We start from the raw sequence: 113917 nt of genomic DNA on the forward strand, positions 1-113917 counted from the left end.
CGGACCGGCTCGGCGTCGGCACCCTGGGCCACCGGCCGCTGCACACCCTCTCCGGCGGCCAGTTGCAGCGCATGTACCTGGCCCGGGCGATCGGCCCTCGCCGAAGCCGCTGCTCACCACCGCGCCCACGGCCCCCGGTCAGTAGGAGGAGCCCCATGAGACGCCGAGCGAGCCTGGTCCTCCTGGCCTTCGCCGTGTTCTTCGCCAGCCTCTCCCCGCTGATGCGCTGGTACATGTACCCGCGCCTGGCGAAGATCCCGCCGAGCCAGTACCAGGAGGCGGTGCTGGAGGCGCAACCGGCCACGCTGCTGGACTACGGCACCCTCCAGCCCAAGAAGGTCTCCAAGATCACCATCGTGCAGACCCTCAAGGGGAACGTGGAGCGCTCCCGGGAGATCGAGGCCAGCGCCGGCAAGGACGTGGTCGTCTGGGACACCCTCTCCTACGTGCTGGGCCCCGACGGCAAGATGGTCTCCCAGATCCCCGAGCGGTACATCTTCGACGCCCACACCCAGGACCCGGTGCACGCCACCGGCGAGATGGTCGACGGGGAGCCGGTCCGCCGCGAGGGCGTGGAGTTCAAGTTCCCCTTCTTCACCGAGCCGCGGGACTACCTGTACTTCGACGCCCAGACCCGCACCTCGGCGCCCATCCACTACGTCGGCCCCCGGAAGTTCCACGGGCTGGACGTGTACTACTTCGAGCAGACCATCCCCTGGACCAAGGTGCCCTTCCCCAAGAAGATGCCGATCCCCGGCATCGACCCGGCCACCATCGAGACCGCCTTCGGGACCTCCCGCTGGTACACCACCAAGCGGATGTTCTGGGTCGACCCGGTCACCGGCGCCCCCGTCAACGGCGAGGAGATCCACAGCGAGGAGCTGCGCGGCGGCACCCTCGCCGCCGCCGCGCCCGGCCAGCGGCTGGTGGTCTTCCAGGGGCACGTCAAGATGCGCGAGGACTACCTGCGGCACACCGTCGACCTGGTCAAGGCCAACCGGATCAAGATCCTCACCCTGCACACGTACGCCCCCGTCGGCCTGGCCGTCGGCGGGGCCGGGCTGCTCGCCCTGGCGCTGTGGCTGGAGGCCCGTACCCGGCGGCGGCCCGCGCCCGGCGCGCCGGTGCTGGTGCCGGAGCCGGTGGAGGCCTGAGCCGCCGGCCCGGCCGGCCGGGCGTCAGCGGCGCAGGCGGGCGTTGGTGTGGCGGGTGGGCTCGGCGGTCGCCGGGTCCTCGGGCCAGGGGTGCTTGGGGTACCGGCCGCGCAGCTCCGCCCGGACGGCCTGGTAGCCGTTCTTCCAGAAGGAGGCCAGGTCGGCGGTGACCGCGGCGGGCCGGCCGGCCGGCGAGAGCAGGTGCACCAGGACCGGTACCCCCGCCACCCGGGGCGTCTCGCCCAGCCCGAACAGCTCCTGGAGCTTGACGGCCAGCACCGGCTGCCCGGCCGAGTAGTCCACCCGGATCCGGGACCCGCTGGGCACCTCCAGCCGCTCGGGGGCCAGCGCGTCCAGCCGGCCGGCCTCGCCGGTGGACCAGGGCAGCAGCCGGTTCAGTGCCTGGCCCGCGTCGAGCCGGGCCAGGTCCGCGCGGCGGCGGGCCCGGGACAGCTCCGGCTCCAGCCACTCCCCGGCCCGGTCCAGCAGGGCCTCCTCCGTGACCTCCGGCCAGGGGTCGCCGAGCGTGCGGTGCAGGAAGCCGAGCCGCTCGCGCAGCCCCTGGGCGTCCTGGGACCAGCGCAGCAGGGCGGTCCCCTCGGCCCGCAGCCCCGCCAGCAGCGCGGCCCGCACCAGCTCCGGGTCGGGGTCCTTGAGCGGGCGTACGGACAGCTCGACCGCGCCGAGCCGGGCCACGCGGCGGGCCACCACGTCCCCGCGGTCCCAGCGGACCTCCGCGCCCTCCGAGGCGAGGTGCGCGGCGGCCGTCCTGGCCGTGTCCTCGTCGATGACGGCGGCCAGCCGGACGCGGGCGTCCGTGGCGGCGGCGGGGCGGTCGGCCACGGCGACGGCCAGCCAGTCCGCGTCGCCCAGGCGCGACCCGTCCCCGGTGACGGCCCCGGTCCCGGAGGCCATCAGGTACTGGCCCCGGGACCGGGCCTTGGCCACCCGCTCCGGGAACGCCAGCGCGACCACCAGCCCGGCCAGCCGGTCGTCCGAGAGCGGTGCCCCCGGCGTCCGGCGCCCTTCGGGCTCCGCAGTCCGGGTCCCGGCCGCGTCCCGGCCGCGCGGGGTCCGGCCGCCCGCCGCGGTGGCGAGCCGGCCGGCCTCGGCGCGCCAGCGGGCGGCGTAGGCGTCGCCGCCGGCGCGGGCCGAGCGCCAGGCGCCGGCCAGGTCGTCCCCGTACTCCCGCGGCGGCTCCTCGCTCAGCAGTGCCACCACCTCGGCGACCCGGCGCAGCCCGGCGGCGCCGCCGGCCACGGCGTCCGCACCGTCGAGCAGGGCCCGCGCCAGGCGGGGGTGGACGCCCAGGCGGGACATGGCCTCGCCGCGCGGGGTGACGCGGCCGGCCGGGTCGAGGGCGCCGAGGACCGTCAGGCCGTCCCGGGCCGCGGCCAGGGCTCCGGCCGGCGGCGGGTCCAGCAGGGCCAGGCCGGTGGCCGAGGGGTCGCCCCAGCGCGCCGCCTGGAGGGCGAAGGCGGACAGCTCCGCCAGCCGGATCTCCGGGGTGGGGAAGGCGGGCAGCCGGTCGTGCTCGGCCGCCGCCCAGCAGCGGTAGACGGCGCCCGGCGCCTCGCGTCCGGCCCGGCCCGCCCGCTGCCGGGCCGCGGCCCGGGAGGCGCGTACCGTCGTCAGCGCGCCCAGCCCCCGCGCATGGTCGGTGCGCGGCTCGCGCGCCAGTCCCGCGTCCACCACGACCCGGACCCCGGGCACGGTCAGCGAGGACTCGGCCACCGCGGTGGCCAGCACCACCCGCCGCCGCTCGCCGCCGGCCAGCACCGCGTCCTGGACGGCCGCGGGGGCCCGCCCGTGCACCTGGAGCAGTTCGGCGTCCACCCCGGACAGCAGTCCGGCCACCCGGGCGATCTCGCCCACCCCGGGCAGGAAGCACAGGACGTCCCCGGGGCGTTCGGCGAGGGCCCGCCGCACCACCGAGGCCACGTGCGCCAGCAGCGCCGGGTCCACCCGCATGCCGTGCGGCGGCCGTACCGGGCGGGCCGGCGGGGCCCACACCACCTCGACGGGGTGCGCGACCTCGGCCGCCGACACCACCGGTACGTCGCCCAGCAGGCGGGCCCAGCCCGCCGCGTCGGTGGTCGCCGAGGCGGCCACCAGGCGCAGCTCGGGCCGCAGCGCCGCGCGGACGTCCAGCAGGAAGGCGGCGGCCGTGTCGGCGTCCAGGTGCCGCTCGTGGCACTCGTCCAGTACGACCACGTCCACCCCGGCCAGCTCCTGGTCGCGCTGGAGCCGCTGGAGCAGGACGCCGGTGGTGACCACCTCGACGACCGTGCCGGGTCCGGCCACCCGCTCGCCGCGCACCGTGAAGCCCACCGACTCGCCCACCCGCTCGCCCAGCAGCCAGGCCATCCGGCGGGCCGCCGCCCGGGCCGCGATCCGGCGCGGTTCGGCGACCAGCACCCGGCGGCGGGGGCCGTCGCCGGTGAGCCCGGCCAGGACCAGCGGCACCAGCGTCGTCTTGCCGGTGCCCGGCGGGGCGCAGAGCACCGCCGCGCCGGGTCCGTCGAGGGCCGCGGTCAGGGCGGGCAGGGCGGACCGGACCGGCAGGGCGTCCAGGGCTTCGCGGCGCACCGGGTCAGGCCCTCCCCGTGGTGTCGTCCCGCTCGCACACGAAGATCGCGGTGCCGGGCAGGAGGTTGCCGCGCAGCGGCGACCAGCCGCCCCACTCCTGGGTGTTCCAGGCCGGCCACTCCGGCTCCACCAGGTCCACCAGCCGGAAGCCGCCCGCGGTGATCTCCCGGACCCGGTCGCCCAGGGTGCGGTGGTGCTCGACGTAGACCGCGTGCCCTTCGGCGTCCTGCTCGACGTACGGGGTGCGGTCGAAGTAGGAGGCGGACACGGACAGGCCCTCGGGTCCCGGCTCGTCCGGGAAGGCCCAGCGGACGGGGTGGGTCACCGAGAACACCCAGCGGCCGCCGGGCCGCAGCACCCGGTGCACCTCGCGGAAGACGGCCACCGGGTCGGCGACGAAGGGGACCGCGCCGTAGGCGGAGCAGGCCAGGTCGAAGGAGCCGTCCCGGAAGGGCAGTGCGCCCGCGTCCGCCTCTACGAGCGGGACGGCGCCGCCGTCGATCCGCAGGGCGTGCTGGAGCTGGCGGTGGGAGAGGTCCAGGGCCACCGGGCGGGCGCCCTGCGCGGCCAGCCAGCGGGAGCACTGGGCGGCGCCGGCGCCGATCTCCAGGACGGCCAGGCCCTTGAGGGAGCCGGCCGGCCCGAGGAGGCCGGCGTCCGCCTCGTCCAGGCCCTCGGGGCCCCAGACGAAGCGGTCGTCGCCGAGGAAGGAGCCGTGCTCGCTCTGGTACTCGTCGGCGTTGCGGTCCCACCAGCCGCGGTTGGCCCGGCTGCTCTCGGTCCCGCCGGCCTCGCGGCGGACGGCCTCGCCGTCGTCCTCGTCGGCGTCGTCGTACCCGTACGCGTCCGCTTCCTCTTCGTACGTCTCGCCCGGGCGCCGGACCGGGCCGCCGGGGCGCGGGTGCGCGTCGCCGTGCGTGCCGCGGCCGTCGCCGTGGGTTTCGTTCCTGCCGCCGGGGGCGTCGTACGCGCCTTCGGCGGTCACATCCTCTTGGCTCATCGGACCCGTCGTCGTAGTCTTCGCGCAAGGCCGGGACGGCCTGCCCGTGCGGGAGTTGCGGTGCGATCGTGCCGGGGGAGCGGAGGTCTGCGCCCGGGCGCCCGGCTTCCGCATTGACCCTGTCCGGCCGTCCCCGTATGCTACAAGTTGCGCTGCGAGCCTGTGCTCCTCAGACCTAGCAGGCTGCGCTCGCATCTGTTGCAACCCCTCGGTTTTCGAGGCCCTCCCCGTGTTCTGCGGATGGAGGCCTCCTTGGCTGTCCGGCTTAAGGCAGACGCGATAAGGGCTCCCGGCGTAGCAGTACCTACGACTTTCTGTCCGTAACCGGAGCCCTTTCCCACATGACGAGCAGCACCGAGACCACCGCCACCACCCCGCAGGTTGCGGTCAACGACATCGGTAACGAGGAAGCCTTCCTCGCCGCGATCGACGAGACGATCAAGTACTTCAACGACGGCGACATCGTCGACGGCGTCATCGTGAAGGTCGACCGGGACGAGGTCCTGCTCGACATCGGTTACAAGACCGAAGGCGTCATCCCGAGCCGCGAGCTCTCGATCAAGCACGACGTCGACCCGAACGAGGTCGTCAAGGTCGGCGACGAGATCGAGGCCCTTGTTCTCCAGAAGGAGGACAAGGAAGGCCGCCTGATCCTCTCGAAGAAGCGCGCCCAGTACGAGCGTGCCTGGGGCACCATCGAGAAGATCAAGGAAGAAGACGGCATCGTCACCGGTACCGTCATCGAGGTCGTCAAGGGTGGTCTCATCCTCGACATCGGCCTCCGCGGCTTCCTCCCGGCCTCCCTGGTCGAGATGCGCCGTGTCCGCGACCTCCAGCCCTACGTGGGCAAGGAGCTCGAGGCGAAGATCATCGAGCTGGACAAGAACCGCAACAACGTGGTCCTGTCCCGCCGCGCCTGGCTCGAGCAGACCCAGTCCGAGGTTCGCCAGACGTTCCTCACCACCCTGCAGAAGGGTCAGGTCCGCTCCGGCGTCGTCTCCTCGATCGTCAACTTCGGTGCCTTCGTGGACCTGGGTGGCGTCGACGGTCTGGTCCACGTCTCCGAGCTGTCCTGGAAGCACATCGACCACCCGTCCGAGGTCGTCGAGGTCGGCCAGGAGGTCACGGTCGAGGTCCTGGACGTCGACATGGACCGCGAGCGCGTCTCCCTGTCGCTGAAGGCGACCCAGGAGGACCCGTGGCAGCAGTTCGCCCGGACCCACCAGATCGGTCAGGTCGTCCCGGGTAAGGTCACCAAGCTCGTTCCGTTCGGTGCGTTCGTGCGCGTCGACGAGGGCATCGAGGGCCTGGTCCACATCTCCGAGCTGGCCGAGCGCCACGTGGAGATCCCGGAGCAGGTCGTCCAGGTCAACGACGAGATCTTCGTCAAGGTCATCGACATCGACCTCGAGCGTCGTCGCATCTCGCTGTCGCTGAAGCAGGCCAACGAGTCCTTCGGTGCCGACCCGGCGTCGGTCGAGTTCGACCCGACCCTGTACGGCATGGCCGCGTCCTACGACGACCAGGGCAACTACATCTACCCCGAGGGCTTCGACCCGGAGACCAACGACTGGCTCGAGGGCTTCGACAAGCAGCGCGAGGCCTGGGAGACCCAGTACGCCGAGGCGCAGCAGCGCTTCGAGCAGCACCAGGCCCAGGTCATCAAGAGCCGCGAGGCCGACGAGGCCGCTGCCGCTGCGGGCGAGGCCGCTCCGGCCGCGGGTGGCGGTGCCGGTGCCGGTGCTGGCATCTCGGGTGGTTCGTACTCCTCGGAGTCGGACGAGACCTCCGGCGCCCTGGCGTCCGACGAGGCCCTGGCCGCGCTCCGCGAGAAGCTGGCCGGCGGCCAGAGCTGATCACGGCGCAGCGACCTTCACGCCCCGGCGTGAGCTGAGCTGAAACGGTAAGGCCCGTCCCCTTCGGGGGGCGGGCCTTACTGCGTTTTCCGCCCTTACGTCCCGTTCCGGCCGCGCTTTCCACGGCCGGATTCGCGTGAAACCCGTCAACTGGGGAATGACGCCGGGGGCTTGCACGTTCTTGACTAGGAACGCGGCGAGGGAGGAGTGGTGACGGTGCTGGATCCACAGGGTTTGTACGAATGGGACGCCAAGGGTCTGGCGGTGGTGGACCTGGCGCTCAACCAGGACTCGGCCGGGCTCGTCATGCTCTACCACTTCGAGGGGTACATCGACGCCGGCGAGACCGGTGAGCAGATCGTGGAGCGGCTGCTGGACACGCTGCCGCACCAGGTCGTCGCCCGCTTCGACGCCGACCGGCTGGTCGACTACCGGGCCCGGCGGCCGCTGCTGACCTTCCAGCGCGACCACTGGACGGAGTTCGAGGAGCCCGCGCTGGAGGTGCGGCTGGTCCAGGACGCCACCGGCGCCCCCTTCCTGCTGCTCAGCGGCCCGGAGCCGGACGTCGAGTGGGAGCGCTTCGCCAAGGCCGTCCAGCAGATCGTCGAGCGGCTGGGCGTGCGGCTGTCGGTGAACTTCCACGGCATCCCGATGGGCGTCCCGCACACCCGCCCGGTGGGCATCACCCCGCACGGCAACCGCGTCGACCTGATGCCCGGCCACACCAGCCCCTTCGACGAGGCGCAGGTCCCGGGCAGCGCCGAGTCGCTGGTCGAGTTCCGCCTCGGCCAGGCCGGCCACGACGTCCTCGGCGTCGCCGCGCACGTCCCGCACTACATCGCCCGCTCCCCGTACCCGGACGCCGCGCTGACCGCGCTGGAGGCCATCACGGCCGCCACCGGCCTGGTGCTGCCCGGGGTCGCGCACGCGCTGCGCACCGAGGCGCACCGCACCCAGACGGAGATCGACCGGCAGATCCGGGAGGGCGACGAGGAGCTGGTCTCGCTCGTCCAGGGCCTGGAGCACCAGTACGACGCGGCGGCCGGCGCGGAGACCCGCGGCAACATGATCGCGGAGCCCGCCGAGATCCCCTCGGCCGACGAGATCGGCCGCGAGTTCGAGCGCTTCCTCGCGGAGCGGGAGGGCGACGCGTAGCCGCCCGGCCGGGCCGTCTAAGCTGCGGGCCATGCTGAAGGTCGGGTTGACGGGCGGAATCGGTGCCGGCAAGAGCGAGGTCTCGCGGCTGCTCGCGGAGTACGGGGCGGTGATCGTCGACGCCGACCGCATCGCGCGGGAGGTGGTCGAGCCGGGCACCCCCGGCCTCGCCGCGGTGGTCGCCGCCTTCGGTGAAGGGGTCCTGGCCGCCGACGGCACCCTGGACCGGCCCAAGCTGGGCGGCATCGTCTTCGCCGACCAGGACAAGCTCAAGACGCTCAACGCCATCGTGCACCCGCTGGTCGGGGCCCGCTCAGCGGAGCTGGAGGCCGCCGCCGGCCCGGACGCGATCGTCGTCCACGACGTACCGCTGCTCACCGAGAACGGCCTGGCGCCGCTGTACGACCTGGTGGTCGTGGTGGACGCGGCGCCGCAGACGCAGCTGGACCGGCTGACCGCCCGGCGCGGGATGGCCGAGCAGGAGGCGCGGGCCCGGATGGCCGCCCAGGCCGACCGCGCCCAACGCCTGGCCGTCGCCGACCTGGTGATCGACAACGACGGCCCGCTGGAGGCGCTGGCCCCGCAGGTCCGCCGGGTGTGGGCGGAGCTCACCGCCCGGGCGGCGGCCCGCCCCTGACGCTCCCCGGAGGCGCCGGCGCGGGCCCGGCCCGGAATACGCGCGCCCGAGGGGGCGTTGGACCTCCCTGAAAAGGGAAGGAAGTTGACCGTGACGGAGCGCATGCCCAGCAGCCCGGAGACCCACGTCATCGACTACCGCGCGGCGGAGCGGCTGCTCGAGGCCCGCGACCCGCGGGGCGCGGTCAAGCTGCTCGACTCGGTCATCGCCGCCCACCCGGAGAACACCGCGGCCCGGCTGCTGCGCGCCCGGGCCTTCTTCGCCGCCGCCCAGCTGCGGCCCGCGGAGCTGGAGTTCGAGCTGGTGCTGGAGCGGGAGCCGGACAACGCCTTCGCGCACTTCGCGCTCGCCCGGACCTGTGAGCGGGCCGGCAAGCCCGAGCGGGCCCGACGGCACTTCCGGCTGGCCGCCGCGCTCGACCCGCAGCCCGAGTACCTCGCGGCGGCCCGCTTCGAGGGACCCCGGTCCGAGGAGCCCCCGGCCGGCAGCTGACCGGCCGGGACCCTCAGCGGGGGTTGCCGCGGTCGGGTTCGTACGGCGGGACGTCCCGGCCCGGCTGGTAGTGCGGGCCCTGCCGGAGGTGCCGGACGATCATCGCCAGGTCCACGCACGCCAGCACCAGCAGCGCCCCGCAGGCCGCCGCCCAGCCGGGCCGGCCCGCCACTGCGAAGGCCGCGGTGCCCAGCCCGGCCCACAGCAGGCCCCACACGCTCAGCCAGAACCGCAGCCGCAGCGGGCTGCGGGCATTGACGGGTTCGTTTCCGGTCCGCATGGCCATCGCCTCTGTCTCCGACGCTCCTACCCGGGGGCGCCGGGGTCAAGCCCGGGACCGGCCCCGGTCAGGGGTTGAGCTTGTTCACGGCGGTGACCGTGGTCTTCTTGAAGGCCTTGACCGGGGCGTGGGCGAGATCGCCCATCTGGGACCAGTTGACGACCGTGACGGTCGCGCCGTCCCGGCCGATGCCGTACAGGTGCACGCCCGGCTCGGAGTCCGGGACCGAGGTGTGCACCCCGTAGACGTGCGCCCCCTCCTCGACGGTCAGCTTGCCGTAGTCCTGCCAGCTCGCCGTCCCGCCGGGCATGTTCCGCAGCCAGTCCGCGGCGCAGGCCGCGACCTTGCGCTCGAGGGCGCCCGCCAGCTTCGCCGCGGCGGCCGAGGAGGCGGTGCGTACGGAGATCTGCACGGCGCCGGTGTCGACGTCGGTGCCGAAGCCGCGGTGCCAGGCGCCGGTGGCGGGCAGGGCGCGGGACAGGCAGAAGGGCGGGGTCTCCGGCAGGCCCCGGGTCACCTTGCCGGTGTGCCAGGGCGAGGACGGGTGGGCCGGGAGGTCCCGGCCGGTGAGGAAGCCGGGCGCGGTGGCGGCGGCCGGTCCGGTGGGCCCGGCCAGTGCGGCCGGGGCGGTCAGACCCGCGACGACGGCCGTGGTGACGGTCGTGGCGGCGATGGCGATGGCGCGGATGAGCACGGTGGTTCTCCCCGTTTTCGGTCTCTCTTCGGTGTGGCAGGACCACGGTCCCCGGATGCGGGGGAGTCGGGCAACGGAACGCCGGCGATCCGGGACACTGGAACGGCTGCACATGCCGCCAGCTGGGGTGATGGCCCCGGGGTGGAACGGCCGGGTGGAACGGGGGAGTCGTGGGCGGGTCGGAACGGGTGCCGGAGACCGGGGCGTTCGCGCGCCTGATGCGGGAGCTGAAGGAGGGCTCGGGGCTCAGCTACGGCGTGCTCGCCAAACGACTGCACGTCAGCACCTCGACCCTGCACCGGTATTGCAACGGCGACGCGGTGCCGACGGAGTTCGCGACCGTCGACCGCTTCGCCCGGGCCTGCGGGGCCGGCCGGGACCAGGCCCTGGCCCTCCACCGCGCCTGGCTCCTCGCGGACGCCCGCCGGCGGTCGGCGGTCCCCGGGGAAGAGGCGGCGGCCGAGGCCACCGTGCCCGCGGCGGCCGAGGAGCCGGGCGCCGGGCCGGGTGAGGACGCGGCGGGCGCGGCGGCCGGAGCGGGTGAGGGATCTGCGGGGCTTGCGGCCAGGACGGCCGGGGAGCCGGCTGCGGGGCCCGCGACCGGTGACCGCGCGGTGGAGTCGGGCGCGGCGGCTGCGAGGCCCGCCGCAGGGTCTGCGGCCGGTGGCGGGGCGGTGGAGCCGGGCGGCCCGGCGCCGGCCGCCGTGGTGGAGGAGGCGCACGTCCCCGTCGGGGCCGGGGGCCGGCGGGACCGGCGGTGGTGGTGGGGCGGGGCCGCCGCGGTGGCGGTGGTGTCGGCCGTGGCGGTCGGCGCGGCCGGCCTGACCGGTGGGACGCCCGGGCGGGAGCAGCGGGGCGCGGCGGCCGTCCGGCCCTCCCCCCAGGGGCTCGGCGGGGCCCGGCCGCAAGGGACGCCGACGGGCGTCCCCGCCAGTGCCGCGCCCACGGGTACGGGCAGCCCCGCGCCCGGCGCCTCCGCATCGGTCTCCGGGTCCCCGTCCGCCCCCGGGACGGCCCGGCCGTCCGCGTCCGCCCCGGGGACCCGGGCGCCCGCGGAGCCTCCGGCCGGGGCCGCGCCGCTGGCGGTGTCCGTCCGCTCGCACGTGTGGGCCAACGGCTGCGACCACGCCTACCTGAGCGAGCGCGGGCCCGCGGACGTCCCGCCGCCCCCGGCCGAGCAGGACGCCCCGGCCTGGGCCGCGGCCCAGCGCGCGGTCCACGGCAAGCGGCAGATCGTCGAGGCGACCGTGACCGGCGCGGGCCCGGGGCCCGTGGTCCTGCAGGCCCTGGACGTGCGGGTGGTGGGCCGCCGGGCCCCGCTCCGCTGGAACCTGTACGGCATGTCCATGGGCTGCGGGGGCGCGCTGACCCCGGCCGCGTACGCGGTCAACCTGGACGCCCCGCGCCCGCTGGCCCGCCCGCTGCCCGGCAACGACGCCGGGGAGCCGCTGCCCGCCCCCGCGCTCCCGCTCAAGGTCTCGGCGGCCGACCCGGCGGTGATCCGGGTGGAGGCCGCGACCACGGGCTGCGACTGCGACTGGTACCTGGAGCTGCGCTGGGTGGCCGGGGACCGCTCCGGCACCGTCCGGATCGACGCCGCCGGACGCCCCTTCCGTACCAGCGCGGCCCTCGGGCCGTCGTACGGGTACGCCTACGACCGGGGGGGTTGGGCGCGGGACTGAGCGGCGGCACACTCCGTGGTGTGCGGGGCCGCGTGCCCCGTTGGGTGGTGTGGGGGAGCCCCTTGAGCGTGGTGTGTGGGTCCCCGCGCCCCTTGACGGGGGGTGGCCTGCAGGCCCTGCGGCAGGCCCACCCCGGGGACTTCGCGGCTTCGCCGTGACCTGCGGTCATCCCCGGCCCGGGCCTGCCTCCGGACCAGCCTGCCACCCCCCGTCAAGGGGCTCCCCCACACACCACGCTCAAGGGGCTCCCCCACACACCAAGCAGGTCGGGGGCGCTGTCGGTGGGCCCGCCTAGACTCGGCGGCAGTGATCCTACGAGCGCCGGGGGAGGGGCCGTGACCGAGACCGCCGGGCCCGGGCTCCGCCGTGCCGCCGCGGTGTTCCTGCCCGCGGCCGTGCCCCGCGAGGGCCGGATCGCCTTCTGGTCCCCGGCGGGCGAGCCGCTGCCGGCCGGCGCGGAGCCGCTGACCGTGGTTGTCGCGCACGGCCCCGGCGCCCGGAGCCGGACGGTGCCCGCCGTCGTGCTTGAGGTGGCCGACGCCCTGCCGCTGCTGGTCCGGGCCCGGCACGACCCGGCCGCGCATCCGGCGGCCCGCTGCTGGGGCGCCGCCGCCCACCACGCCCTGGGCCTGCTCGCCCGGGGCCGGCTGCTGCCCGGGCTGACCGCCGAGGACGTCGACGCCTGGCGGGTCGGCCCCCTGGAGGCGGCCGACGTGGACCACCTGCGGGCGGTGGCCGCCGCCATGCCCCCCGAGGCGCACGCCACGCCCCTGCCGGGCCGGCCGCTGCGGCTGCCCGAGCCCGAGGCGCTGGTGCGGGCCTTCCTCGACGCCGTCGCCGACGCCCTGCCCCGCACCCCCGCCGCGGCGCACGCCCTGGGCCGGCCGTTCGCCGCCCGGGAGCCCCAGCGGCTGCCCGGGATCCGGGACTGGGCCGCCGAGGTGGCGGCCGGCGCGGACACCGGGGTGGGCGTCTCGCTGCGCCTGGACCTGCCGGCCCGGGGCCTCTTCGACTCCTCGGACGACCCGCAGGAGGGCCCCGGGGCCGCCCGCGGGGTGCCGCGCCGCGCCGGGGCGGCCGTCCTCCAGGTGCACAGCCTCGCCGACCCGACGCTGGTGACCGACGCGGGCCCGCTGTGGGCCGGGACGGCCGCCGACGGCTTCGGGCCCCGGGCCCGGATCGACACCGTGCTGGCCCTGCGGCGGGCCGCCCGGGCCTGGCCGCCGCTGCTGCGGTTCCTGGACCAGCCCGTACCGGACGTCCTGGCGCTCTCCGACCCCGAGCTCGAGGACCTGCTCGGGGTGGCCGCCACCCGGCTGGCCGCCGTGGGCGTCCCGGTGCACTGGCCCCGGGAGCTGGCCCGGACGCTGACCGCCCGGGCGGTGCTGCGCGCCGCGCCCGGCTCCGCCGCGGACGGCACGTCCTTCTTCGACACCGGCGACCTCTTCTCGTTCGCCTGGGAGATCGCCCTCGGCGAGGACCGGCTGACCCCGGCCGAGCTGGACGCGCTCGCCGCCGCGCACCGCCCGGTGGTCCGGCTGCGCGACCAGTGGGTGCGGGTCGATCCGGCCCTGGTCCGCAAGGCCCGCAAGCGGGAGCTGGGCCTGCTCGACCCGCTCGACGCGCTCGCCACCGCCCTGACCGGGACCGTCGAGGTCGACGGCGAGCAGGTGGAGGCCGTGCCGGTGGGCGCGCTGGCCGCGCTGCGCGGGCGGCTGACCGCCGAGCTGCCACCGGCCCCGCAGCCGCCCGGGCTGGCCGCCACCCTGCGCGAGTACCAGCTGCGCGGGCTGGCCTGGCTGGACCTGATGACCTCGCTGGGGCTGGGCGGCTGCCTCGCCGACGACATGGGGCTGGGCAAGACCGTCACCCTGATCGCCCTCCACCTGCGCCGGGCCCACCGCCGGCCGACGCTGGTGGTCTGCCCCGCCTCGCTGCTGGGCAACTGGCAGCGGGAGATCGAGCGGTTCGCCCCGGGGGTGCCGGTCCGCCGCTTCCACGGCACCGGCCGCAGCCTGGCGGGGCTCCCCGACCCCGGCGGCTTCGTGCTCACCACGTACGGCACGCTGCGCGCCAGCGCGGCCCTGCTCGCCGGGCAGTCCTGGGGGATGGTCGTGGCCGACGAGGCGCAGCACGTGAAGAACCCGCACTCGGCCACCGCCCGGGCGCTGCACGGCATCCCGGCCCCGGCGCGGGTGGCGCTGACCGGCACGCCCGTGGAGAACAACCTCTCCGAGCTGTGGGCGCTGCTCGACTGGACCACCCCGGGACTGCTCGGCCCGCTGACGACCTTCCGGGCCCGGCACGCCCGCGCGGCCGAGCAGGAGGTCAATCCGGGACACGAGGAGGCGGTGGCCCGGCTGGCCCGCCTGGTGCGGCCCTTCCTGCTGCGCCGTCGGAAGTCCGATCCGGGGATCGCGCCCGAGCTGCCGCCGAAGACCGAGACGGACCACCCGGTCGCGCTCACCCGCGAGCAGGTCGCCCTCTACCGGGCCACGGTCGACGAGACGATGGCGCTGATCGAGGCCAGCGAGGGGATCGCCCGGCGGGGGCTGGTGATGAAGCTGCTGGCCTCCCTCAAGCAGATCTGCAACCACCCGGCGCAGTACCTGAAGGAGGAGCACCCGAGGACCGCGCACCGCTCCGGCAAGCTGGCCCTGCTCGACGAGCTGGTGGACACCATCGTGGCCGAGGGCGGCGCGGTGCTGGTGTTCACGCAGTACGTCACGATGGCGCGGATCCTCTCCGCCCATCTGACGGCCCGGGGCGTCCCCTCGCAGCTGCTGCACGGCGGGACCCCGGTGGCTGCCCGGGAGGAGCTGGTGGACCGCTTCCAGTCCGGTGAGGTCCCGGTGTTCCTGCTGTCGCTCAAGGCCGCCGGTACCGGACTGAACCTCACCCGGGCGGGCCATGTGATCCACTACGACCGCTGGTGGAACCCGGCGGTGGAGGAGCAGGCCACCGACCGGGCGTACCGGATCGGGCAGACCCAGCCGGTGCAGGTGCACCGGCTGATCGCCGAGGGCACCGTCGAGGACCGGATCGCGCTGATGCTGGAGTCCAAGCGGGCGCTGGCCGACGCGGTGCTCGGCGGCGGGGAGAGCGCGCTGACCGAGCTGACCGACGCCGAGCTGGCCGACCTCGTCTCGCTGCGCAGGCCCTCGTGATCAGCGCGCGGGAGGACCGCCGCCGTACCTTCGACCGGCTGCCGGCCGGCGGGGCGCCGACGAGTTGGTGGGGGCTGGCCTGGCTGGCGGCCCTGGAGGAGCGGGCGCAGGACGGGGCGCGGCTGGAGCGCGGCCGGGCCTACGCCGACGAGGGGCACGTCGACGCGGTGACCCTCACCCCCGGCCGGATCGTGGCCTATGTGCGGGGCAGCCGGCCGCGTCCGTACCGCACCTCGGTCGCGCTGGGGACCTTCTCGGACGAGCAGTGGTCGGAGTTCCTGGCGGCGGTGGCCGCCGATCCGGCGCAGCTGGCCGCCCTGTTGGAGCGGGAGGTGCCGCGGGGGCTGGCCGGGGCCCTGCTGCCCGGCCGGGGGGACCTGATCCCCAACTGCTCCTGTCCGGACTTCGCCCGGCCGCCCTGCAAGCACGCGGCGGCCCTGTGCTTCCTGCTGGCCCGGCTGCTGGACTCCGACCCGTTCGTGCTCCTGCTGCTGCGCGGCCGGGGGGAGCGGGAGGTGCTGGCGGAGCTGGGCCGGCGCAGTGCGCGGCACGAGGCGCGGGAGCGGCCGGCGGCCGCGGTCGAGCTGCCCGGGGTGTCGGCGCGGGCCGCGCTGGCCGCCGGGGTGCTGCCGCCGCTGCCGGAGCCGCTGCCGGTGCCGGTGGCGCCCGGGCATCCGGCGGCCTGCCCGCAGGAGCCGGGGGCGCCGGACCCGTTGGCGCTGGACCAGCTCGCGACGGACGCGGCGGTCCGGGCGCACGCCCTGCTGACCTCGGGTCAGGACCCGCTGGCGGGGCTCGGTCTGTGGCAGGACGCGGTCCGGCTGGCCGCCGGGCAGCCCACCTCGGGTCTGACGGGGGCGGCCCGGGCGCTGTACCGGGACCTGGCCGCGGCCACCGGACGCAGTACCACCGAACTGGCGTGCGCGGCCGCGGCCTGGCGCCAGGGCGGGCCCGTGGCGCTGGCGGTGCTGGAGGAGCCCTGGGACCCGCCGGCGGGTCCCTTCGACCGGGCCCGGCCGGCGCTGCTGGCCGCCGGCCGGGGGCCGTTCCGGCCGCACCGCAACCGCCTGACCTCGGCCGGGCGGCAGTTGCGGCTGGGCCGGGACGGCCTCTGGTACCCGTACGAGAGCGCGCCCGGGGAGGTCGAGGACTGGTGGCCGGCCGGGCCGCCGGCCGCCGATCCGGTCCTTGCGCTCACGGGTGACGGACCTTCCGAACGCGCTTACCCGATCGAGTGAAATGCGTATCGGCCATAACCCGAATGGCTTCATCGCGTTGATTCCGGTGCGGGTGGAACACCCGCGGACTCCTCACCGGAAGGCGGGACACAGATGCGGCAGGTTCGTCGAAGCGGCGTGATCGCGATGGCGGTTGCGGGAGGTGCGCTCTCCGTGGCGGGGGTGGCCGGGGCGGCGTACGCCGATGCGGACGCGGGCGGGCGCGCGGCCGGCTCGCCCGGCCTGGTCTCCGGGAATCTCGTGCAACTCCCCGTGCAGGTGCCGGTGAACGTCTGCGGCAACACCGTGAGCGTGGCCGGTCTGCTCAATCCTGCCGCCGGCAACACCTGCGTCAACGACTCGGGCCCGGGTGCGGGCCACGGCGGGCACGGGTCGAAACCCGTCGGCAAACCGGGCCCCGGGCGGGCCGGGGGCCAGGGCGCCGGCAGCGGCGGCGGGGCGCAGGCCACCGGCAGCGGAAAGGATTCGCCCGGGCTGCTCTCCGGCAACGGCATCCAACTGCCGGTGGACATCCCGCTGAACGTCAGCGGCAACTCCATCGGGGTGGCCGCCGTCGGCAACGCCTCGCACGGCAACACCTCCGTCAACGGCCCGGGTCCGGTCCGCGGGGGTGGCAAGCCGGTCCGGCCGCCCGTGGTAAAGCCGGTGCAGCCGCCCGCGAAGCCCGTGGCGCAGCCGCCGGCCGGGCCGCCGCTGGCGCACACCGGGGCGACCGGGCTCGGCTACCTCGCCCCCACCGGTGCCGGGCTGCTGCTCGGCGGGGCGCTGCTCTACCGGCGGTTCCGGCCCTCCTCCTGAAGACCGGCCGGGGGTGTCAGGCGGCGGGCTCGACCGGGGCCCGCCAGCCGTCCAGGACCGCGTCGATCCGGGCCGCCAGCCGGGCCCGGGCCTCGAACCGGGGCACCCCCGCCACCAGCAGCGCGTCGTAGTCGGTGTCGGTGTGGCGCACCGCGGCCCGCACCGCGACGGCGACGGTGTCCGGGTCCAGCGCCCGGCCGGCCGCGCTGCGGCCCACCCGCCCGCTGCCGCGCAGCGAGGCGTGCGCCGCGATGGCCAGGGCCCGCTCGGGCGGGATGCCCGGGAACAGCCGGCGGATCTCCCCGGCGAAGGCCGCGGTGAAGCGCACGTCCTCGGCGGTCCGCCGCACCCGGTCGCGGTCCCGCCGCCGGGCCCGCGCCGCCGCGTCGGCCAGGCAGCTCGCCCGCGCTCCGGCCAGCGCCGCCGCCTCGACCAGCAGCCCCTGGCGTTCGTGCCGCCGGCGGCGCCGGTTGTAGCGCACCACCACGGCGTGCCGGGAACTGCGCACCCGGGCCCGGCGGGTGAGGGCCGCGTCCCCCCGGGGCAGGAACACCAGCTCCCCGAGACCGGCGCAGTCCAGGCAGCGCGGCCGGCCGCCGTCGCGTATGTGGTGCCGCAGCGGGCCCGCGCGGCACCGGGAGCAGTGCACCGCCTTCAGCGGCTCGAAGACCACCTCGTCCATGCAGGGTTGATACCGCCGACGGGCCCTCCTCTCACCTGCCGCGCCGTGATCCTCCCGGTCGCCGCGCCCCGGTGCACCGGCGCACCGCCTCAGACCAGCCGGTGGATCTCGCCGCGCACCCGGTAGAACCCGGACGCGGGGTGCAGGCCGTCGACCACGTACCGGGCGCCCGGCTCGCGGATGCCGCGGGGGAACTGGACGTGCCAGGACTGCTCGTAGCCGCCCGAGACGACCTGGACGCGCAGCCGCCCGCCCTGCTGCACGCACTCGACCACGATCCCGCCCGCGGGCGCGGCGGAGACCGTCGGGACGTGGGCGACCGAGGCGGCCGGGGTGTACGTCGGCAGGGCCGCGGCCTGCTTGACGTCCACCGCGGTCGGGACGCTGCCCTGCTGGGCGGCGGCGATCGCCGCCTCGCTCGCGTCCACGCACACCAGCGAGCCGTCGGTGGTGACCAGGTAGAGCTTCCCGTCGAAGTACTGCATCGAGAGCGCCGAGCCGCCGCCGGTGCCGAGCTTCCACAGCCGGCGGCCGTCGGCGTCGAAGCAGTACACCGACGAGGACGAGTCGCCCGCGAAGACGTGCCGGCCGTCCGGCGAGGTGGCGCAGGAGTACACGGCCGTGTCGCAGCGGTACGTGGCCTCCAGGGCGCCGGTCCGCTTGGAGAAGCGCTGCACCACGTGCCGGCCGGTGCCGGCGTACACCGCGGTGTCCTCCTGCCAGCCGAACAGCACCGCGCCGTTGGTCGGGGCGTGCCACAACTCGCCGCCGCCGTCCGGGGCGTAGGCCGTCACGCCCTGGGAGTGGCCGTGGTAGACGGCGTCCCCGTCGGCCCGGACCATCCACGCGTTGGTGCCCGCCGAGCGGCGGGACCACTGGTACTCGTCCTCGTGGTCGATGACGGTCAGCCCGCCGGCGGCGTCCGCGACGTCCAGGACGCCCTCGTGGATGTCCAGCCAGAAGATGTCCACGTCCTCCGCGATGGTGTAGGCGCCGAAGGGCACCTTGGAGGACAGGTCGTAGACCGTGCCGTCGTCGCAGCCCGCGTAGATCCAGAACTCGTCCGCCACCAGGCACTTGACCCCGTCCGGCAGGGAGTAGCGGGCCAGCACCTCGCCGCCGTGGCTGAGGGTGTACACGTCGCCGGACTGGTTGCCCACCCAGCAGCGGTCCTCGTCCACATGGATGCCGAAGGCCGCGGCGCCGGTGCGGAAGCGCCACAGCACGGGCGCCACCGCCCGCGCCGTCGAGGGCGCGGAGGTCACCTGACGGCGGGTCACCGGGCGGGCCGCGCGCTGCCCGCGCACCGCCGGGGCGTAGCCCTTGCGGACCTTCTCGCCGACCTTCTTGGCCGCGGCCGCGCGGGCCTTGTCGGTCGTGGCGAAGGACGAGGTCTGCACCTGGCCCTCGGCCCCGATCCGGCCGTAGCGCACCGTCACGACCGTGCCGGCGACGGCGACTTCGTAGAACTTGTGCGCTCCGCCGCCGTCCTGCGACAGCTCCAGATACGTGACGTCCCCGGCCAACGCGACTCCGGACATGACAGACCCCTCCCAGGCAGGAACCGGCGGTCCTTCGCGCCGCCTCGGTCCCACGGGAAGAACGCTAGGCCCGGCCACTGACAACGCCCCCGGACCCGCCGGGGGCCCGGGCCGCCGGCCGCCCGGGGCGGGGCCGACAATGGGGGCGTGCGGATGGAAGCGATCACCTGGGAGCGGCTGGCCGAAGCCCTCGCCGGGCACCTCGAGGACCACCCCGGCACCCGGGACGGGAGCCCCTGGCCCCGGCTGGCGCTGGACGGCGCGCCCGCGGCCGGTACGGGCGAACTGGCGGCGGCCACCGCCGAGGCGCTGCGCCGGCGGGGCCGTCCGGTGCTGGTGGTCCCGGCCGACGGGTTCCTGCGGCCGGCCTCCCTGCGCTTCGAGTTCGGGCGCGAGGACGTCGACTCCTACCTGGGCGGCTGGTACGACACCGCCGCGCTGTGGCGGGAGGTGTTCGGCCCGCTGGAGCCGGGCGGCACCGGCCGGGTGCTGCCGGACCTGTGGGACCCGGCCACCGACCGGGCGACCCGCAGCCCGTACGTCGAACTGCCCCCGGGCGGGGTGGTGATCGTGCACGGCCCGCTGCTGCTCGGGCACTGGTTCCCCTTCGACCTGAGCCTGCACGTCCGGCTCTCCCCGGGCGCGCTGGCCCGCCGCACCCCGGCGGCCGAGCGCTGGACGCTGCCCGCGTTCGCCCGGTACGAGGCCGAGACCGATCCCGCGGCCGCCGCGGACGCGGTGGTCCGCGCCGACGACCCGCGCCACCCCGCCTGGAGCGGCATCCGGGCGGGCTGACGCCGGGCCGGGGCTCAGCCCGGCGGGCGGCCGCCCAGCCGTCCCACCGCCGCCGCGCCGGCCGCGCAGCCGGCCCGGGCCGCCGCTGCGGGGTCCGCGCCGCCGAGCCGGGCGGCCAGGAACCCGCCCGTGAAGGCGTCCCCGGCGCCCGTCGAGTCCACCGCCCGGGCCGGCCGGCCCGGCACCCGCGCGGTCACCGCGCCGCGTTCGGCGACCAGGGCGCCCGCCGCCCCGCGGGTCACCACCACCAGCGGCACCCGCCGGCTCAGCCCGGCCGCGGCCCGCGCCACGTCCTCCCCGGGCTCCACCCCGGCCAGCAGCCGTGCCTCGTCCTCGTTGGGCAGCAGCACCTCGGCCCCGCCGATCGCACTGAGGAAACGTTCCACCCCCCAGGCGGCCAGGAACCCCGCCGAGGCCGGGTCCACGCTCACCGGCACCCCGCGGTCCCGCGCCGTGCGCAGCGCGAGCCGGGCCAGCTCCCGGCTGGTCTCGCCGAAGAACAGGTAGCCGGACAGGTGCAGATGGGCGACCCCGTCCAGCAGCTCGGGCGCCCAGTCGGCGGGGGAGAGCCGCAGTGCGGCGCCGCTGTCGGTCAGGAAGGTCCGCTCGGCCTCGCCGTCCACCAGCGAGACGACCGTGGCGGTCGGCTCCGCCGGATCCACCACCAGGCGGGCCCGCACCCCCGCGGCCGCCAGCGCCCGCTCGTGCCAGTCGGCCGACTCGGTGCCCACCCTGGCCAGCAGCCCGACCTCCGCCAGGCCTTCATGGGCCGCCCAGCAGGCCGCGTTGGCCCCCGCGCCGCCCGGCAGGGTGCGGATCCGGGCCGCGGTGTCCGTCGCCGGGGCCAGCGGCTCCGGATGGACCGCCACCACGTCCGTGACCACGTCGCCGACGACCAGCAGGGCACCGCTCACCGGGGCTGGGCCCAGGCCGCCGCGATCCCGGCCGCCAGCCGGACGTTGCCGCGGACCGCCGCCAGGTTGGCCTCCAGCGATGCCCCGCCGGTCGCCCGTACCAGGTACGACAGCAGGAACGGCGTCACCGCCTGGCCGGTGATCCCGGCCGAACCGGCCGCGGCCAGCGCCTCGGCCAGCACCCGGTCGTGCAGCTCCGGGTCCAACTGCTCCTCCGCCGCGACCGGGTTGGCCACCAGGATCGCCGAGTCCGGCCCGCCGAGGGAGTCCTGGGCGGCCATCACGGCCGCAACCTGCCGCGGGCTGTCCACCGTCCAGTCCACCGGCTCGCCCGAACTGCGCAGGTAGAAGCCGGGGAAACGATCCGTCCCGTAGCCCAGGACGGTCACCCCCAGCGTCTCCAGCCGCTGCAGCGTGGCCGGTACGTCGAGGATCGACTTCACCCCGGCGCAGACCACCGTGATCCGGGTCCGGGCCAGCAGCGCCAGGTCGGCCGACTCGTCCTGGGTCGCGGTCCACTCGCGGTGGACGCCGCCCAGCCCGCCGGTGGCGAAGACGCGCAGCCCCGCGCGGGCGGCCAGGAAGGCGGTGGCCGAGACCGTGGTCGCGCCGCTCGCCCCGGTCGCCAGCGCCGCCGGCAGGTCCCGGTGGCCCAGCTTGCGCACCGCGTCGTCCCCCGCGACCCGCTCCAACTGGGCCTTGTCCAGGCCCGCGTACGGCACCCCGTCGAGCACCGCGACGGTCGCCGGCACCGCGCCCCGGGCCCGTACCAGCGCCTCCAGCTCCTCGCCCACCTGGAGGTTGCGGGGGCGTGGCAGGCCGTGCGCGAGGATCGTGGACTCGAGGGCGACGACGGGGCGCCGCGCGGCGAGGGCCTCGCGGACTTCCTCCGACAGGACCGGGATCGCTGAGTGCTGTGGCATGTCCCCATCCATGGCACGCCGTCCGCCGCCGCAAACGCGCCGCCGCCGGTACGGCGTGATCACGCCCCCCAGCAGGCCCGGAAGGGCCCCACGGCCGGACACAGTGCCGGGCGAACGGCGCCGACGCTGGACGTCCTGGTCACCGACCGGGGCGCGGGGTGCGCACTAGGGTGCGGGCATGAGCACGAACGACCACGCCTCCGCAGCCCCCCTCCCCGCCTCCTTCGCCGTCTCGGTCCCCGACGCCGAGCTCGAGCCGGAGCCGCTGGACCCCGCGCAGATCGTCGCCGGCACGCCGGTCGTCACCGGGAAGGTGTTCTGGGAGTCCCCGGACGGCCGGCAGCTGCGCGGGATCTGGCAGATCACCCCGGGCGTGGTCACCGACACCGAGGCCGACGAGCTGTTCGTGGTGCTCAGCGGCCGGGCCACCATCGAGGTGGCCGGCGGCGAGACGCTGGAGGTCGGCCCCGGCTCGGCGGCCGTCCTGCGCGAGGGCGACCGCACCACGTGGACGGTCCACGAGACCCTGCGCAAGGCGTACCACATCAACCTCTGACGGCCCGGGCCCGCGCGTCCCTACGGGGCCTTGGCGGGCACCACGGGGTGGCGGCGCGAGGTGACCAGCGCCAGCGCCGCCACCGGCAGCAGCAGGCAGGCGCCGATGAGGTTCAGCCAGCCGTAGCCGGCCGTGGAGACGACCAGGCCCGCCGCGGCGCCGCCCAGGCCCGCGCAGGCGTTCATGGTGAGGTCCGACAGGCCCTGTACGGCGGCCCGGGCCGGGGTGGGCACCGAGTCGGTCAGCAGCGCCGAACCGGAGACCATGCCGGCCGACCAGCCCAGGCCCAGCAGGAAGAGTCCGGCGGCGGTCTGGGCGTGCCGGTCGCCCGCGGTGCCGGCGAGGGCCGCGGCGACCGCGATCAGCCCGGCCGCCAGGCCGATCACCGAGAACCGCCCGATCCGGTCCGCCAGCCAGCCCCACACGGGCGAGAAGGCGTACATGCCGGCGATGTGGCCGCTGATGACCAGGCCGACCAGCTCCAGGTCGGCGCCGTGGTGGCCGAGGTCCACCGGGGTCATGACCATGATCGAGACCATGGCGGTGTGCGAGACGGCGACCGTGACCAGCGCGAGCCGGGCCCGGGGCGAGGCGGCCACGGCCGCCAGACCGGCCCGCAGCGAGCGGCCCTCCGCGCGCTGGGCCGCCGGACCGGCCAGCGCCCGCGCGGTGAGCAGCGGATCGGGCCGCAGGAGTACCCCGACCACGATCGCGGCCAGCAGGAAGATCCCGGCGGCCCACAGGAACGGGCCGGCCCGCTCGGGTATCGCGGTGTCCGCGAAGCTGCGGCTCGCCGGCGCGGACAGGTTGGGGCCGAGGACGGCGCCGAGGGTGGTGGCCCACACGACCGTGGAGATGGCCCGGGCGCGGTGGTCGGGGGCGGCCAGGTCGGCCGCCGCGAACCGGGCCTGGAGGTTGGCCGAGGAGCCGGCGCCGAAGGCCGCCATGCCCAGGAGCAGCAGCGGGAAGCTGCCGAGGACGGCGCCGAGCACCACCAGGCCGCCGCCCACGGCCCCGATCAGGTACGCGAGGACCAGGCCGGGGCGCCGGCCGCGGGAGGTCATCAGCGCGGCCAGCGGCAGCGACAGCAGCGCGGTGCCGGTCACCGAGGCCGTGGGGGCCAGCCCCGAGAGGGCTTCGTTGCCGCTGACCTCGGTGGCCAGCACCGGGGCGAGCGCGATGCCGATGGGGACGCCGAGGCCGCCGAGGACCTGGCTGGCCATGAGCACGGCGTTGGTGCGCCGGCGCAGGGCGGGGAGCTGGTCCGCGGCGACCGGCGGGGCGTCGGCGCAGGGCGCCGGAGGGGCGGGGTCGGTGGTCACCCCCGCAGTCTCCCAGCCCTCGCCGCCACCGGGAACCGCACATCCGTCCGGGACCGGCCCGGACCCGCAGGTCAGAAGAGGGGCTCGGGCAGGACGCCCTCCAGCGCCAGCAGGATGCGCTTGGCCTCCAGGCCGCCGCCGAAGCCGCCGATGCCGCCGTCGCGCTCCACGACGCGGTGGCAGGGCACCACGACCGGCAGCGGGTTGGCGCCCATGGCCGCGCCCACCGCCTGGGCGGCCCCGGGCTGGCCGACGCGCGCGGCCAGGGTGCCGTACCCGACGACCGAGCCGTAGGGCACCGAGCGGTCCAGCTCGCGCAGTACGAGCCGGTTGAAGCCGGCGATCAGCCGCCAGTCGAGCGGCAGCTCGAAGCGGCGCAGCCGGCCGGCGAAGTACGCGGCCAGCTGCCGCACCGGCTCGGCGAGCAGCACCTCACGGCCGGCCGCCGGCCGCACCGGCTCGGCGCCCAGCCGGGCGGCGAGCGGGGCGATCCGGCGCTCCGAGCCGTGGAACTCGACCCGGACCAGGCCGGTGCCGGTCGCGGCGAGGAAGAGCGGGCCGACGCCGCTGTCGACGACGGTCCACTCCAGCCGCCGGTCCTCGTCCTCGCGCAGCGCGACGGGGCCGTCCGTGTTCTGAGGCTCTACGGGGTTCACGGGACCACGGTACGGCGGCCCGCCGACAGCCCCGGCCCCGCGGGCGGGGCCGGGGCTGTCGGCGCCGGGGCTCAGAAGCCGCCCACCGCGTCCCGGACCACGTCCGGCTTGTTGCTGATGATCCCGTCGACGCCCAGGTCGCGGACCCGCTGGGCGGCCGCGGCGCTGTCCACCGTCCAGGCGTCCACCTGCATCCGCCGGCCGTGCGGCCCGCGCAGGCCGTGCACGGCCGCCACCCAGTCGGCGTCGATCCCGCCGTACCAGGGGTTGATCCGGTCGGTGAAGGCGGCGTACGACGCCAGCTCGGCGGTGGTCGGGGTGCCCAGGAAGGCGGTGGTCAGGTCGGGGCGCAGGGCGTGCACGGCCCGGATGGAGGCCGCGCTGAAGCTCTGCACCACCAGGCGGCGGCCGACGTGGCGCTCGTCCAGCCAGCCCGCCTCGTCCAGGAGCTGGACGGTCTCCCGCTCGATCCCGGGGTACCGCTCCGGCAGCTTGATCTCCAGGAGCAGCCGCTCCTGGTTGGAGTCCAGCCGGGCCAGGTACTCGCGCAGCGTGGGGATGCGGGTGCCGGCGAAGGCGGGGGCGAACCAGCTGCCCGCGTCGAGGCGGGAGATCTCCTCGGCGGTGAAGTCCGCCACCCGCCAGGGGGAGCGGCCGGGGAAGACCCGCTTCACGTCCGTGGTGCGGGTCAGGGTCTCGTCGTGGATGACGACCAGCACCCCGTCCTTGGTGCGCTGGACGTCGTTCTCCATCCACTCGACGCCCAGCGCCTCGGCGTGGTCGATGGCGGCGAGGGTGTTCTCCGGCGCGTACGCCGAAGCCCCCCGGTGGGCGAACACCTCGGGGGCGTCGAGCCGGTAGGGGCCGGGCGCGGGGGTCCGCGCGGCCGATACGGAGCCGCCCGTCAGGGCGAGGGTGAGGCCGAGCAGGGCGGCGGCTGCCGCCGTGGTGAAGGGGCGTACGTGCATGTGCTGCTCCTCGTGCCGAGGGCCGCCGGGCGGCCTGCGACGGAGTGATGACCACATCGAGCGGGTCGGTAACCCTGAGTGAAGAAGTGTGACAGTGCGTCAGTAACACAGGGGGGACGTCGGGTGTCCGCGAGGAGAACGAATCCGTCCGGATCGCCTCGGTGGCGGGAATCTGCTGTGGGAATGTTCGCGGGATGCGGTGCGCGAGGCCGGTCCGCGGCCCTACTCTCGCCCTCAATCGGGTCCCGGTACTGACGGGTTGGGCCCGGTGGCGGCGGGGGTGGGCGGAAGGACGGACGGGTATGGACGGGGCGGGCGTCGTGACCGGCACGGTCGGCACGGTCGATGGGTTCAGCTATGGCGTGATGACGCCCCTGGCGGCGTATCTGATGGCATGTCTCGGCGGCGCGCTGGGGCTGCGGTGCACGACCCGGTCCCTCCTCGTCGAGCGATCGTGGCGGCCCGGCTGGCTGGCGCTGGGGGCGACCGCCATCGGTTCCGGGATCTGGTCGATGCATTTCATCGCGATGATGGGGTTCACCGTGGCCGAATCGCCACTGAACTACGACAAACGGACCACGTTCGCGAGCCTCGCCGTCGCGATCGTCATGGTGGGCATCGGGATCTTCATCGTGGGGTACCGGGGGAGCACGCCCATGTCCCTGGTCACCGGGGGCACCATCACCGGTCTCGGCGTGGCCTCCATGCACTACCTGGGCATGGCGGGCATGCGGCTGCGCGGCCACCTCGAGTACAGCACCACGATCGTCACCCTCTCCGTGGTCGTCGCGGTGGTCGCGGCCACCGCGGCCCTGTGGGCGGCGGTGACCGTCCGCGGCCTGTGGGCCGCGATCGGGGCCAGCCTCGTCATGGGCCTGGCCGTCAGCGGCATGCACTACACCGCCATGGCCGCGGTCCGGGTCCGGCTGCACGGCGGGCTCGGCGCCCTGGGCGGCGAGGCTCCGGCCGGGCTGCTGGCCCCGATGCTGGTCGGCCCGGTGGTCTTCCTGGTGCTGGCCGGGGTGGTGGTGATGTTCGACCCGCTGCTGGTCATGGGCACGCCCGACTGGCAGAAGCCGGGCGAGGCCCCCGAGCCGGTGCCGGTGCCCCGGCGGCCCGTCTACCCGCCGTACGACGCCTGAGCGGCGGGCCGGCGGCACGTGAGTGTCAGCGCCGGGTCGTACGGTGGATCCATGCGGCCCGTATCGAAGATCGAACGCACGGTGGCGCCTTTCGAGGTCGTCAGTCCCTACCAGCCCAGCGGTGACCAGCCCGCGGCCATCGAGGAGCTGGAGCGGCGCATCCGCGCCGGCGAGAAGGACGTCGTCCTGCTCGGCGCCACCGGCACCGGCAAGTCGGCGACCACCGCCTGGATGATCGAGCGCCTCCAGCGCCCGACGCTGGTCATGGCACCGAACAAGACCCTCGCGGCCCAGCTGGCGAACGAGTTCCGCGAGCTGCTGCCGAACAACGCCGTCGAGTACTTCGTCTCGTACTACGACTACTACCAGCCCGAGGCGTACGTCCCCCAGTCGGACACCTACATCGAGAAGGACTCCTCGATCAACGAGGAGGTGGAGCGGCTGCGGCACTCCGCCACCAACTCCCTGCTGACCCGCCGGGACGTGATCGTGGTCGCCTCGGTCTCCTGCATCTACGGCCTGGGCACGCCGCAGGAGTACGTGGACCGCATGGTGCCGCTCAAGGTCGGCGAGGAGATCGACCGGGACCAGCTGCTGCGCCGCTTCGTCGACATCCAGTACACGCGCAACGACCTCGCCTTCACCCGCGGCACCTTCCGGGTCCGCGGCGACACCATCGAGATCTTCCCGGTCTACGAGGAACTGGCCGTCCGGATCGAGATGTTCGGCGACGAGATCGAGGCGCTGTCCACGCTGCACCCGCTGACCGGCGAGGTGATCAGCGCCGACGACACGCTGTACGTCTTCCCCGCCAGCCACTACATCGCCGGTCCCGAGCGGATGCAGAAGGCCATCGCGGGCATCGAGACCGAGCTGGCCGGGCGGCTCTCGGAGCTGGAGAAGCAGGGCAAGCTGCTGGAGGCCCAGCGGCTGCGCATGCGCACCACCTACGACCTCGAGATGATGCAGCAGATCGGGTCCTGCTCCGGCATCGAGAACTACTCGCTCCACATGGACGGCCGCGAGCGCGGCTCGGCACCGAACACGCTGATCGACTACTTCCCCGAGGACTTCCTCCTCGTCATCGACGAGTCCCACGTGACGGTCCCGCAGATCGGCGCGATGTACGAGGGCGACGCCTCGCGCAAGCGGACCCTGGTCGACCACGGCTTCCGGCTGCCCTCCGCGCTGGACAACCGCCCGCTGAAGTGGGAGGAGTTCCTGGAGCGGATCGGCCAGACGGTGTACCTCTCCGCCACCCCCGGCAAGTACGAACTCTCCCGCGGCGACGGCTTCGTCGAGCAGATCATCCGCCCGACCGGACTGGTCGACCCGGAGGTCGTGGTCAAGCCCACCGAGGGCCAGATCGACGACCTGGTCCACGAGATCCGCAAGCGCACCGAGAAGGACGAGCGGGTCCTGGTCACCACCCTCACCAAGAAGATGGCGGAGGACCTGACCGACTACTTCCTGGAGCTGGGCATCCAGGTCCGCTACCTGCACAGCGACGTGGACACGCTGCGCCGCATCGAGCTGCTGCGCGAGCTGCGCGCGGGCGAGTACGACGTCCTGGTCGGCATCAACCTGCTCCGCGAGGGCCTGGACCTCCCCGAGGTCTCCCTGGTGGCCATCCTCGACGCCGACAAGGAGGGCTTCCTGCGCTCGGGGACCTCCCTGATCCAGACCATCGGGCGCGCGGCGCGCAACGTCTCCGGCCAGGTCCACATGTACGCCGACAAGATGACCCCGGCGATGGAGAAGGCCATCGAGGAGACCAACCGCCGCCGGGAGAAGCAGATCGCCTACAACACCGCCAACGGCATCGACCCCCAGCCGCTCCGCAAGAAGATCAACGACATCGTCGCGACCATCGCCCGCGAGGAGGTCGACACCGAGGAACTGCTCGGCTCCGGCTACCGGCAGGCCAAGGAGGGCAAGGCCGCCAAGGCGCCGGTGCCCGCGCTCGGCGGCAAGGCCGCCAAGGCCGCGAAGAAGGGCCCCGTCGAGGCCACCGACCGGCCGGCGGCCCAGCTGGCCGAGCAGATCGAGGAGATGACCCTGCGGATGCGGGCCGCTGCGGCCGAGCTGCAGTTCGAGGTCGCGGCCCGGCTGCGGGACGAGGTCGGCGAACTCAAGAAGGAGCTGCGCCAGATGAAGGAAGCCGGCATGGCCTGAGCGGGGCCCGGGGATGTGCGGGGACCCGCACATCCCCCGCCCCGCCCGCGTGTGTCTCAGGACTGATACGGATCCGGCCGGTCCGGGGCGGGTTCCGGCCGGTGCTGCGTAGGGTTGGGGCAGCCGCGGGTGAGTGCGGCGAAGCGACGCATCGAGAGGGGACCTCGCGTGACGGTCAACATGACCAAGGGCCAGGCCATCAGCCTGACGAAGGCCGACGGAGGCACGCTGACCGCGGTGCGCATGGGCCTCGGCTGGCAGGCCGCCAAGCGCCGCGGACTGTTCGGGTCGCGCACCCGTGAGATCGACCTGGACGCCTCGGCCGTGCTCTTCGCCGAGCAGCAGCCGGTGGACGTGGTGTTCTTCCGCCACCTGGTGAGCGACGACGGCTCCGTCCGGCACACCGGCGACAACCTCGTCGGCGGCGTGGGCCAGGGCGGGGACGACGAGTCGATCCTGGTGGACCTCCAGCGGGTCCCGGTCCACGTCGACCAGATCGTCTTCACCGTCAACTCCTTCACCGGCCAGACCTTCCTGGAGGTGGAGAACGCCTTCTGCCGCCTGGTCGACGAGACCAACGGCCAGGAGCTGGCCCGCTACACGCTGACCGGCGGCGGCCAGTACACCGCCCAGATCATGGCGAAGGTGCACCGCGCGGCCGGCGGCGGCTGGACGATGACGGCCCTCGGCGACCCGGCCAACGGCCGGACGTTCCAGGACCTGATGCCGTCGATCGTCCGGCACCTCTGACGGAGCGGTAGGCACACGGCACGGGCACGGGCACGGAGCGAGGGGGGACGGCCATGACGGCGGCCGAGTTGGTGCGGGGTCAGAACCACCCGCTGCCCGGGAGCCCGGTGGAGGTGCGGGTCGCGGCGGGCGCCGGGGCGCTCGTCTGCCTCGCCCTCGCGGACGCGGCGGGCCGGCTGCCGGGTTCCTGGGCGCTGGTGCGGCCGGGCCTGCCGGTGCCGCCCGGCGTCTCGCTGTGGGAGCCGGGGGCCGACGGCACCGGCGGCGCCGCGGTGGAGCTCGCCCTGCTGCCCGCGGACGTGCACCGGGTCGGCCTGGTGCTGGCGCTGCCGCCCGGGGCGGGCGGGCCGGCCCGCTTCGGCGCGCTGCCCGCGCCCTGGGCCACCGTCACCGGACCCGACGGCGCCGCGGTGGTCCGCTACGAGGTGTCCGGGCTCGACGCCGAGACCGCGCTGGTGGTCCTCGAACTCTACCGCCGCCAGGACGCCTGGAAGGTGCGGGCCGTCGGCCAGGGCTACGCGGGCGGCCTGCCGGACCTGCTGGCCGACCACGGCATGGCGGCCGCCGAGGCCGAGCTGCTGGCCCGCAGCGCCTGCGCCGAGGCCGGTACGACCCCGGCCGCCGGCACCGGGCTGCCGGGCCGGGTCTGCGGCACCGCCGCCGCGGCCGCCGCGGCCCTGGCGGCCTCCGGCCCGCCCACCGCCGTGCCGGAGGCCGGTCCGCCGACCGCGGCCGGTCCCGTGCCGGAGGCGGGTCCGCCGGCCGTGGCCGCTCCCCTGCCGGATGCCGGTCCGCCCACCGTCGCCGCTCCCGTGCCCGGCCCCGGCCCGGCCGGTTCGGGGATCGACTACGCCCACCCCCGCCGGAGCGCTGCCGCGCCGGCCGCGCCGGCGGCCCAGGACGCCGGCGGCGCCCCGGCGCCGGTGGCCGGTGACGCGCCCGGGTGGAGCCTGGAGGAGCGGCTGTACAACCAGGTCTGGGGCATGTTCGAGGACCTGGCCCGGGCGATGGCCGCCTACCGCAGCGCGGTGGAGTTCGCCGACGCCCGCTTCGAGCGAGAGCTGGACCGCTCGCTGACCGACCCGCGGGCCCGCCTCGGCGGGGCCGTGGACGCGGCCCGGGACACCGCCGAGGCCCGCCGGGCCGAGCTGGTGGACCAGGCCAGGGCCGTGCTCGACGCCGGGCTCGCCCAGCTGGCCGCCGAGGCCGAGGTGGTCGAGCCCGCGCTGCCCGCGGCCTTCGCCCGCTGGGACAGCGCCCGCTGGCGCGACCGGGCCCATCCCGACCAGCCGGCCATGGCCGTGCGGCTGGGCGACCTCAGCCTGCCCGAGGCCCCGGAGCTGCGGGTGCCGATGCTGGTCCGGCTGCCCCTGGAGCGCGGGCTGTGGATCGACCACGGCCGCACCGGCTCCGAGGCCGCCATGGCCATGGACACCCCCGAGCTGCGCGCCGCCGCCCTGGACACGGCCGTGGCCCTCACCCTGCGCCTGCTGGCCGCGCATCCGGCCGGCGCCCTCGCCGTGCACGCCATCGACCCGGCGGGCGCCGCGGCCGCCGCGCTCGCCCCGCTGGCCGGGCTGCTGGCCGAGCCGCCCGCCGCCGGCGCCGCCGGTACCGCCGCCCTGCTGGAGCGGCTGACCGGCCAGGTCGACCTGTTGCAGATGGCGGCCCGGGGCGGCGCCCGCGAGGCGCTGCCGCCCGGCCTGGACCCGGCCGCCCGGCTGCTGATCGTGCACGACTTCCCGCACGGCTTCGACGACCGGTCCGTGGCCCGGCTGCGCTACCTCGCCGACGAGGGCCCCGGGGTCGGGCTGCACCTGCTGATGGTGGCCGACCGGGACGAGGCCTCGGCCCACGGCCCGCTGCTCGACCCGCTGTGGCGCTCGCTGCTGCGGCTGAGCCCGGTACCCGACGACCACCTCGCCGACCCGTGGGTGGGGCACGCGTGGACGTACGAGCCGCTGCGGCCGACCCCCGGTGAGGTCCGGCAGGTGCTCGCCCGGCTGGGCACGGTCCCGCCGGGGTAGCCGCGCGTACCGGTCCCGCATGACCTTCCGCTGACCCGTCTTTGGCAATCCCTTTACCTTCGGCGCCTCCGACGGGTACCCTTGGGGCAGCGGAGGGGAGTATTCCTACTGCGGCGTTCCCGTCAATACGGACCTTCCGGTCCCGGGGCGCCGGCCCGGGCGCGAACGGCGCTCCCAGGTGGAAGAGACCTCCGGCAGCGATGACGCTGACCTTGTTGAGCCATCTGCCGGAGGCGTGAGTAGTGGACGTTTCGTTGACCCTCTGGGTGCTGACCATTCTCGGTCTGGGCATCCTCATCGGCGCCGATTTCTTCATCGGCCGCAAACCGCACGACGTGTCGATCAAGGAAGCGGGCATCTGGACGGTCGTCTGGATCGTCCTGGCCGTCCTGTTCGGCCTGGGCCTGCTGTTCTTCGGGAACAGCCAGGCGTCCGGGGAGTTCTTCGCCGGCTTCATCACCGAGAAGTCGCTCAGCGTCGACAACCTCTTCGTCTTCGTCCTGATCATGGCGAAGTTCTCGGTGCCCTCCCACCTCCAGCAGCGGGTGCTGCTGGTCGGCGTGCTGATCGCCCTGGTGCTCCGGGCGATCTTCATCGCCGCGGGCGCCGCGATCATCACCACCTTCTCCTGGGTCTTCTACATCTTCGGCGCGTTCCTGATCTACACCGCCTGGAAGCTCATCCAGGAGGCCCGGGCCGACGAGGAGGACGAGGAGTTCGAGGAGAACCGCCTCCTCAAGTCCGTCGAGAAGAGGTTCGGCGTCGCCGACCGCTACCACGGCACCAAGCTCTTCATCCAGAACAACGGCAAGCGCGTGCTGACCCCGCTGATGGTGGTCATGCTCGCGATCGGCACCACCGACGTGCTCTTCGCCCTGGACTCCATCCCGGCGATCTTCGGCCTCACCCAGGACCCGTACATCGTCTTCACCGCCAACGCCTTCGCCCTGATGGGCCTGCGGCAGCTGTACTTCCTCATCGGCGGCCTGCTGAAGAAGCTGGTGCACCTCAGCTACGGGCTCTCGGTCATCCTCGGCTTCATCGGCGTCAAGCTGGTGCTGCACGCCCTGCACGAGTCGGGCGTGCACGTCCCGGAGATCTCGATCCCGTTCTCCCTCGCCGTCATCTGCGGCGTCCTGGTGATCACCACGATCACCAGCCTGATCGCCTCCAAGAAGCAGGCGGCGGCCGAGGCCGCCGCCGGCGAGGACAGCAAGGAGAGCGTCGAGGCCTGACCCCCGGGGGACCCGGGCCGCGGTGGAGGCCTCAGTACCGGGACCCGGGCTATGCGGGGGCGGCCGCTTCGGCCGCCCCCGTCCTCGTGGCCACCTTCCCGGGCCGGGTGTCCGGCAGCAGCGCCACACAGCCCAGGCTGACCAGCGCCACCCCCGTCAGGTACGCCGCCACGCCCCAGGGCGGCCCGCCGTCGCCCGCCAGGGCGGTCGCCACCACGGGGGTCAGCGCACCGCCCAGCACCCCGCCCAGGTTGTAGCCCACCGCCGCGCCGGTGCAGCGCACCCGCGGCTCGTACAGCTCCGGCAGGTACGCCGAGACCACCGCGAACATCGTGACCATGCCCAGCAGCGCGCCCAGGAAGCCCAGGGTCATCAGGACCGGCCGGCCGGTGCTCAGCAGGGCGCAGAGCGGGAACATCCACAGTGCCGAGGCCGTGCAGCCGGCCAGGCACATCGTGCGGCGGCCCCACCGGTCGCCGAGGACCGCGAAGACGGGGGTGGCGAGCCCCTTGAGGCCCACCGCCGTCATCACGCACAGCAGCATGGTGGTGCGGTCCACGCCCAGGTGCTCGGTCCCGTACGCCAGCGACCAGGTGGTCACCGCGTAGAAGACCGCGTAGCCGGTCGCGAGGGCGCCACCGGTCAGCAGGACCAGCCGCCAGTGCGAGCGGAACACCTCGGTCAGCGGGGCGCCCGAGCGGTCCTGCGACCGGGCCAGCTCCCGGAAGGCCGGGGTCTCCTCGACCGCGGCCCGCAGCAGCAGGCCCGCGATCGCCAGCAGGCCCGCCGCCCAGAACGGCACCCGCCAGCCCCAGGACCGGAACTGCTCCTCGCTCAGCGTCGTCGAGACGCCGAGCATCACGCCGTTGGCGAGCAGGAAACCGACCGGCGGGCCGAGCTGGGGGAAGCCGGACCACAGTCCGCGCCGGCCCTCGGGGGCGTGCTCGGCGGTGAGCAGCACGGCCCCGCCCCATTCGCCGCCCACCCCGAAGCCCTGGAGGAAGCGCAGCGCCACCAGCAGCAGCGGCGCGGCCGCCCCGAGGGTGGCGTACCCGGGCAGGAAGCCGATGGAGACGGTGGCGGCGCCGGTCAGCAGGAGCGAGCCGACCAGCACCGGCCGGCGGCCGTAGCGGTCGCCCACGTGGCCGAAGACGGCCGAGCCGAGCGGCCGGGCCACGAAGCCCACGCCGAAGGTGGCGAAGGCGGCCAGGGTGCCGGCCAGCGGCGAGAAGGCGGGGAAGAACAGCGGCCCCAGGACGAGGGCCGCGGCGGTGCCGTACGCGAAGAAGTCGTAGAACTCGATGGCGGTCCCGGCCAGCGAGGCCAGGGCGATCCGGAGCATCGGCGGGGACGGGGGTGCGGTGCGCATGGGCTCCACCTACCGCGCGTCCGGGCGGGCTGGGTAGGGGGCTCCGGCGATCTTGACCGGAACGGGTGCACCGGGCGTACGCCTTGACGCCGCGCGGGCGTCAAGGCGTAGCCGGGTACGGGCCGGGCGGGCGGCCTACCAGCCGCGCTCGCGCCACTCCGCCAGGTGCGGGCGCTCGGCGCCCAGGGTGGTGTCGTTGCCGTGGCCGGGGTAGACCCAGGTCTCGTCCGGCAGCTTCTTGAAGATCTTCTCCTCGACGCCGTCGAGCAGGGTCGCGAAGGCCGCCGCGTCGCCGTGGGTGTTGCCCACGCCGCCCGGGAAGAGGCAGTCGCCCGTGAAGACGTGCGGGTGGCCGTGCGGGTCGTCGTAGACGAGGGCGATCGAGCCCGGGGTGTGGCCGACCAGGTGGCGGGCGGTCAGGGAGACCCGTCCGACCGTGATGGTGTCGCCGTCCTGGACGAGCACGTCGGTGGCCACCGGGATGCCCTCGGCGTCGAAGGCGCCCGCGTAGGTGCGGGCCCCGGTCGCCTCGACGACCTCCGCCAGCGCGCCCCAGTGGTCGCCGTGCCGGTGGGTGGTGACCACGGACTCGATGCCGTCGTCACCGATGAGGCCGAGCAGGGTGTCCGCCTCCGCGGCGGCGTCGACCAGCAGCTGCGCGCCGGTGGCCCGGCAGCGCAGCAGGTAGGCGTTGTTGTTCATGGGGCCGACCGCGACCTTCGAGATCATCAGGTCCGCGAGTTCGTGCACGTCGGCCGGACCGCCGACTTTGACCGCTCCGCTGTACGTCATGTCGGAATCCTAGAGCGCGGGGAGTTCGGGCACGGCGTCGCCGGCCTCGATGGCGAGGTGGGCACCCTTGAGCCCGCGGCCGGACAGCCAGCCGAGCACGTCGTCCTGGGCGCCGCTGAGGACCACGGGGGTGCCCTCGGTGCCGCCGGTGGTCCAGGACGGGCCGCCGGCGTAGTAGCGGACGGTGACCGGGGGGACGTCCGGGTGGCCCGACCAGCGGTCGGCGAGGAAGGCGATCTCGCGCTCGGCGAACTCGTCGGGCAGGTCGGCGAGCTCGTAGCCGATGTTCAGGTCGACGTGGTGCAGCTCGACCTCGACCAGGCGCCGGAAGGGGACCCGGGAGGCGGTGTCGGTGACGCCGTTGCGCAGCTCCACGGTCCGCTGCCAGTCCTGCTCGGGCTCCGTGGTGGCCAGGAAGCGGGCCCCGGAATCACGGAGGTCCGTCAGGTGTTCTTCCAACGTCCGGCCGGCGTCGCGCTCGATGTCCGCGTCCCGGGTCTCACCGCTCGCGTACATCGGGCGGCCCTCGAAGACGTTGACGAGGGCGTCGGCGTTCCGGGCCAGGTGGGCCAGGATGTGGCCGCGGGTCCAGCCGGGGAGGTGTGACTCCTCGGCCAGCGCGGCGTTGTCCAGTTTCGCGACCGCGGTCAGCAGCCGGTCCGTGGCTTCACGTACAGATCGCAGGTCGTGCACATGATCAATCATGGTCCGACCCTAGTCCCCGCCACACGATCGGGTGAAGCGGCCGTCCGGGCGCCGGAAATCGAATGCGCGTGCTATACGCTCGGAAGTCGAACCTCGATACAGCTTCGCGGCGCCCCCCATACCCTGGGACGGGGGCCCGTTCCCTCCCGGCTCTCTCAAGAAAGGTGCGGACCGGCGTGACCGACCGTCTCATCGTTCGTGGCGCTCGCGAGCACAACCTGAAGAACGTCTCGCTCGACCTGCCCCGCGACTCGCTCATCGTCTTCACCGGACTCTCCGGGTCGGGCAAGTCCTCCCTCGCCTTCGACACGATCTTCGCGGAGGGCCAGCGCCGGTACGTCGAGTCCCTGTCGTCGTACGCCCGCCAGTTCCTCGGGCAGATGGACAAGCCCGACGTCGACTTCATCGAAGGACTGTCCCCGGCGGTCTCCATCGACCAGAAGTCCACCTCCCGCAACCCCCGCTCCACGGTCGGCACGATCACGGAGGTCTACGACTACCTCCGCCTGCTCTTCGCGCGCATCGGCAAGCCGCACTGCCCCGAGTGCCGCCGGCCGATCTCCCGCCAGTCGCCGCAGGCCATCGTCGACAAGGTCCTCGCGCTGCCCGAGGGCAGCCGCTTCCAGGTCCTCTCGCCGCTGGTGCGCGAGCGCAAGGGCGAGTTCGTCGACCTCTTCGCCGACCTCCAGACCAAGGGCTACAGCCGGGCCCGGGTGGACGGCCAGACCGTCCAGCTCGCCGAGCCGCCGGTGCTGAAGAAGCAGGAGAAGCACACCATCGAGGTGGTCGTCGACCGCCTCACCGTCAAGGAGAGCGCCAAGCGCCGGCTCACCGACTCCGTGGAGACCGCCCTCGGTCTCTCCGGCGGCATGGTCATCCTGGACTTCGTCGACCTCGCCGAGGACGACCCCGAGCGTGAGCGGATGTACTCCGAGCACCTCTACTGCCCGTACGACGACCTCTCCTTCGAGGAGCTGGAGCCCCGCTCCTTCTCCTTCAACTCGCCCTTCGGCGCCTGCCCGGAGTGCACCGGCATCGGCACCCGCATGGAGGTCGACCCGGAGCTGATCATCCCGGACGAGGAGAAGTCCCTCGACGAGGGCGCCGTCTCGCCCTGGTCGCTGGGCGCCACCAAGGACTACTTCTCCCGCCTGGTCGGCGCACTCGCCGAGGAGCTGGGCTTCCGCACCGACATCCCCTGGGCCGGGCTGCCGCAGCGGGCCAAGAAGGCCCTGCTGTACGGCCACAAGACCCAGATCGAGGTCCGCTACCGCAACCGCTACGGCCGCGAGCGCGCCTACACCACCGCCTTCGAGGGCGCCGTCCCCTTCGTCAAGCGCCGGCACTCCGAGTCCGAGAGCGACGCCAGCCGCGAGCGCTTCGAGGGCTACATGCGCGAGGTGCCCTGTCCCACCTGCCAGGGCTCACGCCTGAAGCCCATCGTGCTCGCCGTGACGGTCATGGAGAAGTCCATCGCCGAGGTCGCCGCGATGTCGATCAGCGAGTGCGCCGACTTCCTCGGCGAGCTGCGGCTGGACGCCCGCGACAAGCAGATCGCCGAGCGGGTCCTCAAGGAGGTCAACGAACGCCTCCGCTTCCTGGTGGACGTCGGCCTCGACTACCTCTCGCTCAGCCGCGCCGCCGGCACGCTCTCCGGCGGCGAGGCCCAGCGCATCCGGCTCGCCACCCAGATCGGCTCCGGCCTGGTCGGCGTGCTCTACGTCCTGGACGAGCCCTCCATCGGCCTGCACCAGCGCGACAACCACCGCCTGATCGAGACCCTGGTCCGGCTGCGGGACATGGGCAACACCCTCATCGTCGTCGAGCACGACGAGGACACCATCAAGGTGGCCGACTGGGTGGTCGACATCGGCCCCGGCGCCGGTGAGCACGGCGGCAAGGTCGTGCACAGCGGCTCCCTCAAGGAATTGCTGAAGAACACCGAGTCGATGACCGGCCAGTACCTCTCCGGCAAGAGGTCCATCCCGGTCCCCGACGCCCGCCGCCCGGTGGACACCGGCCGCCGGCTCACGGTCCACGGCGCGCGGGAGAACAACCTCCGCGACATCGACGTGTCCTTCCCGCTGGGCGTGCTCACCGCCGTCACCGGCGTCTCCGGCTCGGGCAAGTCCACCCTGGTCAACGACATCCTGTACACGCACCTGGCCCGCGAGCTCAACGGCGCGCGCACGGTCCCCGGCCGGCACACCCGCGTCGCCGGCGACGACCTGGTCGACAAGGTCGTCCACGTCGACCAGTCGCCGATCGGCCGCACCCCGCGCTCCAACCCGGCCACGTACACGGGCGTCTTCGACCACGTCCGCCGGCTCTTCGCGGAGACGATGGAGGCCAAGGTCCGCGGCTACCTGCCGGGCCGGTTCTCCTTCAACGTCAAGGGCGGCCGGTGCGAGAACTGCTCCGGTGACGGCACCATCAAGATCGAGATGAACTTCCTCCCGGACGTGTACGTCCCGTGCGAGGTCTGCCACGGCGCGCGGTACAACCGCGAGACCCTGGAGGTCCACTACAAGGGCAAGTCCATCGCCGAGGTGCTGGACATGCCGATCGAGGAGGCCCTCGGCTTCTTCGAGGCGGTCCCGACCATCGCCCGCCACCTGCGCACCCTCACCGAGGTCGGCCTCGGGTACGTCCGGCTCGGCCAGTCGGCGCCCACCCTCTCCGGTGGCGAGGCGCAGCGCGTGAAGCTCGCCTCCGAGCTCCAGAAGCGCTCCACCGGGCGCACGGTCTACGTCCTCGACGAGCCGACCACCGGTCTGCACTTCGAGGACATCTCGAAGCTCATCAAGGTCCTCTCCGGCCTGGTCGACAAGGGCAACTCGGTGATCGTCATCGAGCACAACCTCGACGTCATCAAGACCGCCGACTGGGTCATCGACATGGGCCCCGAGGGCGGTTACGGCGGCGGCCTGGTGGTCGCCGAGGGCACCCCCGAGCAGGTGGCCTCGGTGGGCGCCAGCCACACCGGCAAGTTCCTGCGGGACATCCTGGGCGCCGACCGGGTCTCCGACGCGAGCGTGCCGGCGGCCCGCGGGACCAAGAAGGCCCCGGCCCGCAAGACGGCGGCGGGCACCCGGGCGGCGGCGGACACCACCGCCACGAAGAAGACCGCGGCCGTCAAGAAGACCGCGGCGGCGAAGAAGACCGCGGCGGTGGCCAAGACCGCCGCCAAGGCCCCCGCCAAGAAGGCCGCCTCCGCGCGGGCCAAGAAGGCCTGAGCGGACCGGCCCGGCGGCAGCGGACACAGTGAGGGCGGAGGGAGCCGGCCGGGCCCCCTCCGCCCTCGTCCGTACCGCGCCCGGCCTCAGGCCGGGCGGCGGGTGGCGATCCGGGCCATGAAGGGGATGGCCGCCGCCGCGAGCTCCGCGGGGCGGTCCAGCATCGGGTAGTGCCCGGCGTCGTCGATCAGCAGGACCTGGCCCCCGGAGCGCTCGCCGATCCACTCCGCCGCGTCCAGCGGGTCCGGCGCGAAGTTCGGGTCCGTGCCGCCCATCACCACCTGGACCGGCACTCCCAGCTCCGCCAGCCGCGCCAGGGCCGGCTCCGCCGCGCCCGGGTCCGCCGCCAGCATTGCCCGCAGCGCCGCCAGGTGCCCCGGCTGCTTCAGCGCGCCGGCCAGCTCCTTCTTCGCGTCGTAGAAGTCCTCCGGCTTCCCGTCCCCGAGCAGCGCGGCCCACTGGCGGGTCCACGACCGCGCGAACCGCCCGGCGCGCAGCCCCGCCCCGGCGCCCGCCCGGACGAACGGCGCCACCAGCACCAGCCCGTGGAAGAGCTCCGGCTCGGCCGCGGCCGCGAGTGCCGCCGCCCCCGCCGCGTTGGCGTGCGCGACCACGAAGGCCGGTCCCGCGTCCAGGTGGCGTATCAGCGCGCGCAGGTCGCCCGCCAGCGCGCCCGGTGCGTAGTCCCGCTCCCCGGCGTCCGCCTCGCCGGTGCCCCGCAGATCGCAGCTGACCACCCGGAACCCGGCGACCGCCAGGTCCTCGGTCAGGAACCGGTACGCGGCACGGGTGTTGCCCAGGCCCGGGACGCACACGACGAGCGGCCCCTGGGCCCGGTCGTCGTCGTAGGCGATCCGCCCGCCGTCGTACTCCACGTATTCCGTCACAGTCGCGGTCCTCTTCGCTCTGGCTGCCGTTGCGCGCTCATAGCGTCGCTGACCAGGGCGGTTTCGTAAACTCCGCAATCCGTCCGGCTTTTGGCGGCCCGTCACAATTCGGACGCATACGGCGGTTCGGCCCCGGGCCGGGTGCAGGTCAGCGCGGCCGCCCGGGCCGCGAAGTCCAGCACCGCCGGCCAGTCGGGCTCCGCCACCCCCGGAAGCCGGTGCAGCAGGGCCGCGTTGACCGTGTCGCCCGCCCCGATGGTGTCCGCCACCGCCACCCGCCGGGCCGGTACGTCGTACTCCGCGCCCGCCCGGGTCCGTACCGTCAGGCCCGCCCCGCCCCGGGTCAGCACCACCGCCTCCGGCCCCGCGGCCAGCCAGTCCGCCGGTCCGCCGCCCAGCCACCGGGCGTCCTCCTCGGAGAGCTTGAGCACCGAGACGTACGGCAGCCAGCCCAGGAACCGGGCCCGGTGGGCGGCCGGATCGGGGATCAGCGCCGGGCGGATGTTGGGGTCCAGCAGCGTGAACAGCCCCCGGCCCGCGGCCGTCCGCAGCAGCTCCTCGTACGCGCTCGCGCCGGGCTCCAGGACCAGCGAGCAGGTGCCGAGCGCCAGCGCCCGCGCCGCCGCCGGGAGTTCGGGGGCGGTGAAGAGCCGGTCGGCGGTGCCCTCGGTGTAGAAGCCGTAGGAGGCGGAGCCGTCCGGTCCCAGCGAGGCCACCGCCAGCGAGGTCGGCTCGGGGCCCCGCTGCACCAGCGTGCAGTCCACCCCCGCCGCCCGCAGTCCGTCGAGCAGCCGCTCGCCGAAGGCGTCGGTGGAGATCCGCGAGCAGAAGGCCGCCGCGGCGCCGAGCCGGCCCAGGGCGAGGGCGGTGTTGTACGGCCCGCCGCCCGGGCGGGGCAGCAGCGCCCCGGGCGGCTCCGGGGCGGGCACGAGGTCGATCAGGGCTTCTCCGCCGACGACGATCATGCCGCCGAACGTATCCCACCGGTCCGCCCCCGCACAGCGGCCGCACAGCGGCCGCGGGTATCGTCGGCGGGGTCGCACCGCACCAGCCCGGGCCGTCCCGCGAAGACCGGCAGACGCCCCGGCCGACCCCGTGGAGAAGCCATGTCCGGCCAGACCGCCGCCCGCCGTACCGTCCTGAAGGGCGCCGCCGCGGTGGCCGGCGCCGCCGGCGCGGGCCTGACGGCCACCGCCTGCTCCACGGAGTCCGAGGCCGGCAACGGCGACACCAAGTTCGAGGAGCCGGTGGACCTCGGCGCCGCGGCCGACGTGCCGGTGGGCGGGGCCAAGCTCTACCGCGAGCAGCGGCTGCTGGTCAGCTGCCCCGCCAAGGGCCAGTACAAGGCCTTCAGCGCCACCTGCACCCACCGCGGCTGCGTGCTCGACAAGATCGAGGACGGCCAGGGCAACTGCCCCTGCCACGGCAGCCGCTTCGACGTGAACACCGGCAAGGTCCTCGACGGCCCGGCGCCCTCCCCGCTGCCCTCGGTCCCGCTGAAGGTCGAGAACGGCAAGCTGATCGCGGGCTGACCCCGGGCCGGCCGCCGGGCTACTCCCAGTCCCAGCCGATCCCGAGGATCCCGCGCCGCACCGAGGTCTCCACCAGGTGCACGGCCCGGTGCCGGCCGCTGGGCGTGAGGTCCGCGACGGCCCCGCGCGGGGCCCCCGGCGAGACCTGGCTGAAGCGCCGGCAGCGCACCGGCAGGGCCGCCTCGTCGAAGCGGACCTGGAGGACGTACTGGCCGCCGGCGTAGCCGAAGCCGCGCAGGTACTCGCTGGAGCGGCCGCCGGTGCCGTCCTCGAAGCCGTACCCGAAGAGGTACGTGTCCCCGGACCGCAGCCGGGCGTCGAACAGCAGCTCCGCGACCACCACCCCGGTCTCCCGGTGCCAGCGCACCCGCCCGGTACGGCAGTTCTCGTGCGCCCGGACCTCCACCCGCGCGGGGTCGCAGCCCGGGTCGCCGTGGTGGATGGCCAGGTACCGGTCGATCCCGTCCCGGTGCGCCCGGACGACGTGCTGCGAGTCCCGGCCGCGCAGCTCGTGCGCCGCCCCGATCCGGACCCGCTCCTGGTGGCCGACGGTGTGCAGGCCCCCGTCCGCCGGGCACTCCAGCTCGGCGAGCAGCGCCTCGACCGCGTCCCCAGCGGCCACCAGCGACCGGTAGGGCCGGGCGGTGGGCCGGGCGGTCTCGGTGCGGGTGCCGGCCGGCAGCAGCAACCGGGTGAGCGCGCCGGCCGGCAGCTCCAGGATCTGCTCCAGGGCCTGCACGGCCTTGAGGGATTCGGTGCGCTGCGGCCGGCGGGCGCCCTGCTGCCAGTAACTGAGGCTGGTGACGCCGACCTTGATGCCGCGGGCGGCCAGCCGGTGCTGGACCCGCTGGAGCGGCAGGCCGCGCGCCGCGAGGGCGGAGCGCAGCGCGAGGTGGAAGGGTCCGGCGCGCAGGAGCTGGGCGAGTTCGCCCTCGCCCGGGGCGGCCGGCGGGGACTGCGGGGGGACGGTTGCGGCCGGACGGGCCGGTGCGGCGGCTTCGCTGCCGTGCCCGGGATGGCTGATCCGCGGCATGGCGACTCCTCTGTGAACGTTCACGCGCGGTGGGGCGGGGGAGCCCACCGGGGCCGCCCGGGCTGCTGTTGACGGCTGTCCGGGCGTTCACAGGGCAGTCTCGCCGTTCACACCACGATGTCACCCGCCCGTGCGGCGTGTTGACCGGATCGCGACGAGGGGCCGATGCTCCTCCACAGCGTCCGGACGCGCTCCTCCAATCCCCACCCCCTCCCGGCCCCACCGGGAGGCCCCACACGGGAGGATCGCGATGCGCCATCCCCACGGGCGGCTGTTCCTGGCCGCCCTCACCACCGCAGTGCTGCTCGTCCTGCCCGCCGGCACCGCCTCCGCCACGGCGGCCGCCGGCGTCCGGGACGCGGCGGCCGCCCCCGTCCACACCGCACCCGCCACCCCCGGCGCACCCGCCGCGGCCCTGGCCGCCAGACGGCTGAACATCACCATGCAGGCCCAGCAGAAGACCAACTGGTGCTGGGCCGCGAGCGGCAACACCATCGCCACCTGGTTCGGCCGGAACTATTCGCAGAACCAGTTCTGCAACGCCGCCTTCAACCGGCAGCAGGGCTACGACTGCCCCAACAACCAGGCCACCCTCGGCAACGTCCAGACCGCCCTGGACTGGGCCGGCATCAACTCCGGCCTCTACGTGGACGGCTGGCTGCGCTACACCACCGTCCAGACCGAGATCAACGCCGACCGGCCGGTCGAGACCCGGATCCAGTGGTCCTCCGGCGGTGGCCACATGCACGTGGTCTACGGCTACGACACCGCCAACAGCTGGGTCTACTGGGGCGACCCGTGGCCCTCGAGCGACCGCTACAACTGGGCCTCGCACGCCTGGTACGTGAACAACAACTCCTTCTCCTGGACCCACTCGCTCTACCGGATCGGGGCGTGAGCGCCATGACCGTACGCACCGCCCGCCGCTGCGCCGCGCTCGCCGGGGCGCTGGCCGCCGCCGTCCTCGGGCTCGCCCCGCAGGCCTCCGCCGCGCCGGGGGCGCCCCAGCCGCCCGCCGCCACCGCGGCGAACCTGGCCGCCGCCCACGACGCGGCCGCCGCGCCCGGCACCCTCGCCACGCTCTCCCGCTTCTTCTCCCGGGAGGGCCGGATATCCGTGGCCGGCGCCCGGCCCGAGGTCCGGGGTGCGGCGCTGGCCGTGCACTACCTCTCGCCGGACTTCGTGGCCGGCCGGGCCGGGGCACCGGTGGCCCGGGTCGAGTTCCTGGCCAGCAAGGCGGTCGCCGCGGACGGGCAGCTCGCCTCCCTGTGGACCGCGCCGGTGGCCGGGCGCTGGCAGGTGGTCAACATCGCCACCGGGGACGACGAGTTCCGCTACGCCGCACAGGGCGCGAAGGCGCTGCCCGGCGGCACGGTCTTCCGGGAGCCGCAGATCGACGCCTGGTACGTGACGAAGGGGACGCGGGTGGTCCCGCTGGACGCGGACGCGGTGCGGGCCGTGGGCGCGCGCGGGGTCTCCGTCGCGGCCTACGGGGCCCGGGTGCGGACGGCCTACGGGGACAAGCTCCCGGGCTCCGCGTACGCCCGGGCCGGCAAGGCGGGCGGCTACGCCGCGCCCGAGCCCGCCGGCTCCTCCTCGCTCCCGCTGGCCGCCTCCGCCACCGGGGTGGCTGCCGCCCTGGCCGGGGCGGGGGCCTTCGTCCTGCGCCGCCGCCGCGCGACGGCGGCCTGATCCTCCGGGGGCCCGGCCCTGCGGGGCCGGGCCCTTGTCGGGCCCCCGGCAGGGCCGGGGATGTCGGTGGGCGGAAGTAGGGTGGAGGGCATGGCCGACCCCTCCAGTTACCGCCCGAAGCCGGGCCAGGTCCCCGACTCCCCGGGCGTCTACAAATTCCGCGACGAGCACCGCCGGGTGATCTACGTCGGGAAGGCCAAGAGCCTGCGCCAGCGGCTGGCGAACTACTTCCAGGACGTGGCCGGACTGCACCCCCGGACGGCCACCATGGTGACCACCGCGGCCTCCGTCGAGTGGACCGTGGTGGCCACCGAGGTCGAGGCCCTGCAGCTGGAGTACTCCTGGATCAAGGAGTTCGACCCGCGCTTCAACGTCAAGTACCGGGACGACAAGAGCTACCCCTCCCTCGCGGTCACCCTCAATGAGGACTACCCCCGCGTCCAGGTCATGCGCGGCCCCAAGAAGAAGGGCGTGCGGTACTTCGGCCCGTACGGCCACGCCTGGGCCATCCGCGAGACCGTCGACCTGATGCTCCGGGTCTTCCCCGTCCGCACCTGCTCCGCCGGGGTGTTCAAGCGCTCCGCGCAGATCGGCCGCCCCTGCCTGCTCGGGTACATCGGCAAGTGCTCGGCCCCCTGCGTCGGCCGGATCAGCCCCGAGGACCACCGCGAACTGGCCGAGGACTTCTGCGACTTCATGGCCGGCCGGACCGGCACCTACCTCTCCCGGCTGGAGCGCGAGATGCACGCCGCCGCCGAGGAGATGGAGTACGAGCGCGCCGCCCGGCTGCGCGACGACATCGGGGCGCTGCGCCGCGCCATGGAGAAGAACGCCGTCGTGCTGGCCGACGCCACCGACGCCGACCTGATCGCCCTCGCCGAGGACGAGCTGGAGGCGGCCGTGCAGATCTTCCACGTCCGCGGCGGCCGGGTGCGCGGCCAGCGCGGCTGGGTCACCGACAAGGTCGAGGCCGTGGACACCGCCGGCCTGGTCGAGCACGCCCTCCAGCAGTTGTACGGCGAGGAGCGCGGCGAGGGGGTCCCCAAGGAGGTCCTGGTCCCGGCCCTGCCGGAGGACGCGCCCGCGGTCTCCCAGTGGCTCGCCGAGCGCCGCGGCTCCCAGGTCAGCCTGCGGATCCCGCAGCGCGGCGACAAGAAGGACCTCATGGAGACGGTCCGGCGCAATGCGGTGCAGTCCCTGGCCCTGCACAAAACCAAGCGCGCCAGCGACCTGACCACCCGCTCCCGGGCCCTGGAGGAGATCGCCGAGGCCCTGGGGCTGGACAGCGCCCCGCTGCGCATCGAGTGCTTCGACATCTCGCACCTCCAGGGCGAGGACGTGGTCGCGTCCATGGTCGTCTTCGAGGACGGCCTGCCCCGCAAGGGCGAGTACCGGCGGTTCCAGATCAAGGGCCGGGTCGGCGACACGCAGGTCTGGCACGGCGAGGGGCAGGACGACGTCCGCTCCATGCACGAGGTGGTTTCCCGCCGTTTCCGCCGCTACCTCCAGGAGAAGCTGAAGACGGGGGAGTGGACCGCAGAGGAGGACGACCCCGACGGCCCGGACGCCCGGCCCGCCGAGGACGACGGCCGCCCCAAGCGGTTCGCCTACCCCCCGCAGCTGGTCGTGGTCGACGGCGGGCAGCCGCAGGTGGCCGCGGCCCAGCGGGCCCTGACCGAGCTCGGCGTGGACGACGTCGCCGTGTGCGGCCTGGCCAAACGCCTGGAGGAGGTGTGGCTGCCGGGCGAGGACGACCCGGTGGTGCTGCCCCGGACCAGCGAGGGCCTGTACCTCCTCCAGCGGGTACGTGACGAAGCCCACCGCTTCGCCATCCAGTACCAGCGCAACAAGCGCGGCAAGCGGCTCAAGACCAGCCCCCTCGACGAGGTCCCGGGCCTGGGCGAGACCCGCAAGCTGGCCTTGATCAAACACTTCGGTTCCGTGAAGAAGCTCCGACAGGCGACAATCGACCAGATCTGCGAGGTCCCGGGCATAGGCCGCAAGACGGCCGAGAGCGTGGCGGTGGCCCTCGCCCAGGCGGCCCCCGCGGCTCCCGCCGTGAACACCGCGACAGGAGAGATCATGGAGGACGAGACCCCCGCGCCCGCGGGGACCTCGGCCGAACGGGGGACCGACCGATGACCGAGCACGACGCGCGGGACGCTGCAGGACAGGCTGCAGGAGAGACCGCACCCGACGACGCGAGAACGCACGACCGAGACGGAGCACAGGTGAGTACGGGCACGAGCGTGGAAGCCGGCGAGGCAGCCGAGGCCGCCATCCCCGAGCTGGTGATCATCTCCGGCATGTCCGGAGCCGGCCGCAGCACGGCCGCGAAGTGCCTGGAGGACCTCGGCTGGTTCGTCGTGGACAACCTGCCGCCCGCGCTGATCCCCACGATGGTGGAGCTCGGCGCCCGGTCCCAGGGCAACGTCGCCCGGATCGCGGTGGTCGTCGACGTCCGCGGCCGGCGCTTCTTCGACAACCTCCGCGAGTCCCTGGCCGACCTGGAGACCAAGGGCGTCACCCGCCGGATCGTCTTCCTGGAGTCCTCCGACGACGCCCTGGTGCGCCGCTTCGAGTCGGTGCGCCGCCCGCACCCGCTCCAGGGCGACGGCCGGATCGTCGACGGCATCGCCGCCGAGCGCGACCTGCTGCGCGAGCTGCGCGGGGACGCCGACCTGGTGATCGACACCTCCAGCCTGAACGTCCACGAGCTGCGCGCGAAGATGGACGCCCAGTTCGCCGGGGACGAGGAGCCCGAGCTGCGGGCCACCGTCATGTCCTTCGGGTACAAGTACGGCCTGCCGGTCGACGCCGACCTGGTCGTGGACTGCCGCTTCCTGCCCAACCCGCACTGGGTCCCGGAGCTGCGCCCCTTCACGGGGCTCAATGAGGAGGTGTCCGGCTACGTCTTCAACCAGCCCGGCGCCAAGGAGTTCCTGGACCGGTACGCCGAGCTGCTGCAGCTCATCGCCACCGGCTACCGCCGCGAGGGCAAGCGGTACGTGACCATCGCGGTGGGCTGCACCGGCGGCAAGCACCGCAGCGTGGCCATGTCCGAGAAGCTCGCCGCCCGCCTCGCCTCCGAGGGAGTCGAGACCGTCGTCGTCCACCGGGACATGGGGCGCGAGTGACCGGGCGCACCCTCCGGCTGGGCCGCCTGCGGCGGCTCGGCCCGGCCGGCGCGGCCGAGGGCGCCCCCGGCCGCCGCCGGCGCGGCGCCCAGCCCAAGGTCGTCGCCCTCGGCGGCGGCATGGGGCTGTCCGCCTCGCTGGCCGCCCTGCGCCGGATCACCGGCGACCTGACCGCGGTGGTCACCGTCGCCGACGACGGCGGCTCCAGCGGCCGGCTCCGCGAGGAGCTGGGCGTGCTGCCCCCCGGCGACCTGCGCAAGGCGCTGGCCGCCCTGTGCGGGGACGACGACTGGGGCCAGACCTGGGCCCGGGTCATCCAGCACCGCTTCCAGTCCCGCGGCGACCTGCACGAGCACGCCGTGGGCAATCTCCTGATCGTCGCGCTGTGGGAGCAGCTGGGCGACCACGTCAAGGCGCTCGACCTGGTCGGGCGGCTGCTGGGCGCGCACGGCCGGGTGCTGCCGATGTCGGCGGTGCCGCTGGAGCTCCAGGCGCTGGTCAAGGGCCACGACCCGGCCCGGCCGGAGTACGTCGACACCGTCCGGGGCCAGGCCACGGTCGCCCTCACCCCCGGTGAGGTGCAGTCCGTCCACCTGGTCCCGCACGACCCGCCGGCCGTGCCGGAGGCGGTCGAGGCGGTGCTCGACGCGGACTGGGTGGTGCTCGGCCCGGGCTCCTGGTTCTCCTCGGTGATCCCCCACCTGCTGGTGCCCCAGCTGCTGGAGGCCCTGACCGAGACCAAGGCCCGGCGGGTCCTCTCGCTGAACCTCGCCCCCCAGCCGGGCGAAACCGAGGGCTTCTCTCCGCAGCGTCATTTGGAGGTTTTGGCCCGACACGCCCCTAAACTCGCCCTGGACGTGGTGCTGGCCGACCAGGCTGCCGTACCCGACCGCGAATCCCTCGCCGATGCCGCCAAGCGGTTCGGCGCCGCGGTCGAACTGGCGCCTGTCGCGGCCGGGGGAGGCTCCGCCAAGCACGACCCGGAGCTGCTGGCAGCCGCGTACGACCGTATTTTTCGGATGCATGGAAGGATCGGCCCATGGCGATGACGCCGGCGGTGAAGGACGAGATCTCGCGTCTCCCCGTCACCCGCACCTGCTGCAGGAAGGCGGAGGTCTCGGCGATCCTTCGGTTCGCGGGCGGCTTGCACCTGGTGAGCGGCCGGATCGTGATCGAGGCCGAGCTGGACACCAGCTTCGCGGCCCGGCGCCTGAAGAAGGACATCCTCGAGATCTTCGGCCACAGCTCCGAGCTGATCGTGATGGCCCCGGGCGGGCTGCGCCGCGGCTCGCGCTTCGTGGTGCGGGTGGTGGCCGGCGGTGACCAGCTGGCCCGCCAGACCGGCCTGGTCGACGGCCGGGGCCGGCCCATCCGCGGGCTGCCCCCGCAGGTGGTCTCCGGGGCCACCTGCGACGCCGAGGCGGCCTGGCGCGGCGCCTTCCTGGCGCACGGCTCGCTCACCGAGCCCGGCCGCTCCTCCTCGCTGGAGGTGACCTGCCCCGGGCCGGAGGCGGCCCTGGCGCTGGTGGGCGCGGCCCGCCGGCTCTCCATCGCCGCCAAGGCCCGCGAGGTGCGCGGGGTGGACCGGGTCGTCGTCCGCGACGGTGACGCCATCGGCGCCCTGCTGACCCGGCTGGGCGCGCACGAGTCCGTGCTGGCCTGGGAGGAGCGGCGGATGCGCCGCGAGGTGCGGGCCACCGCCAACCGGCTCGCCAACTTCGACGACGCCAACCTGCGCCGCTCGGCCCGCGCCGCGGTCGCGGCCGGCGCCCGGGTGCAGCGCGCCCTGGAGATCCTGGGCGAGGAGGTGCCCGAGCACCTGGCCGCCGCCGGCCGGCTGCGCATGGAGCACAAGCAGGCCTCCCTGGAGGAGCTGGGCGCCCTGGCCGACCCGCCGCTGACGAAGGACGCGGTGGCCGGCCGGATCCGCCGCCTGCTGGCGATGGCCGACAAGCGCGCCCAGGACCTCGGCATCCCCGGTACGGAGTCCAACCTCACCGAGGAGATGGCCGACAACCTGGCCGGCTGACGCCCGCCGCGCCGTCCCGCCCGACGGAAGGGGGCCCCGCCGACCACGGCCCGGGGCCCCGTTCCGTTTTCCGTCCGACACGCCACCCGCCCCATTGACATGACCATGGGAGCTGGTGAGCCTTGCGTCCGAACGCTTTCGTGACAGACGACAGCAGGGGGGCACATGAGGCGCAGAGCGAGCTCGATCCTCGCCACCGGCGCACTGATCCTCGGTTCCATGGCGGCCGTACCGGCGGCCCTGGCGCAGTCGGGACCCGCAGGGGACCGCGCGGCGGCCGACGAAGTGCGGGTCTACGACGCGGACATCACCCGGGCCCAGGTCCCGCTGGTCCTCGCGGCCGGCCAGGACGCCCATGAACTGGCGGAGCGGGCCCCGGCCCGCGGCACCGCCCACGTGGAGCTCTTCCTGACGGGCAGCCAGGCCCGCGCCCTGGGCGCCCAGGGCGTCAGGCTGACCGAGCGGCGGGTGCCGGCCAAGGCGGCGGCCCGGACCGCGGCCGCCGGCGACGGGGTCTTCCGCCCGTACAGCGGCAAGGGCGGCCTCCAGGAGGAGATCGTCCGCACCGGGCAGCAGCACCCGGGGCTGACCAAGGTCGTCTCCATCGGCAAGACCGTGCAGGGCAAGGACATCCTGGCGCTCAAGGTCACCAAGAACGCCCGCCGGACCCGGGACGGCGCCAAGCCCTCCGTGCTCTACATGTCCAACCAGCACGCCCGCGAGTGGATCACCCCGGAGATGACCCGGCGGCTGATGCACGAGGTGGTCGACGGCTACGGCAAGGACCGGCGGATCACCAGGATCCTGGACTCCACCGAGCTGTGGTTCCTGCTCTCCGCCAACCCCGACGGGTACGACTACACCTTCGCCGCCGACGGCGACCGGCTCTGGCGCAAGAACCTGCGCGACAACGACGGCGACGGCAAGATCACCAACGGCGACGGCGTCGACCTCAACCGCAACTTCGCCTACAAGTGGGGCTACGACAACGAGGGTTCCTCCCCCGACCCCTTCAACGAGACCTACCGGGGCCCGGCCGCGGACTCCGAGCCCGAGACGGTGGCCCTGGACCGCTTCGAGAAGCGGATCGGCTTCGACTTCGGCATCAACTACCACTCCGCCGCGGAGCTGCTGCTCTACGGCGTGGGCTGGCAGGTGGCCACCCCCACCCCGGACGACGTGCTCTACAAGGCGCTGGCCGGCACCCCCGAGAAGCCGGCCGTGCCGGGCTACTACCCGCAGGTCTCCTCGGAGCTGTACACCACCAACGGCGAGGCCGACGGCCAGGCGGCCAACGCCAACGGCGTCATGATGTTCACCCCCGAGATGACCACCTGCCAGACCGCCTCGGACATCGACCCCGACGACGCCTGGAAGGCCGAGGACTGCCCGTCCGGCTTCAACTTCCCCGACGACGAGAAGCTGATCCAGGGCGAGTTCGCCAAGAACGTGCCCTTCGCGCTCTCGGTCGCCGAGACCGCCGCGCACCCCGACCGGCCGTCCTCCTCCGTGGGGCTGGAGGCCGCCGACTTCACCACCGACCCCTTCACCCGCTCCGCCGCCCGCGGCGGGGCGCAGCAGGTGGCGGTCACCGCGCGCAAGTCGCTGCGCGGCAAGCAGCTCAACTACCGGATCAACGGCGGCCGTACGCACCAGAAGGACCTCAAGCCCTGGCGCGGCGGCGCCCGCTACGGCGGCGAGGACAACAACCGCTACGACCAGTACCGCGCGGCCGTCACCGGCGCCCGCCCGGGTGACCGGGTCGAGGTCTGGTTCACCGGCCGCGGCGCCGCCGGCGCCCGGTCGGCCAGCACCCACTTCACCTACTCCGTCGACCGCGCCCCCCGCGCCGACGTCCTGGTGATCGCCGAGGAGGGCGCCGCCGCCACCCAGGCCCAGAAGTACGTGGCCGCGCTGCGCGCCAACCACCGCTCCGCCGCCGTCTGGGACGTCGCCACGCAGGGCGTCCCGCACCCGCTGGGCGTCCTGTCGCACTACCGCACCGCGGTCCACTACACGGGCGCCCAGGCCCCCTCCGGCCCGGTCCAGCTCGCGATCCGGGACTTCCTCAACGAGGGCGGCCGGCTGATCGAGGCCGGTGAGCAGGCCGGCGGCGACGCCGAGGTCGGCCGCGCCCTCACCGACGACTTCAGCCAGTACTACCTCGGCGCCTACGGCCGGGCCGGGTCCCGGGGCGCCACCGGCTTCGCCGGCTCCGGCGCGCTGGCCGGTACCGGCGGCCCGCTCGCCGACGCGCCCGGCAACCCGCTGGACGCGGCCGGCTCCTACACCGTCACCTCCGACAGCCTCCCGGCGGCGCAGTTCCCGCAGTTCAAGAGCGCCAAGTCGGGTGCGTACACCGGGGTCGTCAACCCGTACGCCCCCTACCGCGGTACCGGCATGGCAGCGGCCCTGCACCAGGACGACGACTGGAAGCGGCTGGTCCGCACCGTCGACCTCACCCAGGTCACCGCCGCCCAGCAGCCGCAGCTGCGCCTGGCGCTCAACTGGAACACCGAGCCGGGCTACGACCACGCCGTCCTGGAGGCGCACACCACCGGCGCCGAGGACTGGACGACGCTGCCCGACCTCAACGGCCAGAGCAGCACCGCGGTGCCCGAGGAGTGCGGCGCCGGCTTCCTGATCGGCGACCACCCCTTCCTGGCGCACTACCTCACCCTCGCCGGGGGCAACTGCACCGGCGGCGGCACCACCGGGGCCTGGAACAGCTTCACCGGCTCCGCGGGCGGCTGGAAGCAGGTCGCCTTCGACTTGAGCCCCTATGCAGGCAAGAAGGTGGAGCTCGCGCTGTCCTACGTCACCGACCCCGGCTCGGGCGGCCGCGGGGTCTTCGCGGACGAGGCGCGCCTGGTCATCGGGGGTGCGGACCAGGAGGACGAGGGCTTCGAGACCGGCCTGGGCAGCTGGACGGCCCAGGGATCTCCGGCCGGAAGTCCCGCGGTTCCGGGCGACTGGTCCCGGACCGGGGAGCTCTTCCAGTCCTTCGCATCGGTCACTACGCGTGACACGGTCCTCCTCGGCTTCGGCCTGGAGCACCTGACGGACCCGGAGGACCGCTCGGTACTGATCGGTAAGGCCCTGCGGACCCTCCGGCGCTGACTCTCCGTAACGGGCCTTTGGGCCCCCGGAATCCCGCCCGAAACCAATTGGTACAGGCGCTCCGGGGGCCCTCCGGCGCATTCCCACGTGCGTCGGAGGACGTTCGATGTCACCCAAAGGCTCACGGAGAGGTAGGGTCGGAGGCGGTCGGGGACATCCCATACAGCTCGCCGGCGGACAGACCGGCGCACATACGAGGAGATCGGTTCGTGACGATCCGCGTAGGTATCAATGGTTTTGGCCGAATCGGCCGCAACTACTTCCGGGCGCTGCTGGAGCAGGGGGCGGACGTCGAAATCGTCGGTGTCAATGACCTGACCGACAACGCGACGCTCGTGCACCTCCTGAAGTACGACACGATCCTCGGCCGGCTGAAGGCGGACGTCAGCCACACCGACGACACCATCACGGTCGGCGGGAACACCTTCAAGACCTTCGCCGAGCGCGACCCCGCGAACCTCCCCTGGGGCGAGCTGGGCGCGGACATCGTCATCGAGTCCACCGGCATCTTCACGAAGAAGGCCGACGCCGCCAAGCACCTCGCGGCCGGCGCGAAGAAGGTCCTCATCTCGGCTCCGGCCACCGACGAGGACATCACGATCGTGATGGGCGTCAATCACGACAAGTACGACGCGGCCAACCACCACGTCATCTCCAACGCCTCCTGCACCACCAACTGCGTGGCGCCGATGGCGAAGGTCCTCGACGAGAGCTTCGGCATCGTCAAGGGCATGATGACCACGGTCCACGCCTACACCAACGACCAGCGCATCCTGGACTTCCCGCACAAGGACCTGCGCCGCGCCCGCGCCGCCGCGGAGAACATCATCCCGACCACCACCGGTGCCGCCAAGGCCACCGCCCTGGTCCTGCCGCAGCTCAAGGGCAAGCTCGACGGCATCGCGATGCGCGTCCCGGTCCCCACCGGCTCCGTGACCGACCTGGTGATCGAGCTGGACCGCGAGGTCACCAAGGACGAGGTCAACACCGCCTTCCAGAAGGCCGCCGAGGGCCAGCTGAAGGGCATCCTCGACTACACCGAGGACGCGATCGTCTCCTCCGACATCGTGAACTGGCCGGCCTCCTGCACCTTCGACTCCTCCCTGACCATGGTCCAGGGCAAGAGCGTCAAGATCGTGGGCTGGTACGACAACGAGTGGGGCTACTCCAACCGCCTCGTCGACCTCACCGTCTTCGTCGGCGGTCAGCTCTAAGTCCTAGGGCAGGTTCCACGATGTGAAGCACAGGGTCCGGGCGGCGCAACGGTGCGCCGGCCGGACCCTGTAGCTTGCCTGTCGTTCTTCCGCCCCAGTACACGGGCGCCAAAGGAGTCAGAAACACATGAAGACGATCGACGAACTGCTCGCCGAGGGTGTCGCCGGCAAGCGGGTCTTCGTCCGCGCGGACCTCAACGTGCCCCTCGCCGAGGGCACCATCACCGACGACGGCCGCATCCGCGCCGTCCAGCCGACCATCGCGAAGCTCGCCGAAGCCGGCGCCCGCGTGGTCGTCGCCTCGCACCTCGGCCGCCCCAAGGGCGAGCCGGACCCGGCCTTCTCCCTCGCCCCCGCCGCCGCGCGCCTGGGCGAACTGCTCGGCACGCCGGTGGCCTTCGCCACCGACACGGTCGGCGCCTCCGCCAAGGAGACCGTCGCCGCCCTGGCCGACGGCCAGGTCGCGGTCATCGAGAACCTCCGCTTCAACGCCGGCGAGACCAGCAAGGACGACGCCGAGCGCGGCGCCTTTGCCGACCAGCTCGCCGAGCTGGCCGACGTCTACGTCGGCGACGGCTTCGGTGCGGTGCACCGCAAGCACGCCTCGGTCTTCGACCTCCCGGCCCGGCTGCCGCACGCGGCCGGCTACCTGATCGCCACCGAGGTCGGCGTCCTGAAGAAGCTCACCGCCGACGTCAAGCGCCCCTACGTGGTCGTGCTCGGCGGCGCCAAGGTCTCCGACAAGCTCGCCGTCATCGACGAGCTGCTGGGCAAGGCCGACCGCATCCTCATCGGCGGCGGCATGGCCTACACCTTCCTCTACGCCAAGGGCTACGAGGTCGGCATCTCCCTGCTCCAGAAGGACCAGGTCGAGAAGGTCAAGGAGTACATGGCCCGGGCCGAGGCCGACGGCGTCGAGCTGGTCCTGCCGGTCGACGTCCTGGTCTCCTCGGAGTTCCCCGACCTGAAGACCAAGGCCCCGGCCGACTTCGCGGTCGTCGACGCGGACCAGATCCCCGCCGACAAGGAGGGCCTGGACATCGGCCCCAAGACCCGCGAGCTCTACGCGTCGAAGATCGCCGACGCCGAGACCGTCTTCTGGAACGGCCCGGTCGGCGTCTTCGAGCACCCCGACTACGCCGGCGGCACCTCCGCCGTCGCCAAGGCGCTCCTCGACTCGGACGCGTTCACCGTCGTCGGCGGCGGCGACTCGGCCGCGGCCGTGCGCATCCTCGGCTTCGACGAGAACGCGTTCGGACACATCTCCACCGGTGGCGGCGCCAGCCTCGAATACCTCGAGGGCAAGACGCTCCCCGGCATCGCAGCACTGGAAGGCTGACCCGTGAGTGACCGCACCCCGCTGATGGCGGGCAACTGGAAGATGAACCTCAACCACCTCGAGGCCATCGCGCACGTCCAGAAGCTCGCCTTCGCGCTCGCCGACAAGGACTACGACGCGACCGAGGTGGCCGTGCTCGTGCCGTTCACCGACCTGCGCTCGGTGCAGACCCTGGTCGACGGCGACAAGCTGAAGATCAAGTACGGCGCCCAGGACATCTCGGCGCACGACTCCGGTGCCTACACCGGTGAGATCTCGGGCCCGATGCTCGCCAAGCTGAAGTGCGCGTACGTGGCCGTGGGCCACAGCGAGCGCCGCCAGTACCACGGCGAGGACGACGAGGTCTGCAACGCCAAGGTGAAGGCCGCCTTCAAGAACGGCATCACCCCGATCCTGTGCGTCGGCGAGGGCCTGGACGTCCGCAAGGCCGGCCAGCAGGTCCCGCACACCCTCGCCCAGGTCGACGGCGCCCTCAAGGACGTCCCGGCCGAGCAGGTCGAGTCGATCGTGATCGCCTACGAGCCCGTATGGGCGATCGGCACCGGCGAGGTCGCCACCCCCGAGGACGCCCAGGAGGTCTGCGGGGCGATCCGCGGCCGGCTGGCCGAGCTGTACTCCCAGGAGCTGGCCGACGCGGTCCGCATCCAGTACGGCGGCTCGGTGAAGTCCGGCAACATCGCCGCGATCATGGCGCAGCCGGACGTCGACGGCGCCCTGGTCGGCGGCGCGGCCCTGGACGCGGACGAGTTCGTCAAGATCGTCCGCTTCCGGGACCAGTGAGCAGGTCAGTGAGTATGCGGTAGGGCGGATCCGTCGTACCCTTGCGGGGGCCAGTGAGCCGTAGGTCGGCTCACCGGCCCCCGCGTCAATATCCAAGGAAGTAGGGTCCAGCCGTGATTATGGGGTTCTCGATCGCCCTGATCGTCTTCAGCCTGCTGCTGATGCTGCTGGTGCTGATGCACAAGGGCAAGGGCGGAGGCCTCTCCGACATGTTCGGCGGCGGCATGCAGTCCTCCGTCGGCGGTTCCTCGGTGGCCGAGCGCAACCTCGACCGCATCACGGTCGTGATCGGTCTGCTGTGGTTCGCGAGCATTGTGGCGCTGGGTCTGCTCATGAAGACGGGCAACTGACCAGAAGTAACTCCGGCCATTGGACGCGCGTTGGGACTTCCGTAGACTGAGGCGCCCGCGGCGGACATCCACCGGCCGAACGCGGCACCATCACGCAGGGAGTTACGACCGTGGCAAGTGGCAACGCGATCCGTGGTAGCCGGGTCGGAGCGGGGCCGATGGGTGAGGCCGAGCGCGGCGAGTCCGCGCCGCGCCTGCGCATCTCCTTCTGGTGCTCGAACGGGCACGAGACGCAGCCGAGCTTCGCCAGCGACGCGCAGGTCCCGGACACCTGGGACTGCCCGCGCTGCGGATTCCCGGCCGGCCAGGACCGGGACAACCCCCCGGCCCCGCCGCGCACCGAGCCCTACAAGACGCACCTCGCGTACGTCCGGGAGCGGCGCACGGACGCCGACGGGGAGGCCATCCTCGCGGAGGCGCTCGCGAAGCTCCGTGGCGAGATCTGAGCCGTCCGGCAGGGTATGACTCGAGGCCCGGCCCATGGGAGACCTTCTCCCGTGGGCCGGGCCTGTTTGTGTCTGTTCTGCTGCCTCTGATCCCTTAGGTTTGGGGGTGGCGGGGCTACGACAGGACGGAAGAAGTGGGTTGATGTCCGAGATGACGGAAAACCGGCGGATCAGGCTGAATCAGACGCCCGAGTGGGCGGCGCTGGCCAAGCACCGGGACGAGTTCGGCGGCACGCACCTGCGCGAGCTGTTCGCGGCCGACCCGGCCCGCGGCGGCCGGTACACCCTGAGCGTCGGCGACCTGCACATCGACTACTCCAAGCACCTGGTCACCGACGAGACGCTGGAGCTGCTGCGGGAACTGGCCGCCGCGACCGGGGTGGCCGAGCTGCGGGAGGCCATGTTCCGCGGCGAGAAGATCAACACCACCGAGGACCGCGCGGTGCTGCACACCGCGCTGCGCGCCCCCGCGGACGCGGTCGTCGAGGTCGACGGGACCGACGTGGTCCCCGAGGTGCACGCCGTGCTCGACAAGATGGCGGACTTCGCGGACCGGGTGCGCTCGGGGGCCTGGACGGGCCACACCGGCCGCCGGATCCGCACCGTCGTCAACATCGGCATCGGCGGCTCCGACCTCGGTCCGGCGATGGCCTACGAGGTGCTGCGCTCCTTCACCGACCGGGAGTTGACGGTCCGGTTCGTCTCCAACGTGGACGGCGCGGACCTCCACGAGGCGGTCCGGGACCTGGACCCGGCCGAGACGCTGTTCGTCATCGCCTCGAAGACCTTCACCACCATCGAGACCATCACCAACGCCACCTCGGCGCGCGGCTGGCTGCTCGACGGGCTCGGCGGTGACCGGGCCGCGGTGGCCAAGCACTTCGTCGCCCTCTCCACGAACGCGGAGAAGGTCGAGGAGTTCGGCATCGACACGGCCAACATGTTCGAGTTCTGGGACTGGGTCGGCGGCCGGTACTCCTACGACTCGGCCATCGGGCTCTCCCTGATGATCGCCATCGGCCCGGACCGCTTCCGCGAGATGCTGGCCGGCTTCCGGCTGGTGGACGAGCACTTCCGGACCGCCCCCGCCGAGGAGAACGCCCCGCTGCTGCTGGGCCTGTTGGGCATCTGGTACGGCGCCTTCTTCGACGCGCAGTCGCACGCGGTGCTGCCGTACTCGCACTACCTCTCCAAGTTCACCGCGTACCTCCAGCAGCTGGACATGGAGTCCAACGGCAAGTCCGTGGACCGGGACGGCAATCCGGTGGACTGGCAGACCGGGCCGGTGGTCTGGGGCACCCCGGGCACCAACGGCCAGCACGCGTACTACCAGTTGATCCACCAGGGCACCAAGGTGATCCCGGCCGACTTCATCGGCTTCGCCCGGCCGGTGGCGGACCTCGAGCCGGCCCTGGAGGCCCAGCACGACCTGCTGATGGCGAACTTCTTCGCCCAGACCCAGGCGCTGGCCTTCGGCAAGACGCCGCAGGAGGTGCGGGCGGAGGGCGTCGCGGAGCCGCTGGTCCCGCACAAGACCTTCCGCGGCAACCACCCCACGACCACGGTCCTGGCCCCGGCCCTGACCCCGTCGGTGCTGGGCCAGCTGATCGCCCTCTACGAGCACAAGGTGTTCGTCCAGGGCGCGGTCTGGAACATCGACTCCTTCGACCAGTGGGGCGTCGAGCTGGGCAAGGTCCTCGCCAAGCGGCTGGAGCCGGCGCTGGTCTCCGGGGCCGAGGTACCGGGCCTGGACCCGTCCACCACGGCCCTGGTGGCCACGTACCGCAGCCTGCGGGGCCGGGCCTAGGCTCCCGGACAGGCAGAAGGGGCCCGCTCTCGTCTCCGAGAGCGGGCCCCTTCGCGTACGGGTGTTACGCCGAAGCCGGCGGGTAGAGCTGCGGCGGGAGCTTGGCCGCCGCGGCCCGGTCCAGCAGCCACAGCGTGCGGGTACGGCCGTAGGCGCCCGCGGCCGGGGCCTGGAGCTCACCGGCCCCGCCCAGCGCGATCGCCACCGCACCGGCCTTGTCCTCGCCCGCCGCCAGCAGCCACACCTCGCGGGCGGCCCGGATGGCGGGCAGGGTCAGCGAGACGCGGGTGGGCGGCGGCTTGGGCGCACCGCGCACGCCGACCACCGTCAGGGCCTCCTCGCGCACCGCCGGGTGCTCGGGGAAGAGCGAGGCGACGTGCGTGTCCGGACCGACGCCCAGCATCAGCACGTCGAACCGCGGCACCGGGCCGTGGTCCTCCGGGCCCGCGGCCGCCGCCAGCTCCCGGGCGTACCCGGCGGCCGCCGCGTCCACGTCGGTGCCGTAGGGGCCGTCCAGCGCGGGCATGGCGTGCACCCGGGCCGGGTCCACCGGCACCGCGTCCAGCAGCGCCTCGCGCGCCTGGACGTGGTTGCGCTCCGGATCGTCGGCCGGGACGTACCGCTCGTCGCCCCACCACAGGTCCAGCCGGGACCAGTCCACCGCGTCCCGGGCCGGCGACTCGGCCAGCGCGGCCAGCAGGCCGTTGCCGTTGCGCCCGCCCGTCAGGACCACCGACGCCGTGCCGCGGGCGGCCTGGGCGTCGACGATCCGGGTGATGAGCCGGGCCGCCGCGGCCCGGGCCATCAGCTCCTTGTCGCGGTGGACCACGACCTGGGGGACGCTCACCCGGCGACCGCCTTCTTGGCCGGGGCCTTCTTGGCGGGCGCCGCCTTGGCGGCCGGAGCCGCGTCCGCGGCCGGGGCGGCCGGGGCCGCTGCGGCCTTCGCCGCCGCGGCGCTGCCCGCCTCCAGCCGGTCCACGCCGAACTTCAGCGAGGACTCGTAGGTGTTGTCCGGGTCCAGCCGGCGCAGCTCCTCCGCCAGCAGCTCGGCGGTCTCCCGCCGCTTGAGCGCCACCGCGCGGTCCGGCTGCCCGGGCATGCACAGCGTCGCCAGCGCGCCGTCGGCCCGGTCCAGCACGATCGGCCCCTGCGAGGTCTCCAGCCGGACGGCCGTCAGGCCCGGGCCGGAGGAGACGGTGCGGCGCACCGGCACCTCGAGGCGGTCCGCCAGCCACATGGCCAGCAGTTCGCAGCTGGGGTTCTCGTCCTCGCCCTCGACGGTCGCCGAGGTGACCTTGACGGACTGCTGGTCCAGGGCCGCCGCCAGCATGGAACGCCAGGGCGTGATCCGGGTCCAGGACAGGTCGGTGTCCCCGGGCGCGTAGGTGCGGGCCCGGGCGGCCAGCTCGGTCAGCGGGTCCTCGGTGGCGTACGTGTCGACGATCCGCCGCTGGCCCAGGGCCCCGAGCGGGTTGCCGGCCACGTCCGAGGGCGCGCCCTCGGGCCACCACACGACCACCGGGGCGTCCGGCAGCAGCAGCGGCAGGACGACCGACTGGGCGTGGCCCACCAGCTCGCCGTGCAGCCGCAGCACAACCGTTTCGCCGGTGCCCGAGTCGGTGCCGACCCGGACCTCGGCGTCCAGCCGGGTGTCCCGGCGGCTGCGCGGCGAGCGGCTGGCCCGCTTGATCACCACGATGATCCGCGAGGGGTGCTCGTGCGAGGCGTCGTTCGCCGACTTCAGTGCGTCGTAGGCGTTCTCCTCGTCGGTGACGATGACGAGGGTGAGCACCATGCCGATGGCGGGCGTGCCGATGTCCCGGCGTGCCTGCACCAGCGCGGCGTTGATCTTGCTGGAGGTGGTCTCCGTGAGGTCGATCTTCATGGCCGGCGCCAGCTCCGTCCGTCTCGTGCGAGCATCTCGTCCGCCTCGACCGGCCCCCACGTGCCCGCCGGGTACTGCGCGGGCTTGCCGTGCTTGTCCCAGTACTCCTCGATCGGGTCGAGGATGTTCCAGGAGAGTTCGACCTCCTGGTGCCGCGGGAAGAGGTTGGCGTCTCCCAGCAGCACGTCGAGGATCAGGCGCTCGTACGCCTCCGGGCTCGACTCCGTGAAGGACTCGCCGTAGGCGAAGTCCATGGTCACGTCGCGCACCTCCATGGAGGTGCCGGGGACCTTGGAGCCGAACCGCACCGTGACGCCCTCGTCCGGCTGCACCCGGATGACCAGGGCGTTCTGCCCCAGCTCCTCGGTCGCACCGGATTCGAAGGGCAGGTACGGGGCCCGCTTGAAGACCACCGCGATCTCGGTGACGCGGCGGCCCAGCCGCTTGCCGGTGCGCAGGTAGAACGGCACGCCCGCCCAGCGGCGGTTGTTGATCTCCAGGCGGATCGCGGCGTAGGTGTCGGTCTTCGACTTCGGGTCGATGCCGTCCTCTTCGAGGTAGCCGACGACCTTCTCGCCGCCCTGCCATGCCCCGGAGTACTGGCCGCGCACGGTGTGCTTGCCCAGGTCCTCGGGGAGTTCCACGGCGGTGAGGACCTTGAGCTTCTCCGCCACCAGCGCCTTGGGGTGGAAGGAGCCGGGCTCCTCCATCGCCGTCAGCGCGAGCAGCTGGAGCAGGTGGTTCTGGATGACGTCACGGGCGGCGCCGATGCCGTCGTAGTAGCCGGCCCGGCCGCCGATGCCGATGTCCTCGGCCATGGTGATCTGCACGTGGTCGACGTACGACCGGTTCCAGATCGGCTCGAACATCGTGTTGGCGAAGCGGAGCGCCAGGATGTTCTGGACGGTCTCCTTGCCGAGGTAGTGGTCGATCCGGAAGACCTCGTCACGGGGGAAGACCTCGTGGACGATCTGGTTGAGGTCCTGCGCGCTGGCCAGGTCGTGGCCGAAGGGCTTCTCGATGACGGCGCGCCGCCAGGAGCCCTCCTTCTGGGCGAGTCCGTGCTTCTTGAGCTGCTGGACCACCGTGGGGAAGAACTTCGGCGGGACGGACAGGTAGAAGGCGAAGTTGCCGCCCGTGCCCTGTGCCTTGTCCAGCTCCTCGATCGTCGACTTCAGCGTCTCGAAGGCCGCGTCGTCGTCGAAGTTGCCCTGGACGAACCGGCAGCCCTGCACCAGCTGCTGCCAGACCTCCTCGCGGAAGGGCGTGCGCGAGTGCTGCTTCACCGCGTCGTGGACCTCCTGCACGAAGTCCTCGTCCTGCCACTCGCGGCGGGCGAACCCGATCAGCGAGAAGCCCGGGGGCAGCAGACCGCGGTTGGCGAGGTCGTAGACGGCAGGCATCAGCTTCTTGCGCGAGAGGTCGCCCGTAACGCCGAAGATGACCAGGCCGGACGGCCCCGCGATGCGCGGGAGCCGCCGGTCCTGTGCGTCACGAAGCGGGTTCGCTCCGTTTACAGACAAGGTTTTCAGGCCTCCGTGGGGGCGAGCTTCGTGAGCTCCGCCTCGGTCGACGTGAGCAGGTCCTTCCAGGACGCCTCGAACTTCTCGACGCCCTCGTCTTCCAGCAGCTGCACCACATCGTCGTACGAGATGCCCAGCTTCGCGACCGCGTCCAGCTCGAGGCGGGCCTGAGCGTAGCCGCCGCGGATGGTGTCGCCGGTGACCTCGCCGTGGTCGGCGGTGGCCTCCAGGGTGGCCTCGGGCATGGTGTTGACCGTGCCGGGGGCGACCAGGTCGACCACGTAGAGGGTGTCCTTGTAGGCCGGGTCCTTGACGCCGGTGGAGGCCCACAGCGGACGCTGCTTGTTGGCGTGCGCGCGGTCCAGCGCGGCCCAGCGGTCGGAGGAGAAGACCTCCTCGTACGCCTCGTAGGCCAGACGGGCGTTGGCGAGGGCCGCCTTGCCCTTCAGGGCCTTGGCCTCGTCGGTGCCGATCTTGTCCAGGCGCTTGTCGATCTCGGAGTCCACGCGGGAGACGAAGAACGAGGCGACGGAGTGGATCTTCGACAGGTCCAGGCCGCGCTCCTTGGCCTTCTCCAGGCCCGCGAGGTAGGCGTCCATGACCTCGCGGTAGCGCTCGAGCGAGAAGATCAGCGTGACGTTGACGCTGATGCCCAGGCCGATGACCTCGGTGATCGCCGGCAGGCCGGCCTTGGTCGCCGGGATCTTGATGAGCGTGTTGGGCCGGTCCACCAGCCAGGCCAGCTGCTTGGCCTCGGCGACGGTGGCCGCGGTCTCGTGCGCCAGCCGGGGGTCGACCTCGATGGAGACCCGGCCGTCCTGGCCCTCGGTCGCGTCGTAGACCGGGCGCAGGATGTCGGCGGCGTCGCGGACGTCCGCCGTGGTGATCATGCGGATGGCCTCGTCGACCGTGACCTTGCGGGCCGCGAGGTCCTTGAGCTGCTGCTCGTAGCCGTCGCCGCTGCTGATGGCCTTCTGGAAGATCGACGGGTTGGTGGTCACGCCGACGACGTGGCTCTGGTCGATCAGCTCGGCGAGGTTGCCGGACGTGATGCGCTTGCGCGACAGGTCGTCCAGCCAGATCGCCACGCCCTCGTCCGAGAGGCGCTTGAGTGCGTCTGTCATGAGAATTGCATCTCCTCTGGTGCCTTTGTGTCCGCGTCAGCGCGCGGCGGCGGCGATCTCGTTTGCCGAATTCAGTGCAGCCTTGGCGGCGGCGGTGACGGCCTCGGGGGTGAACCCGAACTCGCGGAACAGCACCTTCGCGTCGGCCGAGGCGCCGAAGTGCTCCAGCGAGACGATCCGGCCCGCGTCGCCGACGTAGCGGTGCCAGGTCAGGCCGATGCCGGCCTCGACCGCGACCCGCGCCTTCACCGACGGCGGCAGGACGCTGTCCTTGTAGTCCTGGTCCTGCTCCTCGAACCACTCGACGCACGGCATCGAGACGACCCGCGCCGGGATCCCCTCGGCCTGCAGCGCCTCGCGGGCGGCCACGGCCAGCTGGACCTCGGAGCCGGTGCCGATCAGCACGACCTGGGCGTCGCCGCCCTCCGCCTCGAAGAGGACGTAGCCGCCCTTGACGGCGTCCTCGTTGCGCTCGTACGTCGGGACGCCCTGACGGGTCAGCGCGAGGCCGTGCGGGGTGCCCTTGCCGAACACCTTGGTGTGGCGCTTGAGGATCTCGCGCCAGGCGACGGCGGTCTCGTTGGCGTCGGCCGGACGGACGACGTTGAGGCCCGGGATGGCGCGCAGCGAGGCGACGTGCTCCACCGGCTGGTGGGTCGGGCCGTCCTCGCCGAGGCCGATGGAGTCGTGCGTCCACACGTACGTCACCGGCAGGTGCATCAGCGCGGACAGGCGCACGGCGTTGCGCATGTAGTCGGAGAACACCAGGAAGGTGCCGCCGTAGATGCGGGTGTGGCCGTGCAGGGCGATGCCGTTCATGGCCGCGGCCATGGAGTGCTCGCGGATGCCGAAGTGGATGGTGCGGCCGTACGGGTCGGCCTCCGGCAGCGGGTTGCCCACCGGCAGGAACGAGGAGTTCTTGTCGATGGTGGTGTTGTTGGAGCCGGCCAGGTCGGCCGAGCCGCCCCACAGCTCCGGGATGACGGCGCCGAGCGCGGCGAGCACCTTGCCGGAGGCGGCGCGGGTGGCGACGCCCTGGCCCGGCTCGAAGACGGGGAGCTTGTCCTCCCAGCCCTCGGGCAGCTCGTTGGCCTGGATGCGGTCGAACTCGGCGGCGCGCTCCGGGTTGGCGGTGCGCCAGGCGGCGAGCTCCTTCTCCCAGGACGCCTTGGCGTCCCGGCCGCGGTCCAGCGCGCGGCGGGTGTGCGCGATGACCTCGTCGGCGACCTCGAAGGTCTGCTCCGGGTCGAAGCCCAGGACCCGCTTGGTGGCCTTGATCTCGTCCTCGCCGAGCGCCGAGCCGTGGGCGGCCTCGGTGTTCTGGGCGTGCGGGGCCGGCCAGGCGATGATCGAGCGGGCCGCGATGAAGGACGGCCGCCCGGTCTCGGCCTTGGCGGCCTCCAGCGCGGCGTACAGCGCCTTGGGGTCGAGGTCGCCGTTCTCCTGCTGGGCGACGCGCTGGACGTGCCAGCCGTAGGCCTCGTAGCGCTTGAGGGTGTCCTCGGAGACGGCCGTCTCCGTGTCGCCCTCGATCGAGATGTGGTTGTCGTCCCAGAGCAGGACCAGGTTGCCCAGCTTCTGGTGGCCGGCCAGCGAGGACGCCTCGGCGGAGATGCCCTCCTGGAGGCAGCCGTCACCGGCGATGGCGTAGACCATGTGGTCGAACGGCGAGGTGCCCTCGGCCGCCTCGGGGTCGAACAGGCCGCGCTCGTAGCGGGCCGCCATGGCCATGCCGACGGCGTTGGCCACACCCTGGCCCAGCGGGCCGGTGGTGGTCTCGACGCCCTTGGTGTGGCCGTACTCCGGGTGGCCCGGGGTCTTCGAGCCCCAGGTCCGGAAGGCCTTCAGATCGTCCAGCTCCAGGCCGAAGCCGGCCAGGTAGAGCTGGGTGTAGAGGGTCAGCGAGGAGTGGCCCGCGGACAGCACGAAGCGGTCGCGTCCGACCCATTCGGGGTCGGCCGGGTCGTGCCGCATCACCTTCTGGAACAACACATAGGCGGCGGGCGCGAGGCTCATGGCCGTACCGGGGTGGCCGTTGCCGACCTTCTGTACGGCGTCCGCGGCCAGGAGGCGGGCGGTGTCAACGGCCCGCTGGTCCAACTCGGTCCAGTCGAGGTCTGTGGTGGTCGGCTTGGTGCTCACCCTGGGTCAGGGCTCCTCTCCACATGTTCGAATGCCGGTGACGAAAGACGTCCCGGTGCGTTTCCGAGCCTACCGTCGCCAGGGCGTGCGGCTATTCGAGTGCGCGCCGTCCCCGCCCGGGACGGCCGCCGGGCCGATGCACTTCGGCCACCCTTCGATTGCGCTCGCAGGTTTGCGCCGGTCGGTCCAACACGACCCGACCCCCGCGCAGGGCCACGTATCGGCAACGTCTACAGTGGCGTGGTACGCGCAAGTCTTTACTGGGCCTTCACGCCCGGGAGCTTGCTGGGAGTCTCTGTCAGGGGTGTGCGTGACGGCCGTCGAATCCCGTCCAGCGGGGGTGCTCGGGACGAGCCCCGGTCACCGGCCGTTCGGGGCCCGGGCCATGGCTTTCGTGGCTTTGACCAAGCCGCGGATCATCGAACTTCTGCTGATCACCACAGTGCCGGTCATGTTCCTCGCGGAGCAGGGCGTGCCGTCGCTGTGGCTGGTGCTGGCGACCTGCTTCGGCGGTTACCTGTCGGCGGGCGGGGCCAATGCGCTCAACATGTACATCGACCGCGACATCGACGCGCTGATGGACCGCACGTCGCAGCGCCCGCTGGTGACCGGCATGGTCAGCCCCCGCGAGGGCCTGGTCTTCGGGCTCACCCTCGCCGTGGTGTCGACCCTGTGGTTCGGCCTGCTGGTGAACTGGCTCTCCGCGGCGCTCTCGCTCGGCGCGCTCCTCTTCTACGTCGTGGTCTACACGATGATCCTGAAGCGGCGCACCGCGCAGAACATCGTGTGGGGCGGCATCGCGGGCTGCATGCCGGTGCTCATCGGCTGGTCCTCGGTGACCAACTCGATGTCCTGGGCCGCCGTGGTCCTCTTCCTCGTCATCTTCTTCTGGACGCCGCCGCACTACTGGCCGCTGTCGATGAAGGTGAAGGAGGACTACGCCCGGGTCGGCGTCCCGATGCTGCCGGTGATCGCCTCGAACACGGTCGTGGCCCGGCAGATCGTGATCTACAGCTGGGTGATGGTGGCCGTCTCGCTGACGCTGACGCCGCTGGGCTACACGGGCTGGTTCTACACGGCCGTGGCGCTGCTGGCCGGCGGCTGGTGGCTGTGGGAGGCGCACGCCCTCCAGGCCCGCGCCAAGGCCGGGGAGACCGGCGGCAAGCTCAAGGAGATGCGCCTCTTCCACTGGTCCATCACCTATGTCTCCCTGCTCTTCATCGCCGTCGCCGTGGACCCCTTCCTCCGCTGAGCTACCCGTCGGTAGCATGGCTGTCATGGCAGACACCAAGCAGCAGAAGAAGGCGGGCCGGCTGGCCAAGCAGATCGGCGCCTTCTCCAAGGAGCACGGCGGCGCCGAGGGGCAGCTCGCCTACATCGGGCAGATGGGCACCCGCATCGTCCTCGTCGGCGAGGACGGCGGCTGGGGCGACCTGGTGGCCCCGACCTACGAGGTCGCCGAGCTGGCGGCCGAGAAGGCCGGGCTCACGCTGCACGAGGACTTCGACGGCGAGTTCGCCGCCAAGGTCCGCACCGGCCCCTACGAGTGGCGCCGGATGGCCGGCAAGCAGCTCGGCGGCGGCTCGAACACCGGTGCGGCCACCGGCGCCAGCAACACCTGACGCACCGGTCACCCGTTAGGACGTGTGGAAGTACGTCCCTCCCGGGCCCGCAAGGGCCCGGCCCGGAGGGATTCCCGACGTCCGCAACGGAAATGGCCGGATGATCGACACGCCGTCCCTGGTGGACCAGTACTGCCACGGGGTGCTCCGCACGGAGCTCGGCCTCGGCACCTTCGAGGCCCATCTGGGGCGGGCCGCCGGCCCGCCCGCCCCCGGCACCACCTTCTTCGACACCCAGACCGGCTTCGCCGTCCGCCGCTGGTGCCCCCCGCTGCTCGGCCTGGAGCCGCACTGCGCCCCGGCCCGCTACCTGGCCCGGCGGCGCGAGCTGGGGGTCCTGGAGTCGGGCCGGCTGCTGCTGCGCGGCTCGGGGATCTCCACGTACCTGGTCGACACCGGGCTGCCCGGGGACCTCACCGGACCGGAGGAGCTGGCCGCCGCCGGGGACGCCCGGGCCCACGAGATCGTCCGCCTCGAACTGCTGGCCGAGCAGGTCGCCGACACCTCGGGGACGGTGGACTCCTTCCTGGTCAACCTCGCCGAGGCGGTGCACGGCGCCGCCGCCGGCGCGGTGGCCTTCACCTCCGTCGCCGGGGCCGGCAGCGCCCTCGCCTTCGCCCCCGAGCCGCCCGGGCCCGGGGAGGTGCGCGGGGCCGCCGGACGCTGGCTGGCGGGCCGCACCAAGGGCGGCCCGGTGCGCGACCCGGTCCTGCTGCGGCACCTGCTGTGGAGCGCCGTGGGCGCCGGCCTGCCGCTCCAGCTGCACGCCGGGGCCGGGGACCCCCGCGAACGCATCGACCGGACCGATCCCACCCTGCTCACCGACTTCGTCCGGGCCACCGCCGGCCTCGGCACCGACCTGGTGCTGCTGCACGGCTACCCCTACCACCGGCACGCCGCCCACCTGGCGGGCGCCTTCCCGCACGTGTACGCCGATCTGGGCCCGGCCCTCGCGCACACCGGGGCCCGGGCCGCCGAGGTGCTGGCCGAGCTCCTGGAGCGGGCCCCCTTCGGCAAGCTGCTCTTCTCCAGCGGCGGCGGGGGACTGCCCGAGCTGCACGTGGTCGGCGCCCGGGTCTTCCGCGAGGCGCTGGCCCGGGTGCTGGGCGGCTGGGTGGCCCAGGGCGCCTGGTCCCTGCGGGACGCCGAGCGGGTGGCCGCGATGATCTCCGCCGGGAACGCCGAACGCGTCTACCGCCTGGCCGGGCGGCCGGGGCGGTAGACGCGCTGCGCAGGAGTACGGGCGCGGGCGGCGGCCTCAGCGGGCCGCGGTCAGCGCCGGGTCGCTCTGTGCCGGGATGTCGGCGGTGGCCGCCGGGCGCTCGCGCAGGGCCAGGGCCAGCCGCAGCACCGAGATCCACACCAGGCACGAGCCGAGCATGTGGGCCGAGACCAGTGCCGCGGGCAGCTTGGTGAAGAACTGCACGTACCCGATGGCGCCCTGGGCCAGCAGTACGAACAGCAGGTCCCGGGCCCGGGCGCGGGTGTCGTCCGGGGCGTCGACCACCCGCAGCACCAGCCACATCGCCACGGCCAGCGCGCACACCAGCCAGGCGGCGACGGCGTGCACGTGCGCGGTGGTGGCCCAGTCGAACGGCATCCGCGGGACCTCGCTGCTGTCGCCCGCGTGCGGTCCCGAGCCGGTCACCACGGTGCCGGCGGCGATCAGGACGAAGGAGACCCCCACGATCGCCCAGCCCAGCTTGCGCACCGGCTTGGGGACCCGCGGCCGGGGGGCCGCGTCGCCCTCGCGGGTGCGCTGCCAGGTGACGGTGGTGACCGTGAGCAGCGAGGTGGCGAGCAGGAAGTGGCCCGCCACGCTGTACGGGTTGAGGCCGGTCCACACGGTGATGCCGCCGAGCACGGCGTTGCCCATCACCACGAAGAACTGCGTCCAGCCCAGCCGGGTCAGCGAGCGGCGCCAGGGCTTGGCGGCGCGGGCCGCGACGATGGCCCAGCCGACCGCCGCGCACAGGACGTACGTCAGCATCCGGTTGCCGAACTCGATGGCGCCGTGCAGGCCCTGAGCGGGCGTCGCGATCAGACTGTCGTCCGTGCACTTGGGCCAGCTGTCGCAGCCCAGGCCGGAGCCGGTGAGCCGGACGGCGCCGCCCGTGACGACGATGACCACGCTCATCACGAGGGCGGCGAGCGCGGCGCGCTGGACGGTCCGCGGTGACGGCGTCCAGCGTCGGGCGATGTATGCGAGGGGGGTCAACACGGCCCCTATCGTAGGCGGCGCCTTGTGCAAACTTTCACGAGGGGCCCCCGCCGGCACCCGTCGAAGGCCCGTACGTCAGCCGGAAGCGGGAACCCGCGGGATCGCCCTCCTCGTGCCACCACACCAGGATCCGCCAGTGAGTTCCCTCCGCGGGGTGCTCCGGCGAGGCGGTGAACTCCCGCACCAGCTCGGCCCCGACCTCCTCCGCCGTGCGATCCGTCACGTCGGCCGCACTGTGCCAGGGATGTCCTACTGTGTCCCACAATCCGTCGGGGCCGCGGACGTCGAAGCGCCATACGGCCTTCCACGGCCGGGCGCTGAGCGTGGCCCGCACCGCCCCCGCGTCCACCTCGAGACCGGCGGCGATCTCGGCCGGCTCGACGCCCAGGATCCGGGCCGCGAGCACCGCGTGCGCCAGCAGCCGGCCGGGCAGCAGGCCGTCCGCGCGCAGCGCCACCAGGGACTCGAAGGACAGGTAGCGCAGCCGCAGTTCCAGCTGCCGCGCCAGGTGCTCCAAGGCCTCCTCGGCCTCCGCCAGGCCCGGGCCGCCGGCCTGGACCAGGGCCCCGAAGTCCCGCTCGGCATCCACCGCCCACGCCACCGCGTCCTCGGCCAGGCCGAGTTCGGCGAGCCGGTCGCCGAGGAACACCTTCGCCTGCGCCAGCCCCCGCCGGTTGACCGGATCCTGCTGGTCCAGGCTGGACCACACCTCCACCGCACTGCGAGTCAGGTCCCGGGCGCGCTCGCCGGCGGCCCGCTCCATGGGCCCCGGACCGCCCTCGCCGGCCGGCCCGAGGGGGAAGCGCGGCAGCCGGGCGCCGTCGCTCAGCGGCCAGGACAGCCACACTCCGTGATTGATGAGCCCCCGGGCGTACCACCGGGCGTACTCGGGGGAGTGCGGCGCGGCCTGCTCGGCGTACCGCAGCCCCTCCTCGACGGCGGTCAGGGCGGCCGGCCGGTCGCCGTCCGCGAACCGGCGGGCCGCCAGGTCGCTGAGCCGCAGGCCCAGCCGGGCCGCGCACTCCGGATCGCTCCGGGCCGGCTCGCGCAGGGCCGCGATCAGCTCGCCGAGCAGCGCCTCGCTCTCGGCCTCGTCAGCGCCGGCCGCCCCCGACCTGATCCGCGCCCATTGTTCGTCCAGCCGTAGAACGGCCTCTCGCTGCACCATGTACGCCCCCCGGCACCGTGGTCTGTGAAGGCGTCCATCCTGGCGCCAAGGTCACTCCCAGCGGAAGTGCCGGGCCGCCAGCCCCAGCCCCAGCACCGACCAGCCGCCGAGCAGCCCCAGCTGCTCCCAGGGCAGGCCGGCGCCGTGCTGGAGGACGTCCCGCAGGCCCTGGGAGAGCGCCGAGACGGGCAGCAGTTCGAGGACGTGCCGCAGCCCCGCGGGGAACTTCTCCAGCGGCACGATCACCCCGCCGGCCACCAGCAGCAGCAGGAAGACCAGGTTGGCGGCGGCCAGCGTCACCTCTGCCTTGAGCGTGCCGGCCATCAGCAGCCCCAGCCCCGAGAAGGCGGCCGTGCCGAGCAGCAGCAGCGCGGCCACCGCGAGCGGGTTGCCGTGCGGCGACCAGCCCAGTGCGAAGGCGATCCCGGTCAGCAGGGCCACCTGCAGGACCTCGGTGACCAGCACCGACAGGGTCTTGGCGACCATCAGGCCCCAGCGCGGCAGCGGCGAGGCGCCGAGCCGCTTGAGCACGCCGTGCCGGCGGTCGAAGCCGGTGGCGATGGCCTGCCCGGTGAAGGCGGTGGACATCACGGCCAGCGCGAGCACGCCCGGGGCCAGGAAGTCCACGGACTTCCCCGAGCCGCCGGCGTCCACCGGCACGCTGATGACGTCCACCGAGGAGAACAGCACCAGCAGCAGCGCCGGGATGATCACGGTCAGCAGCAGCTGCTCGCCGTTGCGCAGCAGCATCCGCGTCTCCAGCGCCGCCTGGGCGCCGATCATGCGGGACAGCGGCGCGGCCCCCGGCCGGGGGGCGAACGTACCGGCGCTCATGCGCGCAGCTCCTTACCGGTCAGCTCCAGGAAGACGTCCTCCAGCGTGTGCCGCTCGACCGAGAGCCGGTCCGGCATGACGCCGTGCTGGGCGCACCAGGAGGTGACGGTGGCCAGCAGCTGCGGGTCGACCTCGCCGGTGATCCGGTAGCCGCCGGGGGTCAGCTCGGCGGCCGCGGTGCCGTCCGGCAGGGCCTTGAGCAGGCTCGCCAGGTCCAGGCCGGGCCGGCCGGTGAAGCGCAGGGTGTTCTCGGCGCCGCCGCGGCACAGCTCCTCGGGGCTGCCGTGGGCGATGACCCGGCCCGCGTCGATGATCGCCACCTCGTCGGCCAGCTGCTCGGCCTCGTCCATGTGGTGGGTGGTGAGCACGACGGTGACGCCGTCGGCGCGCAGCTCCCGCACCAGTTCCCAGGTGGCCCGGCGGGCCTGCGGGTCCAGGCCCGCGGTGGGCTCGTCCAGGAAGACCAGCTCGGGGCGGCCGACCACGGCCATCGCCAGGGCCAGCCGCTGCTGCTGCCCGCCCGAGAGGCGGCGGTAGGGGGTGCGGCCGCAGCCGCCCAGCCCCAGCCGCTCCGCCAGCGGGCCGACCTCCAGCGGATGGGCGTACAGCTTCGCCATGTGCTGGAGCATTTCCAGGGCGCGGGCGCCCGAGGGGACCCCGCCGGACTGGAGCATCACCCCGATCCGGGGGCGCAGCGCGTCGGCGTCGTCGTACGGGTCGAGGCCGAGGACACGGACGGTGCCGGCAGTGGGCGGGCGGTAGCCCTCGCAGGTCTCGATCGTGGTGGTCTTGCCGGCGCCGTTGGGGCCGAGGACGGCGGTGACGGTGCCCCGCCGGACGTCCAGGTCGAGGCCGTCCACCGCGGTCTTCTCGCCGTACCGCTGGACCAGGCCCCGGACCCGCACGGCGGGGCCGGCCGTGTCTTCACTCATGGGGGCGAGTCTACGAAGCCCGCGGGGGGTCCCAGGTCCCGGGGGCGCAGGGCCCGCGACCCGGCAGGAGGTGACCTTTACCCGCCCCGCGGGGCCGTCCGGGGGCCTAGCGTCGACAGGGTGATCAGTATCGCGCAGAACGTGGCGGAGACCTCGGGGCAGGCGGAGCACAAGGCCCACGAGGTCGCCCACCCGCCCCGCTACTTCGTCTCCGCCATGCTCGCCGGCGCCTACATCGGCATCGGCGAGGTGCTGCTGCTGGTGGCCGTCTCGCCGTTCGTGGCGCAGGGCTCCGCGGCGGTCAAGCTCCTCGAGGGGGCCGTCTTCCCGATCGCGCTGACGATCGTGATGTTCGCCGGTGCACAGCTCTTCACCAGCAACGTCATGGTGATGCTGGTGGGCGCGCTGTCCGGGCGCACCGGGGTCCGGGACCTGGCGGCCAGCTGGCTGCTCTCGCTGGCCGGCAACCTGGCGGGCGCCTTCGCCTTCGGCGCCATGGTGCACGCCTCGGGGGTGGCCTCGGCCCCGGCGGCGCGGGCGATGCTCGCGGAGATGGTGCACGGCAAGGAGGCGCTGGGCGGCGGGCAGCTCTTCTGGCGGGCGGTGCTCTGCAACATGCTCGTGTGCCTGGCCATCTGGATGTTCACCCGGGCGAGGGGGGACGCGGCGAAGATCTTCGTGCTCTGGCTCCCGGTGGCGGTGTTCGTCGCGGTGGGATTCGAACACTGCGTCGCGAACATGGCCGTATTCAGCCTCGCCATCCTGGACGGCAGCGCCGGCTTCGGAGATCTTTTCCGGAATCTGATGTTCACCGTTCCCGGGAACATCGTCGGTGGAGGATTGCTGGTGGGCGCCGTCTACTGGTTCACCTCCGGTGGCCCCGGGCATCGGGGCGGACCTGCGGATTCGCAGGAGAAACCACTTGAATTTAGGTAACCCTTAGTGATGGAGGCCACCACGGGTGGTCTCCATCGCCGCTTGTCGGTGCTCGGTTAATTACGCAACAATGGTGTTGTGAAAAACGGCGTACGGACGATCGAGACCCCCACCGGGGACCTCGCGACCGGGGAGCGGTCCACCCGCAACCGGGTCGCGCGCTCGATCCTGGACCACGGTCCCTCGACCGTCGCCGACCTCGCCCAGCGCCTCGGCCTCACCCAGGCCGCCGTCCGCCGCCACCTCGACACGCTCGTCGCCGACGACGTGGTCGTACCCCGTGAGCAGCGTGTGTACGGAGCGCGGGGCCGGGGCCGGCCCGCCAAGGTCTTCGCGCTGACCGACTGCGGTCGGGACGCCTTCGACCAGTCGTACGACACGCTCGCGGTCGACGCGCTGCACTGGATCTCCCAGGCCGCGGGCGGCGGGGAGCAGGGCGAGGCGGCGGTCGCCGCGTTCGCCCGCGCCCGGCTCGCCGCCCCGGCGCAGGCCTACCGGGAGGCGGTCGAGGCCGCCGGCCCCGAAGGTCGCACCGAGGCCCTGGCCAAGGCGTTGACCACGGACGGGTACGCTGCTACGGCGAAGAGCGCTCCCGGTCCGCACAGCGGAGAACAGCTCTGCCAGCACCACTGCCCGGTCGCGCACGTCGCCGAGCAGTTCCCGCAGCTCTGCGAGGCGGAGACCGAGGTCTTCTCCCGCCTGCTCGGGACGCACGTGCAACGGCTCGCCACCATCGCGCACGGCGACGGTGTGTGCACCACCTTCATTCCGCGAAGCGCCGCACAGACCACCACACAAGCATCTGCAAGCACGGCCGGGAGGAACCCCGCATGACCACGGAGATTGCTCACCCTGAGCTCGAGGGCCTGGGCAAGTACGAGTACGGCTGGGCCGACTCCGACGCGGCCGGTGCCGCTGCCAAGCGCGGTCTGAACGAGGACGTCGTCCGGGACATCTCGGAGAAGAAGAACGAGCCCGAGTGGATGCTCAAGCTCCGCCTCAAGGGCCTGCGCCTCTTCGACAAGAAGCCCATGCCGACCTGGGGCTCCGACCTGTCGGGCATCGACTTCGACAACATCAAGTACTTCGTGCGTTCCACCGAGAAGCAGGCCGCTTCCTGGGAGGAACTGCCCGAGGACATCAAGAACACGTACGACAAGCTCGGCATCCCGGAGGCGGAGAAGCAGCGCCTCGTCGCCGGTGTCGCCGCCCAGTACGAGTCCGAGGTCGTCTACCACCAGATCCGCGAGGACCTGGAGGAGCAGGGCGTCATCTTCGTCGACACCGACACCGCGCTGAAGGAGCACGAAGAGCTCTTCAAGGAGTACTTCGGCACCGTCATCCCGGTCGGCGACAACAAGTTCGCCTCGCTGAACACCGCCGTGTGGTCCGGCGGCTCCTTCATCTACGTGCCCAAGGGCGTGCAGGTCGAGATCCCGCTCCAGGCCTACTTCCGTATCAACACGGAGAACATGGGCCAGTTCGAGCGGACGCTGATCATCGTCGACGAGGACGCCTACGTCCACTACGTCGAGGGCTGCACCGCCCCGATCTACTCCTCGGACTCGCTGCACAGCGCCGTGGTCGAGATCATCGTGAAGAAGGGCGGCCGCTGCCGCTACACGACCATCCAGAACTGGTCGAACAACGTCTACAACCTGGTCACCAAGCGCGCCGTGGCGTACGAGGGCGCGACCATGGAGTGGATCGACGGCAACATCGGCTCCAAGGTCACGATGAAGTACCCGGCCGTCTACCTGATGGGCGAGCGCGCCAAGGGCGAGACGCTCTCCATCGCCTTCGCGGGCGAGGGCCAGCACCAGGACGCCGGTTCCAAGATGGTCCACATGGCGCCGAACACCTCCTCCAACATCGTCTCCAAGTCGGTGGCGCGCGGCGGCGGCCGGACCTCCTACCGCGGCCTGGTCGAGATCGGCGAGGGCGCCGCGGGCTCCAAGTCCAACGTCCTCTGCGACGCGCTGCTGGTCGACCAGATCTCCCGCTCGGACACGTACCCGTACGTCGACGTCCGCGAGGACGACGTCTCCATGGGTCACGAGGCCACCGTCTCCAAGGTCAGCGACGACCAGCTCTTCTACCTGATGAGCCGCGGCATGACCGAGTTCGAGGCGATGGCGATGATCGTCCGCGGCTTCGTCGAGCCGATCGCCAAGGAGCTGCCCATGGAGTACGCGCTGGAGCTCAACCGGCTGATCGAGCTGCAGATGGAGGGCTCCGTCGGCTAAGCGGCCGGCCCCGCCCCCACAGCACAGCGACATCCTTTTGACGCAGGACGCAGGAAGAGAGCAAGACGACAGCCATGGCTGAGGCTCAGAACATCCCGGCGGGTTCCACGACCGCCGGCGCGATCGCGGTGGCCGCCGAGTCGACCGTCGCCACCCGGATGAGTGCCCCCCCGTCCTTCGACGTGGCGGACTTCCCCGTGCCGCACGGCCGCGAGGAGGAGTGGCGCTTCACCCCGCTGGAGCGGCTGCGCGGTCTGCACGACGGCACCGCGACCGCCAACGGCACGATGAAGGCGCAGATCGACGCCCCCGAGGGCGTCACCGTCGAGACGGCGGAGCGCGGCGACGAGCGCATCGGCAAGGCCGGTGTCCCCGTCGACCGCATCGCCGCCCAGGCGTTCTCCTCGTTCGCCAAGGCCACGGTCGTCACCGTGCCCAAGGAGACCGTCCTCACCGAGCCCGTGCGCGTCTCGCTGCACGGCGAGGGCGGCACCACCTTCGGCCACACGGTCTTCGACGTGAAGCCCTTCGCCGAGGTCGTCATCGTGATCGACCACACCGGTGACGGCGTGCGCGCGGCCAACGTCGACTTCCTCGTCGGCGACGGCGCCAAGGTCACCGTCGTGTCGATCCAGGACTGGGACGACACCGCGGTGCACTGCTCCCAGCACAACGCCCTGGTCGGCCGGGACGCGAGCTTCAAGTCCGTGGTCGTCACCTTCGGCGGCGACCTGGTCCGCCTGCACCCGCGCGTGCGCTACGCCGGCCCCGGCGGCTCCGCCGAACTGCTCGGCCTGTACTTCACCGACGCCGGCCAGCACCAGGAGCACCGCCTCCTGGTCACCCACGACGCCCCGCACTGCACGTCCAACGTGGTCTACAAGGGCGCGCTCCAGGGCGAGGCGGCGCACGCGGTGTGGATCGGCGACGTCCTCATCGAGAAGTCCGCCGAGGGCACCGACACCTACGAGATGAACCGCAACCTCGTCCTCACCGACGGCGCGCGGGTCGACTCCGTCCCGAACCTCGAGATCGAGACCGGCGAGATCGTCGGCGCCGGCCACGCCTCGGCCACCGGCCGCTTCGACGACGAGCAGCTGTTCTACCTGCAGGCCCGCGGCATCCCGGCCGACGAGGCCCGCCGCCTGGTGGTCCGCGGCTTCTTCGCCGAGCTGGTCCAGCAGATCGGCCTGCCGGACCTCGAAGAGCGCCTGATCGCCAAGATCGAGACCGAGCTCGAGGCGTCCGTCTGATGGCGTACGTCAAGGCCTGTGCGCTGAGCGAGCTGGAGGAGAACACCCCCAAGCGGGTGGAACTCGACGGCACGCCGGTGTCCATCGTGTCCGCGGAGGGCGAGGTGTTCGCGATCCACGACATCTGCTCGCACGCGAACGTCTCGCTCTCGGAGGGCGAGGTCGAGGACTGCCAGATCGAGTGCTGGCTGCACGGTTCGAGCTTCGACCTGCGCACCGGCAAGCCCTCGGGCCTGCCCGCCACGCGCCCCGTCCCCGTTTACCCCGTAAAGATCGAAGGGGACGACGTGCTCGTCTCCCTCACCCAGGAGTCCTGAGGCACCCATGGCTACGCTTGAAATCCACGACCTGCACGTCTCCGTCGAGGCGGACAACGGCTCCCGCGAGATCCTCAAGGGCGTCGACCTGACCGTGAAGCAGGGCGAGACGCACGCCATCATGGGCCCCAACGGCTCGGGCAAGTCCACCCTGGCGTACTCGCTGGCCGGTCACCCGAAGTACACCATCACCGGTGGCACCGTGACCCTCGACGGCGAGGACGTCCTGGAGATGTCCGTCGACGAGCGCGCCCGCGCCGGCGTCTTCCTCGCCATGCAGTACCCGGTCGAGGTCCCCGGCGTCTCGGTCTCCAACTTCCTGCGGACCTCCGCCACCGCGATCCGCGGCGAGGCCCCCAAGCTGCGCACCTGGGTGAAGGAGGTCAAGTCCGCCATGGAGCAGCTCCAGATGGACCCGTCCTTCGCCGAGCGCAACGTCAACGAGGGCTTCTCCGGCGGTGAGAAGAAGCGCCACGAGATCCTGCAGCTCGAGCTGCTGAAGCCGAAGATCGCGATCCTCGACGAGACCGACTCCGGCCTGGACGTCGACGCGCTGCGCATCGTCTCCGAGGGCGTCAACCGCGTCCGCGAGACCGGCGAGGTCGGCACCCTGCTGATCACGCACTACACGCGCATCCTGCGCTACATCAAGCCCGACTTCGTGCACGTCTTCGCGAACGGCCGGATCGCCGAGTCCGGTGGCGCCGAGCTCGCCGACCAGCTGGAGAACGAGGGCTACGACAAGTACGTGAAGGGTGGCGCGACCGCGTGACACAGCTGCCTGGCCTCCTCGACATCGAGGCGATCCGCAAGGACTTCCCCCTGCTGGATCGTGTGGTCCACGACGGGAAGAGGATCGTCTACCTGGACTCCGCGGCGACTTCGCAGAAGCCGCGCCAGGTGCTCGACGCGCTGAACGAGTACTACGAGCGGCACAACGCCAACGTCCACCGCGGCGTGTACTTGGTCGCCGAGGAGGCCACGGCACTGTATGAGGGCGCCCGCGACAAGGTCGCCGCCTTCATCAACGCGCCGAGCCGCGACGAGGTGATCTTCACGAAGAACGCCTCGGAATCGCTCAACCTGGTCGCGAACATGCTCGGTTGGGCCGACGAGCCCTACCGGGTCGACCGCGACACCGAGATCGCCATCACGGAGATGGAGCACCACTCCAACATCGTCCCGTGGCAGCTGCTCTCGCAGCGCACCGGCGCGAAGCTGAAGTGGTTCGGCCTCACCGACGACGGCCGGCTCGACCTGTCGAACATCGAAGAGGTCATCACGGAGAAGACGAAGATCGTCTCCTTCACGCTGGTCTCCAACCTGCTCGGCACCGTCAACCCGGTCGAGACCATCGTCCGGCGGGCGCAGGAGGTCGGCGCGCTGGTGCTGATCGACGCCTCGCAGGCCGCCCCGCACATGCCGCTGGACGTGCAGGCCCTCGGCGCCGACTTCGTGGCCTTCACCGGCCACAAGATGTGCGGCCCGACCGGCATCGGTGTCCTGTGGGGCCGCCAGGAGCTGCTCGAGGACCTGCCGCCGTTCCTCGGCGGCGGCGAGATGATCGAGACCGTCTCGATGCACTCCTCGACCTACGCCCCGGCGCCGCACAAGTTCGAGGCGGGTACGCCCCCGATCGCCCAGGCCGTCGGCCTCGGCGCGGCCGTGGACTACCTCTCCGCGATCGGCATGGACAAGATCGCCGCGCACGAGCACGCCATCACCGAGTACGCGGTGAAGCGCCTCGCGGAGGTCCCCGACCTGCGGATCATCGGCCCGGAGACGGCCGAGGACCGCGGCGCGGCGATCTCTTTCGTGCTCGGTGACATCCACCCGCACGACGTCGGCCAGGTCCTGGACGAGCAGGGCATCGCGGTCCGGGTGGGACACCACTGCGCGCGCCCGGTCTGCCTGCGGTACGGAATTCCTGCGACCACGCGAGCGTCGTTCTACCTGTACTCCTCTCCGGCCGAGGTCGACGCCCTGGTCGACGGGCTGGAGCACGTACGCAACTTCTTCGGATGACGACGGGGACGCCGTGAAGCTGGATTCGATGTACCAGGAACTGATCCTGGACCACTACAAGCACCCGCACGGCCGCGGCCTGCGCGACGGTGACGCCGAGGTGCACCACGTCAACACGACCTGCGGCGACGAGATCACGCTGCGCGTCAAGTACGACGGTGACACCCTCACGGACGTCTCGTACGAGGGGCAGGGCTGCTCGATCAGCCAGGCCAGCGCCTCGGTGCTCAACGAACTCCTGGTCGGCAAGGACCTCGCCGACGCGCAGAAGATCCAGGCCACCTTCCTGGAACTGATGCAGTCCAAGGGCAAGATCGAGCCCGACGACGCTATGGAGGAGGTGCTGGAGGACGCGGTCGCGTTCGCCGGCGTCTCGAAGTACCCGGCCCGCGTGAAGTGCGCGCTGCTGAGCTGGATGGCGTGGAAGGACGCGACCGCCCAGGCGCTGGGCGAGGGCGCCGAGAGGAAGACGGCATGAGCGAGAACGCAACCCCCGAGCTGACCACGAAGCCGGCCACCGAGGAAGAGGTCCGCGAGGCCCTTTACGACGTGGTCGACCCCGAGCTGGGCATCGACGTGGTCAACCTGGGCCTGATCTACGGCATCCACATCGACGACGCCAACATCGCGACCCTGGACATGACGCTGACGTCCGCGGCCTGCCCGCTGACCGACGTGATCGAGGACCAGGCCAAGTCCGCGACCGAGGGCATCGTCAACGAGCTCCGGATCAACTGGGTCTGGATGCCGCCGTGGGGCCCCGACAAGATCACCGACGACGGCCGCGAGCAGCTCCGCGCGCTCGGCTTCAACGTCTGATCCGTCTCCACGTACGTTTCCCGTAGGGCACCACTGAGAACGTCAGTGGTGCCCTACGGCCGTTCTTGCCGGTTACCTGCGCAGTGCTTTGACGAAGAGACGGTAGACCGTGATGCGCTGCTCGCCGCTCAGCCCCCGCAGCGCCACGACGGTGCCGATCAGGAGCGTCGTCAGGAGCATTGTTAGTGCCGTCACTGTCACTACCAGTGCAACGTGCTCGGTCAGGTCGGCCATGAAGAGTCCTCCTTCCGCACTGCGGGCCCGGTGCCCGGGTGCAGACCGATCAAAGGCCATCGGCCTTGCCGCACGAGCCGGCACATCCGACCGGCAGAGTGAAGCTGCTGGTCAGGCGGGGAATTCGGATTTCCGGATCGGACGGCACGTACGTCAGCGCCGGTGACCACGCTCGGGGTCCCGTGTGTGTTCGTCCCTGAACGGACGGAACCACTCGGCGGGGCGGAGATACGCGACACCGGCGAAGACGTTGATCGGGTTGTCCGGGTCCTCAGTGCCGGACATCCATGGCCAATAGAGCCAGAGGACATCGTGGTCCTCGAAGAGCAAGTCCTTGCACTCGGCCCAGTCGTAGTCGTCCGGCGCCTCGGGCAGCCCTTCGGTCAGAGAGGCCACCAACTCGTCATCGTCCCGGGTCATCGCCGAGGCGTGCTCCAGGGCGATGTGCAGTGCCATCTCCTCGCCCGTGCACAGCGGCACGGGTAGGTTTCCGCCCCGGATGTCATTTGCCAGATCGTCGTAGCATCGCGCGAGTTCACGCCGCCACCGCCGGCCCTGCATCCAGGTTTGTGACGGGAGTGAACCGAGCATGAAGGACCAGTCCTTCCTGGCCCGGATACGCTTGCCGCCTCGCTCCTCGATTTCGCTGTATGTCATGTCGCAAGCGATGTCGAGTGCCGCTTCCAGAACCTTCAACGTGCGGGGCGTGGGTGACCAAGGCTCCACATCGTCATCCCATTCGTCGCGATCGGAATCGGTGGCTGCACGGCCGGCTTTCACCGGCTGCTCGTAGACGCAGGGCTGCCGAAAGTACGCGACGCACTCCGCATCTCCGGCCTTCGCCGCCCGGCGGTACCACTTGACTGCCTTGTCGCGTGTCCCTTGCAGCATGAAGTGGTTACCGAGGAGCCGCATCGAGGTGGTGTCACCGGCAGCGATGGCGCTGCGCAGCCAGGTCTTCGCCTTCTTGGGGTCCCGGCGGCGATGGAGGACCCCCAGCATGCGCATGGCGATCAGGTCTCCTTCCCGGGCTGTGGGGAGGAGGACACGATCGCTCACGTCGGGGCGGTTGTTGAAAAAGGCCGCCAGCGCAACCTCACGGCGTTGATGCTCGTCCTGAGCGAGCTCCAAGGCGGTTGCCCAGGTCTGCGATGGCACTTCACGCAGCTGCGGCTCCCGCAGCACTGCATCGACGAGATAGTCGAAGGCTTGCCAGCCGCTGTCGGTCGGGATCAGGTGACGTGTCGTTCCGAGCTGGGGTTCTGTGGCCCAATCCCAGGCGTCGCCAAGTGATTCAGGTACGAGCAGTGCTTTGTTGCCGCCAGGTATGTAGTACTCGTGGAGTCCATCAAGGGTGCTCCGGGGAACGGGAGTCGCTACGCCGGCTCTTGCCAGGTCGATGGCTGCCCAGGCGTAGGCAGCCCCGCGAGGGTTGCCTCCCACGCGCGACGCCTGCCGCAGTTCCCGCCACAACTGTGGGCCCGCCGCGATGTGCTCTGCGACCCCGTGCTCACCGGACGCAGCCAGTGCGCTCATCAGTCGGGGATCTCCGTTTTCCTCGACTGCCTGCGTGGCGCGTTGCAGCTCCCCTTCCGACCACAGCCGCTCCAGGTGGATTTCCGCGGCTTGGTTGAGTACCTCCACCGCGGTCCCATCGGTGCGTATCCGGTGGTGGAACGAATCCCGCAGCGTCGCGATGACCACGATGCGAGCTTCGCGTAGACGCCTGAAGTGTCGTGCGTCGAGTCCATGTGTCCCCAGAAACCGCTCTGCGTTGTCCAGCCAGAGCACGCAGGACTGACCGCGCCGTGCAAGCGCGAGGGCCCGCTCGACTTCGCTCTCGACGCGGCTGATACCGGGCGGCGCGAGGATGAGATGCTCGCCGAGGACGCTCCGCGTGCATTCATGTGCGGTACGCGTCTTTCCTGCAGCAGAATCCCCGGTGAGGAGGAGCATGCCTCCTTCACCGATGAGAGACCGCATGGCGGCGCGAACGCGATCGTCGACGTCGCGTGGCACGTAGCGCGGTACGTCAGGTTCACCTGCAACGGATTGGGCCGGATGGACGCCGAGTTCGAGCGGCAACGCATCTGCGCCCAGCATGGGCTGCTCCTGAAGTGGCGACGGCTTCTCGGCCTTGGCCGCTCTGTAGGCGGACGCCCATGCCTCCCGGTCCAGGAGGCCGCGCACTCCGGCGATCCGTTCGAAGGCGCGCAGTAGGGATTCGAGAGCGTGCGGAGTTGCAGGCAAACCGCGTCCGCGTTGCCATTCACTCAGGGACGACGTGCGGAGAACCGTGGTTCCTTGACCTGAGCTTGCACGTGCTACCTGGTCGAGGGTTGCATCCAGATCGTCGAAGGCCTTTTGGACCATGCTCGCGAAACGGGCGCGAGCTCCCTGCGACTCTAAGCGGGGATGCGCTGTCATGCTCTCGATTGTTAGCGGTAAGCGCCATCTGTGTTGTCTCTTCGTACCGTTCCTGGCTACTCGGCGTTGGGGAACGAGCTCGAGTGTTCTCGACGGCTGCCACGCCGTGGCGGCGTGCTCGAGAGGAACATGCTGTGACCGTTCGCCACGTTGCCGGACTCGCCGGTGCCGCCGCCCTGCTGGTCGCCGGGCTGACCACGCCCGCGCAGGCCGTGAGCTACGGCACGCCCACCATCTCCTTCTCGGCCTCCTACCTCTCCGGCGCGGTCGGCGCGGTCGGCGACCCGGTGGTGAGCGTCACCGTCGGCCAGAGCGGGGCCGACGCGGGTGCGCTGACCGTGGCCGCCTCCGCCAGCAGCAAGAGCTCGGTGGCCGGCACCGCGGACGTGGCCGTGACCGGCACCGGCGCCGTCCGGCAGCTCGCGGTCACCGCCCGCGGCCGCGGCTACGCCAACCTCACCATCAAGGTGACGGGCCTGGGCGGGAAGACCGCCACCAAGACCCTGTCCTACGCGGCCTCCGCGGCGGTGCAGAACCCGGCCGACGCCCGCTACCTCACCGGCTCCTCGGACGCCTCGGCCGCGGTGGACCTCGGCGGCGGCTACGTGGTCGTGGCCGACGACGAGTCCAACGTGCTGCGGATGTACGACCGCACCCGCTCCGGCGCGCCGGTGCGCACCTGGGACTTCTCCTCCCAGCTCGGGGTCTCCAAGGAGGTGGACATCGAGGGCGCCGCGCGCGTCGGCGACACCATCTACTGGACCGGCTCGCTGGGCAACAACAAGGACGGCGAGTACAAGGCCGACCGCAACACCGTCTTCACCACCAAGGTGACCGGCTCCGGGGCGGGCGCCCAGCTCAGCTACGGCCGCTCGTACAAGAAGCTCCGCGACGACCTGGTCGCCTGGGACAAGGCCAACGGCAACCGGTACGGCTTCTCGCACGGCACCGCCACCGGCCAGGTGCCCAAGCAGATCGACGGCTTCAACGTCGAGGGCCTGGAGTTCGCGCCCGGCTCGACCAGCACCGCGTACATCGGCTTCCGCGCCCCGCTCGCCCCGGCCGTGCCCGGCGGCAAGGCGCTGCTGGTGCCGGTGACCAACATGGACCAGGTGCTCGCCAGCGGCACCAAGGCCGTCTTCGGCGCGCCGGTCGAGCTGGACCTGGGCGGCCTGTCGGTGCGCGACCTGCGCAAGAACGCCGCCGGCCAGTACCTGGTCCTGGCCGGCAGCTGGGCGGCCGACGACAACACCGACCCGTACGCGCTCTACTCGTGGGACGGCGTCGCCGGCCACGCCCCGGTCAAGGTCCGGGACCTGCCGACCAGCGACGCGGGCGGCTGGGAGGCCGTGGTGGACGTCCCGGACCTCACCGTCCCCGGCGCCCGGGTGCAGCTGATCACCGACAACGGCTCGGCGGACCTGTACGGCGACGGGACCGAGGCCAAGGACCTCACCCACGCCGAGTGGAAGAAGTCCCGGGCCGCCTGGTTCACCGTCGGCTAGTCACGGCGCGCCAGCACGTCAGGGGGCCTGGCCCGACGGGGGACCGGCGGGCGGGGCCCCCTGCGGAGGTGCCTCCCCGGTCGCGGCGGCCAACAGGGCGGGGGCCAGGCCCTCCTGACGCATCCGCTGGTCGACGTAGAGCAGCCCGGTCGCCAGCTGCGGCAGCCCGAGCTGGAAGAGCTGGCTGACCACCATGCCGAGCAGGATGCACAGGCAGTAGACGACCATGCCCAGCACCATCCCGGCCGTGCTGCCGTCCGCGTCGCCCGCGTCCAGCAGGGCGGCCGGGAACAGCGCGAACATGCCGACGAAGGTGAACGGCAGCTGGATCACGTAGCCGATCACCGAGGCGATCAGCACGGTGAGCAGGGTGATGCCGAAGATCCGCCACCAGGCGCCCTTCACCAGCGCGGCGGAGCGGCGCAGCGCGGCGACCGGGCCCAGGCCCTCGACCACCACGGCCGCCGGGGCCAGGCTGAACCTCACGCCCAGCCAGACCGACAGCGGCAGCGTCGCCAGCACGCCCAGCGGCAGGAGCACCACCGCCGGGGAGACGTCCTCGCCGGAGTAGTCGGCGCTGACGATCGCGGCCACCGCGGCCGCCGCGACCAGCAGCACCGGCCCGCCGGCCAGCAGTGCGGTGAGCAGCAGGGTGCCGAGCATCGCGGGCAGCCGGGACCAGGCACGGCGGAACATCGCGCCGTAGGTGGTGCGGCGGCCCAGCACGGCCTCCTGGAGGACGGCGGGCGTCAGGGCGCTGATCACGGCCCAGCCCACCAGGACCACGGCCAGCAGCAGCACGCCCACCGGGATCAGGGCCAGCAGCACCGCCCGCAGGTCATCGGCCACCACGTCCTCGCCGGCCGGCCGGTCGAAGACGCCGTCCAGGTGCGTGTGGACCAGGCCGATGCCGGCGGCCACCGCGCCGGTGACCAGCAGCACGCCCACGCCCTGGACCGTCAGCATCACCCCGACCAGCTGTTTCCAGTAGCGCCCGAAGGTGCTGAAGGCGCCGCCGAGGACGTCCCCGAGGGTCAGGGGGCGCAGGGGTATGACCCCAGGCCTGGGCGGTGGCGGGGGTGCCCAGCCCCAGCCGGGCGGGCCGGCGGGGGCGGGTCCGCCCGGATAGCCGCCCGGGTAGCCGTACGGGCCGGGCGGCGGCGGTGTGCCGGGTGCGTGCCGGTACGGGTCCTGCGGGCCGTGCTGGGGGCCGTACGGGCCGTGCCCCGCGCCGTCGGACGGATCCGGCGCTCCCCACCCCTGGTTCTGCTTCATGCCTGCACGGTATCCCTCGCAGCGCCGCAGGTGGAGAGGGGTGCGGGAGCCATGATGTGTACGCACGTACGCATCGTTGGGTACGCTTGTCCGCATGCCTTACGTACTGCTGGCCGCGGCCATAGCGGCAGAGGTCGCCGGGACCACCGCCATGAAGTACAGCGACGGCTTCAGCCGGCTGTGGCCCTCGCTGGGCACCCTCCTCGGCTACGTCATCGCCTTCACGCTGCTCGCGCAGACCCTGAAGTCGATGTCCGTCGGCACGGCGTACGCGATCTGGGCCGGTGTGGGCACCGCAGCCATCGCCGCCATCGGCATGGTCTTCCTCGGCGAGGCGGCCACCGCGGCGAAGCTGGCGGGCATCGTGCTGGTGATAGCCGGGGTGGTGCTGCTCAATCTGGGGGGCTCGCACTGATGGCCGGCCGCCGGTACGACCCCGACCGCCGGGAGCGGCTGATCGACGCCGCGATCCGGGTGGTGGGCCGCAAGGGCATCGCGGGCCTGACCCACCGCTCGGTGGCCGCCGAGGCGGACGTGCCGCTGGGCTCCACCACCTACCACTTCGCCACCCTCGACGAGCTGCTGGTCGCCGCGCTGCGCCGGCTCAACGAGGGCTTCGCCGCCGCCGTCGGGGCCGGCATCGCACCGGCCGGCCCCGACGACGGCGGCGAAGCCCCGGACCTGGCCGAGGAACTGGCCCGGCAGTTGGGGCGGTGGCTGGCCGGGGACCCCTCGGGGGACCGCACGGGCGTGGAGCTGGAGTACGAGCTGTACCTGGCCGCGCTGCGCCGGCCCGCACTGCGGCCGGTGGCCGCCGAGTGGTGCGAGGCGGTGACCGCGCTGCTGGCCCGGCGCACCGACCCGCGCACCGCCCGGGCGCTGGTCGCCCTGATGGACGGGCTGAGCCTCCAGGTCCTCCTCACCGGAGCCCCGTACGACCCCGGGTACGTCGCCGACGTGCTGCGCCGGGTGCTGACGGGTGCCGGGCCCCCGGTGCCGCCCGAGGGCGGCTGAGCGGGTCGGCGGCGGCCGGCCGGGCGACCGGCACATGAGACCGGTTCGCCCGCAGCGCCCGTCGCCGGTTAGCGTGCCTCCATGACTACGCGTACCACCGGCGCCGTCGCCGCCGGACTTGCCACCCTCACCCCCGACGGCACCGTCCTCGACACCTGGTTCCCCGCCCCCGAGCTGGTCGCCGAGCCCGGCCCGGCCGGGACCGAGCGGCTGAGCACCGAGCAGGCCGTCGAGCTGCTCGGCGCGGCCGCCGCGCAGGCGATCCGCACGGACGCGGTCCGTGGCGTCGAGGTCGTCGCCGTCCGCACCGTCATCTCCTCCCTCGAGGACAAGCCGCTGGACGCCCACGACGCGTACCTGCGCCTGCACCTGCTCAGCCACCGGCTGGTCAAGCCGCACGGTCAGAACCTCGACGGCGTCTTCGGCCTGCTCGCCAACGTCGCCTGGACCTCGCTGGGTCCGGTCGCCGTGGACCAGGTCGAGACCGTTCGCCTCAACGCCCGCGCCCAGGGCCTGCACCTCCAGGTCACCTCGATCGACAAGTTCCCGCGGATGACGGACTACGTCGCCCCCAAGGGCGTGCGCATCGCCGACGCCGACCGGGTCCGCCTGGGCGCGCACCTGGCCGAGGGCACCACCGTCATGCACGAGGGCTTCGTCAACTTCAACGGCGGCACCCTCGGCACCTCCATGGTCGAGGGCCGCATCTCGGCCGGCGTCGTGGTCGGCAACGGCTCCGACATCGGTGGCGGCGCCTCCACCATGGGCACCCTCTCCGGCGGCGGCAAGCAGATCATCTCCATCGGCGAGCGCTGCCTGCTGGGCGCCGAGTCCGGCATCGGCATCGCGCTCGGCGACGAGTGCATCGTCGAGGCCGGCCTCTACGTCACCGCCGGCACCCGGGTCACCCTGCCGGACGGCCAGATCGTCAAGGCGCTGGAGCTCTCCGGCGCCAGCAACATCCTCTTCCGCCGCAACTCCACCACCGGCGCCGTCGAGGCCCGCCCGAACAACGCGGTCTGGGGCGGCCTGAACGACGTCCTGCACAGCCACAACTGACGCCGTGCGGGCTGCGGCCCGCGCCCGCGCAGCACGCGAGAGCCCCCCGGCCGGTACTTCCGGCAGGGGGGCTCTCGCACGCGGTGCGCGGCCGTGGTGCAGTACGGCCGTCAGCTCATGGGGATCGAACGCACCAGGCCCGCGAAGGCCCGCTGCTCCTCCTCCGTCAGCTCCACGCTCTCCATCGGGTGCGAGGCCACCCCGCGCTGGGCCGGGATCGTCGCGAGACCGTCGAAGGCGCCTGGCTCCGGGTGGTGGAAGCGGCTGTCCCACAGCATGTGGCCCAGGCCGAGCACCCACACCAGGGCGGCGACCAGCAGGACGGCCAGGCCGATTTCCTGGGCGAGCGACATGGAGGTGAACACGCGGTCCTCCAAAGGGAGTGCGAGCGGTACGGGTCGGACGTTCAGGACACTCAACACCACTCGGGCACGCTTGCACGAGCAATGTGGCGCAGATCACGCCAGGGTCGAAAGTCCCGACTTGCCCCACCGTGCGGCCCTTTTCGGCCACCCCGGGATCCGCCGGCCCGCCGCCCCCGGACCCCCGCCTGCCCGTTTCCGGGTCGGATGCAAGGGTCCGCGGGCGGCAGCGGGCATTACGGGCGGAAGCGCAGGACCTGCGGGTCGTGGTCGCTGTTCTGGTCCGCGAACTCCGCGTTGATGTGCACGCTGTCGTACGCGTAGTTCTTCACCGCCGGGCTGACCAGGATCTGGTCCAGCACCTGGGCGTTGCCCTGGTAGACGTACGAGTAGCGCTCCGCGCGGGGCAGCGAGCGGATCGCCGAGTAGAGCGCGCCGCCGTCCTGGAGGGCCTGCGCGGTGCCCGAGAACTCGAAGTCGTTGATGTCGCCGAGGGCGATGACCTCGGCGTTCTTCTCCGTCGCCAGGATGTCCTTGACGAAGCCGTTCACGGCCTGGGCCTGGAGCAGGCGCTTGGCCTCGGAGGAGCGCACCGGCGGCTGGTGGACCGAGGTCAGGCCCTCGTCGCCGCCCTTCGAGGAGAAGTGGTTGGCGATCACGATGACCTTGCGGCCGCGGAAGACGAACTCGCCGGCCAGCGGCTTGCGGCTGTCGTCCCAGGCCGGGTTGGCGGGGTCGATCCGGCCGGGGGAGTGGGTCAGCGCCGCGTGGCCGTTCAGGCGCACCACGCCGTTGGCGGTGGTGGAGTCGCCCGCGTCGCGGTCGGTGAAGGAGACCCGCTCCGGGTTGAAGAGGAAGACCTGGCGGATGTTGCCGCCGGGCTCGCCGCCGTCCTTGAGGTTCACCGGGTCGATCGAACGCCACTGGTAGGCCGGGCCGCCCGCGGCCACGATCGCGTCGGTGAACTTGCGGATGGTCTCGCCCGCGGAGACGGTGCCGTCGTTCTTGGCGCCGTTGTCGTCCTGGATCTCCTCGAGGGCGACGATGTCGGGGGAGGCGAGGTTCTCGACGACGGCCTTGGCCAGCGCGTCGAACTTCTCCTGCGGGTCGGTCGGGTCGAGGTTCTCCACGTTGTACGTGGCGACCGCGAGCTCACCGGGCTGCTGCGCCTTGGTCTTCTCGCGCTCCAGGCCCTTGGACTGGACGGTGCCCAGGGTGCGGGCCACCAGCGTGTAGCCGCCGAACTGGTTGAAGTCCAGCGGGCCCTCGGTGACGCCGGTCAGCTTGTCGCCGACGTCCGCCTTCGGGAACGGCTGCTGCGCCAGCGGGGCGAGCTGCTGGATCTGGAGGCGGCCGGTGTTCTGGGACTCGTACGAGCCGTAGAGCGTGCCGCCGCGGCGGGCGGTGTTCTCCCAGCCCTTCACGGTGACCCACAGCTCGGCGTACGGGTCGGTGGCGCCGACGACCCGGGAGGTGCCGATGCGGACGTTCATGCCCTCCAGGGACTCGTAGTAGTCCAGGGCGTAGGTGGCCGGGTCGAGGGTCAGGCCGTTGATGCTGCCGGCCGCGGCCGGGTCGCCCTCCGGGGCGTACTGCGCGGGCACCGAGTACTCGTTGACCTGCACGGCCTCGGGCAGCGCGTTGCCGGAGGAGACCACGGTGACCTTGGGCTTGCTGATCTGGGTCACCGACTGGTTGCCCGAGGTCAGGCCGCCGGGGACGTACTCGCCCACCAGGCCGGCCACGGAGACCGCGTCGCCCACGGCGACGGTCGGCACCGAGCTGGTGAAGACGAAGACGCCCTCGCTGGTCGCGGCGTCGTCGTCGGCGTCGGGGTCCTGCATCCAGAAGCCGCGGGAGCCGTAGGTGCGGACGCCGGTGACGATGCCGGTGACGCCGGTGACCTGCTGGCCGACCAGCGGGGAGACGCGGGTGGTGCCCTGGATGTCGTGGATGCGTATCGCGGCGGTCGCGTCGTCCGCGGTGGCCTCGGCGGCGGACGCGGAACCGGCGAGCAGGCCGGCGGCGAGGGCGGCGGCCACGACGGAGGCGACGGCGGCGGAACGGGGAATGGATCCGGTCACGATGGGACGGGAACGCATGGGCAGGACTCCGGTGTCGATGAGGGGGCGGAGCGAAAAGTGGTCGGTGGATCCCTGTTCGAGATCTACGCGCGTCAATCTCTTGTGTGTCCATGCCAGTTGTCAAGGCCGGGCGGGGGTACGGCGGTTGAAGGGCATATGAACCGGACGGGATGGGGCGAATTGCGTCTACCCTGGGGCGGTCCCGGCGCCGGTCCGGCACCCCGGGCCCGCCGATCCGCACCCCGCTCCACCTGAGGAGAACCAGCCATGTCCGCAGAGCGCTCCCCGCTGCCGCCGGTGCGACTGCCGTCCGAGGCGGAACTGGCCCGCGAGGCCCTGGCGTCGCCGCTGCTCGGGCGGGCCGTCCGGATCGCCCGCTGGGCCGGCCCGGCCACCCGCGTCGGCGCCGGCGGCGAACTCCTCACGGAACAGCTGCCCGCGGCCGCCGCGGCCCTGGGGCTGGGTGCGGACGACGAGGCGTACGCCTGCGCCAGCGAGGCCTGGCGGATCGCCGTCGACACCGGCCTGGTCGAGGTCACCGACCCCGCCGAGGGCGCCGAGGCCGAGGGCGGCACGGCCCGCGCCGGGGCCGAACTCGCCGTGGTCGCGGGCGCGCCCGGGGACGTCCTCGGGCTGTGGCTCGCGGCGCTGGAGACGGTCCTGGCCGACGCCGCGGTCCCCGACCTCGACGACCTGGTCGACGCCCTCGAGTCCGGCGACGAGATCGACTTCGCCGGACTGGACTGGGACCCCGAGGCCGAAGAGGAGTTCCTGGACGAGGTCCTGACGAGCCTGTACCTGCTGACCGTCGCCGAGGGCGGGGCGGGCGAGGGACCGGTGCCGCTGCCGGTGCTGGCCGCCTCGATGATCGTGCCCGAGGACATGTCCGAGCCCACCGACGACGTGCTGGAGCAGGTCTCGGACGCGATGATGCGGCTGGACGACCAGTTCCGGACCCTGGAGCCGATCGGGCTGGTGGAGTTCCGGCCGGTGGACGAGGAGCTGATGGCCGAGGCGGACGACGAGGAGCTGGCGGCGGCCGGAGCCGGCCCGGACGGCGCCGCCGAGGAGGAGGACATCGCCCGCTACGGCATGGTCCGTCTCACCCCGCTCGGGCTCTTCGGCATCCGGGCCCGGATGCTGGAGGCCGGGGTGACCGCGCCGGCCGTCGGCGAGCTGGCCGAGAAGGGCGCGGACGCCCTGCTGGACGCGGTGGCACTGTTCCCCGAGGCGGCGGCCCGGGCGGAGATCGAGCTGTGGCTGGCCGGACGGGCCCCCGTCGCGGCGGCGGCCGACCTGCTGGCCGCGGCGAAGGGCACCGACGCCGGCGCCCCGCTGCGGCGGCTGGGCTGCCAGCAGGCCCTGGCACTGGCCGGGCCGGGCGCCGAGCCCGCGGTCCGGGCCGTGCTGGCCGACCGGGAGCTGGGCGGGCTGGCCCGGGTGTGGCTGGTGGAGCGGGGCGCGGCCGACGTGCCGGCGCCGGGCGAGGACATGGTCTTCTGGCTCGCGGTGGACACCCTCGCCGCCCAACTGGCCGCCGACGGCGACCCCGAGGAGCTGGCCGCCCTGATGACCGGCCTGACCGGCGGCCACGGCGGCTTCTTCGACGCGGTCTGGCGGGTGGACCACCCGGCCGTCACCGAGGTCCTGGAGGCCATGGGCACCCTGCACCCCGACAAGAAGGCCGCGAAGGAGGCCCGGAAGGCGGCGTTCAAGGCGCGGTCGACGCGAGGGTAGCCGACGGCCGGCGGCGGTGGCCGGATCTGCCCCGCGACGGCGGGGAGCGGACACGGCAGGCTTGCGGGGCGTTCAACTCCCGTTCAGAAAGGGGCGGGAGCCTGTCCGCCGACAAGCCAGGCACCCGCGTCCGTCCCCACAAGGAGAACCGATGCCGCTCAGCCGCAGGGAATTCACCGCCCGCTCCGCCGTCGCCGGGGCCGGGATCGCGCTCACCGGCGCGGTAGGCGCCCTGGCCACCGCCCCAGGGGCGCTCGCCGCCGAGCAGACCGAGTCGGGCGGCCGGCACTGCGAGCCGGGGTACGGCCCGCTGGTCCCCGACCCGGCCGGCCTGCTCGCGCTGCCCGCCGGCTTCACGTACCGCGTCCTGACCCACAGCGGCGTCACCCGGCTGGAGAGCGGTGAGTTCACGCCCTCCAACCACGACGGCACGGCCGCCTTCCAGGGCCACCGGGACGTCACCCTGCTGGTGAACAACCACGAGCTGAAGGGCCCCCGCTCCCTGTGGGAGCACCCGGTCCCGCTCACCGAGGGCCTGGTGTACGACCCGGCCGCGGCGGGCGGCTGCACGGTCGTCGAGGTCCGCCGCGGCGGACAGGTCGCCGAGTGGGTCGGCATCGCCGGCACCTCGACCAACTGCGCCGGCGGCAGCACCCCCTGGGGCACCTGGCTGACCTGCGAGGAGACCGAGGACCTGGCCGGCAAGAACGGCATGACCAAGGACCACGGCTACGTCTTCGAGGTCGACCCGGCCGACGCCCGCGCCAACCGCTCCCCGCAGCCGGTCAAGGCCTTCGGCCGGTACGCCCACGAGGCCGTGGTCATCGACCCGCGGAGCGGCCACGCCTACCTGACCGAGGACGCCTCGGGCCCGAACGGCCTGCTCTACCGCTGGGTGCCGCCGACCGGCTTCCGGCACGGCCGCGGCCGGCTGCGCACGCTGGCCGCCGACGCGGGCGTGCTCCAGGCGCCCAAGTGCTTCGACAGCGCGGGCCGGTTCGTCGACGACCTCTCCCGGGCCACCCGGATCGGCACGGTCTACGGGGTGGACTGGGTGGACGTGCCGGACCGCGACGGCCGGACCACCTCGGTGCGCAAGCAGTTCGGGGAGGGCGAGATCACCCGGGCCCGCAAGCTCGAGGGGATGTGGTGGGCCGACGGCGGCACGTACTTCGTCTCGTCCTACGCGCGCGAGGAGAGCCCGGGCGCCCCGCACGACGGGCAGGTGTGGTTCTACGACCCCAAGCGCCGCACGGTCCGGCTGACCGTCCTGCTCGGGGTCAACGCCGACCCGGCGGCCGACGGGGCCTTCGACGGGCCGGACAACATCACGGTCTCGCCCTACGGCGGTCTGGTCATCGCCGAGGACGGCGAGGGCGTGCAGCACCTTTTCGGGGCGACCGAGACCGGGCAGACCTACCCGCTGGCGCGCAACGAGCTGAACCTCGGCACCCCGGAGGAGCCGGAGTACTCGGAGTTCACCGGGGTCTGCTTCTCGCCCGACGGCCGCACGCTCTTCGCCAACATCCAGACGCCCGGGATCATGCTGGCCATCACCGGCCCCTGGCGGCGCCGGGCCCGGCACGAGCACTGAGCCCCGCAGCCGGGTCCGGCCGCGGGGCGGCCGGACCCGGCCACGGCCGGTGGCCGGGCGGGCTGGGCGGGAGCGGGTCAGCCGAGGGCGACGGGCTCGGGCGCCGCGCCCACCCCGCTCGCCCACTCGGCCAGCAGGAACTCGTACGCCTCCGAGGGCCACTCCCCGTCCCCGCGGGTCGCCACGAGCAGCCGTATCGCCTCGTTCGCCTCGGCGGCGGACGGGCGGGCGGGGCCCGTGGGAGGAGGAGTGCGGTACATGCCTCCAAGGCTACGGGCGGGCACTGACAGCGACGCCCGAACGGCCGTGGACTGTGTCACCTGCGGGCCCGCCCGTCGCTCAAAGTGCCTGCGCAGCGGGCTTGACCATGCCCCGGACTGTGCGGGACTTCACAAACTCTCCCATGGCCGTCATCTCCCATTCCCCGGAGAACTGCTTGATCAGCTTGGCCATCATGACGCCGGTCTGCGGCTCGGCGGAGGTGAGGTCGAAGCGGACCAGCTCCTCGCCGGTGGCGGCGTCGATGAGCCGGCAGTAGGCCTTGGCCACCTCGGTGAACTTCTGGCCGGAGAAGGAGTTCACCGTGAAGACCAGGCCGGTGGCCTCGGCGGGCAGCCGGCCCAGGTCCACCACGATGACCTCGTCGTCCCCGGCGCCGTCGCCGGTGAGGTTGTCGCCGGAGTGCTTGACCGACCCGCCCAGGATCGTCAGCTTGCCGAAGTAGCAGCTGTCGAGGTGGTTGCGCTGGGGGCCGTAGGCGATCACCGAGGCGTCGAGGTCGATGTCCTTGCCGCGGAAGGCGGGCTCCCAGCCGAGGCCCATCTTGACCTGGGAGAGCAGCGGCCGGCCGCCCTTGACCAGGGACACCGTCTGGTTCTTCTGGAGGTTGACCCGGCCCTTGTCGAGGTTGATCTTCCCGGTGGGCGCGGGCGCGGCGGCCGGGGCCGGCGGGGCGGCGGGGGTGCCCCAGGCGGGGGCGGCCGGAGGCTGCTCCCAGGAGGGCGGCGCCGGCGGCGCGGACGGCGCGGCGGGGCTGGTCGGTGCGCCCCAGGCCGGGGCTGTGGCCGGGGCGGGGGTGGGCGCCGGCGGGGCGGCCGGGGCCTGGGCGGCGGGTGCGGCGGCCGGCTCCTCGTCGACCGAGACGCCGAAGTCGGTGGCGATGCCGGCCAGGCCGTCGGCGTACCCCTGGCCCACCGCGCGGACCTTCCAGGCCCCGCCGCGGAGGTAGACCTCGACGACCACCAGGGCGGTCTCGGTGCCCAGCCGGGGCGGGGTGAAGGTGGCGATCACGGCGCCGTCGTCGGCGTTGCGGACCGTGGCGGTGGGCTCGATGCCCTGGAAGCTCTGGCCGGCCGCGTCGGGGCTGGCCGTGACCACGATCTTCTCGATGCCCGGCGGGACCGCGGCGGTGTCCACCACGATCGCGTCGGGCGCCGTGCCGCCGCCGGACCGGTAGGTGACCCCGGGGCCGGTGGGCTGGTTGTAGAAGATGAAGTCGGCGTCGGAACGGACCTTGCCGTCCGCGCCGAGCAGCAGCCCCGACACGTCCAGGCGGACCGGAGCGGCCACGTCCACCGTCACGCGGACGGTGTTCAGCGGCAGGTTCGAACCAGGGGTCATAGCGGTCATGACCGGTGAACGACCGAATGACCTTTGCCGTTCCCTTGCCTTCGACGAGCTTCGAGGGAGTTTCGAGCGGCCCTGCGGCGGCCCGCCGGGCGGGGCCCGCGCGGCGTCAGCCGCGGTTGCGGGGGTGGTTGCGGGCCATGCGTTCGTTGCCGAACTTGTACGCCCCCGTCCACCGGGCCATGACCAGCTGGGCGTCGCCCCCGGTCACCTCGTCGAGGAACTTCTGGGCCCGGCCCCCGCGCAGGGTCCCGGCGGCGCGGCCCCGGTGGGTGATGACGACACTGCCGTCACCGCGCTGCTCGTACGTGAATCCGAAAGGTTGCGGCATGGGGGACAGGGTGGCGGGCGGCGGGACCGGGCGGCAACGCAATTACCACCGGCCCCGCACACCACGACCACCCGCTGGGGGCCCTACTGGGAGACCGGGCCGCCGTCCAGTCGTCGCGGCAGCCCCAGCGGGTTGGCCTCCTGGAGTTCCGGGGGGAGGAGGGCGTCGGGCACCGACTGGTACGCGACCGGGCGGAGCCAGCGTTCGATGGCGGTGCCGCCGACCGAGGTGGAGTGCGAGGTGGCCGCCGGGTAGGGGCCGCCGTGGTGCTGGGCGGGGGCGACCGCGACGCCGGTGGGCCAGCCGTTGACCAGTACCCGGCCGGCCAGCGCCGTGACCTCGGCGACCAGCGCGGCGGCGGAGCCCTCGCGGCCCGCCGCCTCGGCGGCCGACAGCTGGAGGGTGGCGCTCAGGTTGCCCGGCAGCCGGCGCAGCACCGCACCGGCCTCGTCCGGGCCGGCGTACCGGGCGAGGACCGTGACCGGTCCGAAGCACTCCTCCAGGAGCAGCCCGTACGCCTCGTCCCCGGCCGGCAGCCGGGCCGGGACGGTGAGGTACCCGGCCGTGACCGTGTGGCCCTCGGCGGCGCTCTCGCCGGGGCCGGCGCCGGGCGCCACCGGGGCGGCGACCCCGGGCAGGGCGCCGCGCTCCTGGGTGCCGCGGATGAAGTCCGCCCGCATCCGGTGGTCCAGCAGGACGCCCGGAGCCGTCTTGGCGACCGCGGTGGTCAGGGCGTCGGCCAGCCGGTCGCCGTCGGGACCCTCCGGGACCAGGACCAGCCCGGGCTTGACGCAGAACTGCCCCTGGCCGAGGGTCATCGCGCCGGCCAGCCCCTCGCCGATCTCCTCGGCGCGCTCGGCGGCGGCGGCCGGGGTGACCACGACCGGGTTGAGGGAGCCCAGCTCGCCGTGGAAGGGGATCGGCACCGGCCGCGCGGCGGCGGCGTCGAAGAGGGCCCGCCCGCCGCGGATCGAGCCGGTGAAGCCGGCCGCGGCCACCAGCGGGTGCCGCACCAGCTCGACGCCGGCCTCGAAGCCGTGCACCACGGCCACCACGTCCTCCGGCAGCCCGCTCTCGCGCGCGGCCCGGCGCAGCAGCGAGGCGCAGAGCGCGGAGGTGGCCGGGTGGTCCGGGTGCGCCTTGACGACCACCGGACAGCCGGCCGCCAGCGCGCTCGCGGTGTCGCCGCCGGGCACCGAGAAGGCCAGCGGGAAGTTGGAGGCGGCATACACCGCGACCACGCCGAGCGGGATCTTGTAGCGGCGCAGCTCGGGCCGTGGCGGGGCGAGCCCCGGATCGGCGCGGTCGATCCGCACGTCGAGGTAGGAACCCTCCTCGACGCTGTCCGCGAAGGCCCGCAACTGGTAGGTGGTCCGGGCCAGTTCGCCGGTCAGCCGGACCGGGCCGAGGGCCGTCTCGGCGTCGGCCGCGGCCACGATCGCCGCGGCCGAGGCGTCCAGCAGGTCGGCGGCGGCGCGCAGGAACGCGATCCGCGTCGGCCGGTCGGCCAGGGCGGCCCGGCTCGCGTGGGCCGCCCGGACGGCCCCGTCCACCTCCTGGGATGTGGCCTCCGCCGCAACCTGTTCGAGCTGCTTCCCGGTGCGGGGGTCCACACTCCAGACTGGTGTTGCTGCCATTGCGCACTGCCTCCAGGATCGCGCGTTCAGTATGCTGAACGCTGTTCCGCTCGCTGAACCGGGCGAATATGGTGCGGACTCTATTTCCGCGTGATCCGCGTTGACAAGGGACCCTCGGGCCGGGCCGGTTGCCGGCCGCCGCCCGCGGGGGCCCGGTGGCAGAGGGGCGATGCGCATGACGACAGCAGAGACGGGCGCGGCGCCGGTGAAGTCCGCCGTGCGGACGGTGGTGCTGCTGGAGTGGTTCGCGGGCCGGCCCGGGCTGCACAGCCTGGCGGCCGTCCAGGAGGGCACCGGCTTCCCCAAGTCCAGCCTGTACATGCTGCTGCGCACCCTGGTCGACCTCGGCTGGGTGGAGACCGACGCCACCGGCACCCGGTACGGCATCGGCGTACGCGCCCTGCTGGTGGGCAACTCGTACATCGACGGCGACGAGGTCGTGGCCGCCGCCCGGCCGGCGCTGGACCGCCTCTCGGACGACACGACCGAGACCATCCACCTGGCCCGGCTGGACGGCACCAGCGTGGTCTACCTCGCGACCCGGCAGTCCCAGCACTTCCTGCGGCCCTTCACCCGGGTCGGCCGCCGGCTGCCCGCGTACTCCACGGCGCTGGGCAAGGCGCTGCTGGCCACGCACACCGACGAGCAGGTGCGCCGGATGCTGCCCGAGCGGCTGGAGCCGGTCACCGAGCACACCATCACCGACCGCGAGCAGCTGATCGAGGAGCTGGCGCTGGTCCGGGAGCAGGGCTACGCCGTGGACCGCGAGGAGAACACCCTCGGGCTGCGCTGCTTCGGCGTGGCGATCGAGTACCGCAGCCCGGCGCGGGACGCCATCAGCTGCTCGGTGCCGGGCGCCCGGCTGACCCCGGAGCACGAGCGCACGATCCGGGAGGCGCTGTTCGGGGCCCGGGACCGCCTGATGGTCGCGACCCGGCGGCTCTGAGGCCCCCGCCGCCCGCGCCGGCACATGAGGAAACAGTGAGAACCCGGCCACAACCCGGGCAGAACGGAACGCCCGGGGCGGCTCGCGCGTCCCTGTAAGGGATGAACAAGACGATCAGGCGTGCGTCGGTCTTCTGTCTGCTGCTGGTACTGGCCCTGCTGGTGCGGGTCACCTGGGTGCAGGCGTACGAGGGCACGGCGCTCGCGGACAACAAGAACAACCGCCGGACGAAGATCGCGCAGTACGCGGCCCCGCTCGGCAACATCATCGTCGGCGGCAAGGCCGTCACCGGATCGAAGAAGGTGGACGCAGGAGACTTCGCCTACCAGCGGACCTACACCGACGGACCGCTCTACGCCCCCGTCACGGGCTTCAGCTCCCAGGTCTACGGCGCCACCCAGCTGGAGAACCTGTACCAGGGGATCCTCAACGGCTCCGACAACCGGCTCAAGAACCCGCTCGACGCGCTCACCGGCAAGCGCGCCGACCCGGGGAACGTCCTCACCACCATCGACCCCGAGGTCCAGAAGGCCGGCTACGCCGCCCTCAAGGGCAAGACCGGCGCGGCCGTGGCCATCGACCCGGCCACCGGGGCGGTCCTCGGCGTGGTGAGCAACCCGTCCTACGACCCGGGCCGGATCGCCGGCAGCAACGACAAGGACGCCTGGGCCCAGCTCTCGGCCAACGAGGGCGCGGCGATGACCAACCGCGCGCTGCGCCAGCCGCTCGCCCCCGGCTCGACCTTCAAGCTGGTCACCGCCGCCGCGGCGCTGGAGAACGGCCTGTACGACTCGGTGGACGTGCCCACCGACAGCCCCAACCCGTACACCCTCCCCGGCACCCGCACGGTCCTGGAGAACGAGAACAAGTCGGCGCCCTGCGAGAACGCCAGCCTGCGCACCGCCATGCAGTACTCCTGCAACAACGTCTTCGCGAACATCGCCTACAAGCTGGGCCAGGACAAGATGCGCGCGATGGCCGAGAAGTTCGGCTTCAACGACCCGAAGCAGGACATCCCGGTCCGGGCCTACCCCAGCGTCTACCCGACGAAGAAGGCCTCCAGGGACCTGGTCGCGCTGACGGGTATCGGCCAGTTCGACGTGACCGCCACGCCCCTGCAGATGGCGATGGTCTCCGCCGCCCTGGAGAACGGTGGCAAGCTGGTCGCCCCGCACATGGTCTCGGAGGTCACCGACGCGAACGGCAACGTCCTCGAGAGCTTCAAGGACGCGCCGTCCAAGCAGGTGGTCAGCGAGCGCACCGCCGAGCTGCTGCGGGAGACCATGAAGACGGTGGTCGAGGAGACCAGCGGCGGCGGCAACGCCAAGGTCCCGGGCGCCGAGGTCGGCGGCAAGACCGGCACCGCCCAGCACGGCGTGAACAACAGCAAGAAGCCGTACGCGTGGTTCACCTCCTACGGCAAGGCGAACGGCAAGCAGGTCGCGGTGGCCGTGATCATCGAGAACTCCGACACCGAGCGCTCCGAGGTGGCGGGCGGCAAGCTGGCCGCCCCGGTGGCCCAGAAGATGATGGCCGCGGCCCTGCGCTCGTAGCCGGACCGCGCGCAGCCGGATCGCGACGGCGGGGGAGCGCGCCGGGAACCGAACACGGGCCCGGCGCGTTCTCCTCCCCATGATCAGAAACGCCCGGCCGGGCGACCTCGACACGATCGCCGCCCTCCACACCCGGGCGCGGGCCACCTACTACCGCGGGCGGATCCCCCAGGAGGAGTACGGCGGCGAGGCCGAGCTCGCCCGCGGCCGGGAGGCCTGGGCCCGGGCCATCGAGCGCACCGAGGGCGGGGTGCTCTGCGCCGAGCGCGACGGCGCCGTGGCCGGGGTCGCCGCCTTCCGCCCGGTCGACGGGGTCATGACCCTCACCCAGCTGCACGTGGACCCGGGGCACTGGCGGCACGGCATCGGCGCCGCCCTGCACGCCGCCTGCCTGGACGCCTGGCGCGAGCGCGGCGCCGACCGGGTGCGCCTGGAGGTCTACGAGCACAACCTCCGCGCCCAGGCCTTCTACGCCGCCCAGGGCTGGCAGCCGGACGCCGGGCACCGGGCCGGCTCCCACCTGGTGCTGTGGCTCGAGGTGGTGTGACCGGGGCCACGGAATGACCGGGGGCCGTTGAAGGTTGGACATGTCCGGCGGAGGCGATCCCTCCGCAACCATGCCTCGTCACCGGGAGAAGAGAAGTCACATGCGCGTCGAGATCTGGAGCGACATCGCCTGCCCGTGGTGCTACATCGGCAAGACCCGCTTCGAGAAGGGGCTGGCCGCCTTCGCCCACAAGGACCAGGTGGAGGTCGTGTACCGCTCCTTCGAGCTCGACCCCCGCGCCGCCCGGGGCGTGACCGCACCGGTGGTCGAGATGCTGGCGAAGAAGTACGGCCGCACCCTCGACGAGGCCCGCGGCATGGAGGAGCACGTGGCCGCCAACGCCCGCGCCGAGGGCCTGGAGTACCGCACCGAGGGCCGCGACCACGGCAGCACCTTCGACATCCACCGCCTGCTGCACCTCGCCGCCGCGCGGGGCCGCCAGGAGCAGCTGCTCGACCTCGCCTACCGGGCCAACTTCGCCGAGCAGCGCTCGGTGTTCGACCCGGAGGTGCTCCTCGCCCTCGCCGTCGAGGCCGGGCTGGACGAGGCCGAGGCGCGTGCGGTCCTGGCCGACGAGGGCGCCTACGCCGAGCAGGTGCGGGAGGACGAGCGGGAGGCGGCCGAACTGGGCGCGAACTCCGTGCCGTTCTTCGTCCTGGACCGCCGCTTCGGCATCTCCGGCGGGCAGCCCGCCGAGGTGTTCACCCAGGCCCTGGAGCAGGCCTGGGCGGGCCGCGAGCTGACCGCCGCCGCCCCGGCCGGCGAGGCCTGCGAGCCCGACGGCGCCTGCGCGGTCCCCCAGGGCTGAGCCGCCCGGCCGGATCCGGCGCCGGCGCCGGCGCGAGGAGCGATAGATAAGTGATCCTTATGGGGATCATGTAAAGATACTCAATAGACTTTGGGTAGCTCCTGGCGCAGAGTGGGCGCATGGAGCCGATCGCGTTCGCCGACGTCATCCGTGCCGAGTTCGGGCACACCACCACCTACCTCAACACCGCCACGACCGGCGTGCTGCCGCGCCGGTCGGCGGCGGCGGTCCGGGCGCTGGCCGACGCCGGCCAGGCCGGGACCCCCGAAGGATTCGGCAGCTTCGAGACCGTCGAGGCCGCCCGCGCGGCCTTCGCCCGGCTCGTGGGCGTGGCCCCGGGCCGGGTGGCGCTGGGCGCGGCGGTCTCCACGCATGTCGGCCTGATCTCGGCCGCCCTGCCGGCCGGCGCCGAAGTCCTCCTCCCGGAAGGGGACTTCTCCTCGCTCATCAGTCCGTTCTCGGTCCGGGACGACCTCAAGGTCCGCTTCGCCCCGCTCGAATCGCTGGCCGAGGCGGTCCGCCCGGAGACCGCGCTGGTGGCCCTGAGCGCGGTCCAGTCCGCCGACGGCCGGACCGGGGACCTGGCCGCGGTCCGCGCCGCCGCGGCGGCGCACGGCGCCCGCACCCTGATCGACGCCACCCACGCGGCCGGCTGGCTGCCCTTCGAGGCCGGACGGTACGACTACACCGTGACGGCCGGCTACAAGTGGCTCCTCGGCGGCCGGGGCGCCTCCTACCTGACCGTCACCGAGGAGGCCCAGGAGTCCCTGGTGCCGCTCTTCGCGGGCTGGGTAGCGGGGGCGTCGATATGGGACTCGACCTACGGGCCGGTCACCGAACTCGCCCCGGACGCCCGGCGCTTCGATGCAGCCCCGCCCTTCCTGCCGTACCACGCGGCGGCCCCCTCGCTGGAGCTGCTGGAGCGGGTGGGCATCGCCGCCGTGCACGCCCACGACACCGCGCTCGCCGCCCGCTACCGGGCCGGTCTCGCCTCGCTCGGGCACGAGCCGGTGCCCGGTGACTCCGCGATCGTGTCCGTCCCGGGAGTCGGGGACCGGCAGGAGGCGCTGGCGGCGGCGGGGGTGTACACCGCCGCCCGGGCGGGGTCGCTGCGGGCTTCCTTCCATCTGTACAACACGGTGGGGGATGTGGACCGGCTGTTGGATGTGCTCGGGGGGTGACGGGGGGCGGTAGGCCGCCGGCGGCCTACCGCGGCGGGCGCACGGGTCAGGCGGTGAGGGCGGACTCCCAGGCGGCGGTGGCCGTGGCCAGGGCCTCTTCCGACGGGGTGGCGAGGGCGCCGGCCAGGGCGGTCAGGGAGGCCAGGACGGCTGCCAGGGAGGCGTCGGGGCCGTAGTGGTTGACGCGGATCATCGAGGTCGCCAGGGCGCCGCCGCCGGCCACCAGGGGGGCTCCGGGTGCTCCGGCCAGGGCCTTGGCCACCAGCGCCGAGGCGTCCAGGCCCGCGTCGACCCGCAGGGTGGTGGCGACCGGGGCGGCCGCGCGGACGTCGCCGACGTACGGGGCCAGGCCCGCGAGGGCGGCGGCGCCGGCGCGGGTCGCGGTGGCCGCGGCGGTGTGCCGGCGCATCAGCGCGGGCAGGCCCTCGGTCGTGATCCGCTCCAGGCAGGCCTCCAGGGCCAGCATCTCCAGCTGGGCCGGGGCGTGCAGCAGGGCCTTGCGGCCGCCGTCGATCCAGCGCTCCTTCCAGTCCAGCAGGGAGAGGTACGAGCGGCGCGGCGCGGCCGGGTTGGCGGCGAAGCGCTCCCAGGCGCGCTCGCTGACCGAGACGGCGGAGACGCCGGCCGGGCCGCCCATCGCCTTCTGCGCGCCGATCACGCACAGGTCCACGCCCCAGGCGTCCGGCAGCAGCGGCTCGGCGCCGACCGAGGCGACCGCGTCCAGCATGAAGAGCGCGCCGTGGGCGCGCACCGCCTCGCCGATCTCGGCGACCGGGTTCGTGTTGCCGGTGGCCGCCTCCGCGTGCACCAGGGAGACGAAGTCGATCTCCGGACGGGCCGCCAGCGCCTCGGCGACCTGCTCCGCGGAGACGGCCGTGTCGAAGGGCACCGCCAGGTCCACGACCTCGGCACCGCAGTCCCGCAGCCAGTTGCCGAAGGTGGTGCCGTAGGGGCCGGTGACGACGTTCAGCGCGGTCGAACCGGGCCGCGCCCCCGACCGGATGCAGCCCTCCAGCGGCAGCAGCGCCTCGCCCTGCGTGACGACCACGTCCGCGCGGGTGCCGAGGAGTTCCGCGACCCCCCGCTCGATCGAGGCGAAGCGCTCCGGGGTCAGCGGCGGCAGGTCAAGGAGGGGGTGGTTCGCGGTGGTGCGCACATCGGCTCTCTTCGTCAGGGACTACCGCCCCGAGCCTATCGAGCACCTGCGTACAGTGCCGCACATGAGCGATCACGCCGTACTGCATGTGAAGGGGCGGGTGCTCGTCGGACCCGACGAGGTCCGCGACGAGCTCTGGGTCGTCGGGGGACGCATCTCCTACCAACGCCCGCTCTCCGCCCGCGAGGTCACCACCGTCGAGGGCTGGGTGCTGCCGGGTCTGGTCGACGCCCACTGCCACGTGGGGCTCGACCGGCACGGCCCGGTGGACGACGCCGTCAGCGAGGAGCAGGCGCTCACCGACCGGGAGGCCGGCACCCTGCTGATCCGGGACGCCGGGTCGCCCTCCGACACCCGCTGGATCGACGAGCGGGAGGACCTGCCGAAGATCATCCGGGCCGGCCGGCACATCGCCCGCACCCGCCGCTACATCCGCAACTACGCCCATGAGATCGAGCCGGCGGACCTGGTCGCGTACGTCGGCCAGGAGGCCAAGCGGGGCGACGGCTGGGTCAAGCTGGTCGGCGACTGGATCGACCGGGACGCGGGCGACCTGACGGCCTGCTGGCCCCGGGCCGAGGTCGAGGCGGCCATCGCGGAGGCGCACCGGCTGGGCGCCCGGGTCACCGCCCACTGCTTCGCCGAGGACTCGCTGCGCGACCTGGTCGAGGCGGGCATCGACTGCATCGAACACGCCACCGGCCTCACCGAGGACACCATCCCGCTCTTCGCCGAGCGGGGTGTGGCGATCGTGCCCACGCTGGTGAACATCGCGACCTTCCCGCACCTCGCGGACGGCGGCGAGGCCAAGTTCCCGCGCTGGTCCGCCCATATGCGCCGGCTCCACGAGCGCCGGTACGACACGGTGCGGGCGGCCTACGACGCGGGCGTGCCGGTCTTCGTGGGCACCGACGCCGGCGGTTCGCTGCCGCACGGCCTGGTCGCCGAGGAGGTGGCCGAACTGGTCAAGGCCGGCATCCCCGCGACGGACGCGCTCGCGGCCACCGCCTGGCGCGCCCGCAGCTGGCTCGGCCGGCCGGGGCTGGACGAGGGCGCCCCCGCCGACCTGGTGGTGTACGGGGCCGACCCCCGCGCGGACGTCACCGAACTGGCCCGGCCGCGGCGGGTGGTCCTGAACGGCCGGATCGCGGGATAACGACCACGGGTCACGTGCCGGGCCCGGTGCGGTACGCCGGTTGACGAGGCGTTACCCCGCCGGGCCCGCGGTCGTTGGGATCGCTCCGCGGGCGGCGTGCGGACCGGCGCGTGCCGTCCAATGGTGTGACGGCCGGGGTGGCTGGGGCGTTGCGTGCCCATAGATTCGAATATGTACGCGGAAACCCCCCTTTGGAGTGAACTCACGCCAGGTGGCTGTCCGTTCACCCTCAGTGCGTAAGTATTCCGGGGTCGAGGCCGTCGGCGCGCGCAATGTCCCCCATTGGCGGCGCCGGGGGCTCCATAACTCCTTGGGGGTTCCACCACCTTGAACAGCAACACCTTCCGCATGCCCGCACGCCGTTCCTCCGCCGCGCTGGCCGCCGCGGCACTCGTCGCGGGTCCCACCGCGCTGCTCACCGCCGGCCCCGCGCACGCCACCGGAGGGGACGGGCGGGCGAGCGCCGTCGTGCTGCGTGCCGGACTGGACGTGGGCCTTCTCAACAAGACCGTGCACCTGCCCCTGAAGGCCACCCTGAACGAGGTGCAGGCCCCCGCCGCCGCCGAGAAGACGGCGTTGACGGTGACCCTGGACGGGGTGGAGAAGGGCAAGCCGGTCGACGTCCTGCGGGCGGACGTGGCCAGCGCGAAGGCCACCGCCGACAAGGAGCGGGCCGAGGGCTCCGCCCGCCTGGTCAACGCCCGGGTGCACGTCCCCGGCCTGCCGCTGCTCTCCCTGATCCAGGTCGAGGAGGTCACCTCGAAGGCCGTCTGCGAGGCCGGCCGCCGCCCGGTGGCCGAGTCCAACGTGCTCGGGGCCGTGACCGTGCTCGGCAAGCGGGTCACCCTCTCCTCGGGCGGCACCACCAAGGTCGCGGTCCCCGCGGTCGGCGAGGTCCGCCTCGACCTGTCCAGCACCGAGACCACCTCCCGGACCGCCGCCGCCACCGCCCTGCGGCTCAAGGTCTCGGTCAACCCGCTCAACCTGAACGTCGCCGAGGTGACCGGCGAGGTCGTGCTGGTCCAGGCCACCTGCCGGACCCCGGCCGGCGCTCCGTCCCCCTCGGCCACGCCCACCCCGAGCAAGCCCGCCCACACCCCGGCGCCGGACGTGAAGCCGCAGGGCAACCTCGCCGAGACCGGCGGCAGTTCGGCCACGCCCTACGTCGCCGGGGGAGCGCTGATCCTGCTCGGCGTCGGCGCGGGCGCGCTGGTCGTCACCCGCGGCGGCCGGGGCCGCCGCGGCGTCTGACCGGCCCGAGGGGGAACGGCCGGGGGGCCGCAGAACCAGGGGGAGGACGTCGGTACAGGGCGTCCTCCCCCTCGCCGTCTCAGCGCGTCAGCAGCGCCAGGGCCTGGTCCAGGGCCTGGAGGAAGCGGCCGGTGGTCGCCCGGTCCCGGACCGCCAGGCGCAGCCAGTCCGGCCCCAGCCCCGGGAAGGTGTCCCCGCGGCGGGCCGCGAAGCCCAGCTTCCGCAGCCGCTCCCGGACCTCGTCCGCCCGGTCCAGCCGGATCAGCACGAACGGCCCCTCGGCCGGCTTCACCGCCCGGATCTCCTCGAACTCCGCCAGCCCCGCCAGCAGGTGGTCCCGGTCCACGGCGATCCGCCGGGCCGCCTCCTCCGCCTCCGCCAGCGCCCGCTCCGAGACGCAGGCCTCCGCCGCGACCAGCGCCGGGGTCGACACCGGCCACAACGGCTGGGCCCGCTCCAGCAGCGCGATCGTCTCCGGCTCGGCCAGCACGTACCCGATCCGCAGGCCCGCCAGCCCCCAGGTCTTCGTCAGGCTGCGCAGCACCACCAGCCCCGGTACGTCGGTCCGTCCGGCCAGCGCCTCGCGCTCGCCGGGCACCGCGTCCATGAACGCCTCGTCCACCACCAGGATCCGGCCCGGCCGGGCCAGCCGCTCCAGCGTCCGCGCCGGATGCAGCACCGAGGTCGGGTTGGTCGGATTGCCGACCACCACCAGATCGGCGTCCTCGGGCACCGCCGCCGGGTCCAGCAGGAAGCCGTCCTCCTCCCGCAGCAGCACCCGCTCCACCCGGTGCCCCGCATCCAGCAGGGCCGCCTCCGGCTCGGTGAACTGCGGGTGCACCACCACCGGCCGCCGCACCGGCAGCGCCCGCGCCAGCAGCACGAAGGCCTCCGCGGCCCCGGCCGTCAGCAGCACCCGCTCCACCGGCAGGCCGTGCCGCTCGGCCACCGCGGCCCGTGCGGCCCGCCCGTCCGGATAGGCCGCGAGGCCGTCCAGGGACGTGGCGATCTCGTGCTTGAGCCACTGCGGAGGCGTGTCCGAGCGGACGTTCACCGCCAGGTCGACCAGCCCCGCGACGCCCCGCACCTCCGCGTCGCCGTGGTGCCGCAGGTCCGGCGCGGCGGCGTGCCGGCCGGCGGTCGCCACCGCACAGGTCGCCTGCGCCGACCGCTGCTTCGGCACCAGCAGCTCACCACCCCCGGCGAGGGCGGCCGCCTCCGCCACCGAGGGCGTCCCGGTCACCGACCGCACCTCCTCCGACGGATGCGGTACGGCCACCGAGGCCAGCGTCCGGGTGTCGTACGACACCAGGGGGACGCCGTACCGGGCGGCGGCACCGACGATGCCCGCCTCCCCGGCCTTCGTCTCGACGGTGGCGAGCGCGGTCACCGACGCCGGCGTCAGACCGACCCCGGCCAGCGCGTCCTCGACCACCGCGCAGACCTCTTCCACGGACACGCCCGCACGGGCACCGACGCCGACGACGACCCGGGAGGGGCCGGGTCGCGATATGAGACCTATCAAAGCGAGGTCCTCTCGAACTGTGGGGGGACCAGCGATGATCCACCGGCGTCGACCAAATGGTCAACGGTGGGCCCGCCGCCCGGCCGCGCGGATGTGCGCGGAGCACCGGCAGTCGGTAAGCAGGGGCCTATGGCGGTGATCGTGGCTCTGGGCGCGTTCCTCATGACGCTGGCGGGCGGGTGGACGGCGCAGCGGGTGACCGACCGCAGGCATCTGGTGCTCGGCCTCGCGGGCGGGCTGATGCTCGGCGTGGTCGGGCTCGACCTGCTGCCCGAGGCGCTGGAGGCGGCGGGCGACAAGGTCTTCGGGGTGCCCGCGGCGCTCCTGCTGTTCGTCGGCGGCTTCCTGGTGGCACACGTGGTGGAACGGCTGCTGGCGGTCCGCCAGGCCGCCCACGGGGCCGCGAACGGCGCCGGCGGGCACTCCCACGGCCACGCCCACGGCGACCCCGGCGAGGCCCCGCACGGCGGCCGGGTGCCGCAGGTGGGCCTGACCGCCGCCGCGGCCATGGTCGGCCACAGCCTGATGGACGGCGTCGCCCTCGGCGCCGCTTTCGAGGTGGGCGGTGGGATGGGCACGGCCGTGGCACTGGCCGTGATCACCCACGACTTCGCCGACGGCTTCAACACGTACACGCTCACCAGCCTGTACGGGAACGCCCGGCGCAAGGCGCTGATGATGCTCTTCGCGGACGCCCTGGCTCCCGTGGTGGGCGCGGCGTCCACTCTGCTGTTCACCCTTCCGGAGGAACCGCTCGGCGGGTACCTCGGCTTCTTCGCCGGGGCCCTGCTCTACCTCGCGGCGGCCGAGATCCTGCCCGAGGCCCACCACCGGCACCCGGCCCTGTCGACCCTGCTGTGCACGGTCGGGGGAGTGCTGGGCATCTGGCTGGTGGTGGGCATCGCCGCGGAGTGAGCGTCCGGCCGGCCCGCTCACCCCGGACCGGCCGCCCGGGCCGCCGCCACCAGGCGCCGGGCCACGGCCGGCTCCGCCGCCCAGTGCGTGTGCAGGTAACTGGCGTGCACCCCGCCCTGGACGAAGCCCTCGACCCGGCGCTCCGGGTGCGTGAAGCCCCAGGCCGGCGAGGCGCCCGCGCCGGGCTCGGTCACCGTGCGGTGGAACTCGTGGCCGCGCAGCCGGGTGCCGGCCGCGGCCAGCGGGTTGTCGGTGAGCGCGACGGCCTCCCGGTAGCCCAGGGTCAGCCGCTCCGACATCCGCGCGTCGGCGTCCAGCACCCCGCACATCGGCTTCCCGTCGAGCGAGCGGGCCAGGTACAGCAGCCCCGCGCACTCGGCCGCCACCGGCGCCCCGCTCGCCGCCAGCGCCGCCACGGCCTGGCGCAGCGGCTCGTTCGCCGCCAGGTCGTGGGCGTACACCTCGGGGAACCCGCCCCCGATCACCAGCCCGGCGGTCCCCGCGGGCAGCGCCTCGTCGTGCAGCGGATCGAACGCCACCACCTCGGCCCCCGCCGCCGTCAGCAACTCCGCATGCTCGGCGTACGAGAACGTGAACGCCGACCCACCGGCGACGGCGATGACCGGCCGCCCGCCGAATCCAGCCTCGCCGGCGTCTGAGGCGCGGGGTCCGGGGCGGAGCCCCGGGGAACGGTGGAAGGGCGGGTTGGGGGAGAGCCCCGCAGGGCCGACCCCCGCCACCGCCGTGGCCGGCGACCAGGCCTCGCAGGCGAGCGGCGGCGCCGACTTCGCCAACGCCATGAGCGCGTCGAGGTCGCAGCCCTCGCGGACCTGCTCGGCAAGGGCGGCGACGGAGGACACGGCATCCGCACGCCGCTCCGCCACCGGCACCAGCCCCAGGTGCCGCGACGGCGCGGCCACCTGCGGCGCCCGCCGCAGGACGCCCAGGACCGGCATCCCGGCCTCCTCCAGCGCCTCCCGCAGCATCGCCTCGTGCCGGTCCGAACCGACCTTGTTCAAGATCACCCCGCCGAGCCGCACCTGCGGGTCGAAGGAGGCGAAGCCGTGCACCAGCGCGGCCACCGACCGCGACTGCGAGGACGCGTCCACCACCAGCACCACCGGCGCCCGCAGCAGCTTCGCCACGTGCGCCGTCGACGCCAGCTCGCCCCGGCCGGCGGCCCCGTCGTACAGGCCCATCACGCCCTCGACCACGGCCAGGTCGCAGCCCGCCGCCCCGTGCGCGAAGAGCGGAGCCACCAGCTCCGGACCGCACATGAACGCGTCGAGGTTGCGCCCGGGCCGTCCGGTCGCAAGCGCGTGGTAGCCCGGGTCGATGTAGTCCGGGCCGGCCTTGTGCGGGGAGACGGCCAGCCCCCGCTCGGCGAAGGCCGCCATCAGACCCGTCGCGACCGTGGTCTTCCCGCTGCCCGAGGAGGGCGCGGCGACCACCAGCCGCGGGACGTGCAGGGTGCTCACCACTCGATGCCCTTCTGGCCCTTCTGGCCGGTGTCCATGGGGTGCTTGACCTTGGTCATCTCGGTGACCAGGTCCGCGAACTCCACCAGCTTCTCCGGCGCGTTGCGGCCCGTGATGACCACGTGCTGCTGACCGGGACGGTCCCGCAGCACCTGGATGACCTCGTCCACGTCGATCCAGCCCCAGTGCAGCGGGTAGGCGAACTCGTCCAGGACGTACAGCCGGTGGGTCTCGGCGGCCAGGTCCCGCTTGACCTGCTCCCAGCCCTCCCGCGCGGCCTGCTCGTTGTCGAGCTGCGCGTCGCGCTGCACCCAGGACCAGCCCTCGCCCATCTTGTGCCAGACGACACTGCCGCCCTTGCCCGTCTCGCCGAGCGCCTTGAGGGCGTTCTCCTCGCCGACCTTCCACTTGGCGGACTTGACGAACTGGAACACCCCGATCGGCCAGCCCTGGTTCCAGGCCCGCAGCGCCAGGCCGAAGGCGGCCGTGGACTTGCCCTTGCCCGGGCCGGTGTGGACGAAGACCAGCGGGCGGTTGCGGCGCTGGCGCGTGGTGAGACCGTCGTCCGGAACGACGGTCGGCTGTCCCTGAGGCATTACGCGGCCCTCCTGTTGCTGTGGCTGAATTCGTGCGTCCGTACGTCCTTGACCAGGCCCGCGATCGCATCGGCGCGCAGCCCGTCCAGGGTCACCGCGGTCCCGCCGAGGTCGGCCGCGAGCCGCCCCGCCAGGCCCAGCCGCACCGGGCCGCTCTCGCAGTCCACGACCACCGAGGCGGTCCCGCCGGCGGCCAGCAGCCGGGCCGCCCGGCCGGCCAGGCCCACCGCGTCCGGACCGGCGGTGGCCCGGCCGTCGGTGACCACGACCAGCAGCGGCCGCCGGGACGGGTCGCGCAACCGCTCGATGCGCAGCACCTCATGGGCCTTGAGCAGGCCGGCGGCCAGCGGCGTCCGGCCGCCGGTGGGCAGCAGCTCCAGCCGGGCCGCCGCGGTGTCCACCGAGGAGGTGGGCGGCAGCGCCAGCTCCGCCGCGCTGCCGCGGAAGGTGATCAGGCCGACCTTGTCGCGCCGCTGGTAGGCGTCGAGCAGCAGCGAGAGCACCGCGCCCTTGACGGCGCCCATCCGCTGCCGGGCCGCCATCGAGCCCGAGGCGTCCACCACGAACAGCACGAGGTTGCCCTCCCGCCCCTCCCGGGTGGCCTGCCGCAGGTCGTCCCGGCGCAGCACCAGGCCCGGGCCGCTGCGGCCGCGGGCCCGCTGGTGCGGGGCCGCCGCCTGCACGGTCGCGGCCAGATGGAGCTTGCCCAGCTGGCCCCGGGGCCGCTGGGAACCGGTGGTGCGGCCGTGCGCCGTCCGGGCCCGGGAGCGCCGTCCGGCCGCGCCCTCGCCCAGCCCGGGCACGCTCAGCATCCGGGTCCGGAAGGGCTCCGCGGCCCGTACCGGAGCCTGCTCGGGCGCCCCTGCGGCGGCCGGGGCGGGCTCCTCCGGGGCCGGCGCCTCGGGCTGCTCGGGGGCCGCCGGCGCCTCCGGCGCGTCCGCCGCGTCCGGGGGGCCGCTCTCCTCGTGTCCGCCGCCCTGCGGGGGCACCCCGCCGCCGTCCGGGCCGCCGTCCCCGCCGCCGTCCGGCCCGTCGCCGTCCCCGTCACCGGGACCCTCCGGCTCCGGCTCGGGCTCCGGCTCCTCGTCCGGGAACTCGTCGAGGATCCGGTCCAGCTTCTCCTCGTCCAGGCCGGGGGCGTCGAACGGATTGCGCCGCCGACGGTGCGGCAGCGCCAGCAGCGCGGCCTGCCGGACGTCCTCCTTGCGGACCTCCGTCCGGCCGGCCCAGGCGGCGAGCGCCACGGCCGTACGGGCCATCACGATGTCGGCGCGCATGCCGTCCACCTCGAACCCGGCGCACACGGCCGCGATCCGCAGCATGGCCGCGTCCCCGAGCCGGACCTGCGGCAGCAGGGCGCGGGCGGCGACCACCCGGCTCCGCACCGCCGCCTCCTCGTCCGCCCAGCGGGCCGCGAAGCCCGCCGGATCGTCCTCGTACGCCAGCCGGCGGCGGACCACCTCGACCCGCTGCCGCGGCTCCCGGGAGGCCGCGACCTCCACCGTCAGGCCGAACCGGTCGAGCAACTGCGGCCGCAGCTCGCCCTCTTCCGGGTTCATCGTCCCGACCAGCAGGAACCGAGCCGCGTGCCGCACCGAGACGCCCTCGCGCTCGACGTACGAGGCGCCCATCGCGGCCGCGTCCAGCAGCACGTCCACCAAGTGGTCGTGGAGGAGATTCACTTCGTCGACGTACAGGATCCCGCGGTGCGCGTCGGCCAGCAGGCCCGGCTCGAAGGCCTTCACGCCCTCGGCCAGCGCCCGCTCGATGTCCAGGGCGCCGACCAGGCGGTCCTCCGAGGCGCCGATGGGCAGTTCGACCATCCGGGCCGGCCGGGCGGCGCCCTGGGCGGCCTCGTGCGGACCGTCCGGGCAGCCCGGGTCCGGGGCGGTCGGCGCGCAGGAGAACCGGCAGCCGGGAACCACCTCGACGGCCGGCAGCAGGGCCGTCAGGGCCCGCACGGCCGTGGATTTGGCGGTGCCCTTCTCGCCGCGGACGAGCACCCCGCCGACGGCCGGGCTCACCGCGTTGAGCAGCAGCGCCAGGCGCAGGTCGTCCTGGCCGACCACCGCGGAGAACGGGAACTGGGTCTGGACGGTCATGCGGGTGCCCCCGGAGCGATGAAGGGGAGGCCGGCCGGAGCGCCGGTCTCGATGAGCCGCAGCAGGGCTGCGGTGTCGGCGTGGGTCTCGATCAGGTCGCCCAGCAGGTCCAGCTGCTCCTCGCGGAGCGTGCCGAAGGACGTGTCCGGGGCCGGTACGAAGCGCCGGCCGGCCGCGGCGGCCACCTGGCGCAGGAAGGCGCGGCGGAAGCCGTCCGACTCCAGCGAGCCGTGCCAGTGGGTGCCCCAGACGGAGCCCACCCGGCAGCCGTCCAAGAAGGGTTCGCCGCCCTGCACGTCCGCGACGCCGTGGTGGATCTCGTACCCCTCCACGGGCTCGCCCAGGGCCGCCCCGACGGGCCGGGCCAGGGTCTTCTCGCGCGCGAAGCGGACCCGCACCGGCAGCAGGCCCAGCCCCTCGACGGAGCCGGCCCGGGACTCCACCTCGTCCTCGATGTGCTCGCCCAGCACCTGGAAGCCACCGCAGATGCCCAGCACCGGACGCCCCTCGGCGGCCCGCCGGGCCAGCGCGTCGGCCAGCCCCCGGGCCCGCAGCCACTCCAGCGCCTTCACGGTGCCCCGGGTGCCCGGTACGACGACCAGGTCGGCGTCGGCCAGCTCCTCGGGGCGGTCCACGAAGCGCACCACCACGCCCGGCTCGGCCGCCAGCGCGTCCACGTCCGTGAAGTTCGACATCAGCGGCACCGCGCAGACCGCCACCCGCAGCACGTCCTCGCCCACCGGCGGGGCCACCACCGACTCGCGGACCGCGCCGCGCAGCGAGACCCGCAGCCCGTCCTCCTCGTCGATGCCCAGGCCGTGCTGGAAGGGCAGGACGCCGTACGTCTGGCGGCCGGTCAGCCCGCGCAGCATCTCCAGGCCCGGCTCCAGCAGCGAGACGTCCCCGCGAAACTTGTTGACCAGGTAGCCGGCGACCAGCTCCTGGTCGGCCGCGCTCAGCAGCGCGGTGGTGCCGAAGAAGGACGCGAAGACCCCGCCCCGGTCGATGTCCCCGACCACGACCACGGGGAAGCGCGCGGCGCGCGCGATGCCCATGTTGACGATGTCGGTGCGCCGCAGGTTGATCTCGGCCGGGCTGCCCGCCCCCTCGCAGATCACAGCGTCATAGGTGCCCCGCAACTGCTCCAGGCAGTCCGTCACCACACCGAGCAGCTGCTCCTGCCGGCCACCCTGGAGCGCCTTCCCGGGGGACGACCCCCCGATCCCGCCGAAGAACCCGCGGGCGCTCATCTCGCCCACCGGCTTGCCCAGCAGCACGACCTGGCTGCTGCGGTCGCTGCCCGGCTTGAGCAGCACCGGGTTCATCAGGGCGGTGGGCTCCACCCGGGCCGCCTGGGCCTGCATGGCCTGGGCCCGGCCGATCTCGGCGCCCTCGCGGGTGACGAAGGAGTTCAGCGACATGTTCTGCGCCTTGAAGGGCGCGACCTTGACGCCCTGGCGGGCCAGCCACCGGCAGATGCCGGCGGTGACCACGCTCTTGCCCGCGTCGGAGGTGGTGCCGGCGACGAGGAGTCCGCCGCCCAGCCGTGTGCCGCTCATGCCCGCGCCTTCCGTGGAGTGCCTGCTGTGGCTGGTGTACCTGACGTCGTACGGGTCCGCAGGAGGTGGCCGAGCGCCCGGCCCGCCACGCAGGCGGCCAGGGCGAGCCAGGTGACCCGCCGGGACAGCCGGACCGCCCGCTCGATGTCGGGGAGGTCCACCGGCCGGCCGGCGCCGTTGAGCACCGGCCGGTGCTCGACGCGGCCGGCGTAGGCGAGGGTGCCGCCCATCCGGACGCCCAGGGCGCCGGCGAAGGCCGACTCCACCGGGCCGGCGTTGGGGCTGGGGTGCTTGGCGGCGTCCTGCCGCCAGGCCCGGACCGCCCCCCGACGGTCCGGGCCGGCCAGCACCGCCGCCGCGGCGGTCAGCCGGGCGCCGGGCCAGCCGGCGAGGTCGTCGAGCCGGGCCGAGGCCCAGCCGTAGCGCAGGTGGCGGGGGGACCTGTGGCCGACCATCGCGTCCAGGGTGTTGACGGCGCGGAAGGCGAGCAGCCCGGGCACCCCCGCGGCGGCTCCCCACACGAGGGCCCCGACCACCGCGTCCGAGGTGTTCTCGGCCACCGACTCGACCACGGCCCGGGCGATCTGCTGTTCGTCCAGGGCCTGCGGGTCGCGGCCGCACAGGTGGGGAAGCCGTTCCCGGGCCACGTCGACGTCCCCCGCGGCGAGCGCGCCGCCGATGGCCCGGGCCTCCCGGCCCAGTGAGGTACCGCCGACCACGGCCCAGGTGGCGGCGGCGGTCAGGGTGATCCGGACGGCGGCGGGGGCGGAGCGGACGGCGCGGGCGCCGAGCACGCCCAGGGCGGCGGCGCCCCCGGCGCACACCAGGGTGTGCACCGCTCCGGCGCCCCGGTGGTCGCGCCACAGGGCGCGCTCCACGGCGGCGGCGGCCCGTCCGAAGGCCGCGACGGGGTGCCCGCGGCGCGGATCGCCAAGGATCCGGTCGCCGATCAGGCCCGCCGTCACGCCGTACGCGAAAACGCGATCGGCACGCATGGCAGGTATGTCCTCACTCAGGGTCCGCGCCCTGGTTCGACGTAAACCGGCGGTGAGAGTTCCTGGCTCCCGGACCGCCCCCCAGGGGCGCCCCGATGACAGTGGCGGGACCGCGCCGGATTCACACCGGACTTCCTCTCCTACCGCCGCAATGGCCCGCGCAGTCCACCACGCACCGCAACGGCCCGTCAACTTGCGGTTGACCTGCGGATTGGGGGGTGAAGGGGCGGTCGTGGTCGGGGCCGCGGCCTTGGTGGTGCCGTCCTTCGGCGAGGCGTTGTTGTCGTCCGAACCGCACGCCGTGAGGACCAGGGCGCCG

Annotated in this window: 99 protein-coding genes, 1 pseudogene and 1 riboswitch; of the genes and pseudogenes, 58 read left to right on the forward strand and 42 right to left on the reverse strand. The window is 73.5% G+C overall.

Going from position 1 to position 113917, the window contains the following annotated elements:
- A pseudogene (locus AB0O40_RS07230) lies at positions 1 to 95 on the forward strand (ABC transporter ATP-binding protein); the annotation flags it as partial.
- 60 nt (positions 96 to 155) lie between these two features.
- The gene (locus tag AB0O40_RS07235; protein WP_365036728.1) at positions 156 to 1154 is read left to right on the forward strand and encodes a DUF3068 domain-containing protein; all 999 of its coding nucleotides are present in this window, start codon (positions 156 to 158) and stop codon (positions 1152 to 1154) included.
- 24 nt (positions 1155 to 1178) lie between these two features.
- Here AB0O40_RS07235 and hrpB read toward each other — a convergent pair whose 3' ends face one another.
- Together hrpB and AB0O40_RS07245 are read right to left on the reverse strand one after the other, a co-directional pair.
- A complete protein-coding gene (gene hrpB / locus AB0O40_RS07240) occupies positions 1179 to 3743 on the reverse strand; it encodes an ATP-dependent helicase HrpB (RefSeq protein WP_365036558.1) in 2565 nt (854 codons plus the stop codon).
- A gap of 4 nt (positions 3744 to 3747) precedes the next feature.
- Positions 3748 to 4743, reverse strand: a complete 996-nt coding sequence (locus AB0O40_RS07245) for a class I SAM-dependent methyltransferase (RefSeq protein WP_365036560.1) — start codon at positions 4741 to 4743, stop codon at positions 3748 to 3750.
- A gap of 341 nt (positions 4744 to 5084) precedes the next feature.
- Here AB0O40_RS07245 and rpsA point away from each other — a divergent pair, with 341 nt between their 5' ends.
- The 4 genes from rpsA to AB0O40_RS07265 all read left to right on the forward strand — a co-directional run bounded on the left by rpsA (position 5085) and on the right by AB0O40_RS07265 (position 8883).
- The gene (gene rpsA / locus AB0O40_RS07250) at positions 5085 to 6599 is read left to right on the forward strand and encodes a 30S ribosomal protein S1 (RefSeq protein ID WP_365036562.1); all 1515 of its coding nucleotides are present in this window, start codon (positions 5085 to 5087) and stop codon (positions 6597 to 6599) included.
- 216 nt (positions 6600 to 6815) lie between these two features.
- Positions 6816 to 7754: a PAC2 family protein gene (locus AB0O40_RS07255; RefSeq protein ID WP_365036564.1), complete on the forward strand. Its 939-nt coding sequence runs from the start codon at positions 6816 to 6818 to the stop codon at positions 7752 to 7754.
- A gap of 31 nt (positions 7755 to 7785) precedes the next feature.
- On the forward strand, positions 7786 to 8391 hold the full coding sequence (coaE, locus tag AB0O40_RS07260) for a dephospho-CoA kinase (protein ID WP_365036566.1): 606 nt from the start codon (positions 7786 to 7788) through the stop codon (positions 8389 to 8391).
- 102 nt (positions 8392 to 8493) lie between these two features.
- Entirely contained in the window at positions 8494 to 8883 is a 390-nt protein-coding gene (locus tag AB0O40_RS07265) for a tetratricopeptide repeat protein (protein ID WP_365036730.1), read from the forward strand.
- 13 nt (positions 8884 to 8896) lie between these two features.
- On the opposite strand, the gene AB0O40_RS07270 is transcribed toward AB0O40_RS07265, so the two are convergent.
- Positions 8897 to 9163, reverse strand: a complete 267-nt coding sequence (locus AB0O40_RS07270) for a DUF6343 family protein (protein WP_365036568.1) — start codon at positions 9161 to 9163, stop codon at positions 8897 to 8899.
- 67 nt (positions 9164 to 9230) lie between these two features.
- Complete coding sequence (locus AB0O40_RS07275; RefSeq protein ID WP_365036570.1) at positions 9231 to 9857, reverse strand: hypothetical protein; 627 nt, start codon at positions 9855 to 9857, stop codon at positions 9231 to 9233.
- A gap of 170 nt (positions 9858 to 10027) precedes the next feature.
- Here AB0O40_RS07275 and AB0O40_RS07280 point away from each other — a divergent pair, with 170 nt between their 5' ends.
- From AB0O40_RS07280 to AB0O40_RS07295, 4 genes are all read left to right on the forward strand, one after another.
- Positions 10028 to 11539 (forward strand): helix-turn-helix domain-containing protein, encoded by a 1512-nt coding sequence (locus AB0O40_RS07280; protein ID WP_365036572.1) that lies wholly within the window; start codon positions 10028 to 10030, stop codon positions 11537 to 11539.
- Between the two features lie 335 nt (positions 11540 to 11874).
- Positions 11875 to 14706, forward strand: coding sequence for an SNF2-related protein (locus AB0O40_RS07285; protein WP_365036574.1), 2832 nt, complete (start codon positions 11875 to 11877; stop codon positions 14704 to 14706).
- Positions 14703 to 15944 carry an SWIM zinc finger family protein gene (locus AB0O40_RS07290; protein ID WP_365036576.1) on the forward strand — a complete coding sequence of 414 codons (1242 nt, stop codon included), beginning with the start codon at positions 14703 to 14705 and terminating at the stop codon, positions 15942 to 15944. The genes AB0O40_RS07285 and AB0O40_RS07290 overlap by 4 nt, the downstream gene beginning before the upstream one ends.
- Positions 15945 to 16070: 126 nt before the next feature.
- Positions 16071 to 16742, forward strand: a complete 672-nt coding sequence (locus AB0O40_RS07295) for a chaplin (RefSeq protein ID WP_365036578.1) — start codon at positions 16071 to 16073, stop codon at positions 16740 to 16742.
- A gap of 16 nt (positions 16743 to 16758) precedes the next feature.
- Here AB0O40_RS07295 and AB0O40_RS07300 read toward each other — a convergent pair whose 3' ends face one another.
- Both AB0O40_RS07300 and AB0O40_RS07305 read right to left on the reverse strand, forming a co-directional pair.
- A complete protein-coding gene (locus tag AB0O40_RS07300; protein WP_365036580.1) occupies positions 16759 to 17424 on the reverse strand; it encodes a DUF2293 domain-containing protein in 666 nt (221 codons plus the stop codon).
- A gap of 89 nt (positions 17425 to 17513) precedes the next feature.
- Complete coding sequence (locus tag AB0O40_RS07305) at positions 17514 to 18965, reverse strand: WGR domain-containing protein (protein ID WP_365036581.1); 1452 nt, start codon at positions 18963 to 18965, stop codon at positions 17514 to 17516.
- Positions 18966 to 19112: 147 nt separating this feature from the next.
- On the opposite strand from AB0O40_RS07305, the gene AB0O40_RS07310 reads away from it, so the two are divergent.
- The gene (locus AB0O40_RS07310; RefSeq protein ID WP_365036583.1) at positions 19113 to 19760 is read left to right on the forward strand and encodes a uridine kinase; all 648 of its coding nucleotides are present in this window, start codon (positions 19113 to 19115) and stop codon (positions 19758 to 19760) included.
- 14 nt (positions 19761 to 19774) lie between these two features.
- On the opposite strand, the gene AB0O40_RS07315 is transcribed toward AB0O40_RS07310, so the two are convergent.
- Positions 19775 to 20674, reverse strand: a complete 900-nt coding sequence (locus tag AB0O40_RS07315; RefSeq protein ID WP_365036585.1) for a PfkB family carbohydrate kinase — start codon at positions 20672 to 20674, stop codon at positions 19775 to 19777.
- Positions 20671 to 21597: a pseudouridine-5'-phosphate glycosidase gene (locus AB0O40_RS07320; RefSeq protein WP_365036586.1), complete on the reverse strand. Its 927-nt coding sequence runs from the start codon at positions 21595 to 21597 to the stop codon at positions 20671 to 20673. Before AB0O40_RS07320 ends, AB0O40_RS07315 begins: the two co-directional genes overlap by 4 nt.
- Positions 21598 to 21775: 178 nt before the next feature.
- Between AB0O40_RS07320 and AB0O40_RS07325 the strand changes: the two genes are divergently transcribed.
- A complete protein-coding gene (locus tag AB0O40_RS07325) occupies positions 21776 to 22153 on the forward strand; it encodes a cupin domain-containing protein (RefSeq protein WP_365036588.1) in 378 nt (125 codons plus the stop codon).
- Between the two features lie 20 nt (positions 22154 to 22173).
- On the opposite strand, the gene AB0O40_RS07330 is transcribed toward AB0O40_RS07325, so the two are convergent.
- From AB0O40_RS07330 to AB0O40_RS07340, 3 genes are all read right to left on the reverse strand, one after another.
- On the reverse strand, positions 22174 to 23475 hold the full coding sequence (locus tag AB0O40_RS07330; protein WP_365036590.1) for an MFS transporter: 1302 nt from the start codon (positions 23473 to 23475) through the stop codon (positions 22174 to 22176).
- A gap of 71 nt (positions 23476 to 23546) precedes the next feature.
- Positions 23547 to 24089, reverse strand: a complete 543-nt coding sequence (locus AB0O40_RS07335; protein ID WP_365036732.1) for a methylated-DNA--[protein]-cysteine S-methyltransferase — start codon at positions 24087 to 24089, stop codon at positions 23547 to 23549.
- Between the two features lie 113 nt (positions 24090 to 24202).
- Positions 24203 to 25099: a glycerophosphodiester phosphodiesterase family protein gene (locus AB0O40_RS07340; RefSeq protein WP_365036591.1), complete on the reverse strand. Its 897-nt coding sequence runs from the start codon at positions 25097 to 25099 to the stop codon at positions 24203 to 24205.
- 302 nt (positions 25100 to 25401) lie between these two features.
- Between AB0O40_RS07340 and AB0O40_RS07345 the strand changes: the two genes are divergently transcribed.
- The 5 genes from AB0O40_RS07345 to AB0O40_RS07365 all read left to right on the forward strand — a co-directional run bounded on the left by AB0O40_RS07345 (position 25402) and on the right by AB0O40_RS07365 (position 32428).
- Positions 25402 to 26241, forward strand: coding sequence for an MHYT domain-containing protein (locus AB0O40_RS07345; protein ID WP_365036593.1), 840 nt, complete (start codon positions 25402 to 25404; stop codon positions 26239 to 26241).
- 51 nt (positions 26242 to 26292) lie between these two features.
- Positions 26293 to 28416 (forward strand): excinuclease ABC subunit UvrB, encoded by a 2124-nt coding sequence (gene uvrB / locus AB0O40_RS07350; RefSeq protein WP_365036595.1) that lies wholly within the window; start codon positions 26293 to 26295, stop codon positions 28414 to 28416.
- A 168-nt stretch (positions 28417 to 28584) separates the two neighbouring features.
- Complete coding sequence (locus AB0O40_RS07355) at positions 28585 to 29166, forward strand: TerD family protein (protein WP_365036597.1); 582 nt, start codon at positions 28585 to 28587, stop codon at positions 29164 to 29166.
- A 53-nt stretch (positions 29167 to 29219) separates the two neighbouring features.
- The gene (locus AB0O40_RS07360) at positions 29220 to 31193 is read left to right on the forward strand and encodes a TerD family protein (RefSeq protein ID WP_365036599.1); all 1974 of its coding nucleotides are present in this window, start codon (positions 29220 to 29222) and stop codon (positions 31191 to 31193) included.
- A 242-nt stretch (positions 31194 to 31435) separates the two neighbouring features.
- Complete coding sequence (locus AB0O40_RS07365) at positions 31436 to 32428, forward strand: TerC/Alx family metal homeostasis membrane protein (protein WP_365036601.1); 993 nt, start codon at positions 31436 to 31438, stop codon at positions 32426 to 32428.
- Between the two features lie 49 nt (positions 32429 to 32477).
- Here the strand turns inward: AB0O40_RS07365 and AB0O40_RS07370 are convergent, their stop codons facing one another.
- From AB0O40_RS07370 to AB0O40_RS07380, 3 genes are all read right to left on the reverse strand, one after another.
- Entirely contained in the window at positions 32478 to 33770 is a 1293-nt protein-coding gene (locus AB0O40_RS07370; protein WP_365036734.1) for an MFS transporter, read from the reverse strand.
- A 162-nt stretch (positions 33771 to 33932) separates the two neighbouring features.
- Positions 33933 to 34589 carry an MBL fold metallo-hydrolase gene (locus AB0O40_RS07375; protein ID WP_365036603.1) on the reverse strand — a complete coding sequence of 219 codons (657 nt, stop codon included), beginning with the start codon at positions 34587 to 34589 and terminating at the stop codon, positions 33933 to 33935.
- Positions 34590 to 34598: 9 nt separating this feature from the next.
- A complete protein-coding gene (locus AB0O40_RS07380; protein WP_365036605.1) occupies positions 34599 to 35294 on the reverse strand; it encodes a maleylpyruvate isomerase family mycothiol-dependent enzyme in 696 nt (231 codons plus the stop codon).
- 176 nt (positions 35295 to 35470) lie between these two features.
- Here AB0O40_RS07380 and uvrA point away from each other — a divergent pair, with 176 nt between their 5' ends.
- On the forward strand, positions 35471 to 38530 hold the full coding sequence (gene uvrA, locus AB0O40_RS07385) for an excinuclease ABC subunit UvrA (RefSeq protein ID WP_365036607.1): 3060 nt from the start codon (positions 35471 to 35473) through the stop codon (positions 38528 to 38530).
- Positions 38531 to 38616: 86 nt separating this feature from the next.
- Here uvrA and AB0O40_RS07390 read toward each other — a convergent pair whose 3' ends face one another.
- A complete protein-coding gene (locus tag AB0O40_RS07390) occupies positions 38617 to 39417 on the reverse strand; it encodes an alpha/beta hydrolase (RefSeq protein ID WP_365036609.1) in 801 nt (266 codons plus the stop codon).
- Between the two features lie 101 nt (positions 39418 to 39518).
- Entirely contained in the window at positions 39519 to 40382 is an 864-nt protein-coding gene (locus AB0O40_RS07395) for a carbohydrate kinase (protein ID WP_365036611.1), read from the reverse strand.
- Between the two features lie 141 nt (positions 40383 to 40523).
- Here AB0O40_RS07395 and AB0O40_RS07400 point away from each other — a divergent pair, with 141 nt between their 5' ends.
- Entirely contained in the window at positions 40524 to 40949 is a 426-nt protein-coding gene (locus tag AB0O40_RS07400) for a Rieske (2Fe-2S) protein (RefSeq protein WP_365036613.1), read from the forward strand.
- Between the two features lie 19 nt (positions 40950 to 40968).
- Here the strand turns inward: AB0O40_RS07400 and AB0O40_RS07405 are convergent, their stop codons facing one another.
- Positions 40969 to 41982, reverse strand: a complete 1014-nt coding sequence (locus AB0O40_RS07405; RefSeq protein WP_365036615.1) for a hypothetical protein — start codon at positions 41980 to 41982, stop codon at positions 40969 to 40971.
- Between the two features lie 250 nt (positions 41983 to 42232).
- Here AB0O40_RS07405 and AB0O40_RS07410 point away from each other — a divergent pair, with 250 nt between their 5' ends.
- From AB0O40_RS07410 to pgi, 13 genes are all read left to right on the forward strand, one after another.
- The gene (locus AB0O40_RS07410; protein WP_365036617.1) at positions 42233 to 42880 is read left to right on the forward strand and encodes a papain-like cysteine protease family protein; all 648 of its coding nucleotides are present in this window, start codon (positions 42233 to 42235) and stop codon (positions 42878 to 42880) included.
- Positions 42881 to 42885: 5 nt separating this feature from the next.
- Positions 42886 to 43674: a hypothetical protein gene (locus tag AB0O40_RS07415; protein ID WP_365036736.1), complete on the forward strand. Its 789-nt coding sequence runs from the start codon at positions 42886 to 42888 to the stop codon at positions 43672 to 43674.
- 90 nt (positions 43675 to 43764) lie between these two features.
- Positions 43765 to 45816, forward strand: coding sequence for an excinuclease ABC subunit UvrC (gene uvrC / locus AB0O40_RS07420; RefSeq protein ID WP_365036619.1), 2052 nt, complete (start codon positions 43765 to 43767; stop codon positions 45814 to 45816).
- Positions 45813 to 46811, forward strand: coding sequence for an RNase adapter RapZ (gene rapZ / locus AB0O40_RS07425; RefSeq protein WP_365036620.1), 999 nt, complete (start codon positions 45813 to 45815; stop codon positions 46809 to 46811). Before uvrC ends, rapZ begins: the two co-directional genes overlap by 4 nt.
- The gene (gene yvcK, locus AB0O40_RS07430) at positions 46808 to 47860 is read left to right on the forward strand and encodes a uridine diphosphate-N-acetylglucosamine-binding protein YvcK (RefSeq protein ID WP_365036622.1); all 1053 of its coding nucleotides are present in this window, start codon (positions 46808 to 46810) and stop codon (positions 47858 to 47860) included. The genes rapZ and yvcK overlap by 4 nt, the downstream gene beginning before the upstream one ends.
- A complete protein-coding gene (gene whiA / locus AB0O40_RS07435) occupies positions 47851 to 48840 on the forward strand; it encodes a DNA-binding protein WhiA (RefSeq protein WP_030197759.1) in 990 nt (329 codons plus the stop codon). Before yvcK ends, whiA begins: the two co-directional genes overlap by 10 nt.
- A gap of 165 nt (positions 48841 to 49005) precedes the next feature.
- Complete coding sequence (locus tag AB0O40_RS07440; protein WP_365036624.1) at positions 49006 to 51960, forward strand: M14 family zinc carboxypeptidase; 2955 nt, start codon at positions 49006 to 49008, stop codon at positions 51958 to 51960.
- Positions 51961 to 52169: 209 nt separating this feature from the next.
- Positions 52170 to 53174 carry a type I glyceraldehyde-3-phosphate dehydrogenase gene (gene gap / locus AB0O40_RS07445; protein WP_365036626.1) on the forward strand — a complete coding sequence of 335 codons (1005 nt, stop codon included), beginning with the start codon at positions 52170 to 52172 and terminating at the stop codon, positions 53172 to 53174.
- Positions 53175 to 53301: 127 nt separating this feature from the next.
- On the forward strand, positions 53302 to 54513 hold the full coding sequence (locus AB0O40_RS07450; RefSeq protein ID WP_365036628.1) for a phosphoglycerate kinase: 1212 nt from the start codon (positions 53302 to 53304) through the stop codon (positions 54511 to 54513).
- Positions 54514 to 54516: 3 nt separating this feature from the next.
- Complete coding sequence (gene tpiA / locus AB0O40_RS07455; RefSeq protein WP_365036630.1) at positions 54517 to 55293, forward strand: triose-phosphate isomerase; 777 nt, start codon at positions 54517 to 54519, stop codon at positions 55291 to 55293.
- A 113-nt stretch (positions 55294 to 55406) separates the two neighbouring features.
- Positions 55407 to 55643, forward strand: a complete 237-nt coding sequence (secG, locus tag AB0O40_RS07460) for a preprotein translocase subunit SecG (RefSeq protein WP_365036632.1) — start codon at positions 55407 to 55409, stop codon at positions 55641 to 55643.
- A 158-nt stretch (positions 55644 to 55801) separates the two neighbouring features.
- On the forward strand, positions 55802 to 56089 hold the full coding sequence (locus AB0O40_RS07465) for an RNA polymerase-binding protein RbpA (RefSeq protein WP_030197743.1): 288 nt from the start codon (positions 55802 to 55804) through the stop codon (positions 56087 to 56089).
- A 151-nt stretch (positions 56090 to 56240) separates the two neighbouring features.
- On the forward strand, positions 56241 to 57896 hold the full coding sequence (pgi, locus tag AB0O40_RS07470; RefSeq protein ID WP_365036738.1) for a glucose-6-phosphate isomerase: 1656 nt from the start codon (positions 56241 to 56243) through the stop codon (positions 57894 to 57896).
- A gap of 64 nt (positions 57897 to 57960) precedes the next feature.
- On the opposite strand, the gene pgl is transcribed toward pgi, so the two are convergent.
- Genes pgl through tkt form a run of 5 tightly spaced genes read right to left on the reverse strand, consistent with a single transcriptional unit; the run spans position 57961 to position 64572 of the window.
- Positions 57961 to 58743, reverse strand: coding sequence for a 6-phosphogluconolactonase (gene pgl / locus AB0O40_RS07475; RefSeq protein ID WP_365036634.1), 783 nt, complete (start codon positions 58741 to 58743; stop codon positions 57961 to 57963).
- The gene (gene opcA / locus AB0O40_RS07480; protein ID WP_365036636.1) at positions 58740 to 59783 is read right to left on the reverse strand and encodes a glucose-6-phosphate dehydrogenase assembly protein OpcA; all 1044 of its coding nucleotides are present in this window, start codon (positions 59781 to 59783) and stop codon (positions 58740 to 58742) included. Before opcA ends, pgl begins: the two co-directional genes overlap by 4 nt.
- A complete protein-coding gene (gene zwf, locus AB0O40_RS07485; protein WP_365036638.1) occupies positions 59780 to 61306 on the reverse strand; it encodes a glucose-6-phosphate dehydrogenase in 1527 nt (508 codons plus the stop codon). The genes opcA and zwf overlap by 4 nt, the downstream gene beginning before the upstream one ends.
- 5 nt (positions 61307 to 61311) lie before the next feature.
- Positions 61312 to 62430: a transaldolase gene (gene tal, locus AB0O40_RS07490; protein ID WP_365036640.1), complete on the reverse strand. Its 1119-nt coding sequence runs from the start codon at positions 62428 to 62430 to the stop codon at positions 61312 to 61314.
- Positions 62431 to 62466: 36 nt separating this feature from the next.
- Complete coding sequence (gene tkt / locus AB0O40_RS07495) at positions 62467 to 64572, reverse strand: transketolase (protein WP_365036642.1); 2106 nt, start codon at positions 64570 to 64572, stop codon at positions 62467 to 62469.
- Between the two features lie 304 nt (positions 64573 to 64876).
- Between tkt and AB0O40_RS07500 the strand changes: the two genes are divergently transcribed.
- From AB0O40_RS07500 to AB0O40_RS07510, 3 genes are all read left to right on the forward strand, one after another.
- Positions 64877 to 65824, forward strand: a complete 948-nt coding sequence (locus tag AB0O40_RS07500; RefSeq protein WP_365036644.1) for a heme o synthase — start codon at positions 64877 to 64879, stop codon at positions 65822 to 65824.
- A 25-nt stretch (positions 65825 to 65849) separates the two neighbouring features.
- Entirely contained in the window at positions 65850 to 66194 is a 345-nt protein-coding gene (locus tag AB0O40_RS07505; RefSeq protein WP_365036646.1) for a hypothetical protein, read from the forward strand.
- Between the two features lie 100 nt (positions 66195 to 66294).
- Positions 66295 to 67416 carry an amidohydrolase family protein gene (locus tag AB0O40_RS07510; protein WP_365036648.1) on the forward strand — a complete coding sequence of 374 codons (1122 nt, stop codon included), beginning with the start codon at positions 66295 to 66297 and terminating at the stop codon, positions 67414 to 67416.
- Positions 67417 to 67452: 36 nt separating this feature from the next.
- On the opposite strand, the gene AB0O40_RS07515 is transcribed toward AB0O40_RS07510, so the two are convergent.
- From AB0O40_RS07515 to AB0O40_RS07530, 4 genes are read right to left on the reverse strand one after another with little or no spacing between them, the layout of a single operon-like run.
- A complete protein-coding gene (locus tag AB0O40_RS07515) occupies positions 67453 to 68445 on the reverse strand; it encodes a COX15/CtaA family protein (RefSeq protein WP_365036650.1) in 993 nt (330 codons plus the stop codon).
- Between the two features lie 4 nt (positions 68446 to 68449).
- On the reverse strand, positions 68450 to 69583 hold the full coding sequence (locus AB0O40_RS07520; RefSeq protein WP_365036652.1) for a hypothetical protein: 1134 nt from the start codon (positions 69581 to 69583) through the stop codon (positions 68450 to 68452).
- Positions 69584 to 69634: 51 nt separating this feature from the next.
- Positions 69635 to 70417 (reverse strand): ABC transporter permease, encoded by a 783-nt coding sequence (locus AB0O40_RS07525; protein WP_365036654.1) that lies wholly within the window; start codon positions 70415 to 70417, stop codon positions 69635 to 69637.
- The gene (locus AB0O40_RS07530) at positions 70414 to 71349 is read right to left on the reverse strand and encodes an ABC transporter ATP-binding protein (RefSeq protein ID WP_365036656.1); all 936 of its coding nucleotides are present in this window, start codon (positions 71347 to 71349) and stop codon (positions 70414 to 70416) included. The genes AB0O40_RS07525 and AB0O40_RS07530 overlap by 4 nt, the downstream gene beginning before the upstream one ends.
- A gap of 120 nt (positions 71350 to 71469) precedes the next feature.
- On the opposite strand from AB0O40_RS07530, the gene AB0O40_RS07535 reads away from it, so the two are divergent.
- The 9 genes from AB0O40_RS07535 (at position 71470) to AB0O40_RS07575 (ending at position 78945) form a co-directional block, all read left to right on the forward strand.
- Positions 71470 to 72285, forward strand: coding sequence for a formate/nitrite transporter family protein (locus tag AB0O40_RS07535; protein ID WP_365036658.1), 816 nt, complete (start codon positions 71470 to 71472; stop codon positions 72283 to 72285).
- A 78-nt stretch (positions 72286 to 72363) separates the two neighbouring features.
- Positions 72364 to 73119 carry a MarR family transcriptional regulator gene (locus AB0O40_RS07540; RefSeq protein WP_365036660.1) on the forward strand — a complete coding sequence of 252 codons (756 nt, stop codon included), beginning with the start codon at positions 72364 to 72366 and terminating at the stop codon, positions 73117 to 73119.
- The gene (gene sufB / locus AB0O40_RS07545) at positions 73116 to 74531 is read left to right on the forward strand and encodes a Fe-S cluster assembly protein SufB (RefSeq protein ID WP_365036661.1); all 1416 of its coding nucleotides are present in this window, start codon (positions 73116 to 73118) and stop codon (positions 74529 to 74531) included. Before AB0O40_RS07540 ends, sufB begins: the two co-directional genes overlap by 4 nt.
- Before the next feature lie 74 nt (positions 74532 to 74605).
- Entirely contained in the window at positions 74606 to 75784 is a 1179-nt protein-coding gene (gene sufD, locus AB0O40_RS07550) for a Fe-S cluster assembly protein SufD (protein ID WP_365036663.1), read from the forward strand.
- A complete protein-coding gene (locus tag AB0O40_RS07555; RefSeq protein ID WP_365036665.1) occupies positions 75784 to 76101 on the forward strand; it encodes a non-heme iron oxygenase ferredoxin subunit in 318 nt (105 codons plus the stop codon). Before sufD ends, AB0O40_RS07555 begins: the two co-directional genes overlap by 1 nt.
- A gap of 7 nt (positions 76102 to 76108) precedes the next feature.
- Entirely contained in the window at positions 76109 to 76873 is a 765-nt protein-coding gene (sufC, locus tag AB0O40_RS07560) for a Fe-S cluster assembly ATPase SufC (protein WP_365036667.1), read from the forward strand.
- Positions 76870 to 78126: a cysteine desulfurase gene (locus tag AB0O40_RS07565; RefSeq protein ID WP_365036669.1), complete on the forward strand. Its 1257-nt coding sequence runs from the start codon at positions 76870 to 76872 to the stop codon at positions 78124 to 78126. Before sufC ends, AB0O40_RS07565 begins: the two co-directional genes overlap by 4 nt.
- Positions 78127 to 78139: 13 nt before the next feature.
- The gene (gene sufU / locus AB0O40_RS07570; protein WP_365036671.1) at positions 78140 to 78604 is read left to right on the forward strand and encodes a Fe-S cluster assembly sulfur transfer protein SufU; all 465 of its coding nucleotides are present in this window, start codon (positions 78140 to 78142) and stop codon (positions 78602 to 78604) included.
- Positions 78601 to 78945 carry a metal-sulfur cluster assembly factor gene (locus tag AB0O40_RS07575; RefSeq protein ID WP_365036673.1) on the forward strand — a complete coding sequence of 115 codons (345 nt, stop codon included), beginning with the start codon at positions 78601 to 78603 and terminating at the stop codon, positions 78943 to 78945. The genes sufU and AB0O40_RS07575 overlap by 4 nt, the downstream gene beginning before the upstream one ends.
- A gap of 72 nt (positions 78946 to 79017) precedes the next feature.
- Here the strand turns inward: AB0O40_RS07575 and AB0O40_RS07580 are convergent, their stop codons facing one another.
- Both AB0O40_RS07580 and AB0O40_RS07585 read right to left on the reverse strand, forming a co-directional pair.
- On the reverse strand, positions 79018 to 79179 hold the full coding sequence (locus AB0O40_RS07580) for a hypothetical protein (RefSeq protein ID WP_365036675.1): 162 nt from the start codon (positions 79177 to 79179) through the stop codon (positions 79018 to 79020).
- Between the two features lie 153 nt (positions 79180 to 79332).
- Positions 79333 to 81606, reverse strand: coding sequence for a hypothetical protein (locus tag AB0O40_RS07585; RefSeq protein ID WP_365036677.1), 2274 nt, complete (start codon positions 81604 to 81606; stop codon positions 79333 to 79335).
- Positions 81607 to 81782: 176 nt separating this feature from the next.
- Between AB0O40_RS07585 and AB0O40_RS07590 the strand changes: the two genes are divergently transcribed.
- A complete protein-coding gene (locus tag AB0O40_RS07590) occupies positions 81783 to 83111 on the forward strand; it encodes a hypothetical protein (RefSeq protein WP_365036740.1) in 1329 nt (442 codons plus the stop codon).
- An 18-nt stretch (positions 83112 to 83129) separates the two neighbouring features.
- Here AB0O40_RS07590 and AB0O40_RS07595 read toward each other — a convergent pair whose 3' ends face one another.
- Complete coding sequence (locus AB0O40_RS07595; RefSeq protein ID WP_365036679.1) at positions 83130 to 84386, reverse strand: hypothetical protein; 1257 nt, start codon at positions 84384 to 84386, stop codon at positions 83130 to 83132.
- A gap of 94 nt (positions 84387 to 84480) precedes the next feature.
- On the opposite strand from AB0O40_RS07595, the gene AB0O40_RS07600 reads away from it, so the two are divergent.
- The 3 genes from AB0O40_RS07600 to dapD all read left to right on the forward strand — a co-directional run bounded on the left by AB0O40_RS07600 (position 84481) and on the right by dapD (position 86459).
- Complete coding sequence (locus AB0O40_RS07600) at positions 84481 to 84801, forward strand: multidrug efflux SMR transporter (protein WP_365036681.1); 321 nt, start codon at positions 84481 to 84483, stop codon at positions 84799 to 84801.
- Positions 84801 to 85400, forward strand: a complete 600-nt coding sequence (locus tag AB0O40_RS07605; RefSeq protein ID WP_365036683.1) for a TetR family transcriptional regulator — start codon at positions 84801 to 84803, stop codon at positions 85398 to 85400. Before AB0O40_RS07600 ends, AB0O40_RS07605 begins: the two co-directional genes overlap by 1 nt.
- Before the next feature lie 81 nt (positions 85401 to 85481).
- On the forward strand, positions 85482 to 86459 hold the full coding sequence (gene dapD, locus AB0O40_RS07610) for a 2,3,4,5-tetrahydropyridine-2,6-dicarboxylate N-succinyltransferase (RefSeq protein ID WP_365036685.1): 978 nt from the start codon (positions 85482 to 85484) through the stop codon (positions 86457 to 86459).
- Positions 86460 to 86569: 110 nt separating this feature from the next.
- Here dapD and AB0O40_RS07615 read toward each other — a convergent pair whose 3' ends face one another.
- Both AB0O40_RS07615 and AB0O40_RS07620 read right to left on the reverse strand, forming a co-directional pair.
- Positions 86570 to 86824 (reverse strand): hypothetical protein, encoded by a 255-nt coding sequence (locus AB0O40_RS07615; RefSeq protein ID WP_365036687.1) that lies wholly within the window; start codon positions 86822 to 86824, stop codon positions 86570 to 86572.
- Between the two features lie 233 nt (positions 86825 to 87057).
- Positions 87058 to 88923, reverse strand: coding sequence for an endonuclease/exonuclease/phosphatase family protein (locus AB0O40_RS07620; RefSeq protein ID WP_365036689.1), 1866 nt, complete (start codon positions 88921 to 88923; stop codon positions 87058 to 87060).
- A gap of 249 nt (positions 88924 to 89172) precedes the next feature.
- Between AB0O40_RS07620 and AB0O40_RS07625 the strand changes: the two genes are divergently transcribed.
- Positions 89173 to 90642, forward strand: coding sequence for a hypothetical protein (locus tag AB0O40_RS07625; RefSeq protein ID WP_365036691.1), 1470 nt, complete (start codon positions 89173 to 89175; stop codon positions 90640 to 90642).
- Positions 90643 to 90793: 151 nt separating this feature from the next.
- A complete protein-coding gene (locus AB0O40_RS07630) occupies positions 90794 to 92236 on the forward strand; it encodes an alkaline phosphatase PhoX (RefSeq protein WP_365036693.1) in 1443 nt (480 codons plus the stop codon).
- A gap of 77 nt (positions 92237 to 92313) precedes the next feature.
- Here AB0O40_RS07630 and AB0O40_RS07635 read toward each other — a convergent pair whose 3' ends face one another.
- The 4 genes from AB0O40_RS07635 to AB0O40_RS07650 form a co-directional block, all read right to left on the reverse strand.
- Positions 92314 to 92496 carry a hypothetical protein gene (locus AB0O40_RS07635; protein ID WP_365036695.1) on the reverse strand — a complete coding sequence of 61 codons (183 nt, stop codon included), beginning with the start codon at positions 92494 to 92496 and terminating at the stop codon, positions 92314 to 92316.
- Positions 92497 to 92575: 79 nt separating this feature from the next.
- Positions 92576 to 93865: a TerD family protein gene (locus tag AB0O40_RS07640; RefSeq protein WP_365036697.1), complete on the reverse strand. Its 1290-nt coding sequence runs from the start codon at positions 93863 to 93865 to the stop codon at positions 92576 to 92578.
- 106 nt (positions 93866 to 93971) lie between these two features.
- Complete coding sequence (locus AB0O40_RS07645) at positions 93972 to 94193, reverse strand: hypothetical protein (protein WP_365036699.1); 222 nt, start codon at positions 94191 to 94193, stop codon at positions 93972 to 93974.
- Positions 94194 to 94276: 83 nt separating this feature from the next.
- Complete coding sequence (locus AB0O40_RS07650; protein WP_365036700.1) at positions 94277 to 95830, reverse strand: aldehyde dehydrogenase (NADP(+)); 1554 nt, start codon at positions 95828 to 95830, stop codon at positions 94277 to 94279.
- Between the two features lie 175 nt (positions 95831 to 96005).
- On the opposite strand from AB0O40_RS07650, the gene AB0O40_RS07655 reads away from it, so the two are divergent.
- From AB0O40_RS07655 to AB0O40_RS07675, 5 genes are all read left to right on the forward strand, one after another.
- On the forward strand, positions 96006 to 96776 hold the full coding sequence (locus tag AB0O40_RS07655) for an IclR family transcriptional regulator (protein WP_365036702.1): 771 nt from the start codon (positions 96006 to 96008) through the stop codon (positions 96774 to 96776).
- Positions 96777 to 96877: 101 nt separating this feature from the next.
- Positions 96878 to 98329, forward strand: coding sequence for a penicillin-binding protein 2 (locus tag AB0O40_RS07660; protein WP_365036704.1), 1452 nt, complete (start codon positions 96878 to 96880; stop codon positions 98327 to 98329).
- Positions 98330 to 98408: 79 nt separating this feature from the next.
- Positions 98409 to 98876: a GNAT family N-acetyltransferase gene (locus AB0O40_RS07665; RefSeq protein WP_365036706.1), complete on the forward strand. Its 468-nt coding sequence runs from the start codon at positions 98409 to 98411 to the stop codon at positions 98874 to 98876.
- A 100-nt stretch (positions 98877 to 98976) separates the two neighbouring features.
- Entirely contained in the window at positions 98977 to 99684 is a 708-nt protein-coding gene (locus AB0O40_RS07670) for a DsbA family oxidoreductase (RefSeq protein ID WP_365036708.1), read from the forward strand.
- 119 nt (positions 99685 to 99803) lie between these two features.
- Complete coding sequence (locus tag AB0O40_RS07675) at positions 99804 to 100865, forward strand: aminotransferase class V-fold PLP-dependent enzyme (RefSeq protein ID WP_365036710.1); 1062 nt, start codon at positions 99804 to 99806, stop codon at positions 100863 to 100865.
- 46 nt (positions 100866 to 100911) lie between these two features.
- On the opposite strand, the gene AB0O40_RS07680 is transcribed toward AB0O40_RS07675, so the two are convergent.
- Entirely contained in the window at positions 100912 to 102021 is a 1110-nt protein-coding gene (locus tag AB0O40_RS07680) for an aminotransferase class V-fold PLP-dependent enzyme (RefSeq protein WP_365036712.1), read from the reverse strand.
- 64 nt (positions 102022 to 102085) lie between these two features.
- Between AB0O40_RS07680 and AB0O40_RS07685 the strand changes: the two genes are divergently transcribed.
- Together AB0O40_RS07685 and AB0O40_RS07690 are read left to right on the forward strand one after the other, a co-directional pair.
- A complete protein-coding gene (locus AB0O40_RS07685) occupies positions 102086 to 103177 on the forward strand; it encodes an amidohydrolase family protein (RefSeq protein WP_365036714.1) in 1092 nt (363 codons plus the stop codon).
- Positions 103178 to 103525: 348 nt separating this feature from the next.
- Entirely contained in the window at positions 103526 to 104428 is a 903-nt protein-coding gene (locus tag AB0O40_RS07690; RefSeq protein ID WP_365036716.1) for an SCO1860 family LAETG-anchored protein, read from the forward strand.
- Positions 104429 to 104507: 79 nt separating this feature from the next.
- Here the strand turns inward: AB0O40_RS07690 and cobC are convergent, their stop codons facing one another.
- On the reverse strand, positions 104508 to 105941 hold the full coding sequence (gene cobC, locus AB0O40_RS07695; protein WP_365036741.1) for an Rv2231c family pyridoxal phosphate-dependent protein CobC: 1434 nt from the start codon (positions 105939 to 105941) through the stop codon (positions 104508 to 104510).
- A gap of 141 nt (positions 105942 to 106082) precedes the next feature.
- Between cobC and AB0O40_RS07700 the strand changes: the two genes are divergently transcribed.
- On the forward strand, positions 106083 to 106868 hold the full coding sequence (locus tag AB0O40_RS07700) for a ZIP family metal transporter (RefSeq protein ID WP_365036718.1): 786 nt from the start codon (positions 106083 to 106085) through the stop codon (positions 106866 to 106868).
- Positions 106869 to 106885: 17 nt separating this feature from the next.
- Here AB0O40_RS07700 and AB0O40_RS07705 read toward each other — a convergent pair whose 3' ends face one another.
- Genes AB0O40_RS07705 through AB0O40_RS07725 form a run of 5 tightly spaced genes read right to left on the reverse strand, consistent with a single transcriptional unit; the run spans position 106886 to position 113598 of the window.
- Positions 106886 to 108349 carry a cobyrinate a,c-diamide synthase gene (locus AB0O40_RS07705; protein ID WP_365036720.1) on the reverse strand — a complete coding sequence of 488 codons (1464 nt, stop codon included), beginning with the start codon at positions 108347 to 108349 and terminating at the stop codon, positions 106886 to 106888.
- A complete protein-coding gene (gene cobO, locus AB0O40_RS07710; RefSeq protein WP_365036722.1) occupies positions 108343 to 108942 on the reverse strand; it encodes a cob(I)yrinic acid a,c-diamide adenosyltransferase in 600 nt (199 codons plus the stop codon). Before cobO ends, AB0O40_RS07705 begins: the two co-directional genes overlap by 7 nt.
- Positions 108942 to 111044 carry a putative cobaltochelatase gene (locus tag AB0O40_RS07715; RefSeq protein WP_365036724.1) on the reverse strand — a complete coding sequence of 701 codons (2103 nt, stop codon included), beginning with the start codon at positions 111042 to 111044 and terminating at the stop codon, positions 108942 to 108944. The genes cobO and AB0O40_RS07715 overlap by 1 nt, the downstream gene beginning before the upstream one ends.
- Complete coding sequence (locus AB0O40_RS07720; RefSeq protein WP_365036743.1) at positions 111041 to 112588, reverse strand: cobyric acid synthase; 1548 nt, start codon at positions 112586 to 112588, stop codon at positions 111041 to 111043. Before AB0O40_RS07720 ends, AB0O40_RS07715 begins: the two co-directional genes overlap by 4 nt.
- An 11-nt stretch (positions 112589 to 112599) precedes the next feature.
- Positions 112600 to 113598, reverse strand: a complete 999-nt coding sequence (locus AB0O40_RS07725; RefSeq protein ID WP_365036726.1) for a cobalamin biosynthesis protein — start codon at positions 113596 to 113598, stop codon at positions 112600 to 112602.
- 33 nt (positions 113599 to 113631) lie between these two features.
- A riboswitch (cobalamin riboswitch) is annotated at positions 113632 to 113761 on the reverse strand.
- Positions 113762 to 113917 lie beyond the last annotated feature (156 nt).

Source organism: Streptomyces sp. NPDC089919 (assembly GCF_040684615.1).
In the GTDB taxonomy this organism is placed as follows: Bacteria; Actinomycetota; Actinomycetes; order Streptomycetales; family Streptomycetaceae; genus Streptomyces.

Coding starts and splice junctions, on each gene's coding strand:
- AB0O40_RS07235 (WP_365036728.1), top strand. CDS start 156: ATGAGACGCCGAGCGAGCCTGGTCCTCCTGGCCTTCGCCGTGTTCTTC.
- AB0O40_RS07245 (WP_365036560.1), bottom strand. CDS start 4,743: ATGAGCCAAGAGGATGTGACCGCCGAAGGCGCGTACGACGCCCCCGGC.
- rpsA (WP_365036562.1), top strand. CDS start 5,085: ATGACGAGCAGCACCGAGACCACCGCCACCACCCCGCAGGTTGCGGTC.
- coaE (WP_365036566.1), top strand. CDS start 7,786: ATGCTGAAGGTCGGGTTGACGGGCGGAATCGGTGCCGGCAAGAGCGAG.
- AB0O40_RS07265 (WP_365036730.1), top strand. CDS start 8,494: ATGCCCAGCAGCCCGGAGACCCACGTCATCGACTACCGCGCGGCGGAG.
- AB0O40_RS07270 (WP_365036568.1), bottom strand. CDS start 9,163: ATGCGGACCGGAAACGAACCCGTCAATGCCCGCAGCCCGCTGCGGCTG.
- AB0O40_RS07295 (WP_365036578.1), top strand. CDS start 16,071: ATGGCGGTTGCGGGAGGTGCGCTCTCCGTGGCGGGGGTGGCCGGGGCG.
- AB0O40_RS07300 (WP_365036580.1), bottom strand. CDS start 17,424: ATGGACGAGGTGGTCTTCGAGCCGCTGAAGGCGGTGCACTGCTCCCGG.
- AB0O40_RS07305 (WP_365036581.1), bottom strand. CDS start 18,965: ATGTCCGGAGTCGCGTTGGCCGGGGACGTCACGTATCTGGAGCTGTCG.
- AB0O40_RS07320 (WP_365036586.1), bottom strand. CDS start 21,597: ATGCCACAGCACTCAGCGATCCCGGTCCTGTCGGAGGAAGTCCGCGAG.
- AB0O40_RS07325 (WP_365036588.1), top strand. CDS start 21,776: ATGAGCACGAACGACCACGCCTCCGCAGCCCCCCTCCCCGCCTCCTTC.
- AB0O40_RS07340 (WP_365036591.1), bottom strand. CDS start 25,099: ATGCACGTACGCCCCTTCACCACGGCGGCAGCCGCCGCCCTGCTCGGC.
- AB0O40_RS07345 (WP_365036593.1), top strand. CDS start 25,402: ATGGACGGGGCGGGCGTCGTGACCGGCACGGTCGGCACGGTCGATGGG.
- uvrB (WP_365036595.1), top strand. CDS start 26,293: ATGCGGCCCGTATCGAAGATCGAACGCACGGTGGCGCCTTTCGAGGTC.
- AB0O40_RS07360 (WP_365036599.1), top strand. CDS start 29,220: ATGACGGCGGCCGAGTTGGTGCGGGGTCAGAACCACCCGCTGCCCGGG.
- AB0O40_RS07370 (WP_365036734.1), bottom strand. CDS start 33,770: ATGCTCCGGATCGCCCTGGCCTCGCTGGCCGGGACCGCCATCGAGTTC.
- AB0O40_RS07375 (WP_365036603.1), bottom strand. CDS start 34,589: ATGACGTACAGCGGAGCGGTCAAAGTCGGCGGTCCGGCCGACGTGCAC.
- AB0O40_RS07380 (WP_365036605.1), bottom strand. CDS start 35,294: ATGATTGATCATGTGCACGACCTGCGATCTGTACGTGAAGCCACGGAC.
- AB0O40_RS07395 (WP_365036611.1), bottom strand. CDS start 40,382: ATGATCGTCGTCGGCGGAGAAGCCCTGATCGACCTCGTGCCCGCCCCG.
- AB0O40_RS07400 (WP_365036613.1), top strand. CDS start 40,524: ATGTCCGGCCAGACCGCCGCCCGCCGTACCGTCCTGAAGGGCGCCGCC.
- AB0O40_RS07405 (WP_365036615.1), bottom strand. CDS start 41,982: ATGCCGCGGATCAGCCATCCCGGGCACGGCAGCGAAGCCGCCGCACCG.
- AB0O40_RS07410 (WP_365036617.1), top strand. CDS start 42,233: ATGCGCCATCCCCACGGGCGGCTGTTCCTGGCCGCCCTCACCACCGCA.
- AB0O40_RS07415 (WP_365036736.1), top strand. CDS start 42,886: ATGACCGTACGCACCGCCCGCCGCTGCGCCGCGCTCGCCGGGGCGCTG.
- uvrC (WP_365036619.1), top strand. CDS start 43,765: ATGGCCGACCCCTCCAGTTACCGCCCGAAGCCGGGCCAGGTCCCCGAC.
- rapZ (WP_365036620.1), top strand. CDS start 45,813: ATGACCGAGCACGACGCGCGGGACGCTGCAGGACAGGCTGCAGGAGAG.
- whiA (WP_030197759.1), top strand. CDS start 47,851: ATGGCGATGACGCCGGCGGTGAAGGACGAGATCTCGCGTCTCCCCGTC.
- AB0O40_RS07440 (WP_365036624.1), top strand. CDS start 49,006: ATGAGGCGCAGAGCGAGCTCGATCCTCGCCACCGGCGCACTGATCCTC.
- AB0O40_RS07450 (WP_365036628.1), top strand. CDS start 53,302: ATGAAGACGATCGACGAACTGCTCGCCGAGGGTGTCGCCGGCAAGCGG.
- AB0O40_RS07465 (WP_030197743.1), top strand. CDS start 55,802: ATGGGTGAGGCCGAGCGCGGCGAGTCCGCGCCGCGCCTGCGCATCTCC.
- pgi (WP_365036738.1), top strand. CDS start 56,241: ATGACGGAAAACCGGCGGATCAGGCTGAATCAGACGCCCGAGTGGGCG.
- opcA (WP_365036636.1), bottom strand. CDS start 59,783: ATGAAGATCGACCTCACGGAGACCACCTCCAGCAAGATCAACGCCGCG.
- tal (WP_365036640.1), bottom strand. CDS start 62,430: ATGACAGACGCACTCAAGCGCCTCTCGGACGAGGGCGTGGCGATCTGG.
- AB0O40_RS07505 (WP_365036646.1), top strand. CDS start 65,850: ATGGCAGACACCAAGCAGCAGAAGAAGGCGGGCCGGCTGGCCAAGCAG.
- AB0O40_RS07510 (WP_365036648.1), top strand. CDS start 66,295: ATGATCGACACGCCGTCCCTGGTGGACCAGTACTGCCACGGGGTGCTC.
- AB0O40_RS07520 (WP_365036652.1), bottom strand. CDS start 69,583: ATGGTGCAGCGAGAGGCCGTTCTACGGCTGGACGAACAATGGGCGCGG.
- AB0O40_RS07525 (WP_365036654.1), bottom strand. CDS start 70,417: ATGAGCGCCGGTACGTTCGCCCCCCGGCCGGGGGCCGCGCCGCTGTCC.
- AB0O40_RS07530 (WP_365036656.1), bottom strand. CDS start 71,349: ATGAGTGAAGACACGGCCGGCCCCGCCGTGCGGGTCCGGGGCCTGGTC.
- sufB (WP_365036661.1), top strand. CDS start 73,116: ATGACCACGGAGATTGCTCACCCTGAGCTCGAGGGCCTGGGCAAGTAC.
- sufD (WP_365036663.1), top strand. CDS start 74,606: ATGGCTGAGGCTCAGAACATCCCGGCGGGTTCCACGACCGCCGGCGCG.
- AB0O40_RS07555 (WP_365036665.1), top strand. CDS start 75,784: ATGGCGTACGTCAAGGCCTGTGCGCTGAGCGAGCTGGAGGAGAACACC.
- sufC (WP_365036667.1), top strand. CDS start 76,109: ATGGCTACGCTTGAAATCCACGACCTGCACGTCTCCGTCGAGGCGGAC.
- AB0O40_RS07575 (WP_365036673.1), top strand. CDS start 78,601: ATGAGCGAGAACGCAACCCCCGAGCTGACCACGAAGCCGGCCACCGAG.
- AB0O40_RS07580 (WP_365036675.1), bottom strand. CDS start 79,179: ATGGCCGACCTGACCGAGCACGTTGCACTGGTAGTGACAGTGACGGCA.
- AB0O40_RS07585 (WP_365036677.1), bottom strand. CDS start 81,606: ATGACAGCGCATCCCCGCTTAGAGTCGCAGGGAGCTCGCGCCCGTTTC.
- AB0O40_RS07595 (WP_365036679.1), bottom strand. CDS start 84,386: ATGAAGCAGAACCAGGGGTGGGGAGCGCCGGATCCGTCCGACGGCGCG.
- AB0O40_RS07600 (WP_365036681.1), top strand. CDS start 84,481: ATGCCTTACGTACTGCTGGCCGCGGCCATAGCGGCAGAGGTCGCCGGG.
- AB0O40_RS07605 (WP_365036683.1), top strand. CDS start 84,801: ATGGCCGGCCGCCGGTACGACCCCGACCGCCGGGAGCGGCTGATCGAC.
- dapD (WP_365036685.1), top strand. CDS start 85,482: ATGACTACGCGTACCACCGGCGCCGTCGCCGCCGGACTTGCCACCCTC.
- AB0O40_RS07620 (WP_365036689.1), bottom strand. CDS start 88,923: ATGCGTTCCCGTCCCATCGTGACCGGATCCATTCCCCGTTCCGCCGCC.
- AB0O40_RS07625 (WP_365036691.1), top strand. CDS start 89,173: ATGTCCGCAGAGCGCTCCCCGCTGCCGCCGGTGCGACTGCCGTCCGAG.
- AB0O40_RS07630 (WP_365036693.1), top strand. CDS start 90,794: ATGCCGCTCAGCCGCAGGGAATTCACCGCCCGCTCCGCCGTCGCCGGG.
- AB0O40_RS07635 (WP_365036695.1), bottom strand. CDS start 92,496: ATGTACCGCACTCCTCCTCCCACGGGCCCCGCCCGCCCGTCCGCCGCC.
- AB0O40_RS07640 (WP_365036697.1), bottom strand. CDS start 93,865: ATGACCGCTATGACCCCTGGTTCGAACCTGCCGCTGAACACCGTCCGC.
- AB0O40_RS07645 (WP_365036699.1), bottom strand. CDS start 94,193: ATGCCGCAACCTTTCGGATTCACGTACGAGCAGCGCGGTGACGGCAGT.
- AB0O40_RS07650 (WP_365036700.1), bottom strand. CDS start 95,830: ATGGCAGCAACACCAGTCTGGAGTGTGGACCCCCGCACCGGGAAGCAG.
- AB0O40_RS07655 (WP_365036702.1), top strand. CDS start 96,006: ATGACGACAGCAGAGACGGGCGCGGCGCCGGTGAAGTCCGCCGTGCGG.
- AB0O40_RS07660 (WP_365036704.1), top strand. CDS start 96,878: ATGAACAAGACGATCAGGCGTGCGTCGGTCTTCTGTCTGCTGCTGGTA.
- AB0O40_RS07665 (WP_365036706.1), top strand. CDS start 98,409: ATGATCAGAAACGCCCGGCCGGGCGACCTCGACACGATCGCCGCCCTC.
- AB0O40_RS07670 (WP_365036708.1), top strand. CDS start 98,977: ATGCGCGTCGAGATCTGGAGCGACATCGCCTGCCCGTGGTGCTACATC.
- AB0O40_RS07675 (WP_365036710.1), top strand. CDS start 99,804: ATGGAGCCGATCGCGTTCGCCGACGTCATCCGTGCCGAGTTCGGGCAC.
- AB0O40_RS07685 (WP_365036714.1), top strand. CDS start 102,086: ATGAGCGATCACGCCGTACTGCATGTGAAGGGGCGGGTGCTCGTCGGA.
- AB0O40_RS07690 (WP_365036716.1), top strand. CDS start 103,526: ATGCCCGCACGCCGTTCCTCCGCCGCGCTGGCCGCCGCGGCACTCGTC.
- AB0O40_RS07700 (WP_365036718.1), top strand. CDS start 106,083: ATGGCGGTGATCGTGGCTCTGGGCGCGTTCCTCATGACGCTGGCGGGC.
- cobO (WP_365036722.1), bottom strand. CDS start 108,942: ATGCCTCAGGGACAGCCGACCGTCGTTCCGGACGACGGTCTCACCACG.
- AB0O40_RS07715 (WP_365036724.1), bottom strand. CDS start 111,044: ATGACCGTCCAGACCCAGTTCCCGTTCTCCGCGGTGGTCGGCCAGGAC.
- AB0O40_RS07725 (WP_365036726.1), bottom strand. CDS start 113,598: ATGCGTGCCGATCGCGTTTTCGCGTACGGCGTGACGGCGGGCCTGATC.